This is a genomic window from Streptomyces sp. NBC_00158 (genome assembly GCF_045160885.1).
Taxonomy (GTDB): Bacteria; Actinomycetota; Actinomycetes; order Streptomycetales; family Streptomycetaceae; genus Streptomyces.
The window spans coordinates 4,026,669-4,140,029 of the sequence record NZ_CP108161.1; the positions used below are offsets into that span (position 1 = coordinate 4,026,669).

General features: G+C 72.3%; 105 protein-coding genes and 2 rRNA genes (2 of these 107 running past the window's edge). 69 read left to right on the forward strand and 38 right to left on the reverse strand.

Annotated features, from left to right (window positions below; translation table 11 throughout):
* Positions 1-889: the 3' portion of a hypothetical protein gene (locus OG553_RS18595; protein WP_405980059.1), read on the forward strand. The gene continues 356 nt to the left of window position 1, outside the view; the window shows 889 of its 1,245 coding nt (coding positions 357-1,245); the start codon falls outside the window, past its left edge; it ends in the stop codon at positions 887-889.
* 24 nt (positions 890-913) lie between these two features.
* On the opposite strand, the gene OG553_RS18600 is transcribed toward OG553_RS18595, so the two are convergent.
* The gene (locus OG553_RS18600; RefSeq protein ID WP_405980060.1) at positions 914-2,662 is read right to left on the reverse strand and encodes a bifunctional 3'-5' exonuclease/DNA polymerase; all 1,749 of its coding nucleotides are present in this window, start codon (positions 2,660-2,662) and stop codon (positions 914-916) included.
* Between the two features lie 549 nt (positions 2,663-3,211).
* On the opposite strand from OG553_RS18600, the gene OG553_RS18605 reads away from it, so the two are divergent.
* Positions 3,212-4,387 (forward strand): DUF2786 domain-containing protein, encoded by a 1,176-nt coding sequence (locus OG553_RS18605; protein ID WP_405980061.1) that lies wholly within the window; start codon positions 3,212-3,214, stop codon positions 4,385-4,387.
* A 185-nt stretch (positions 4,388-4,572) separates the two neighbouring features.
* Here OG553_RS18605 and tatA read toward each other — a convergent pair whose 3' ends face one another.
* Positions 4,573-4,743 (reverse strand): Sec-independent protein translocase subunit TatA, encoded by a 171-nt coding sequence (gene tatA / locus OG553_RS18610; RefSeq protein WP_405980062.1) that lies wholly within the window; start codon positions 4,741-4,743, stop codon positions 4,573-4,575.
* A gap of 121 nt (positions 4,744-4,864) precedes the next feature.
* Here tatA and OG553_RS18615 point away from each other — a divergent pair, with 121 nt between their 5' ends.
* Both OG553_RS18615 and OG553_RS18620 read left to right on the forward strand, forming a co-directional pair.
* Positions 4,865-6,910, forward strand: a complete 2,046-nt coding sequence (locus OG553_RS18615) for an FUSC family protein (protein ID WP_405980063.1) — start codon at positions 4,865-4,867, stop codon at positions 6,908-6,910.
* Between the two features lie 170 nt (positions 6,911-7,080).
* Positions 7,081-7,326 carry a DUF397 domain-containing protein gene (locus tag OG553_RS18620; protein ID WP_405980064.1) on the forward strand — a complete coding sequence of 82 codons (246 nt, stop codon included), beginning with the start codon at positions 7,081-7,083 and terminating at the stop codon, positions 7,324-7,326.
* Positions 7,327-7,437: 111 nt separating this feature from the next.
* On the opposite strand, the gene OG553_RS18625 is transcribed toward OG553_RS18620, so the two are convergent.
* Complete coding sequence (locus OG553_RS18625; RefSeq protein WP_405980065.1) at positions 7,438-7,923, reverse strand: ATP-binding protein; 486 nt, start codon at positions 7,921-7,923, stop codon at positions 7,438-7,440.
* A gap of 361 nt (positions 7,924-8,284) precedes the next feature.
* On the opposite strand from OG553_RS18625, the gene OG553_RS18630 reads away from it, so the two are divergent.
* The 5 genes from OG553_RS18630 (at position 8,285) to OG553_RS18650 (ending at position 13,057) form a co-directional block, all read left to right on the forward strand.
* The gene (locus OG553_RS18630; RefSeq protein WP_405980066.1) at positions 8,285-9,163 is read left to right on the forward strand and encodes a helix-turn-helix domain-containing protein; all 879 of its coding nucleotides are present in this window, start codon (positions 8,285-8,287) and stop codon (positions 9,161-9,163) included.
* A 92-nt stretch (positions 9,164-9,255) separates the two neighbouring features.
* Positions 9,256-10,713: an aldehyde dehydrogenase family protein gene (locus tag OG553_RS18635; RefSeq protein WP_405980067.1), complete on the forward strand. Its 1,458-nt coding sequence runs from the start codon at positions 9,256-9,258 to the stop codon at positions 10,711-10,713.
* Positions 10,714-10,818: 105 nt separating this feature from the next.
* On the forward strand, positions 10,819-11,337 hold the full coding sequence (locus OG553_RS18640; RefSeq protein WP_405980068.1) for a DinB family protein: 519 nt from the start codon (positions 10,819-10,821) through the stop codon (positions 11,335-11,337).
* A gap of 85 nt (positions 11,338-11,422) precedes the next feature.
* Positions 11,423-12,181 (forward strand): MerR family transcriptional regulator, encoded by a 759-nt coding sequence (locus tag OG553_RS18645; RefSeq protein ID WP_405980069.1) that lies wholly within the window; start codon positions 11,423-11,425, stop codon positions 12,179-12,181.
* A gap of 153 nt (positions 12,182-12,334) precedes the next feature.
* A complete protein-coding gene (locus tag OG553_RS18650; protein WP_405980070.1) occupies positions 12,335-13,057 on the forward strand; it encodes a DedA family protein in 723 nt (240 codons plus the stop codon).
* Positions 13,058-13,163: 106 nt separating this feature from the next.
* Here the strand turns inward: OG553_RS18650 and OG553_RS18655 are convergent, their stop codons facing one another.
* Both OG553_RS18655 and OG553_RS18660 read right to left on the reverse strand, forming a co-directional pair.
* Positions 13,164-14,804, reverse strand: coding sequence for a threonine/serine exporter ThrE family protein (locus tag OG553_RS18655; protein ID WP_405980071.1), 1,641 nt, complete (start codon positions 14,802-14,804; stop codon positions 13,164-13,166).
* A gap of 161 nt (positions 14,805-14,965) precedes the next feature.
* Entirely contained in the window at positions 14,966-15,460 is a 495-nt protein-coding gene (locus OG553_RS18660; protein WP_045946146.1) for an inorganic diphosphatase, read from the reverse strand.
* 152 nt (positions 15,461-15,612) lie between these two features.
* On the opposite strand from OG553_RS18660, the gene dacB reads away from it, so the two are divergent.
* The 7 genes from dacB to OG553_RS18695 all read left to right on the forward strand — a co-directional run bounded on the left by dacB (position 15,613) and on the right by OG553_RS18695 (position 23,456).
* The gene (gene dacB / locus OG553_RS18665) at positions 15,613-17,058 is read left to right on the forward strand and encodes a D-alanyl-D-alanine carboxypeptidase/D-alanyl-D-alanine-endopeptidase (protein ID WP_405980072.1); all 1,446 of its coding nucleotides are present in this window, start codon (positions 15,613-15,615) and stop codon (positions 17,056-17,058) included.
* A gap of 73 nt (positions 17,059-17,131) precedes the next feature.
* The gene (locus tag OG553_RS18670; RefSeq protein WP_405980073.1) at positions 17,132-18,277 is read left to right on the forward strand and encodes a zinc-dependent metalloprotease; all 1,146 of its coding nucleotides are present in this window, start codon (positions 17,132-17,134) and stop codon (positions 18,275-18,277) included.
* A 196-nt stretch (positions 18,278-18,473) separates the two neighbouring features.
* On the forward strand, positions 18,474-19,502 hold the full coding sequence (gene tilS / locus OG553_RS18675; RefSeq protein ID WP_405980074.1) for a tRNA lysidine(34) synthetase TilS: 1,029 nt from the start codon (positions 18,474-18,476) through the stop codon (positions 19,500-19,502).
* A 65-nt stretch (positions 19,503-19,567) separates the two neighbouring features.
* Entirely contained in the window at positions 19,568-20,128 is a 561-nt protein-coding gene (gene hpt / locus OG553_RS18680) for a hypoxanthine phosphoribosyltransferase (protein ID WP_267034220.1), read from the forward strand.
* Positions 20,129-20,321: 193 nt separating this feature from the next.
* Entirely contained in the window at positions 20,322-22,355 is a 2,034-nt protein-coding gene (gene ftsH, locus OG553_RS18685; RefSeq protein ID WP_405980075.1) for an ATP-dependent zinc metalloprotease FtsH, read from the forward strand.
* Between the two features lie 94 nt (positions 22,356-22,449).
* Positions 22,450-23,058, forward strand: a complete 609-nt coding sequence (gene folE / locus OG553_RS18690; protein WP_007264872.1) for a GTP cyclohydrolase I FolE — start codon at positions 22,450-22,452, stop codon at positions 23,056-23,058.
* Between the two features lie 5 nt (positions 23,059-23,063).
* On the forward strand, positions 23,064-23,456 hold the full coding sequence (locus OG553_RS18695; protein WP_405980076.1) for a hypothetical protein: 393 nt from the start codon (positions 23,064-23,066) through the stop codon (positions 23,454-23,456).
* Between the two features lie 12 nt (positions 23,457-23,468).
* Here the strand turns inward: OG553_RS18695 and OG553_RS18700 are convergent, their stop codons facing one another.
* The 6 genes from OG553_RS18700 to OG553_RS18725 form a co-directional block, all read right to left on the reverse strand.
* Positions 23,469-23,954 carry a DUF3180 domain-containing protein gene (locus tag OG553_RS18700; RefSeq protein WP_405980077.1) on the reverse strand — a complete coding sequence of 162 codons (486 nt, stop codon included), beginning with the start codon at positions 23,952-23,954 and terminating at the stop codon, positions 23,469-23,471.
* Positions 23,955-23,999: 45 nt separating this feature from the next.
* Positions 24,000-24,608, reverse strand: a complete 609-nt coding sequence (folK, locus tag OG553_RS18705; RefSeq protein ID WP_405980078.1) for a 2-amino-4-hydroxy-6-hydroxymethyldihydropteridine diphosphokinase — start codon at positions 24,606-24,608, stop codon at positions 24,000-24,002.
* Positions 24,605-24,964, reverse strand: coding sequence for a dihydroneopterin aldolase (gene folB, locus OG553_RS18710; RefSeq protein WP_030010912.1), 360 nt, complete (start codon positions 24,962-24,964; stop codon positions 24,605-24,607). The genes folK and folB overlap by 4 nt, the downstream gene beginning before the upstream one ends.
* 131 nt (positions 24,965-25,095) lie before the next feature.
* Complete coding sequence (locus OG553_RS18715) at positions 25,096-25,539, reverse strand: nuclear transport factor 2 family protein (RefSeq protein ID WP_405980079.1); 444 nt, start codon at positions 25,537-25,539, stop codon at positions 25,096-25,098.
* 43 nt (positions 25,540-25,582) lie between these two features.
* Entirely contained in the window at positions 25,583-26,455 is an 873-nt protein-coding gene (gene folP / locus OG553_RS18720) for a dihydropteroate synthase (protein WP_405980080.1), read from the reverse strand.
* 347 nt (positions 26,456-26,802) lie between these two features.
* The gene (locus tag OG553_RS18725; RefSeq protein WP_405980081.1) at positions 26,803-28,656 is read right to left on the reverse strand and encodes a phosphatidylglycerol lysyltransferase domain-containing protein; all 1,854 of its coding nucleotides are present in this window, start codon (positions 28,654-28,656) and stop codon (positions 26,803-26,805) included.
* A 151-nt stretch (positions 28,657-28,807) separates the two neighbouring features.
* Here OG553_RS18725 and OG553_RS18730 point away from each other — a divergent pair, with 151 nt between their 5' ends.
* Complete coding sequence (locus OG553_RS18730) at positions 28,808-29,917, forward strand: alpha/beta hydrolase (protein WP_405980082.1); 1,110 nt, start codon at positions 28,808-28,810, stop codon at positions 29,915-29,917.
* Positions 29,918-30,023: 106 nt separating this feature from the next.
* Here the strand turns inward: OG553_RS18730 and OG553_RS18735 are convergent, their stop codons facing one another.
* A complete protein-coding gene (locus OG553_RS18735) occupies positions 30,024-30,989 on the reverse strand; it encodes an ABC transporter ATP-binding protein (RefSeq protein WP_405980083.1) in 966 nt (321 codons plus the stop codon).
* Between the two features lie 164 nt (positions 30,990-31,153).
* Between OG553_RS18735 and OG553_RS18740 the strand changes: the two genes are divergently transcribed.
* The 4 genes from OG553_RS18740 (at position 31,154) to OG553_RS18755 (ending at position 34,648) form a co-directional block, all read left to right on the forward strand.
* Complete coding sequence (locus OG553_RS18740) at positions 31,154-31,849, forward strand: ABC transporter permease (protein WP_405980084.1); 696 nt, start codon at positions 31,154-31,156, stop codon at positions 31,847-31,849.
* A 13-nt stretch (positions 31,850-31,862) separates the two neighbouring features.
* Positions 31,863-32,519, forward strand: coding sequence for an ABC transporter permease (locus tag OG553_RS18745; RefSeq protein ID WP_405983072.1), 657 nt, complete (start codon positions 31,863-31,865; stop codon positions 32,517-32,519).
* A 45-nt stretch (positions 32,520-32,564) separates the two neighbouring features.
* Positions 32,565-33,551, forward strand: a complete 987-nt coding sequence (locus OG553_RS18750) for an ABC transporter substrate-binding protein (protein ID WP_405980085.1) — start codon at positions 32,565-32,567, stop codon at positions 33,549-33,551.
* Between the two features lie 95 nt (positions 33,552-33,646).
* On the forward strand, positions 33,647-34,648 hold the full coding sequence (locus OG553_RS18755) for a hypothetical protein (protein WP_405980086.1): 1,002 nt from the start codon (positions 33,647-33,649) through the stop codon (positions 34,646-34,648).
* Between the two features lie 78 nt (positions 34,649-34,726).
* On the opposite strand, the gene OG553_RS18760 is transcribed toward OG553_RS18755, so the two are convergent.
* The 4 genes from OG553_RS18760 to OG553_RS18775 all read right to left on the reverse strand — a co-directional run bounded on the left by OG553_RS18760 (position 34,727) and on the right by OG553_RS18775 (position 37,540).
* Positions 34,727-35,044 (reverse strand): hypothetical protein, encoded by a 318-nt coding sequence (locus OG553_RS18760; protein ID WP_405980087.1) that lies wholly within the window; start codon positions 35,042-35,044, stop codon positions 34,727-34,729.
* Between the two features lie 92 nt (positions 35,045-35,136).
* Positions 35,137-35,352 (reverse strand): hypothetical protein, encoded by a 216-nt coding sequence (locus OG553_RS18765; RefSeq protein ID WP_405980088.1) that lies wholly within the window; start codon positions 35,350-35,352, stop codon positions 35,137-35,139.
* Positions 35,353-35,389: 37 nt separating this feature from the next.
* Positions 35,390-36,301, reverse strand: coding sequence for an arylamine N-acetyltransferase (locus OG553_RS18770; protein WP_405980089.1), 912 nt, complete (start codon positions 36,299-36,301; stop codon positions 35,390-35,392).
* Positions 36,302-36,397: 96 nt separating this feature from the next.
* Complete coding sequence (locus tag OG553_RS18775) at positions 36,398-37,540, reverse strand: NADH-quinone oxidoreductase subunit D (protein WP_007264853.1); 1,143 nt, start codon at positions 37,538-37,540, stop codon at positions 36,398-36,400.
* A 31-nt stretch (positions 37,541-37,571) separates the two neighbouring features.
* On the opposite strand from OG553_RS18775, the gene OG553_RS18780 reads away from it, so the two are divergent.
* The 16 genes from OG553_RS18780 (at position 37,572) to OG553_RS18855 (ending at position 55,834) form a co-directional block, all read left to right on the forward strand.
* A complete protein-coding gene (locus OG553_RS18780; RefSeq protein ID WP_405980090.1) occupies positions 37,572-38,063 on the forward strand; it encodes a PH domain-containing protein in 492 nt (163 codons plus the stop codon).
* 290 nt (positions 38,064-38,353) lie between these two features.
* Positions 38,354-39,829, forward strand: a complete 1,476-nt coding sequence (locus tag OG553_RS18785; RefSeq protein ID WP_405980091.1) for a PH domain-containing protein — start codon at positions 38,354-38,356, stop codon at positions 39,827-39,829.
* A 1-nt stretch (position 39,830) separates the two neighbouring features.
* Complete coding sequence (locus tag OG553_RS18790; protein ID WP_405980092.1) at positions 39,831-40,640, forward strand: hypothetical protein; 810 nt, start codon at positions 39,831-39,833, stop codon at positions 40,638-40,640.
* An 80-nt stretch (positions 40,641-40,720) separates the two neighbouring features.
* Complete coding sequence (locus tag OG553_RS18795) at positions 40,721-41,053, forward strand: hypothetical protein (RefSeq protein ID WP_405980093.1); 333 nt, start codon at positions 40,721-40,723, stop codon at positions 41,051-41,053.
* 20 nt (positions 41,054-41,073) lie between these two features.
* Positions 41,074-41,382: a pore-forming ESAT-6 family protein gene (locus OG553_RS18800; protein WP_405980094.1), complete on the forward strand. Its 309-nt coding sequence runs from the start codon at positions 41,074-41,076 to the stop codon at positions 41,380-41,382.
* A 68-nt stretch (positions 41,383-41,450) separates the two neighbouring features.
* Positions 41,451-41,831: a DUF6507 family protein gene (locus OG553_RS18805; protein ID WP_405980095.1), complete on the forward strand. Its 381-nt coding sequence runs from the start codon at positions 41,451-41,453 to the stop codon at positions 41,829-41,831.
* Positions 41,828-44,023, forward strand: a complete 2,196-nt coding sequence (locus OG553_RS18810) for a hypothetical protein (protein ID WP_405980096.1) — start codon at positions 41,828-41,830, stop codon at positions 44,021-44,023. Before OG553_RS18805 ends, OG553_RS18810 begins: the two co-directional genes overlap by 4 nt.
* 38 nt (positions 44,024-44,061) lie before the next feature.
* Positions 44,062-44,886 (forward strand): hypothetical protein, encoded by an 825-nt coding sequence (locus tag OG553_RS18815; RefSeq protein ID WP_405980097.1) that lies wholly within the window; start codon positions 44,062-44,064, stop codon positions 44,884-44,886.
* Positions 44,887-44,908: 22 nt separating this feature from the next.
* Positions 44,909-45,898: a hypothetical protein gene (locus tag OG553_RS18820; protein ID WP_405980098.1), complete on the forward strand. Its 990-nt coding sequence runs from the start codon at positions 44,909-44,911 to the stop codon at positions 45,896-45,898.
* Positions 45,899-45,900: 2 nt separating this feature from the next.
* Positions 45,901-46,614: a hypothetical protein gene (locus tag OG553_RS18825; RefSeq protein WP_405980099.1), complete on the forward strand. Its 714-nt coding sequence runs from the start codon at positions 45,901-45,903 to the stop codon at positions 46,612-46,614.
* 201 nt (positions 46,615-46,815) lie between these two features.
* A complete protein-coding gene (locus tag OG553_RS18830; RefSeq protein ID WP_267036736.1) occupies positions 46,816-46,998 on the forward strand; it encodes a hypothetical protein in 183 nt (60 codons plus the stop codon).
* Positions 46,999-47,020: 22 nt separating this feature from the next.
* Complete coding sequence (eccD, locus tag OG553_RS18835) at positions 47,021-48,361, forward strand: type VII secretion integral membrane protein EccD (protein ID WP_405983073.1); 1,341 nt, start codon at positions 47,021-47,023, stop codon at positions 48,359-48,361.
* Between the two features lie 25 nt (positions 48,362-48,386).
* Positions 48,387-49,622, forward strand: coding sequence for a hypothetical protein (locus tag OG553_RS18840; RefSeq protein WP_405980100.1), 1,236 nt, complete (start codon positions 48,387-48,389; stop codon positions 49,620-49,622).
* Positions 49,619-53,638, forward strand: coding sequence for a type VII secretion protein EccCa (eccCa, locus tag OG553_RS18845; RefSeq protein WP_405980101.1), 4,020 nt, complete (start codon positions 49,619-49,621; stop codon positions 53,636-53,638). Before OG553_RS18840 ends, eccCa begins: the two co-directional genes overlap by 4 nt.
* Before the next feature lie 4 nt (positions 53,639-53,642).
* Positions 53,643-55,055 carry a DUF6177 family protein gene (locus OG553_RS18850; protein ID WP_405980102.1) on the forward strand — a complete coding sequence of 471 codons (1,413 nt, stop codon included), beginning with the start codon at positions 53,643-53,645 and terminating at the stop codon, positions 55,053-55,055.
* Between the two features lie 164 nt (positions 55,056-55,219).
* A complete protein-coding gene (locus OG553_RS18855) occupies positions 55,220-55,834 on the forward strand; it encodes a hypothetical protein (protein ID WP_405980103.1) in 615 nt (204 codons plus the stop codon).
* A gap of 24 nt (positions 55,835-55,858) precedes the next feature.
* On the opposite strand, the gene OG553_RS18860 is transcribed toward OG553_RS18855, so the two are convergent.
* Complete coding sequence (locus OG553_RS18860) at positions 55,859-56,536, reverse strand: response regulator (RefSeq protein WP_405980104.1); 678 nt, start codon at positions 56,534-56,536, stop codon at positions 55,859-55,861.
* 42 nt (positions 56,537-56,578) lie between these two features.
* A complete protein-coding gene (locus OG553_RS18865; protein WP_405980105.1) occupies positions 56,579-57,781 on the reverse strand; it encodes a sensor histidine kinase in 1,203 nt (400 codons plus the stop codon).
* Positions 57,782-57,888: 107 nt separating this feature from the next.
* Between OG553_RS18865 and OG553_RS18870 the strand changes: the two genes are divergently transcribed.
* Positions 57,889-58,875, forward strand: coding sequence for an SAM-dependent methyltransferase (locus OG553_RS18870; protein ID WP_405980106.1), 987 nt, complete (start codon positions 57,889-57,891; stop codon positions 58,873-58,875).
* A 110-nt stretch (positions 58,876-58,985) separates the two neighbouring features.
* Here OG553_RS18870 and OG553_RS18875 read toward each other — a convergent pair whose 3' ends face one another.
* Positions 58,986-60,536, reverse strand: a complete 1,551-nt coding sequence (locus tag OG553_RS18875) for a M28 family metallopeptidase (RefSeq protein WP_405980107.1) — start codon at positions 60,534-60,536, stop codon at positions 58,986-58,988.
* A 179-nt stretch (positions 60,537-60,715) separates the two neighbouring features.
* The gene (locus OG553_RS18880) at positions 60,716-61,840 is read right to left on the reverse strand and encodes a DUF5937 family protein (RefSeq protein WP_405980108.1); all 1,125 of its coding nucleotides are present in this window, start codon (positions 61,838-61,840) and stop codon (positions 60,716-60,718) included.
* A 187-nt stretch (positions 61,841-62,027) separates the two neighbouring features.
* Here OG553_RS18880 and OG553_RS18885 point away from each other — a divergent pair, with 187 nt between their 5' ends.
* Positions 62,028-62,237, forward strand: coding sequence for a hypothetical protein (locus tag OG553_RS18885; RefSeq protein WP_405980109.1), 210 nt, complete (start codon positions 62,028-62,030; stop codon positions 62,235-62,237).
* Between the two features lie 580 nt (positions 62,238-62,817).
* Positions 62,818-63,662 (forward strand): IS5 family transposase gene (locus OG553_RS18890; RefSeq protein WP_405979536.1). Its coding sequence is split into 2 segments (ribosomal slippage): positions 62,818-63,148 and positions 63,148-63,662, totalling 846 coding nucleotides; the frame shifts between segments, so codons are not numbered across the junction.
* Positions 63,663-63,722: 60 nt separating this feature from the next.
* On the opposite strand, the gene OG553_RS18895 is transcribed toward OG553_RS18890, so the two are convergent.
* Complete coding sequence (locus OG553_RS18895; protein ID WP_405980110.1) at positions 63,723-64,118, reverse strand: hypothetical protein; 396 nt, start codon at positions 64,116-64,118, stop codon at positions 63,723-63,725.
* A 768-nt stretch (positions 64,119-64,886) separates the two neighbouring features.
* Positions 64,887-66,008, reverse strand: a complete 1,122-nt coding sequence (locus tag OG553_RS18900) for a threonine aldolase family protein (RefSeq protein WP_405980111.1) — start codon at positions 66,006-66,008, stop codon at positions 64,887-64,889.
* A gap of 188 nt (positions 66,009-66,196) precedes the next feature.
* Between OG553_RS18900 and OG553_RS18905 the strand changes: the two genes are divergently transcribed.
* The 12 genes from OG553_RS18905 to OG553_RS18960 all read left to right on the forward strand — a co-directional run bounded on the left by OG553_RS18905 (position 66,197) and on the right by OG553_RS18960 (position 75,329).
* Complete coding sequence (locus OG553_RS18905) at positions 66,197-67,111, forward strand: Rossmann-like and DUF2520 domain-containing protein (protein ID WP_405980112.1); 915 nt, start codon at positions 66,197-66,199, stop codon at positions 67,109-67,111.
* Positions 67,108-68,115, forward strand: a complete 1,008-nt coding sequence (gene panC, locus OG553_RS18910) for a pantoate--beta-alanine ligase (RefSeq protein WP_405980113.1) — start codon at positions 67,108-67,110, stop codon at positions 68,113-68,115. The genes OG553_RS18905 and panC overlap by 4 nt, the downstream gene beginning before the upstream one ends.
* Positions 68,112-69,848: an L-aspartate oxidase gene (locus tag OG553_RS18915; protein ID WP_405980114.1), complete on the forward strand. Its 1,737-nt coding sequence runs from the start codon at positions 68,112-68,114 to the stop codon at positions 69,846-69,848. The genes panC and OG553_RS18915 overlap by 4 nt, the downstream gene beginning before the upstream one ends.
* A 2-nt stretch (positions 69,849-69,850) precedes the next feature.
* Positions 69,851-70,819: a carboxylating nicotinate-nucleotide diphosphorylase gene (gene nadC, locus OG553_RS18920; RefSeq protein ID WP_405983074.1), complete on the forward strand. Its 969-nt coding sequence runs from the start codon at positions 69,851-69,853 to the stop codon at positions 70,817-70,819.
* Positions 70,820-70,823: 4 nt separating this feature from the next.
* Positions 70,824-71,633, forward strand: coding sequence for a type III pantothenate kinase (locus OG553_RS18925; protein ID WP_405980115.1), 810 nt, complete (start codon positions 70,824-70,826; stop codon positions 71,631-71,633).
* A 157-nt stretch (positions 71,634-71,790) separates the two neighbouring features.
* Positions 71,791-72,543, forward strand: coding sequence for a GntR family transcriptional regulator (locus OG553_RS18930; RefSeq protein WP_405980116.1), 753 nt, complete (start codon positions 71,791-71,793; stop codon positions 72,541-72,543).
* A 136-nt stretch (positions 72,544-72,679) separates the two neighbouring features.
* On the forward strand, positions 72,680-72,871 hold the full coding sequence (locus tag OG553_RS18935) for a DUF397 domain-containing protein (protein ID WP_405980117.1): 192 nt from the start codon (positions 72,680-72,682) through the stop codon (positions 72,869-72,871).
* A gap of 93 nt (positions 72,872-72,964) precedes the next feature.
* Positions 72,965-73,570, forward strand: coding sequence for a hypothetical protein (locus OG553_RS18940; RefSeq protein ID WP_405980118.1), 606 nt, complete (start codon positions 72,965-72,967; stop codon positions 73,568-73,570).
* A gap of 14 nt (positions 73,571-73,584) precedes the next feature.
* On the forward strand, positions 73,585-73,752 hold the full coding sequence (locus OG553_RS18945; protein WP_405980119.1) for a hypothetical protein: 168 nt from the start codon (positions 73,585-73,587) through the stop codon (positions 73,750-73,752).
* Positions 73,753-73,832: 80 nt separating this feature from the next.
* A complete protein-coding gene (locus OG553_RS18950; RefSeq protein WP_405980120.1) occupies positions 73,833-74,282 on the forward strand; it encodes a BlaI/MecI/CopY family transcriptional regulator in 450 nt (149 codons plus the stop codon).
* Positions 74,283-74,291: 9 nt separating this feature from the next.
* Positions 74,292-74,825, forward strand: coding sequence for an amino-acid N-acetyltransferase (locus OG553_RS18955; protein WP_405980121.1), 534 nt, complete (start codon positions 74,292-74,294; stop codon positions 74,823-74,825).
* Positions 74,826-74,990: 165 nt separating this feature from the next.
* Positions 74,991-75,329, forward strand: a complete 339-nt coding sequence (locus OG553_RS18960; RefSeq protein WP_007264817.1) for an Lsr2 family protein — start codon at positions 74,991-74,993, stop codon at positions 75,327-75,329.
* Here the strand turns inward: OG553_RS18960 and OG553_RS18965 are convergent.
* Complete coding sequence (locus OG553_RS18965; RefSeq protein ID WP_405980122.1) at positions 75,308-75,904, reverse strand: SCO3374 family protein; 597 nt, start codon at positions 75,902-75,904, stop codon at positions 75,308-75,310. The two genes, OG553_RS18960 and OG553_RS18965, sit on opposite strands and share 22 nt — an antisense overlap.
* Positions 75,905-76,355: 451 nt before the next feature.
* Here OG553_RS18965 and OG553_RS18970 point away from each other — a divergent pair, with 451 nt between their 5' ends.
* Together OG553_RS18970 and OG553_RS18975 are read left to right on the forward strand one after the other, a co-directional pair.
* A complete protein-coding gene (locus tag OG553_RS18970) occupies positions 76,356-78,881 on the forward strand; it encodes an ATP-dependent Clp protease ATP-binding subunit (RefSeq protein ID WP_401252402.1) in 2,526 nt (841 codons plus the stop codon).
* Between the two features lie 2,036 nt (positions 78,882-80,917).
* The gene (locus OG553_RS18975) at positions 80,918-81,541 is read left to right on the forward strand and encodes a M23 family metallopeptidase (RefSeq protein WP_405980123.1); all 624 of its coding nucleotides are present in this window, start codon (positions 80,918-80,920) and stop codon (positions 81,539-81,541) included.
* Between the two features lie 51 nt (positions 81,542-81,592).
* Here the strand turns inward: OG553_RS18975 and OG553_RS18980 are convergent, their stop codons facing one another.
* The 7 genes from OG553_RS18980 to OG553_RS19010 form a co-directional block, all read right to left on the reverse strand.
* The gene (locus OG553_RS18980) at positions 81,593-82,708 is read right to left on the reverse strand and encodes a LamG-like jellyroll fold domain-containing protein (protein WP_405980124.1); all 1,116 of its coding nucleotides are present in this window, start codon (positions 82,706-82,708) and stop codon (positions 81,593-81,595) included.
* A 34-nt stretch (positions 82,709-82,742) separates the two neighbouring features.
* Positions 82,743-84,056, reverse strand: coding sequence for a two-component system sensor histidine kinase CseC (cseC, locus tag OG553_RS18985; protein ID WP_405980125.1), 1,314 nt, complete (start codon positions 84,054-84,056; stop codon positions 82,743-82,745).
* A 10-nt stretch (positions 84,057-84,066) separates the two neighbouring features.
* Positions 84,067-84,780 carry a two-component system response regulator CseB gene (gene cseB / locus OG553_RS18990; RefSeq protein ID WP_405980126.1) on the reverse strand — a complete coding sequence of 238 codons (714 nt, stop codon included), beginning with the start codon at positions 84,778-84,780 and terminating at the stop codon, positions 84,067-84,069.
* 38 nt (positions 84,781-84,818) lie between these two features.
* On the reverse strand, positions 84,819-85,472 hold the full coding sequence (locus OG553_RS18995; RefSeq protein WP_405980127.1) for a hypothetical protein: 654 nt from the start codon (positions 85,470-85,472) through the stop codon (positions 84,819-84,821).
* A gap of 38 nt (positions 85,473-85,510) precedes the next feature.
* Positions 85,511-86,071 (reverse strand): SigE family RNA polymerase sigma factor, encoded by a 561-nt coding sequence (locus OG553_RS19000; protein ID WP_007264805.1) that lies wholly within the window; start codon positions 86,069-86,071, stop codon positions 85,511-85,513.
* A gap of 226 nt (positions 86,072-86,297) precedes the next feature.
* Positions 86,298-87,233 carry an A/G-specific adenine glycosylase gene (locus OG553_RS19005; RefSeq protein WP_405980128.1) on the reverse strand — a complete coding sequence of 312 codons (936 nt, stop codon included), beginning with the start codon at positions 87,231-87,233 and terminating at the stop codon, positions 86,298-86,300.
* Positions 87,234-87,256: 23 nt separating this feature from the next.
* Positions 87,257-87,877 carry a phosphatase PAP2 family protein gene (locus tag OG553_RS19010; protein ID WP_405980129.1) on the reverse strand — a complete coding sequence of 207 codons (621 nt, stop codon included), beginning with the start codon at positions 87,875-87,877 and terminating at the stop codon, positions 87,257-87,259.
* Between the two features lie 160 nt (positions 87,878-88,037).
* Here OG553_RS19010 and OG553_RS19015 point away from each other — a divergent pair, with 160 nt between their 5' ends.
* Positions 88,038-88,835, forward strand: coding sequence for a hypothetical protein (locus OG553_RS19015; RefSeq protein ID WP_405980130.1), 798 nt, complete (start codon positions 88,038-88,040; stop codon positions 88,833-88,835).
* 304 nt (positions 88,836-89,139) lie between these two features.
* On the opposite strand, the gene disA is transcribed toward OG553_RS19015, so the two are convergent.
* Both disA and radA read right to left on the reverse strand, forming a co-directional pair.
* A complete protein-coding gene (disA, locus tag OG553_RS19020; protein WP_405980131.1) occupies positions 89,140-90,264 on the reverse strand; it encodes a DNA integrity scanning diadenylate cyclase DisA in 1,125 nt (374 codons plus the stop codon).
* Between the two features lie 301 nt (positions 90,265-90,565).
* Complete coding sequence (gene radA, locus OG553_RS19025) at positions 90,566-91,981, reverse strand: DNA repair protein RadA (protein WP_405980132.1); 1,416 nt, start codon at positions 91,979-91,981, stop codon at positions 90,566-90,568.
* A 416-nt stretch (positions 91,982-92,397) separates the two neighbouring features.
* On the opposite strand from radA, the gene OG553_RS19030 reads away from it, so the two are divergent.
* A complete protein-coding gene (locus OG553_RS19030) occupies positions 92,398-94,131 on the forward strand; it encodes a BACON domain-containing protein (RefSeq protein WP_405980133.1) in 1,734 nt (577 codons plus the stop codon).
* Positions 94,132-94,153: 22 nt separating this feature from the next.
* On the opposite strand, the gene OG553_RS19035 is transcribed toward OG553_RS19030, so the two are convergent.
* Positions 94,154-94,957, reverse strand: coding sequence for a hypothetical protein (locus tag OG553_RS19035; protein WP_405980134.1), 804 nt, complete (start codon positions 94,955-94,957; stop codon positions 94,154-94,156).
* Positions 94,958-95,018: 61 nt separating this feature from the next.
* Here OG553_RS19035 and OG553_RS19040 point away from each other — a divergent pair, with 61 nt between their 5' ends.
* Together OG553_RS19040 and OG553_RS19045 are read left to right on the forward strand one after the other, a co-directional pair.
* On the forward strand, positions 95,019-95,945 hold the full coding sequence (locus tag OG553_RS19040; RefSeq protein ID WP_405980135.1) for a Ppx/GppA family phosphatase: 927 nt from the start codon (positions 95,019-95,021) through the stop codon (positions 95,943-95,945).
* A 625-nt stretch (positions 95,946-96,570) separates the two neighbouring features.
* Complete coding sequence (locus OG553_RS19045) at positions 96,571-97,593, forward strand: NAD-dependent epimerase/dehydratase family protein (RefSeq protein WP_405980136.1); 1,023 nt, start codon at positions 96,571-96,573, stop codon at positions 97,591-97,593.
* Here OG553_RS19045 and OG553_RS19050 read toward each other — a convergent pair.
* From OG553_RS19050 to OG553_RS19060, 3 genes are read right to left on the reverse strand one after another with little or no spacing between them, the layout of a single operon-like run.
* Entirely contained in the window at positions 97,590-97,868 is a 279-nt protein-coding gene (locus OG553_RS19050; RefSeq protein WP_405980137.1) for a hypothetical protein, read from the reverse strand. The genes OG553_RS19045 and OG553_RS19050 overlap by 4 nt on opposite strands.
* 35 nt (positions 97,869-97,903) lie before the next feature.
* Entirely contained in the window at positions 97,904-98,371 is a 468-nt protein-coding gene (locus OG553_RS19055; protein WP_405980138.1) for a DUF6879 family protein, read from the reverse strand.
* Positions 98,368-98,895 carry a DUF6879 family protein gene (locus OG553_RS19060; RefSeq protein ID WP_405980139.1) on the reverse strand — a complete coding sequence of 176 codons (528 nt, stop codon included), beginning with the start codon at positions 98,893-98,895 and terminating at the stop codon, positions 98,368-98,370. The genes OG553_RS19055 and OG553_RS19060 overlap by 4 nt, the downstream gene beginning before the upstream one ends.
* A 286-nt stretch (positions 98,896-99,181) precedes the next feature.
* Between OG553_RS19060 and OG553_RS19065 the strand changes: the two genes are divergently transcribed.
* From OG553_RS19065 to ilvD, 3 genes are all read left to right on the forward strand, one after another.
* Positions 99,182-100,006, forward strand: a complete 825-nt coding sequence (locus tag OG553_RS19065; protein WP_405980140.1) for a sugar phosphate isomerase/epimerase family protein — start codon at positions 99,182-99,184, stop codon at positions 100,004-100,006.
* Positions 100,003-100,620 (forward strand): TetR family transcriptional regulator, encoded by a 618-nt coding sequence (locus tag OG553_RS19070; protein ID WP_405980141.1) that lies wholly within the window; start codon positions 100,003-100,005, stop codon positions 100,618-100,620. Before OG553_RS19065 ends, OG553_RS19070 begins: the two co-directional genes overlap by 4 nt.
* A 133-nt stretch (positions 100,621-100,753) precedes the next feature.
* Positions 100,754-102,604: a dihydroxy-acid dehydratase gene (gene ilvD / locus OG553_RS19075; RefSeq protein ID WP_405980142.1), complete on the forward strand. Its 1,851-nt coding sequence runs from the start codon at positions 100,754-100,756 to the stop codon at positions 102,602-102,604.
* A 274-nt stretch (positions 102,605-102,878) separates the two neighbouring features.
* Here the strand turns inward: ilvD and OG553_RS19080 are convergent, their stop codons facing one another.
* Complete coding sequence (locus OG553_RS19080) at positions 102,879-104,996, reverse strand: protein kinase domain-containing protein (protein ID WP_405980143.1); 2,118 nt, start codon at positions 104,994-104,996, stop codon at positions 102,879-102,881.
* Positions 104,997-105,102: 106 nt separating this feature from the next.
* Here OG553_RS19080 and OG553_RS19085 point away from each other — a divergent pair, with 106 nt between their 5' ends.
* From OG553_RS19085 to proC, 5 genes are all read left to right on the forward strand, one after another.
* Positions 105,103-105,402, forward strand: a complete 300-nt coding sequence (locus OG553_RS19085) for a peptidase (protein WP_405980144.1) — start codon at positions 105,103-105,105, stop codon at positions 105,400-105,402.
* 77 nt (positions 105,403-105,479) lie between these two features.
* A complete protein-coding gene (locus OG553_RS19090; protein WP_405980145.1) occupies positions 105,480-106,034 on the forward strand; it encodes a hypothetical protein in 555 nt (184 codons plus the stop codon).
* 76 nt (positions 106,035-106,110) lie between these two features.
* Positions 106,111-106,917: an ABC transporter ATP-binding protein gene (locus OG553_RS19095; protein WP_405980146.1), complete on the forward strand. Its 807-nt coding sequence runs from the start codon at positions 106,111-106,113 to the stop codon at positions 106,915-106,917.
* Positions 106,914-107,651, forward strand: coding sequence for an ABC transporter permease (locus OG553_RS19100; RefSeq protein WP_405980147.1), 738 nt, complete (start codon positions 106,914-106,916; stop codon positions 107,649-107,651). Before OG553_RS19095 ends, OG553_RS19100 begins: the two co-directional genes overlap by 4 nt.
* 91 nt (positions 107,652-107,742) lie before the next feature.
* Positions 107,743-108,552 carry a pyrroline-5-carboxylate reductase gene (gene proC / locus OG553_RS19105; RefSeq protein ID WP_405980148.1) on the forward strand — a complete coding sequence of 270 codons (810 nt, stop codon included), beginning with the start codon at positions 107,743-107,745 and terminating at the stop codon, positions 108,550-108,552.
* Positions 108,553-108,627: 75 nt separating this feature from the next.
* Here the strand turns inward: proC and trpS are convergent, their stop codons facing one another.
* On the reverse strand, positions 108,628-109,626 hold the full coding sequence (trpS, locus tag OG553_RS19110; protein WP_405980149.1) for a tryptophan--tRNA ligase: 999 nt from the start codon (positions 109,624-109,626) through the stop codon (positions 108,628-108,630).
* Positions 109,627-110,549: 923 nt separating this feature from the next.
* Between trpS and OG553_RS19115 the strand changes: the two genes are divergently transcribed.
* The 3 genes from OG553_RS19115 to OG553_RS19125 all read left to right on the forward strand — a co-directional run.
* Positions 110,550-112,073: ribosomal RNA gene (locus OG553_RS19115) — 16S ribosomal RNA — on the forward strand.
* A gap of 86 nt (positions 112,074-112,159) precedes the next feature.
* A complete protein-coding gene (locus OG553_RS19120; protein WP_405978310.1) occupies positions 112,160-112,327 on the forward strand; it encodes a hypothetical protein in 168 nt (55 codons plus the stop codon).
* Positions 112,328-112,355: 28 nt separating this feature from the next.
* Positions 112,356-113,361 (forward strand): 23S ribosomal RNA (locus OG553_RS19125); it runs 2,112 nt beyond the window's last position.
* Together the 16S and 23S rRNA genes form the textbook arrangement of a ribosomal RNA operon.

Consider the following 113,361-nt stretch of genomic DNA (forward strand, 5'->3'; position numbering starts at 1 on the left):
GTTCACCCCCGCCGACAGCCGCGGGACCGACGACCAGGCGCCGCTGGCGACGGGGCTCGTCGACGACGGCAAGGGCCGGGCGCACCTGGGCATCATGCTCACCCGGATCGACCCGGCCGGCGGGATGTCCAAGGAGATGACCACCTGCCCCGACCGCAAGAACGTGGCCTTCGACTCCTGCAAGGAGGAGGTCCTCCCCGACGGCTCCCGGCTGCTGCTGATCCAGGACTACGACTACGACGACTCCCGCAGGTCGGTGAAGCAGTGGCGGGCCACCCTCGCCACCCCGCAGGGCTACCTCCTCGACGCCTCGGAGTACAACGGGCCCCAGAGCAAGCAGGCCCGCCCCACCCGCGCCGAACCCCCGCTGGCCATGGACCGGATGAAGGCCCTGGTGCTGTCGGACAAGTGGCGCCCGGCCCTGGCGGACCTGCCGCCCGCACCCTCCGAGAGCCGCTCCGGCACGAGTCCCGAGGAGGACGCCGAGAGGTTCCTGGAGACCCTGCTGCGCGGGTACGAGATCCCCGTCGCCGACAAGGGCGGCGACGGCGGCTACGGCTACGTGGTCCTCGACGACGGCAAGGGCCGCTCCCTGGTCGAGATCCGCGTCCAGCGGCGCACGGCCGCCGGCGAGTTCCCCGCGGACGCCACCGCGCAGCCCGGCGGTGTCCACGCGAAGGTCACCCAGGGCCCCGTCGGCGAGAACGCCCCGGGCGTGGTCCGCTGGACGGTGGACACCCAGCGGCCCAACGGGGAGCGGATCACGGTCTCCGCGTACAACGCCCCCAAGCAGACGGGCCCGGCGAGCCGTACGGCGCCCGCGCTGACCCTGGAGCAGCTGAAGGAGGTCGCGCTGAGCCGGCACTGGAAGGAGGCCTTCGGGCGCTGACGCGGCCGCCGGGGCGGGCGCGGGTCACTTGGCGTCGGCGTAGCACTCCACCACCGCCGTGGTGAACGGGAAGCGGACCGGGGTGTCCCCGAAGGCGATCCGGCCCGCCCGGTCCCCGGCGGCGCGGATCGCCAGGGCGACGGCCTCCGCCTCCTCGGCGGGACAGTGCACGATCACCTCGTCGTGCTGGAAGAACACCAGCTCCGCCCGCATCCCGGCGGTGGCCTGCCGCAGCGCCGCCAGCATGAGCAGGGCCCAGTCGGCGGCGCTGCCCTGCACGACGAAGTTGCGGGTGAACCGGCCGCGGGCGCGGGTGTTGGTGGAGGCGTAGCTCGGGGTCCACCCCGTCTCCCCCTCGGAGTCGGAGCGCTCCGGCCCCGACTCCTGGGGGATGCCCGCCTCGTCCGCCTCGGCGGCGCCGGCGGGCGGCGGGCAGGTGCGGCCCAGCCAGGTCCGTACGAGCCGGCCCTCCTCGCCCGCCCGGGCCGCGTCGTCCACGTACGCGACGGCGCGGGGGAAGCGGCGGCGCAGCGCGGCCAGGTTCTTCAGGCCGTCGCCGGAGGTCTGCCCGTAGACCGCGCCTAGCACGGCGATCTTGGCCTTGTCCCGGTCGCCGGAGAAGCCCTGGCGGGAGACGGCCGTGTAGAGGTCCTCGGGCCGCCCGGCCACCTCCATGAACGCCGGGTCGCGGGAGATCGCGGCGAGGACGCGCGGCTCCATCTGGTCGGCGTCGGCGACGACGAGCCGCCAGCCCGGGTCGGCGACGACCGCCCGGCGGATCACCTTGGGGATCTGCAGGGCCCCGCCGCCGTTGGTCACCCAGCGGCCGGTGAGGGTGCCGCCGGGGATGAACTCCGGGCGGAAGCGGCCGTCCTGGACCCAGTCCGCCAGCCAGGACCAGCCGTGGGCGGTGTAGATCCGGTACAGCTTCTTGTACTCCAGGAGCGGCGCGACGGCGGGGTGGTCGATCTCCTGGATCGCCCAGCGCCGGGTGGACCCCAGCCGGATCCCGGCCTGGGCGAAGGCCTTGATGACGTCGGCGGGCAGGTCCGGGCGCACCCTGCGGCCGAAGGCGGCGGAGATCTCGTCGGTGAGCTCGGCGAGGCGGCGGGGCTCGCCGCCGCCGGCGTAGCGCTCGCCGAGCAGCTCGGTGAGCAGGGCCCGGTGAGCGTCGGCCCGCCAGGGCAGGCCCGCGCGGTGCATCTCGGCGGCGATCAGGAACGCGGCCGACTCGGAGGCGGTGAGCAGGCGCAGCCGGTCGGGGTGCGCGGTGGCGGCGATCCGGCGGGCCTGGTCGGCGTGGACGGCGAGCAGGGCGTCGAGGGGGAGCGGGGCGGCGGCGCCCGGGTCGACGTCGAAGAGGGAGTCCTGCGCGGCGGCCCGCGCGGGCTCGGCGGCGCGCTGCGGGGGGTCAGGGGGGACGGGTGCGTCGTTGAGCCGCGCCCAGGCCGCCGCCGCCGAACGGGGTTCGCCGTAACGCCCCTCGTGGGCGAGGAGCAGCAGCTCGGCGTCCTCGATGTCGTAGCACCGCTCGACGCGGGTGCCGGCGGCGAGGATGCGGGGGTACACGGCGGCGGTGGACCGCCAGACCCAGCGGGTGCCGGTGGGTGCGAGGCGGATCGCTTCCGCGGGGGTGGCGGTGGTGGCGATGGTGCGTTCCGCGCCGGGGTGCAGGGGTGTGGCGTGCCACTGGCCGTCGGCGGTCTCGGCGAGGGCCCAGGGGGTGGTGGGGTGGTCGCTCACGGGTGCGAGTGTCCCACCGGGCTCTGACATTGCCCTGGCCGGGCGGTTGCGTGTCCCCGGGCGGGTCCCGTGCCGGTCCCCGGGCGGGGCGTACGCGGGGCCGGTGCGGGGGGCTGCAGCGGCGGGGCGGTGCCGGGGGTTCCGCTGCGCGGGGCGAGTTCCCCTACCCGCCCTTCGCCCGTTCCCCGGGCTGCGCCCGGACCCCTCCTGGGGGCTCCGCCCCCAGACCCTCCCCCAGCTACCGCTGGGGGGGGACCCCCAGCGCCTCAAACGCCGGCGGGGCTATAGATAGCCCCGCCGGCGTTTGAGGCGACGGGCGCGCAGCGCCCGTACCGGGTCAGGGGCGGAGCCCCTGGGAACGGTGGAAGGGAGGGTAGGGGACCTCGCCCCGCGCAGCGGCCAACCACCCGCACCCGACCCACCGGCCCCCGCCACCCGAACCGGCCCCGCCCCGCATCCGACAGCCGGAGGCTGTCGCAGCGGCGCGAAGCCGGGGAGGCCGCCTGCGGCCGAGCCGCGCGAGCGGCGCGTTCAGGAGGGGCGCGGCGCGTCAAAAGGGCGGCGTGCAAAGCTGAAGGGGTGAGTCAGAGTGCCGAGATCGTCGACCGGGCCTTCGCGGCCGCCCTCTACGCCCAGGACGACGCAGGGCTGGACGTAGGGGCGTCCGTGCTCGCCGCCGACGGCGCCGCGTGGGGCGGGGTCGGGCGGGAGCTGCTCGCGCGCGGGGAGGCGTACGCGCGGCAGGCGTGGGAGCGCGGCTGGCGGCCCGCCGACGTGCTGCGGCTGGTGCGGCGGGACCTGGACGCCGTGCACCTCGCCGTCGCCGGTGACGTGATCGCCGCCGAGGCCCGCCGGTACGCCCGGCTGCCCGAGCGGTGGGGCGCGCCGGAGGTGTGGTGGCCGGCGGACGAGGAGTACGCCGAGCGGCTCGCGCGCCGCGAGCGGGCGGACCGGTTCACCCTGGCCACCGCCGTCCTGGAACTGTTCCGGCTGCTGGTGCGGCTGCCGTCCGTCGAGCCGGTGGGCCCGGTCCCGGGGGACCCGGCCGGTGACGCCCTGGCGCACGCGCACATCGAGCCGCGCATGCTCGGCCGGATCCGGGCGCTGCTCGCGAAGGCCGAGGCGACGACCTACCCCGAGGAGGCGGAGGCGCTCAGCGCGAAGGCGCAGGAGCTGATGGCCCGGCACACCGTGGACGAGGCGCTGCTCGCGGTGCGCGGCGACGGTCCGGCTCAGGTGCCCGCGGCCTGCCGGATCGGGGTCGAGCCCCCGTACGAGGAGGCCAAGGCGGTGCTGCTGGACGCGGTGGCCACCGCCAACCGCTGCCGGGCGGTGTGGAACGGCGCCTACGAGTTCTCGACGGTGGTCGGCTTCGAGAGCGACCTGGAGGCCGTCGAGCTGCTGTACACCTCGCTGCTCGTGCAGGGCACGGCGGCGATGACCCGGGCGGAGGCCGCCCAGCGGGCCGGCGGACGCAAGCGGACCAAGACCTTCCGGCAGTCTTTCCTGCTGGCCTACGCCAGCCGCCTCGGCCGGCGGCTCGCCGAGACGGCCGAGCACACGGCCACCGAGGCCCCCGACTGCCTGCCCGCCCTGGTGGCCCGGGACGTGGCGGTCGGCGCACGGGCCGAGGAGATGTTCCCCCGGACCACGACGACCCGGCTGCGCGGTGCCACCGACCACGCGGGCTGGGAGGACGGCACGGCGGCCGCCGACGCCGCCCACGTCGGCGGACGGCGCCCCTCCCTGCCCTAGGCCGTCTCTTCCGGATCTTGCCTCGCCCGCGCCGCCCGGCACCGCACCTCGCCGCCTTGGCGGGGCACCAAGTACGTCCAGTACGGCGGCGCCCCGCCAAGGCGCCGATGCACGGCGCCTGGGGGCCCTCCCAGCGGTAGCTGGGGGAGGCGCGGGCTTGACCGGCAAGATCCGGAAGAGGCGACCTAGGCGGCCGGGGTGTCCTCCGTGCGCAGGGCGCGGGCCTCCGACTTGAGGATGCGGGCCGACTTGCCCAGCGAACGGGCCATGTCCGGCAGCCTCTTCGAGCCGAAGACCAGCAGGGCGACCGCCAGGACGATGATGATGTGCCAGGGTTCCAGGCCGTTGCGGAGCATGCGGTACCCACTTTCCGGATGACGGTCGATCGACAGTGCGGCCCATCGAACAGGGCCGCACGGGTGGTGCACAAGTCTGAAGAAAAGCTGAAAAGAGCGGCGAACGGCTACGCTCGACGCCATGAGCTGGCTCCGCGCGCTGAAGGACACCGCGCGCGAGGGCATGAAGGTCGAGCGGGCCCGCCTGGAGCCGCTCGTCGCGCTGCGGGCCGCCGTCGGGCTCGCGGTCGTCATCGCGGCAGGGCTGGCGCTGCTGGGGCCGGGCGCGGCGGCGAGTTCCGCGTTCGGGGCCTTCATGGCCGCCGTCGCCACGTTCCAGCAGAGCTGGCGTCCCCGCCCCGTGCTGGCGCTCGCCTCCGGGCTGACCCTGGCCGTCTCCACCTTCACCGGGTACCTGGTCGGGTCCGCCGACGTCGGGCTGTTCATGCCGATGCTCGCCGTCTGGGCCTTCGCGGCGGGGCTGATGTGGGCGGCCGGGCCCACCGCCGGGATGATCGCCTCCGGCAACGTCGCGATCATGCTGGTCACCGTCACCCTGCCGACCTCCGTCCCGCAGGCCGCCGGGCACGCCGCGATGATCGCCGCCGGCGGGGTGGTGCAGGCGCTGCTGATCGTGCTGTTCCCGGTCCGCCGCTGGGGCGACCGGCGCGACGCCCTGGCCGACGCGCTCGCCGCCGAGGCCGACTACGCCCGCCGGCTGCGCCACGACCCCGTCAGCTCCTTCGACCCCGCGCCGTTGATGAGGGCCCGGGACGCGGCCGCCGTCACCGTCCGGCAGGCCCGGCGGCGGCCCGCCGAGCTGCACGGGGCGCGGGGGCTGGCGGAGCGGGTCCGGCCCGTGCTGGCCTCGCTCGCCGACCCGGCCGTCGGCGCCCCCGCCGAGGGGCCGGCCCGCGAGCGGGTGCGGGAGCTGCTGGACGCGGCCGGGGCGGTGCTGGACGCCGCCGCGCACGCCATCCGCCACGGGGACCCGGTACGCCTGCCCGCGCCGGCGCTGGCCGTGCTGAAGGCGCCCGACCTGCCGGAGGTCCTCACCGGCGCGGCGCTGCGGGCCGCGCGCAGGCTCGCCGCCCTGCTGGACGACGTACTGGAGACGGCCGAACCGGGTACCGGGCGCGCCGCCGACCCCGCCGAGGCCAGGCTGCGGCCCACCGTGCCCGCCCTGGTGCCGCTGGTGCTCCGGGCCGTGCGGGCCGAGCTGCGGCCCGGCTCGCCCGTGCTGCGGCACGCCGTGCGGGTCACGGCGGCGGCGTGTGCGGGGTACCTCGTCGGGCACGCGCTGCCGTTCGGGCACGCCTACTGGGCGCCGATGGCCTCGGTGATGGTGATGCGGCCCGACTTCACCCAGACCTGGTCCCGCGCCGTCGCCCGGTTCGGCGGCACCCTCGTGGGGGTGGGGGCCGCCACCGCGATCGTGCAGCTGGCGCAGCCGGGGATGTACCTGTCGGGGCTGCTGGCGGTGGTCAGCGCGGGCCTGATGTACGTGCTGATGCGGACCGGGTACGCCGTCACGCAGGTCTTCGTCTCCGCGTACGTGGTGTTCCTGCTCGGCATGGGCGGCGTCCGCTGGGACCAGACGGTGCCCGACCGGATCGCCCTCACCCTCGTCGGCGGGGTCCTCGCGATGCTGGCGTACGCGCTCTACCCGGCCTGGGAGACCCCGCGGCTGCGCACCCGCCTCGCGGACTGGCTCGCCGCCGACGGGCGGTACGCGGCCGCCGTGCTCGGGCAGTACGCCGACCCGGCCGGGGCCCGGCGCGCGGACGTGCGGGAGGCGCTGCTGGCGGCCCGGGACGCCCGGATCGCCTGGCAGGAGGCGCTGGTACGGGCGGAGGGGGAGCCGGTGCGCCACCGGGGGCTGTCCCGGGCGGCCGCGGAGGGCGCGGGGGACGCGCTCGCGGCGCTGGGCCGGGGCGCGATGCTGCTGGAGGCCCACCTCCCCGACCGCGACCGCGACCCGGTGCCGGGGGCCGCGGAGCTGGCGCGGGCGGTGCGGGAGGCGACGGGGGCGGGCGCGAAGGCGGTCCGGGAGCGCAGGGTCCCGCGGTGGGACGGGGTCCGCGAGCTGCTGGCGGACTGGGAGGCGCCCGAGCCGGGCGTCCTGCGCGGGGCGGCGGAGCAGCTGCTGGAGTCGCTGGACGAGGTGTCGGAGGCGTTGCGCCCCTGACCAGGGCCCTCGTGCGGGCGAAGTGGAGCGGCGGGGTCCTGAACGGCCGCCGATGGTGATCAACAGTGATGGTCGGACCACCCCGCGTGCACGTGCATCTGCCCATGCATGCGGTGGTGAACACAGCTATGATCCGGTGCAGTTGACATCTGCACTATCGGGGGCTTCCTGTGGACCACGCGTACAACGGGATGGCAGCTGCAGAGCTCACTTCCCTGTACCAGCTCACCTGGCAGAAGAGCAGACACAGCAACTCGCAGGGATCCTGCGTGGAGTTCGCGAAACTGCCCGGGGGCGACGTCGCCATGCGCAACTCGCGCTTCCCCGACGGTCCGGCGCTCGTCTACACGCCGGCCGAGATAGAGGCGCTGCTCGCGGGCGTCAAGGACGGCGAGTTCGACCACCTGGTCGGCTGACGGAACGGCGCAAAGATCACGCCATGCACGTGCACCGGCCGGGACCGATCGCAGTGATCGGTCCCGGCCGGTGGTCCGAAAAGCGTCCGGAGGGCGTGACGCGCGGCGGGTTCAGTCCTGGAGCATGAACAGCGCCCAGACCACCTTGCCGGTGAGCCGCCCCGCGAGCGGGTGCCAGCCCCAGCTGTCGCTGTAGGCGTCGACCAGGAACAGTCCCCGCCCGGACTCCAGGTCGCAGTTCTCTTCCGTGCGCTCCGGCGCGAAGGACCCGCCCGGCCGGTCCTCGCTGGGGTCCCGCACCGCGCACACCAGCCGCGTGCTCCACCGCATCAGGTGCAGTCGCACCGCGGCCTCCGGCTCGCCGGAAGGCCGCGCCTCGTCCGGCAGGGCGTGGCGCAGGGCGTTGGTGACGAGTTCGGACACGACGAGCGAGACGTCGTCGAAGCGGTCGTCGAGGCCCCACTGGGAGAGGGTCGACCTGGTGAAGGAGCGGGCGCCGCGCACCGCGTCGAAGCGGGCGGGCAGGGCGCAGGAGGCGGATCCGGAGACAGCCGTGGGGTCGACCGGGGGCAGCCCCTGCCGTAACGGCTCGAGCATGGTCGATCCATTCGTCCCCATGCGAGGCACTCCCGGGATTCGCGGACGAAGCGGGCGGCTCCGTCCAAAGAGAACTGCGGGGTGGGTCCCGCGCCGGCGCGAAGAGCACGCAGGTGCGCGGCACCATCGTTCCGAATGGCGAAGCCGGATGCAAGGGCAGATGCACGTGCACGCGCCCGACCCGTCCACTCCCGTGACGGTTCTTGCTCATTTCTTCCTACGCATACTTACGGACTTCTTTTCCGGGACGCCGGATTCCGTTACAGAACGAGTACGGGCCGATGCGTTTTGGTGGCAGACTGCGGCACCGGGGTACGGGGGCCCCGCCGAGGCACGCGCACACCACGCGCACACCATTGCGATGGGGAGGGCAGGACTAGTGACCGCAGAAGCCAGCGGTTCTGTGGTGCGCCGCATCCTCCTGGGCTCACAGCTCAGGCGACTCCGAGAATCCCGCGGCATCACCCGTGAGGCGGCCGGCTACTCGATCCGCGCATCCGAATCGAAGATCAGCCGCTTGGAGTTGGGAAGGGTGAGCTTCAAGGCCAGGGACGTGGAGGACCTCCTGACGCTCTACGGGGTCACCGACGGCGCCGAGCGGGAGTCCCTGCTCGGCCTGGTCCGCGAGGCCAACGCGGCGGGCTGGTGGCACAGCTACGGCGACGTGCTGCCGGGGTGGTTCCAGACGTACGTCGGGCTGGAGGGGGCGGCCTCCCTCATCCGCATCTACGAGGTCCAGTTCGTCCACGGCCTGCTCCAGACCGAGGCCTACGCCCAGGCCGTCGTGCGCCGCGGCATGCCCGGTGCGAGCGCCGCCGAGATCGACCGCCGCGTCGCGCTGCGCCTGGAGCGGCAGAAGGTCCTGGTCTCCGAGAACGCGCCCGTCTTCCACGCCGTCCTCGACGAGGCCGCGCTGCGCCGCCCGTACGGCGACCGCGACGTGATGCGCGGCCAGCTCGAACACCTCATCGAGATCAGCCAGCGGCCCAACGTGCAGCTCCAGGTGATGCCCTTCTCCTTCGGCGGCCACGCGGGCGAGAGCGGAGCCTTCACCCTGCTGCGCTTCCCCGAGTCCGACCTCCAGGACATCGTCTACCTGGAACAGCTGACCAGTGCCCTCTACCTGGACAAGGAAGAGGAGGTGGCCCAGTACGCGCGGGCGATGCAGCGGCTCCAGGCCGACTGCCCGGATCCCGACAAGACCCGCGATCTCCTGCGCGGACTCCTCCAACTGTCTTGAACCGCACGTACTATGACGTCTGATCAGTGCATGAAGATGACCGATCGGTCTCCGGTGCAGCGCAAGGGTGCGCGCTCGCAGTAAGGGATGGCATGTCCATATTCACCGACCTGGCTCACCAGTACATCGACGGCGAATGGCTGGCCGGCACCGGTTCGTGGGACATCATCGACGTCAACCCGTACAACGGGGAGAAGCTCGCGGCCGTCACCGTGGCCACCGTCGAGCAGGTCGACCGGGCCTACCGGGCCGCCGAGCGGGCCCAGCGCGACTGGGCGGCGACCAGCCCCTACGCGAGACGCACCGTCCTGGAGCGCGCCCTGCGGATCACCGAGGAGCGCCACAAGGAGATCGTCGAGGCGATGATCGACGAGCTCGGCGGGACCCGGCCCAAGGCCGAGTACGAGGTCCACCTCGCGATGGAGTTCCTGCGCGAGGCGATCCGGCTGGCCGTCCGCCCCGAGGGCCGCATCCTGCCCTCGCTCGTCGCGGGCAAGGAGAACCGGGTCCAGCGCCTCCCGGTCGGCGTGGTGGCGGTGATCAGCCCCTTCAACTTCCCCTTCCTGGTGACCCTGAAGTCGGTCGCCCCGGCGCTGGCGCTGGGCAACGCGGTCGTGATCAAACCGAACCAGAACGCCCCGGTGGCCGGCGGCGGGATCATCGCCAAGATCTTCGAGGACGCGGGCTTGCCGGCCGGACTGCTGAACGTGCTGGTCACCGACATCGCCGAGATAGGCGACGCGATCCTGACCCACCCCGTCCCCAAGGTCATCTCCTTCGCCGGCTCCGACCGCACCGGCCGCCACGTCGGCTCGGTCGCCGCCCGCCACTTCAAGCGGACCGTCCTCGAACTGAGCGGCAACAGCGCGCTGGTGGTCCTCGACGACGCCGACGTCGACTACGCCGTGGACGCGGCCGTCTTCAGCCGCTTCGTCTTCCAGGGCCAGGTCTGCATGGCGGCCAACCGGATCCTCGTCGACGCGAGCGTGGCCGAGGAGTTCACCGAGAAGTTCACCGCCCGCGTGCGCGCCCTCAAGACCGGGGACCCCCGCGAGGCCGACACCCACATCGGTCCGCTCATCAACTCCTTCCAGGCCGACGCCCTGACCGCGCTCGTGGACCGGGCCGTGGAATCCGGGGCGCGGGCCCTCGTACGGGGATCTACGCGCGGCAACCTGGTCGAGCCGACCGTCCTCGCGGACCTCCCCGAGGACTCCCCGCTGCTGGGGCAGGAGATCTTCGGGCCGGTCGCCCTGCTGGTGGTCTTCGACGGGGAGGAGGAGGCCGTACGCCTGGCCAACGCGACCCCGTACGGGCTCAGCGGCGCGGTGCACACCCGCGACGTGGAGCGCGGCGTCCGCTTCGCCGGGCGCATCGAGACCGGCATGATCCACGTCAACGACTCCACCATCGGGGACGAGCCCCTCGCGGCCTTCGGCGGCGAGAAGGCCTCCGGGCTGGGGCGCCTCGGCGGCGAGGCCACCGTGGAGGCCTTCACCACCCAGAAGTGGATCTCGGTCCAGCACGGCCGCACCCAGTTCCCGTTCTGACCTTTTCCACCCCGGGGCGGAGTTGCGGACAGGACCTGACCGCAATGCTCCGTAGCGTGTTCCTTGTCAGCGGGGAGAGGCCCCGTACAGGGGACGAAGAGGTGGATGGTCATGGCGGAGATTTCCGGTGAGGTCCTGGGCGACGAGCGCGGCACCCTGCTCGCCTTCATCGAGTCCCAGCGCACGGCGGTGCGCGAGGCGGTCGCTGGTCTGACCGAGGAGCAGGCCGCGAGCCGCCCGAGCGCGAGCGAGCTGTCCCTGTCCGGCCTGCTCAAGCACGTGGCCGAGGTGGAGCTGGGCTGGCTCCGGATGGCGCAGCAGCGGGACAACGAGGTCGCCGGCGCCCGCGAGGACTACTCCGAGGGCTTCCGGCTGACCGGCGAGGAGACGGTTCCCGCGGTCCAGGCCTTCTGGGACGGGGTGACCGAGGAGCTGACCTCCTTCGTCGCGGACCTGCCCAGCCTGGACGAGACGTTCCCGCTGCCGCCGGCCCCGTGGTTCCCCGAGAACGGCAAGGTCTCCATGCGCTGGATGCTCCTGCACCTGATCGAGGAGTTCGCCCGGCACGCGGGCCACGCGGACATCATCCGCGAGACCCTGGACGGCACCAAGGCGATGGGCTGAAGACCCGCCCGCCCGAAGGGCTTGCACCTCACGTGGCGTGAGGAACCACAGTGGAGGGCGTACCCAACCGGAAGGAGCGGAAGCGATGGGCTACTCCGTGGGCCAGGTCGCCGGTTTCGCCGGAGTCACGGTGCGCACCCTGCACCACTACGACGAGATCGGGCTGCTCTCCCCGAGCGGCCGCAGCGGCGCGGGACACCGGCGTTACGACGACGCCGACCTGGACCGGCTGCAGCGGATCCTGTTCTACCGGGAGCTCGGCTTCCCGCTCGACGAGGTCGCGGTCCTGCTGGACGATCCGCACTCGGACCCGAGGGAGCACCTGCGCCGGCAGCACGCTCTCCTGTCCGAGCGGATCGCCCGGCTCCAGCAGATGGCCAAGGCCGTTGAGCACGCCATGGAGGCGAACAAGATGGGCATCAACCTCACGCCCGAGGAGCGGTTCGAGGTCTTCGGGGACAAGGACCCCGAGCAGTACGCGGAGGAGGCCGAGCAGCGCTGGGGCGGCACCGAGGCCTACGCGGAGTCGCAGCGCAGGGCCGCCGGCTACACGAAGGACGACTGGAAGCGCATCCAGGACGAGTCCGCCGACTGGGGCGCCCGGTACGCGGCGCTGGTGGCGGCGGGCGAGCCGGCGGAGGGCGGGGCGGCCATGGACATGGCCGAGGAGCACCGCCTGCACATCGGGCAGTGGTACTACGACTGCCCGTACGAGATGCACACCTGCCTCGGTGACATGTACGTCGCGGACGAGCGCTTCAAGGCCTACTACGACTCGATGGGTCCCGGCGTCGCCGAGCACCTGCGGGACGCGATCACGGCGAACGCCGTGCGCAAGGCGTAGGCAGGCGTAGCAAGGCGTAGCGGAACCTTCACGCGTCCCGCCCCCTCCGGTCCCTGGAACCCGGTGGGGGCGGTGTGCGTTCATAATTGAGACCGCCTGCCATGTCGCGTCCCCCACCGCAGACGTCCCCCTGATCCAGGAGAGCCCGGAAACGTGGAACCCCTCTACACGCTTGCCCTCGGCCCCGAGTGGCTGTCCCCGGAGTACCTGATCGGGCACTTCGGCCTGATCGGCATCCTGGTCATCGTCTTCGCGGAATCGGGCTTCTTCGCGTTCCTGCCCGGCGACTCCCTGCTGTTCACGGCGGGCCTGTTCGTCGCCAGCGGCGACATCAGCCAGCCGCTGTGGCTGGTCTGCACGATGATCGCGGCCTCCGCGATCCTCGGTGACCAGGTGGGCTACCTGCTCGGCAAGTTCTTCGGCCCGAAGCTGTTCAACCGCCCGAACAGCAAGGTCTTCAAGAAGGAGAACCTGGACGCCGCGCACGACTTCATGGAGAAGCACGGCCCCAAGGCGATCGTGCTGGCCCGCTTCGTGCCGATCATCCGCACGTTCGCGCCCATGGTGGCCGGTGCGAGCGCCATGAAGTACCGGACCTTCCTGACCTTCAACGTGGTCGGCGGGATCCTCTGGGGCGCGGGCGTCACCGTCCTCGGCTACCAGCTGGGCCAGTTCGAGATCATCAAGAAGAACGTCGAGCCGATCTTCATCGGCATCGTGCTGATCTCGGTGATCCCGGTGATCTTCGAGGTGCTGAAGGCCCGCAAGGCCAAGAAGGCCGAGGCGGCCGCCGGCCCGGCGCAGCCCGGCTACCCGCAGCAGGACCAGCAGCAGCCGCCGGCCCCCGGCCAGCGCGGCCGCCACGCCAAGCGCTGAGGCCCCGGCCCCTGAAGAACCCCGCGTACGCCCCGGAGACGGCCCGTCTCCGGGGCGTACGCGTACCCGGCGTCACGCCGGGGGCCACGCGGGGCCCCCGGGCGGCTCAGAAGCCGCGGGTGCGCTTCGCCGCGGCCCGGCGCTTGGCCGCGCTGCGCGCCCCGGGGATCCGCATGAAGAGGCGCGAGCCCTCGGAGCCGAGGTTCACTCCGATCGCGATCGCGAGCGCGATGGCGGCGGCGTTGGTGAGCGAGGCGAGCCCCGCGTCGAGCCGGTTCTCGGCGATCGAGAGCAGCCCGTAGTACGTGGCCGAACCCGGCAGCAGAGGGCCGATCGCGGCCGTCACGTACGGCAGGGCTGAGGCGAACCGGTAGCGGGAGAAGAGCTGGCCGAACAGGCCGACCAGGCCGGCCGCGATGGCCGTGGACGGCACCGGCGGCAGTTCGGCGGCGCGCAGGGCGCCGAAGGTCACCCAGGCGACCCCGCCGTTGAGGGTCACGATCCACACGGTGGAGCGCTCCTGCTGGAGCAGGATCGCGAACGTGAACACCAGGACCATCGAGGCGAGGGTCTGGAGGACGGGGCGGTGCGGGATCTGGAGCACCTCGTCCGGGTTCGGCGAGGCGCCGAACTGGAGGCCCACGTAGATCACCACCAGTACGCCGACGATGATCCCGATGAAGAGGTACATGACCTCCAGCAGGCGGGCGGAGGCGGTGATGTAGAAGCCGGTCAGCCCGTCCTGCACGGCCGCGACCAGGGCCCGTCCTGGCAGCAGTGCGAACAGCCCGCCGGTGATCACGGCGGAGGCGCGGACGTCGAACTCGGCGATCTTCAGGGCCACGCCGATGGAGGCCGGAGGCATCGCGGCGACGACGAACTGGTAGAACTCGGGCAGCCCGCGGTCGGCGAACCACCAGGCGAGGCGGTCGCCGAGGACGGCTCCGAGGGCGGCGCAGAAGAAGACGGTCACCCCGCCGCCGACCAGCGTGGAGGCGGCCCCCGCGAGCAGTCCGGCGGCGGCGGTGAGCACCCAGGTGGGGTACGGGTGGCGGTTGCGCCGGATCACGGCGAGCCGGCGGTAGGCCTCCTCCAGGGAGACCTCGACCTCGGGCGCGCTGATGTCGTCGACCAGCCGGAAGACGGCGGCGAGGCGGGTGTAGTCGGTGCCGCGGCGGCGCACGGTGCGTTGCGCGGAGACGGGGTCACCGACCAGTGAGGGGTGGTGGGTGATGGACAGCAGGGTGAAGGTGACGGTGGGCTCGCAGCGGTCGAGCCCGTAGGAGCGGGCCACCGCGAACATCGCGGCCTCCACGTCCTCGGCGCCCTCGCCGCCCGCGAGCAGCAGCTCGCCGATGCGCAGGGTCAGGTCGAGCACGCGGCCCACGGCTGGGCCGGACTCGCTCTGCCGCTGGACCGCCTCGGGGACCGGCCGGACGTCCACCGGCATGCGCAGCATCGTCCGCATCCGGTCCTGCCAGGGGGAGGAGGCGGGGAAGCCGGGGGCCGGGAGCGGGGTGTAGGCGGGCGGGGACTGGCTGGCGCTGTAGGTGGCCGGGGCGGCGAAGGCGGAGCCCTCCGCCTCGGCGGCGGGCGGGGTGGTGCCCTCCGGCAGGGCGAACTCGGACGTGGGCTGGTCCTCGACCGGAACCTCAGGCTCCATCCCGGGTGGGGCAGTGAACGCGCTGCGCGCCTCGTCGGACTTCGGCTTCCGGTCCTCGGGACCGGGCCCTTCGGCCTCCGCCACGCATCCTCCCACCCTTGATCACCTGGCGGTATCAGTATGCGGAATCGTTTCGTCCGTGGCGAAGCGAGGCCGGGCCCGGGCCCGGCCCGGGAACGCCGCAGCGGGCGGCGCCCCCGTGGGGGTGCCGCCCGCTGCGGTCAGGCGTTACCGAGCTGCGGAGCTCAGTGGTGGCCGCCCTGGGCCTCAAGGCGCTTGAACGAGGCCTCGATCTCGGCCTCGGCCTCGGCGCGGCCGACCCAGTTCGCGCCCTCGACGGACTTGCCCGGCTCCAGGTCCTTGTAGACCTCGAAGAAGTGCTGGATCTCCAGGCGGTCGAACTCGGAGATGTGGTGGATGTCGCGCAGGTGCTCGACGCGCGGGTCGGAGGCCGGCACGCACAGCAGCTTGGCGTCGCCGCCCGCCTCGTCGGTCATGTTGAACATGCCGATCGCGCGGCACTTGATCAGGCAGCCCGGGAAGGTCGGCTCGTCGAGGATGACCAGCGCGTCCAGCGGGTCACCGTCCTCGCCGAGGGTGTTCTCGACGAAGCCGTAGTCCGTCGGGTAGCTGGTGGAGGTGAAGAGGCGACGGTCCAGACGGATCCGGCCGGTCTCGTGGTCCACCTCGTACTTGTTCCGCGAACCCTTGGGGATCTCGATGGTGACGTCGAACTCCACGTCCTGCTCCTCCATGATCAGCTCCGGCCCAGTGCCGAAGCTTGACTGCTTCGAGACGGCATTTGATTCAAATGCGCGCGCGTCCGGCCCAGCCTTGCGGGTGGGGTGCCATGCTCGCGGCAAGACGCAGTGATTAAGTGTCCCTCACGCATATGTGTGATCGCGAAAGGGGCTGGTCCGAGGTGCCGGTGGTCAAGACGTGGCAGCTCATCGCGGGGTCGGCCGTCGCCGGCCTCGCCCTGTCGGCTGCGATGGTGGCCACCGCCGGTCCCTGGGACTCCGGCCAGCGTAAGGCCGAGCGGGACAGGGCCGCCTCCCGGAGCCGGACGGGTGGCGCAGATCACGCCGCCGGGGGGCTGCCGCAGGCCGCGCCCAGTGCTCCCGGGGTGCTGCCGGGCCTCGCACCGCGCGCGAACACCGGCGCCGCCGCGCTCGCCGGGGCCCTGGCGCCCCTGCTGGCGGATCCCGGGCTCGGCACCGCGCGCGGGGCCTCGGTGGTCGACGTCGCCACGGGGCAGGTGCTCTACGAGTCCGGGGCGGGCGATCCCATGACCCCGGCCTCCACCGTCAAGATCGCCACCGCGAGCGCCGCCCTGGCCGCGCTCGGCCCCGAACACCGGATCCGGACCACCGTGACGCCCGGAGCCGGCCCCGGGGAGATCGTCCTGGTCGGCGGCGGCGACCCCTCCCTCACCGCCAAGAAGAAGAGCCCCGCCGGCGTCGGCGGCAGCCTCGTCGCCCTCGCCGCCGACACCGCCCAGGCCCTCAAGGCCGCCGGTACCGACACCGTGACCCTCGGCTACGACGACTCCCTGTACACCGGGGCCGTCCTCCACCCCAACCCCACGGGCCGCGTCGACAACATCGCGCCCGTCAGCGCCCTCACCGCCGACGAGGGCCGCCTCGACGACTCCACCGCCGGGACCGCCGCGCGCACCGACGACCCGTCCAAGGACACCGCCCGGGCCTTCGCGGCCCTGCTGCGCGACCGCGGCGTCAAGGTCAACGGGGAACCCGGAAAGGCGAAGGCCCCCGCCGGGGCCCAGCCGCTGGCCACCACCTACTCCACCCCCCTCGCCGGGCTCGTCGAGCGGATGCTGACCAACAGCGACAACGACATCGCCGAGGCCCTCGCCCGCCAGACCGCCATCGCCGCGGGCCAGCCCGCGAGCTTCGAGGGCGCCGAGAAGGCCGTCACCGACAAGCTGGCCTCCCTCGGCCTCGACCTCAAGGGCACCCGCTTCGCCGACGGCAGCGGCCTCAACGGCGCCGACAAGGTCACCGCCCGCCTCCTGACCGGACTCCTTGCCAAGGCCGCCGACCCCCGCCGCCCCGAGCTGCGGCCGGTCCTCACCGGGCTGCCCGTCGCCGGCTTCACGGGCACCCTGAGCGGCCGCAACGCCGGCTCCTCCCCGGCCGCCGGCCTGCTCCGGGCCAAGACCGGCACCCTCACCGGGGTGAACACCCTCGCCGGCACCGTCGTCGACCCGTCCGGACGGCTGGTCGCCTTCGCGTTCCTGGCCGGCAACACGGCAGACAAGCTCCCCGCGGAGAAGGGCCTCGACAAACTGGCCGCCGCCGTCGCCGGAACCCCCTGACCCACAGGGGGATCCTCCCCCAAACTCCGTCCGGGGGGACCCCCAGCGGCGCGGGTCCACGTACGGTTGACGCATGACGAGCATCGGTGGTGCGGAGATGGTCGACTGGAACCTCGCGGTGGCGACCGCGACCCGGCTGGTCAGGCCGGGTCCGGAAGTCAGCCGCGACGAGGCCCGGGCCGTGGTGGCGGAACTCCGCCGGCACGCCAGGACCTCCGAGGAGCACGTGCGCGCGTTCACCCGGATGCTCCCCGAGGGCTCCCCCCTCCCCGACACCCCCGTCCTCGTCGTCGACCGGGCCGGCTGGGTCAAGGCCAACGTCGCGGGCTTCCGCGAACTCCTCGGCCCGCTCCTCGGCAAGATGCAGGACCGCCGCTCCGCCACCCCCGGCGGCGCCGTCATCGGCGCCGTCGGCGGCAAGGTCACCGGCGTCGAGCTGGGCATGCTGCTCAGCTTCCTGTCCTCCCGCGTGCTCGGCCAGTACGAGACCTTCGCGCCCGCCGGCCCCGACCTGCCCGGAGGCACCGCCGCCGGCGGCCGGCTGCTGCTCGTCGCGCCGAACATCGTCCACGTCGAACGCGAGCTGGAGGTGGACCCGCACGACTTCCGGCTCTGGGTCTGCCTGCACGAGGAGACCCACCGCACCCAGTTCACCGCCGTCCCCTGGCTGCGCGCACACCTGGAGGGCGAGATCCAGACCTTCCTCGGCGCCACCGAGATGGAGCCGGGCGCCGTACTGGAACGCCTGCGCGAGGCCGTCCAGTCCTTCGCCGGAGCCCGGGCCGAGGGCGAACGCGGAGACGAGGGCCCCTCGCTCGTCGAACTCGTCCAGACCCCCGAACAGCGCGAGGTCCTCGCCCGGCTCACCGCCGTCATGTCCCTGCTGGAGGGCCACGCCGACTTCGTCATGGACGGCGTCGGCCCCGAGGTCGTCCCCTCCGTCGCCGAGATCCGCGAGAAGTTCCAGCAGCGCCGGGCCAGCGGCGCGGGCCGCCTCGACGCCGCCCTGCGCAAGCTCCTGGGCCTCGACGCCAAGCTGCGCCAGTACCGCGACGGCGAGCGCTTCGTACGGGCCGTCGTCGGCCAGGTCGGCATGGACGGCTTCAACCGGGTCTGGACCTCGCCCAACACCCTGCCGACCAAGTCCGAGATCGCCCGGCCCGCGGAATGGGTCGCCCGGGTCCACCGCAAGGGGGGCGCGCAGAGCGAAGAGAGGTGAATCAGGAGGCGTAAACATGTCTCACTGGGGGAAGCAGCATCACCCTTCCGAGGGACCGTGAGCCGTGGAAGGGCGTGCGATGCTCGGGGAACGGCTCGGTTCTGTCACCATCGACGCACTCTGAGTGACATTCCGCATCTCCCCCGCGCAACACCCGAAGCCTCCGAGCATCCGAACTCCACGAAGGGCACCGGACATGGGTCCCCATCCTGCGGTCGCGGCGATACGCCTGGCGGTCCGCCGCGTACTCCACGACGTCCTCACCGACCTCACCGACATCCCCCGCCCCCGCACGCCGGGCACCCAGCCCCTCGTCCTCGTCGCCTGCTCCGGCGGCGCGGACTCCATGGCGCTGGCCTCCGCCCTCGCCTTCGAGGCACCCAAGCTCGGCATCCGGGCGGGCGGCATCACCGTCGACCACGGCCTCCAGGTCGGCTCCGACCTGCGCGCCGCGGAGGTCGTGACCCGCATGACCGCGCTCCGCCTCGACCCGGTGGAGTCCGTCGCCGTGAGCGTCGGCCGCGAGGGCGGACCCGAGGCCGCGGCCCGCGACGCCCGCTACGCCGCCCTGGACGAGGCCGCGGACCGGCTCGGAGCCTGCGCCGTGCTGCTCGGCCACACCCGTGACGACCAGGCTGAAACCGTCCTGCTGGGCCTCGCCCGCGGCTCCGGCATCCGCTCGCTCTCCGGCATGGCCGAGGTCTCGGGGGGTCCCGGCCGCACCAACCGCTACCGGCGGCCCTTCCTCCAGGTCGACCGGCAGACCGCCCGCAAGGCCTGCATGGTCCAGTCCCTGCCCGTCTGGGACGACCCGCACAACCTCGACCCCGCCTACACCCGCTCCCGGCTGCGCCACGAGGGACTGCCCGCCCTGGAGAAGGCGCTCGGCAAGGGAGTCGTGGAAGCCCTCGCCCGCACCGCCCAGCTCTCCCGCGACGACGCCGACGCCCTCGACGCCTGGGCCGCCGACGCCGAGGCGGGCGTGCGCGACGAGGACGGCCGCCTGGAGTGCGCCAAGTTGTACGCGCTGCCCCCGGCCGTCCGCCGCAGGGTGCTGCGCCGGGCCGTGGTCGCGGCGGGCTCTCCCGCCGGCTCGCTCTTCGCCCGCCACATCGAGGAAGTCGACCGCCTCATCACCGGATGGCGGGGCCAGGGCGCCATCAACCTGCCCGGCCGCGTCGAGGCCCAGCGGCAGGGTGGCAGACTTGTCATCCGGCAGGGCTGATTGGTGCTGAAACACGGCTGAGTCCTCCGGGGGCACCCCCGGAGCCCCGGCCGACAACGAAAGTGATGCGGGTGGACGAGAAGGACATGGGCAGCGACCTCCAGTCGGTGCTCATCACCAAGGAAGAGATCGACGCGAAGCTGGCCGAGCTGGCCGCGAAGATCGACGCGGAGTACGCGGGCAAGGACCTGCTCATCGTCGGTGTGCTCAAGGGCGCCGTGATGGTGATGGCGGACCTGGCGCGCGCCTTGTCCACCCCGCTCACCATGGACTGGATGGCGGTGTCCTCGTACGGCGCCGGGACCCAGTCCTCGGGCGTGGTGCGGATCCTCAAGGACCTCGACACCGACATCAAGGACAAGCACGTCCTGATCGTCGAGGACATCATCGACTCGGGCCTGACCCTGTCGTGGCTGCTGTCGAACCTCGGCTCCCGCCAGCCGGCCTCCCTCAAGGTCGTCACGCTGCTGCGCAAGCCCGAGGCCGCGAAGGTCGCGATCGACGTCGAGTGGGTCGGCTTCGACATCCCCAACGAGTTCGTCGTCGGCTACGGCCTCGACTACGCGGAGAAGTACCGCAACCTGCCGTTCGTCGGCACGCTCGCCCCGCACGTGTACGGCGGCTGAACCCCGGTCGTCACCGCGATCGCCCTCGGGGGAACCCGGGGGCGATTCCCGCCGTTGGAGGAGAAGGCGGGTCTGTCAGCCGTCCCACGGGGCCGCGGGTGACAATACAGAGGTACATTCCGAAGAACAGTCTTTACTCACAGCAGCATTTACCTACGGGCAGGAGGGACGGGGTGCCCGGCACCCCGTATGGATGGACGTGAAGCGATACTTCCGTGGGCCGGTCATGTGGATCGTGCTGGCCGTCCTCGCCGTGGTCGTGTTGATGAACGTCGTCGGCTCCGGCGGCGGCTACAAGTCGGTGGAGACCAGCGAGGTCATCAAGGCGATCAACAGTGGCCAGGTGGACAGCGCCAAGCTGACCACCGGTGACAGCCAGATGATCAAGATCGAGCTGAAGAAGGGCCAGAAGCTCGGCAACAACAGCGGCACCAAGTTCCAGGCCAACTACATCGGGGACCAGGGCGTCCAGCTCGCCCAGAACCTCCAGAACAAGTACGAAGCCGGTCAGATCCCGGACGGCTACTCCGTCACGCCGGACAAGACCAGCCCGTTCCTGAGCGTGCTGCTCTCGCTCCTGCCCTTCGTGCTCATCGTCGTCGTCTTCCTGTTCCTGATGAACCAGATGCAGGGCGGCGGCTCCCGGGTCATGAACTTCGGCAAGTCCAAGGCGAAGCTCATCACCAAGGACACCCCGAAGACGACGTTCGCCGACGTCGCGGGCTCGGACGAGGCCGTCGAGGAACTCCACGAGATCAAGGAGTTCCTCCAGGAGCCGGCGAAGTTCCAGGCCGTCGGCGCCAAGATCCCCAAGGGCGTGCTGCTCTACGGCCCGCCCGGCACCGGCAAGACCCTGCTCGCGCGCGCCGTCGCGGGCGAGGCCGGCGTCCCCTTCTACTCGATCTCCGGATCCGACTTCGTCGAGATGTTCGTCGGTGTCGGTGCCTCGCGCGTCCGCGACCTGTTCGAGCAGGCCAAGGCCAACGCGCCGGCGATCGTCTTCGTCGACGAGATCGACGCCGTCGGCCGGCACCGCGGTGCGGGTCTCGGCGGCGGCCACGACGAGCGCGAGCAGACCCTCAACCAGCTCCTGGTCGAGATGGACGGCTTCGACGTGAAGGGCGGCGTCATCCTGATCGCCGCCACGAACCGCCCCGACATCCTCGACCCGGCACTGCTGCGCCCGGGCCGTTTCGACCGGCAGATCGCGGTCGACCGCCCCGACATGCAGGGCCGTCTGGAGATCCTCAAGGTCCACCAGAAGGGCAAGCCGGTCGCACCGGACGTCGACCTCTCGGCCGTCGCCCGCCGCACCCCCGGCTTCACGGGTGCCGATCTCTCCAACGTGCTGAACGAGGCGGCCCTGCTGACCGCCCGCTCGGACAAGAAGCTGATCGACAACCACATGCTGGACGAGGCGATCGACCGCGTCGTGGCGGGCCCGCAGAAGCGGACCCGGATCATGTCGGACAAGGAAAAGAAGATCACCGCGTACCACGAGGGCGGACACGCCCTGGTCGCGGCGGCCTCCCCGAACTCCGACCCGGTCCACAAGATCACCATCCTGTCCCGTGGCCGGGCCCTGGGTTACACCATGGTCCTGCCCGACGAGGACAAGTACTCGACCACGCGCAACGAGATGCTCGACCAGCTCGCCTACATGCTGGGCGGGCGCGCGGCGGAGGAACTGGTCTTCCACGACCCGACCACCGGCGCCGCGAACGACATCGAGAAGGCCACGGCGACGGCCCGCGCGATGGTCACCCAGTACGGCATGACCGAGCGCCTCGGCGCGATCAAGTTCGGCGGGGACAACACCGAGCCGTTCCTGGGCCGCGAGATGTCGCACCCGCGGGACTACTCGGAAGAGGTCGCGGCGCTGGTCGACGAAGAGGTCAAGAAGCTCATCGAGACCGCGCACAACGAGGCCTGGGAGATCCTGGTCGAGAACCGGGACGTCCTGGACAACCTCGTCCTCGCGCTCCTGGAGAAGGAGACGCTGGGCAAGGAGGAGATCGCCGAGGTCTTCTCCACGATCGTGAAGCGCCCGGCACGCCCGGCGTGGACCGGTTCGTCCCGCCGCACCCCCTCCACCCGTCCGCCGGTGCTCTCTCCCAAGGAGCTCCAGCTGACGAACTCCGCGAACGGCACCTCGGCGGCAGCCGCGGCACCGGTCTCCACGGAGAAGGGCGTCGAGGTGGCCCCTGAGGACCGCCCCGAAGCCTGACCACCCGGAATGGAAGCCGCGCCCCCCAGGTTCTAGCCTGGGGGGCGCGGCACATTTGTACGAAGCCGCGCGTGCGCACAGGAACGAGGATGAGATGACCGACCCAGTGACCCTGACCGGCGGCGAGGGCACGATCGGCGAGTTCGACGAGAAGCGCGCCGAGGCGGCCGTCCGCGAGCTCCTGATCGCGGTCGGCGAGGACCCGGACCGCGAAGGGCTCCTGGAGACCCCGGCGCGCGTCGCGCGGGCGTACAAGGAGATATTCGCCGGCCTCTACCAGAAGCCCGAAGAGGTCCTGACCACGACGTTCGACCTCGGCCACGACGAGATGGTCCTGGTGAAGGACATCGAGGTCATGTCCAGCTGTGAACACCACCTGGTCCCCTTCCACGGTGTGGCCCACGTCGGCTACATCCCGTCCACCGACGGCAAGATCACCGGCCTGTCCAAGCTGGCCCGCCTGGTGGACGTCTTCGCCCGCCGCCCCCAGGTCCAGGAGCGGCTGACCACGCAGATCGCCGACTCCCTCATGGAGATCCTCGACCCGCGCGGCTGCATCGTGGTCATCGAATGCGAGCACATGTGCATGACCATGCGCGGTGTCCGCAAGCCCGGCGCCAAGACCATCACCTCGGCCGTCCGCGGCCAGCTCCGCGACCCCGCGACCCGCAACGAGGCCATGAGCCTGATCATGGCGCGCTGAGCCCCGTGACGGAGCCGGCGGCCGGGGAGGCCGTCTGGGAGCCGCTGAGCGAGGACGTCAGGCGCACCCTGGAGCTGCTGCTGGAGGGCGCGTCCGACGTACACCGGGCCCTGCGGGCGCAGATCCCGCACGCCGAGATGAGCGACAGCGGCTGCTCCTGCCCCTGCGTGTACCTGCGGGTGGACGCGGACGCCGACGCCGTGCCGGCCGCGCCGACGGGCCGGAGCTTCGGCCCCGTGGCGGGGGCCTCCCTGCTCGGCCCGGACGGCGGCTACGACGGCGAGGCGACCCTGTTCGCCTTCGAGGGCGCCCTGGCGGACCTCCAGTTCTGCGACTGGGAGGACCGGGGCCCCGGGCCGCGCCCCCTGTGGGAGTGGCTCGGGCACGTGTACCAGTAGCCCCGGCCGGGCTCAGGCCGCGGCGCGGGCCTTGGTCGGGTCGTCGTCCTCGGGGAGCTTCAGGACGCGCTCCAGGAACAGCGCGGCGGCGATCACGGCCGCGCCGGCGAGGACCGAGCCGCCCGCGTACCAGGCCTGGTCGCGGCGGGCCGGGACGTCCATCGCGTCGGTGAGCAGGAAGACGCCCACGCCGCCGTACATGCCCGCGACGAGGGCCGCGACCAGGGCGCTCGCCTGGCCGAAGACCACCGCCCGGGCCGCCATCAGCGGCTCCACGCCCTTCGCGCCCGGGCGGCGCTCCCGCTGGGCCTTCAGGCGGGCGCGCATCGACAGGGCCGTCGCCAGCAGGACGACGGCGATCACCGCCAGGACGATCGGCGCGGCCAGTGGGACGCCCGGCAGGGTGCCGTACGCGTTCCACAGGCGGGCGCCCGCCCAGGACAGCACCCCGGCGATGGCGAAGATGCCCGCCAGAACCGCCGGCCTCAGTTGCTTCACTTGCCCGTCCCCTGTTCAGTGGCTGCTACCTGAACACGCTAACGGCTACTCCGGCAGGCGGAGTTCCAGGTCGGTGCGTGCCGTGACACCGGTGAGGCCGATCGCGGCCAGCAGCTCCGCGACGGGGCCGCGGCCGGGCAGCTGCGCCCCGGGGTCGATGTCGTTCCAGGGGGCCAGCACGAAGGAGCGCAGGTGCGCCCGGGGGTGCGGGAGGGTGAGGACGGGGTCGTCGGAGACCACCTCGGCGTACGTCACGATGTCGACGTCGATCGTGCGCGGCCCCCAGCGCTCCTCGCGGACGCGGTCGAAGGCCTCCTCGATCGCGTGCGCCCGCTCCAGCAGGGAGGAGGGCGGCAGCGTGGTCTTCAGCGCGACGACGGCGTTCAGGTACGAGGGCTGCGAGCCGGGCTCGACGCCCCACGGCTCCGTCTCGTAGACCGGGGAGACGGCCTTGACCCGCAGCCCCGGGGTGTCGCCGAGGGCGTCGATGGCGCCCTGGAGGGTGTCCAGGCGGTTGCCGAGGTTCGCGCCGAGCGCGACGACGGCCCATTTGGGGTTGGACAGGGTGGTGTCCGCCGCGTCGACCGCCTCGACGACGGAGGCGGGTACCGGCTGGACGGTGGGGTCGCTCTGGGCGTTCAGTCCGTTGTTCATGCGCGGCTCCGGGTGATCGTGATGGTCACGTCGTCGAAGGGCACGGTGATCGGCGCGTCCGGCTTGTGGACGACGACCTCCACCTGTGCCACCGCCTCGTGCTTGAGGCACTGCTGGGCGATCCGCTCGGCGAGGGTCTCGATCAGGTCCACGGGCTCGCCCTGGACCACGTCCACGACCTCCTCGGCCACGACGCCGTAGTGCACGGTCTTGGCCAGGTCGTCACCGGCCGCGGCCGGGCGGGTGTCCAGGTGCAGCACGAGGTCGACGATGAAGGTCTGGCCCTCTTCGCGCTCCCGGGGGAAGACGCCGTGGTGCCCGCGAGCCTTGAGGCCGCGCAGCGCGACACGATCCACGCGAATCACTCCTGCTTTCGTAGGTGCTTCCGGTCCCGGGACTCCCCGGGGCCATGGGCCTACGCCGAGTGCGGTCGGCGTCGTCCACCTTCGAATTTACCTGCGATAAACCTCGGGCCCCGCCCTTGGGGTCAGCCGGAGCCCTCTTCTTCCTCGTCATCGGAGTCCGTGAGCACCGGAGAACCGTGGTGGGACCAGAGGCGCCAGCCCTGCGGTGTGCGTCGGAACACATTCGTGGCGACGACCAGCTGGCCGACCAGCGGGCCCAGCTCCCCGGCCTCCGGGGCCGGGCCCCCGCTGAGGATGTTCTCCGTGCACGTGACCAGGGCGGTGTCACCTATGAGGGCCACCTTGGTGTCGGTCAGGAAGAACTGGATGTACTCGGTGTGGGACATGATCAGGGCGTACGAGCGCAGCACCTCGCCCCGCCCCGAGAGCACCGGCCAGCCGGGGTGGACGCAGGAGATCTCGTCCTCCAGCCAGAGCGCCGACAGCGTGTCGAAGTCCCCCTGCTCCATGGCCGCGTAGAAGGCCGTGTTGGCCTCTTCGACGGCTTCGATGTCGCTACGGCTCACCGTGCCCCTTCCCTGTACGTCCGGCGGGTGTGCGTCGTGCGGCTCAAAGAGCCCCTTCCACGGCACGGGCCACCCGAACCGCGTCCGCGGTCGCCCGTACCTCGTGCACCCGTACGGCCCAGGCGCCCTGGTGCGCGGCGATGGCGGAGACGGCGGCCGTGGCGGCGTCCCGCTCGCGGGCCGGCGGCGGGGCGGTGTCGGCGGCGCCGGCCAGGACCCGGCCGAGGAAGCGCTTGCGGGAGGCGGCGACGAGGAGCGGGAAGCCGAGGGCGCGCAGCTCGGGGAGGCGGGCGACGAGGGCCAGGTCGTGCTCGGCGTTCTTGGCGAAGCCGAGGCCGGGGTCGACGACGATCCGCTCGGGGGCGATGCCGCCGGAGACGACGGCGTCGATGCGGGCGCGGAGCTCGGCGGTGACCTCCGCGAGGACGTCGTCGTAGACGGCGAGGCTGTTCATGTTGTCGCTGAAGCCGCGCCAGTGCATGACCACGAAGGGGACCTCGGCGGCGGCGACGGCGGGGATCATGCCGGGGTCGGCGAGGCCGCCGCTGACGTCGTTGACGAGGCGGGCGCCGGCGGCGACGGCCTGTTCGGCGACGGCCGCGCGCATGGTGTCGACGGAGACGGCGACGCCCTCGGAGGCCAGGCCCCGGACGACGGGCACGACCCGGCGGAGCTCTTCCTCGGCGTCGACGCGGGTGGCTCCGGGGCGGGTGGACTCGCCGCCGACGTCGACGAGGTCGGCGCCCTGGGCGACGAGTTCGAGCCCGCGCTTGACGGCGGCGGTGGTGTCGAACCACCGGCCGCCGTCGGAGAAGGAGTCCGGGGTGACGTTGACGACGCCCATGACCGCGCAGCGGTCCCAGTCGGGCAGCCCTGTGACGATGCCCCTGGGGGCCGGCCCGAGGTTGCTGTTCATGGGCTCCAGGGTAGAGCCCCTGCCCTTGCCGGGCGGCTGTGCGGTGGGGCTGCGCCGCCCGTGGGGGCGGGGCGGGGCCGGTGTCCGTGGCCGGGGCCGGTGGGCGAGTGCGGGTGGGTGGGCCGCTGCGCGGGGCGAGGTCCCCTACCCGCCCTTCGCCCGTTCCCCGGGGCTGCGCCCCGGACCCCCTGGGCTCCGCCCCCGGGCCCCCACGCCTCAAACGCCGGCGGGGCTGGAAGATCCAGCCCCGCCGGCGTTTGAGGCGCGGGTCCGGGCAGCGCCCGGGGAACGGTGGAAGGGCGGGTAGGGGAACAGCCCCGCAGGGCTCCACTACCCCCCGGGAGGGGTTACGCGGCTTGGACTTCCCGGTCCTGCTGCGCCGGCACCTTGGCCTCGTGGACCGTGTGCGTGCAGGTGCGGACCGGCTTCGGGCGGCGGCGGCTCGCGAAGAGGCGGGGGAGGGCCAGCGTCACGAAGCCCTCCGCCTGCATCACGGCGAAGCCGATGCGCGGCAGGTCGCGGTGGTGGCGGTAGACCATGAAGCGCGGCTCCCAGCGGGGGCGGAACTTCTCGTTGAACTTGTACAGCGACTCGATCTGGAACCAGCGCGAGAGGAACACGAGCAGGCCGCGCCAGGCCCGCAGGACCGGTCCGGCGCCGATCTTCTCGCCGCGGGCCAGGGCCGCGCGGAACATCGCGAAGTTCAGGGAGACCTTCTCGATCTTCAGCTCGGGGGCCTGCTGGAGGGAGGCGACGATCAGCAGTTCGTTCATGCCGGGGTCGGCTCCGCGGTCGCGGCGCATCATCTCCAGCGACATGCCGTCCGGGCCCCACGGCACGAAGTGCTGGATGGCCTTGAGGTCGCCGAAGGGGCTGGTGTCGCCCTCCTCGACGCGGTGGGCGGTGGCGATGATGCAGTCGCCGTCGCCCGGGTCGCCGATCCGGCCCAGGGCCATGGAGAAGCCGCGCTCGGTGTCGGTGCCGCGCCAGGCCTCGGCCGCGCCGCGCACCTGGGACAGCTCGAACTCGTTCAGCTCGCTGACCCGCCGGACCTTGGTGGTGTATCCGTTGCGCTCGATCCGCTTGACCATCTGGCGGACGTTGCGCATCGGGCGGCCCGCGAGGGAGAAGTCTTTGACGTCGACGATGGCCTCGTCGCCGAGTTCCAGGGCGTCCAGGCCGGTCTCGCGGGTCCAGACCTCGCCGCCGGTCTCGCTGCAGCCGACGACGGCGGGGGTCCAGGAGTGGGCCTTGGCCTCCTCCATGAACCGCTCGATGGCGCCGGGCCAGGCCTCGACGTCGCCGACCGGGTCGCCGGAGGCGAGCATCACGCCGGAGACGACGCGGTAGGTGACGGCGGCCTTGCCGCTGGGGGAGAAGACGACGGCCTTGTCGCGGCGGAGCGCGAAGTGGCCGAGGGAGTCGCGGCCGCCGTGCCTGGTGAGCAGCTCGCGCAGCTTCTCCTCGTCGGCGGGGGTGAGCCGGGCGGCCGGGTGCTCGGGGCGGAAGGCCAGGTAGATGGTGGTGACGGCGGTCAGCATGCCGAGGGCGCCGAGGGAGTATCCGACGGTCCAGGACACCCGGCCGGCGTAGTCGACGGGGCCCTCGAAGCCGAAGAGGCCGTAGACGACGTGGGTGATCTGCTCGTACAGGCTGGGGCGGCCGACGACCTTGCCCGGGTGCACGTTGACGATGACGAGGCCGAGGCCGATGGAGCCGGCGCTCATCAGGACGAAGTTGGCCAGGGCCTTCCAGCGGCTGCGCGGGTCCGGCAGGGCCTTGAATTCACCCTGGTGGCGGACGAGCAGCGCGAGGAGCACCGCCGAGATGACCACGCCGATGACCGAGTGGCGGTACGCGAACTGCGCGACGGCGCCGGCGGGCAGCAGGATGACGGAGGCCCGCCATGCGCGGCGCTTGCGGCGCTTGAGACCGTGCGCGAGGAGCAGGATGAGCACGCCCGCGCTGATGGAGAGGGCCGCGGCGAAGGGGCCCAGGGAGCCGGGCAGCACCTCGGTGACCGCGTGGATCCGGCTGTGGCGGAATCGCGGGAAGACGCCCGCCGCGATGTCCAGAAGGCCGACGATCATGACGGCCGTACCTACGAGACCGGGCACCGACTCCGGTCGTGGTCCGCGGAAGATTCGCCGGACCGTACTCGGAACCTGTCCCGACTTATCGCCATCTATCCTGCTAGACATCGCTTCCCGTTGCTCCGCGAGAGATCATGTGGCCGAAGGCCGTGACAGCCTCCGGAGTGTGGTGCGTCCACTAGGACGACATCGGCGGGGAGCGGGTTCACTCTTCCGTCGGAAATTTCCGTCCTGCCATCAGAAAGTCGACTGACTGCTCATGGGTCTCACCAGTAATACGGTTCTGGTCCTGGCCATCATCGCGGGCGTGGCCCTGTTCGCGGTCACGGTCTGGGCCTGGCCGAAGCTCTCGGGGCGCGGCGTGCGCGCGGTTCTCGGCCGGATCGGCCTGCTGCTCGCGACCCAGCTGGCGCTGTTCTCGGCAGTCGGTCTCGGGGCGAACAAGTCGTTCCTCTTCTACGGCTCGTGGGCGGACCTGTTCGGCCAGGAGACGTCGATCGGCAAGGTCGTCGACCACTCGATGAGCAGCAAGGACATCAAGGTCCTCGACAAGCAGCAGCTGGACGTGCCCGGCGGCGGCAAGCCGCAGGTCGGCGGGCAGATCCTGAAAGTGGCCATAACCGGCCCGAAGTCGAAGATAACGAGCCCCGGCTACGTGTGGCTGCCGCCGGAGTACTTCCAGCCGCAGCACAAGGACCAGAACTTTCCGGCTTCGATCGTCCTGACGGGCTACCCGGGCACCGCCGAGAACCTGATCAAAGGGCTGAACTACCCGATGACGGCCTTCAAGCAGGCCAAGGCGGGCAAGATGAAGCCGATGATCCTGGTCATGCTGCGGCCGACCATCGCGCCGCCGCGCGACACCGAGTGCGTGGACATACCCGAGGGCCCGCAGACCGAGACGTTCTTCGCGCAGGACCTGCCGCAGGCCATCCAGTCCACCTTCCGGGTGGGCAAGAAGCCGCAGAACATGGGCTTCATCGGCAACTCGACGGGCGGCTACTGCGCCCTGAAGATCGCCGCGCACCACCCGCAGACCTTCGGCGCGGGCGTGGGCCTGTCCGCCTACTACAAGGCCGCGGACGACGCGACGACCGGTGACCTGTTCCACGGCGACGCCAAGCTGAAGGCCCGCGCGGACGTCCTGCAGAGCATGCAGGACAAGAAGCCGGCCGGTACGTCCTTCCTGGTCACGACCAGTGAGAAGGGCGAGGACAACCTGAACGACACCAAGAAGTTCATCAAGCTGGTCAAGGGCCCGGACCGGGTCTCCTCGATCGTCCTCGACAGCGGCGGCCACAACTTCAACACCTGGCGCCGCGAGATCCCGCCGATGCTGGTGTGGCTGAGCGGCCGCCTCCAGGCCTGAGACCCGTGCTCGCGGGACGTACGTGAAGGGCCCGGCTCCGGCCGGGCCCTTCACGCGTGTCCGGGGGCCGGAGCCGGCGCGGGGTCCGGCTCCGGAGCCGGCGCCGTCAGGAGTCCTGGAGGCCGGCCCGGCGCAGGGCCCGGTGCACCCCGCCCGGGGTCAGTACGCCGGCCAGCGCGCCGGAGTCCGGGTCCGTGACCCCGATGCGGCCGGAGTCGTCCTGGAGCAGGGCGGCGAGGGCCTCGCGCAGCGACGCCCCCAGGGGCACCGTGGCGGCGGGGGCCGGGCCGCCGTCGGGGGCCGTCAGGTCGGCCTCCCCGACGGGGGTGACCGCGAGCCGCCTGAGCCCGCGGTCGGCGCCGACGAAGGAGGCCACGTACTCGGTGGCGGGCGCGGCGAGCACGGCGGCCGGGCGGGCGAACTGCTCGATGGTGCCGTGTCCGTAGACCGCGATCCGGTCGCCGAGCCGGACGGCCTCCTCCAGGTCGTGCGTGACGAGCAGGATCGTCTTGCGGACGGTCTTCTGGAGGGTGAGGAACTCGTTCTGGAGCCGTTCGCGCACCACCGGGTCCACCGCGCCGAACGGCTCGTCCATCAGCAGCACCGGCGGGTCGGCGGCGAGCGCGCGGGCCACGCCGACGCGCTGGCGCTGCCCGCCGGACAGCTGCTGCGGGTAGCGGCCGCCGTGGACGGCCGGATCCAGTCCCACCAGTTCGAGGAGTTCCGCCGCGCGGGCGCGGGCCTTCGCCTTCGGGGTGCCGATCAGCTGGGGCACGGTCGCCGTGTTCTCCAGGACCGTCTTGTGCGGGAACAGACCGACCTGCTGGATCACGTAGCCGATCCGGCGGCGCAGCTCGACCGGGTCGGCGTCGGCGATGTCCTCGCCGTTCAGCAGGATCCGGCCGGAGGTCGGCTCGATCAGCCGGTTGACCATCTTCATCGTGGTCGTCTTGCCGCAGCCGGACGGGCCGACCAGGGTGACCAGCTCGCCCTCCGCGACCTCGAAGGACAGCTCCTCGACGGCCGTCGTCCCGTCGGGGTAGCGCTTGGTCACTCGCTCGAATCGGATCACCCCGCCATCCTCCCCCAGCGGTCCGCCCGGATGGGCGAAGGGTTTGTCAGGGGAGTGTTGCGGCTGTGCGAATGTTTCCGGCCATCACGGGCACCGGGGGTTATGGTCGCTCGGAGGCCGGTCTGCGGCACACGCGTGCGAAACGGGGGGAAGGGGTGAGCGGCATGGCCGGGCAGGGCTGCCTGGTGGCGAACGACTGGATCTGCTGGGAGTACGTCACCTCCCGCTCCCGGGAGCTCACCGAAGCCACCGTCGAACACGTCTGGATCACCGCCGTGTCGGTGCTCGTCGGCGTGGCCGTGGCCGTGCCGCTCGCGCTGCTGGCCCGCCGAGGCCGCGGCTGGGCGGCGCCCGTGCTGGGCCTGACCACCCTGCTCTACACGATCCCCTCGCTCGCCATGTTCTCCCTGCTGCTGCCCTTCTTCGGGCTGTCGGCGGCGCTCGTGGTGACCGGTCTGGTGCTGTACTCGCTGACCATCCTGGTCCGCAACGTGCTCGCCGGGCTGGAGGCCGTCCCCGAGGACGTACGGGAGGCCGCGCGCGGCATGGGCTACGGCCCGGCCCGGCTGCTGTGGCAGGTCGAACTCCCGCTGGCGCTGCCCGCCCTGCTCGCCGGGGTGCGGATCGCCACCGTGTCGACGGTGGCGCTGACCACCGTCGGCTCCATCGTCGGCAAGGGCGGGCTGGGCAACCTGATCGCCCCCGCCGTGAACAGCTCCTTCAAGGCCCAGGTGCTCACCGCCTCCGTGCTGTGCGTGCTGCTCGCGCTCGTCGCCGACCTTCTGCTGCTCGCGGTGCAGCGGCTGCTGACCCCGTGGACCCGGCCGGGCGGCCGTTCCGCGAAGGCGAAGGGGGCGTGAGGGCGTGGGCGTGATGGCACGGTCCTGGGACTGGCTGGCCGACGGGGCCAACTGGTCCGGCGAGGCGGGGGTGTGGCACCGGCTCGGCGAGCACGTCTACGTCAGCGGCATCGCCCTGGCCGTCGCCTGCGTACTGGCCCTGCCCGCCGGGCTGTGGCTCGGCCACCTCGGCAAGGGCGGCGCCCTCGCGGTGAACCTCTCCAACGCGGGGCGGGCCGTGCCGGTGTTCGCGGTGCTGGCCCTGTTCATGGTCTCGCCGCTGCGCAGCGCGGGCTACGTGCCCACCATCGCCGCGCTGGTGCTGTTCGCCGTACCGCCGCTGCTGACCAACGCGTACGTCGGCATGCGCGAGGTGGACCGCTCGGTGGTCGAGGCGGCCCGGGGCATGGGCATGTCCGGAGGGCAGCTGTTCCTGCGCGTGGAACTCCCCCTCGCGCGGCCCCTGGTGATGACCGGGCTGCGCTCGGCCGCCGTGCAGGTCGTGGCCACCGCCACGATCGCGGCGATGGTCGGCCAGGGCGGTCTGGGCCGGATCATCACCGCCGGCTTCAACACGTACAACACCCCGCAGGTGGTGGCGGGCGCCGTGCTGGTGGCGCTGCTGGCCCTGGTGGTGGAGGGCGTCCTGGTGGCGGCGGACCGGCTGCTGCCGGGGGCCCCGTCGCGCTGAGGCGCGGCCGGCCGTCCTCCCTCTTGTCGATCCCTAAGGAGCATGATGAGCAAGTCCACGCGCGTTCTCGGCGCGACCCTGGGCGCGGTGGCCCTGACCGTCTCGCTCGCCGCGTGCGGCGGCGAGAGCCTGGAGAAGGCGAAGGACGGCGGTTCCGCGTCGGCCCCCGCCGGGGGCGGCGGCAAGGGGAAGCTGGTGGTCGGCGCGGCGGGCTTCACCGAGTCGAACGTGCTGGCGGAGCTGTACGCGCAGGTGCTGCGCGGCGCCGGCTACGACACCTCGATCACCACGGTCAACAACCGCGAGCTGTACGAGCCGTCGCTGGAGAAGGGCGAGATCGACGTCGTCCCGGAGTACGCGGCCACGCTCGCGGAGTTCCTGAACGCCAAGGTGAACGGCCCGAACGCGCCCAAGGAGAAGCCGGTCGCCTCCAGCGACGCGGCGGCGACCGTCGCGGCGCTGGAGAAGCTCGCGGCGCCGCTCGGGCTGAAGGCGCTCCCGGCGGGATCGGCGGTCGACCAGAACGCCTTCGCCGTCAGCAGGGAATTCGCGCAGAAGAACAACCTCAAGTCCCTTTCCGATCTTGGAAAGTCGGGGCTGAAGGTGAAGATCGCGGCGGGTGACGAATGCGCCGTCCGCCCCTTCTGCGCACCCGGACTGGAGAAGACGTACGGAATCTCCGTTTCCGGTATTGACCCCAAGGGAGTCGGCACCCCGCAGGCCAAGCAGGCCGTCAAGGACGGGGCGGACCAGCTGGTGCTGACCACCACCACAGACGCCACCCTCGACAGCTACGGCCTGGTCCTGCTGGAGGACGACAAGAAGCTCCAGAACGCCGACAACGTGCTGCCCGTCGTCAATGCCAAGGACGCCGGGGCCCCGGAGGTCGCCGCCGCCCTCGACGGGCTCACCAAGGCCCTGACGACCGCCGACCTCGTCGAGTTGAACCGCAAGGTGGACGCGGAGCGCGCCAAGCCCGCCGACGTCGCGAAGGCCTATCTGGACTCCAAGGGCCTTCTGAAGAAGCAGTAGTTACGCCGTTGATGGCCAATTGTGGGGTAACTGCCCGGGAACAGATTGCCGGGCGGGTACCCCACACGCCGTCCACGCCCTGTAAATTTCAGGCCATGCCCCGTGGACGCCACCGCAATCCCGAGCCCCTGCACCGACTTCTCACGCCGACGGCCGTCGCCGGGGTTTCCGTGGCCAGCGCCGGTGCGGCCTGGCTCCTCGCGGAACCCCTCGCGCTGCGCCTCCTCGTGGCCCTCACGGCGGCCGCGGGCGTGGGCGGTGCCGTCCTCATGCGCTCCTGGGACCGGGCGGCCGGCCGCCGGGTGGCGGAGCTGGCCCGCGAGCGGGTCAAGGACGAGTGGAAGACGGACGAGCGGATAGCCGAGCTCGAATCCGACATCGAGGAAGCCCGCCTGCTGCGCGCCCGCCTCGACGCCAAGCTGCGCGCCAAGCGCGTCGAACTGGCGGGCCTGCGCGGGGAACACGCCGCGCTGCTGCGCCGGTACGCCACCGCCGAGACCGAGCGCGCCAGCGCCCTGGAGAAGCGCCGGCTGCTCGCCATCGAGGCCGCCTCAGCCCCGGCGGCCGGCCCCAGGGAACTCCCCGCCGTCTCCGAGGAGCGCACCGGCGCCGGAGCACCCACCCCGGTCGGCTACGCCCGGGCCCACGCCGCGATGTCGGCCCTTGCCCGCAAGGCGGAGGAGCGGGCGGCCACCGCTCCCGCCGAGGCGGCCGCGCACACCCGTCCGACCGTGCCCGCGACCGTGCCCGCCCAGGCGTCGGCGGTCCCGGCCCGCCGTCCGGCCGCGCCGGTGTCCCCGTACGCGGCCCAGCGCCGCACCGCCTCCCGCGTCGAGGGCGGCTTCGACTTCTTCGGCACGAAGAACGCCGCGCAGGCCCGCGCCGTGATCGAGTCCGTGCAGAACGAGGACCTCGCCGACGTGGTCGGCGCCGAGGCCCTCGCCGTCCACAAGGCGGAGGCCGCGGGCGGCGGATCCGAGCCGGAGTTCAAGCCGTCCACCCCCGAACAGGAGGCGGTGGGCCAGGTCATCGACCTGACGGAGCACGACGAGACCGAGCCCATCGACGTGGTCCGCCTCCGCACGGCGATCTCCTAGACGGCCCGACGAGGTCGCGTCCGAGGGGCCGGCCGAACGGGCTTTCCACAGCCTGTGCACGAGGGGCGCGCGGCGGGGTCAGGGGAAGGCGAGGACCAGCCCGACCGCGAGCAGCTCCAGCAGCAGCTGGGCCGTCAGGGCCTTGCCGCGGAGCCTCTCCGGCGCGGCCAGGGCCGCCACCAGCGCCAGCGCCGCCGCACCGCACAGCACCAGGAAGAAGACCCCGGGGAAGGGCGCGCAGCCGCCCCTCACCAGACAGCGGGAGCCCTCCTCGGTGGCCAGGACCAGGATCTTCGCCACCACCAGCGCGGGCACGAACAGCCCGGCGGCGATCAGCGCGCGCACGTGGGCGCGGGAGCCGGTGGTGGCGGTCGGGGGCTGCGGGGTCCAGGTCATGCGGCCATCCTGGCCCGGCGGGCCGGCCCGGGGATCCGTACGCGTACTCATCCCGCCCGGCCCCCGTACCCAGGGGGCGACGGCCGGGCGGCTCAGAACAGCGGCAGCTGGCCCGGGTTCGGGCCGAGGACGAAGCCGTCCAGGGTCGGCGCGGAGGCGCCCAGCACCACCCGGGCCCGGGAGCCTGGGCAGGACACCATGTCGGCCCGGCCGCGCCCGGCGGGAGGGTCGTGGCGGGCGATCCGGCCGGCCGTCACCGCGCAGTCGCGGCCGCAGGAGGGGCAGGCACGGCGGGGGGAGTGGGACATGCCCCCAGTCTGCCCTGCCGCACCGACAGCGAAGCCGTCAGGAGGCCGTAGCCGGTTCGGGCGCTCCCGCCTCCGCGGCCTCCGCGGCCTCCGCCTTCGCCGCCCTCGACGCGAGCCACTCCCCGTGCGCCCGGTCCACCCGGGCCCACAGGGCCTCCCGGTCCGCCCCCGTCAGGTCGTCGAGCCGCCGCAGGAAGACGCCCTCCAGCACCTCGAAGAACTCCCGGGGCCCGGCCAGTTCCCGCTCCGCGGTCACCTTCCCGCCCCCCGAGACGCGGGTCAGGACCCGGCCGCGCAGGACGTCGACGCCGTCCGCGTCGCGCCGGAACAGCGCGAAGGTGCGTACGAAGGGGGAGTCGGGGGAGGTCGACAGCCAGACGTGCTCGTCCTCGAAGTCGGCCGTCGCGGCCGGGGCGTCGCGGAAGTTCACCCGGGGCATGTGGCTGTCGGCGGTGAGGTAGCTCCAGCCGGGGCCCTCGCCCTCCAGCGGGTCCAGCCGCCGCAGCGCGTAGCGGAAGCCGCCCTGCTCGTACGAGCCCTCGCGCAGCGGCAACGGCTCGTACGGGCCGTCCCCGAGCCCGGCGTCCACCCAGTACGCCGCCCCGCCGACGCGCACGGTCAGGGTCAGGTGCTGGCCGTTGACCACGCGCGACCCGCTGTCGGCCTCGACCCCGCCGAGGTGGCGGGTCACGTCGTAGCCCAGGTCCTCCAGGAGCGCGGCGAAGGCGCCGTTGAGGTGGAAGCAGTAGCCGCCGCGCCCCTCGGCGAACCGGCGCGCCGACAGGCCGGGGTCGATGCCGGGCGGCCGGCCGAGGTGGATGTCGACGTTGTCGTAGGCGATGCGCTCCAGATGGGCGCGCTGGAGCGCGAACAGGCCCTCGGCGGAGGGGGCGCCGGGATCGGTCAGGCCGAGTCGGCGCAGGTAGTCCGGGTACGTGCCAGTGGTCATGGGGGCACCCTAGGAGCCGCCGCCGACACCGCCCGGACGGATTGCCGCCGGACTGTCAGGTCGCCCGGACCCGGGCCCGGTCCCCGCACGCGCCGCCTACTTGTCGATGTCGCCGACCACGAAGAAGAGCGACCCGAGGATCGACACCATGTCCGCGACCAGCTGTCCGGGCAGCAGCACGGCCAGCGCCTGGATGTTGTTGAAGGAGGCGCTGCGCAGCTTCAGCCGGTACGGGGTCTTCTCGCCCTTGGAGACCAGGTAGTAGCCGTTGATGCCGAGCGGGTTCTCCGTCCAGGCGTACGTGCTGCCCTCGGGCGCCTTCAGCACCTTCGGCAGCCGCTGGTTGACCGGTCCCGGCGGCAGCTCCGCCATCCGGTCCAGGCAGGCCACGGCCAGGTCGAGGGCGTTGTGCGTCTGGTCGAGCAGCACCTCGAAACGGGCCAGGCAGTCGCCCTCGGTCCGGGTGACGACCTTCAGCACGTCGGCGAGCTCGCCGTACGCCAGGTACGGCTCGTCGCGGCGCAGGTCGAAGTCCACGCCGGAGGCGCGCGCGATCGGACCGGACACCCCGTACGCGTGCACCGCCTCGGCGGACAGGACGCCGACGCCGCGGGTGCGGGCCCGGAAGATCTCGTTGCCGTGGACCAGCTTGTCGTACACGTCCATGCGGGTGCGGACGTCGGCGATGGCGGCGCGGGCCCGGCCGAGCCAGCCGGCCGGGAGGTCCTCCTTGAGGCCGCCGACGCGGTTGAACATGTAGTGCATGCGGCCGCCGGAGATCTCCTCCATCACGGCCTGGAGCTCCTCGCGCTCGCGGAACGCGTGGAAGATCGGGGTGATACCGCCCAGTTCGAGGGGGTACGACCCGAGGAACATCAGGTGGTTCAGCACCCGGTTCAGCTCGGCGAGGAGCGTACGCATCCACACCGCGCGCTCGGGGACCTCCATGCCGAGCATCCGCTCGACGGCCATGACCACGCCGAGCTCGTTGGAGAACGCGGACAGCCAGTCGTGGCGGTTCGCGAGCATCACGATCTGGCGGTAGTCGCGCGCCTCGAAGAGCTTCTCGGCACCGCGGTGCATGTAGCCGACCACCGGCTCGGCGCTGGCGATCCGCTCGCCGTCCAGGACGAGCCGCAGGCGCAGCACGCCGTGGGTGGAAGGGTGCTGGGGTCCGATGTTGAGCACCATGTCGGTGCTCTCCGCCGCACCGCCGATGCCGACCGTGGTCTCCGTCATGGGCGCATTGTCTCAGTCCTAGGGTGGGTGCATGGATACGGGGACGCAGGGTGAGACGGGCCGCCCGCAGTGGGTGGGCCTGCCGGAGGGGCTGCGCGGTGTCCGGCGGCTGCTGCTGGTGGTCTGGACGGTGCCGCTGACGGTGGCGACCGGCGTGTCGCTGGGGCTGGCCGCCGGTCCCCGGTGGGCGCTCTGCGCGGCGTTCTGGCCGGCGGTCCTGGTCTGGGGGTGGGTGCTGATCGGGCGGAACTGGCGGTCCTGGCGGTACGCGGAACGGGCCGACGACCTGCTGATCAGCCGGGGGGTGATGTGGCGGGAGGAGACGGTGGTCCCGTACGGGCGGATGCAGCTCGTGGAGGTGACCTCGGGCCCGCTGGAGCGCCGCTTCGGCCTGGCCTCGGTCCAGCTCCACACGGCGGCCGCGGCGACGGACGCCAAGATCCCGGGCCTGGCCCCCGCGGAGGCGGAACGCCTCCGCGACCGCCTGACCGCCCTGGGCGAAGCAAGGTCGGCGGGACTGTGACGGGCCGCTCCGCGGGGGAACCGGACTCCCCGCCGCCGCCCCGCTCCGCGGGGGAACCGGACCGGGGCACCCCCGCACCCGGCGAAGCCGATTGCCCGGCCACCTCCGTGCGGCGGGGGCCGGCCGCCCCGCCGCAGGCTCCGGCCGTCACCGCGCCGGGGGCGGCCCCGCCCGCGCCGGGGACGGGGTCTCCCGGCGCCGCCCAGGCGCAGCCGGAAGACCGGCCCGCGCCGGCCGCCGCCCCGGCGGAACGCCCGGGTCCGGGGTCCGGGGCGGAGCCCCGGGGAACGGTGGAAGGGCGGGTAGGGGACGGCCCCGCGCAGCGGCCGGCCGCCGCCCCGGCTACGGCCGCCGCCCCGGCTACGGCGGCCACCCCGTCCGGGGTCGGCCCGGTGCGGCCGGAGACCCTGCCGGGGGCTGCCCCGGTGCGGCTGGAGACCCCGCCCGGGAAGGGCGCCGGTGCCCCCGCCCCGCCGGGAGGCGAGCGGCGGCTGCACGTGCTGACGCCGCTGCGCCGGGCGTGGGTGCCGATCGCGGCCACCGCCGGCGTCGTCATCCAGCAGGGCGAGCGCGCCCAGGAGTGGGTGGCCGAGCTCACCCCCGCCGTGCGGCTCCTCGTGGTGGCCGGGCTGGTCCTCGTGTTCGGCACGTACGGCTTCCTCAGCTGGTGGTTCACCCACTACGCCGTCACCGACACCGAGCTCCGCATCCGCACCGGCCTGCTCTTCCGCCGCACCGCCCACATCCGCCTCGACCGCATCCAGGCCGTGGACGTCACCCGCCCCATGCTGGCCCGCATCGCCGGCGTGGCCAAGCTCCGCCTCGACGTCATCGGCACCGAGGCGAAGGACGAGCTCGCCTTCCTCGACGAACGCGACGCCGTCGCCCTGCGCGCCGAGCTGCTGGCACGCGCGGCCGGCTTCGCGCCCGCCGAGGCCGTCGCCGTCGGCCAGGCCCCCGCGCGGGAGCTGCTGCGCGTGTCCGTGCGGGACCTGGTGGTCTCCCTGCTGCTCGGCCTCGACGTGTGGGCCGCGCTCGCCGGCGGGATCGTCGCCCCGCTCGTCGTCTGGCGGGTCAGCGACAGCCCCTGGGCGGCCGCGGTCATCCTCCTGCCGATGCTCGGCGCCGCCTGGGCCGGCACCGCGGGCCGCTTCCTCGCCGGGTACGACTGGACCGTCGCCGAGTCCCCCGACGGGCTGCGCCTGGACCACGGTCTGCTGGACCGGGCCCACGAGACGGTCCCGCCGGGGCGGGTGCAGGCCGTACGGATCGTGGAGCCGCTGCTGTGGCGGCGGCGCGGCTGGGTCCGCATCGAGCTGGCCGTGGCCGGCTCCAAGAACGGGGTGCTGGTCCCGGTGGCCACCCGGGAGGCCGCCCACGCCCTCATCGCCCGCGTGCTGCCGGGCGCGGACCCGGCGGGCCTGGAGTTCAGCCCCTCCCCGCGCACCGGCTCGCGGTGGGTGGTGCCGGTGTGGTGGAAGGGGTACGGCCTGGCCGTCTCCGAGCAGGTCTTCGCCGCGAGGCGGGGCCGCCTTTGCCGCCGCACGGAGATCGTTCCGCATGCGAAGGTGCAGAGCGTGCGCCGCTCACAGGGCCCCTGGGAGCGCGCCCGCGGGGTGGCCGACGTACACGTGGACACCGGCGCGAACACCACCGTCACCGCCCGGCTGCGCGCCGCCGCCGAGGCCGGAGACCTGCTGCACGACCAGGCGGTCCGCTCCCGCACCTCCCGCGCGGCGGCCCGCCCCGACCGATGGATGACCTGACATGACGACGGCCTACGAGCGGCTGCTCGGCACCGGCTTCGACGGGACGCCCGCCGACGACCCGTACGAGGTGATCTGGGAGGGCGAGGACCACCCCGGCCACCGCGACCGCGTACCCGGACTCACCGCCCTCCTCGACGACCCCGCCGCGGCCTGCGGCGAACGCCTCCTGGCCCTGATCGCCCTGGTCCACTGGGCCGAGCCCGCCGGCTACGGGGCGGTCCTCCGGGCCGCCACCACCGATCCCCGCGCCGCCTTCTGGTACGGCTGGTCGATCGACCGCTGGTTCTCCCAGGACGACAGCTACGGCCATTTCTGCGAAGCCGCCGTCCACAGCGCGGAGTTGGCCGCGGAGAAGGGCACTTCGGAGCTGCGCGCCGCGACCCTGCGGGCCCTGGTCGGCCTCGCCGACCGGGAGGGCTTCGGCGACCGGCTGGGTGACTGCCTCGACGCCGAGTCGGTACGCGACTGCCTGCCCGGGATCCGGGCCGCCGTCGAGCGCGGCCTCGCCGGGATGCGGGCGGGGCGGCGCTACCGCTTCGACGTCCAGACCCAACTCGTCGGCCTCGCGGGCGCCGTGACCCTGGTCGACGAGGAGCTCGCCGTGGAGCTGCTGCGGATGCTGCTCGACGACGCCCCTTCCGGCCGCGCCCTCCGGCACGCCGCCGGCCCCGTCTCCCGCTGCCGGGGCCCGGCCGGCAGGGCCCTGGCCGCCCGGCTGTGGGAGGCGGGGGACGACTACGTACGCGAGGTGCTGGGGGAACGGCAACCAGCCGACCTCGATTTTCAGCCAGACGTCAAGGCCGGATGAAACCGTGTTTGTGTTCGCAACGTCCCTTCGGTAGACAGGTACGCACGCAAGTGACGGAACAACACGTCAGGGGTGGGTGTATGAAGTTCGACATGGGCAGCACCACGCTGTCCGAACTGGGCAAGGCCACGACCGGTTCCAGCGACGACCTCGGCACGCTGATCAAGCTGCTGGTCGCCGCCGCGGACCCGCTGGAGGGCAAGTTCAACGGCGTCGGCCGCCAGGCCTTCGACTCCTTCAAGCGGCGCTCCGACGCCATCACCGCCGAGCTGAACGCCTCGCTGCGCGCCATCCTCGGTGGTCAGGCCGGGATGGACACCTCGTTCACCACCGGTGCCCAGGAGCAGGGCGACAACGCCCACCAGAACATGGGCTCCGCGAACTTCGACGCCGCTCGCTTCGGCGCGCGCTGAAACCCGGGGGACTGACAGACATGGCGAACCAGGACCGCACTTCGTACGACATCGCCGCCTCCGTGGAGGTCCAGGGCGGGCTCGACGGGATCATCGGCCGGCTGGAGCGGGTGCTCGGCGACCGCGAGGCCGCGGTGAAGGCCGCGATGATGGAGTTCCAGGCCGACGGAGTTTCGGACGAGTACCACGGCAAGGAAGCCCGCTGGCACAAGGCGGCGAACGAGGTCCGCGACATCATCCGCCTCGTCCGCACCACGCTGGATCAGAACGACTCGACCGCGCAGGCCACGCTGCAGAAGGCCAAGACGGCGGTCGACAACATCGGCTGACGCAGGGACGCCGGGACGCACGTCGGGACGCACGCCGGACGAGGGACGCGAGGACACGGGGGTAGGGCATGGACTGGGACATCAAGCCGTCCGGCGTGCAGGGGGTCGTCAACAAGACGATCACCGCTGCGGAGGGCTTCCAGAAGGCGGGCAAGTCGCTCCAGACGGAACTGCCGGAGGCCGCGAAGCACGCGGGCACCATCACTCCGGGCGGCGGCAGCAGCGGCGAGGGCGGCGGCATGGGCCCGATCGCCGGCGCGCTCGGTGAGCTCATGAAGGCCCACGAGTACCGCCTCGCGTTCATCGGCGCCCGCACGGAGGCCTCGCTGAACGGCGCCGTCAACGCGACGACGGCGTACGTGCAGGGCAACATCGAGCAGGCGCAGAACGCGCAGAACCAGGCCCTGAAGGAGCCGAAGGTCGAGCTTCCGGGGACTGGTCAGAAGTGACCGACCACGTACCGATCAATCCGTGCACGATCCCGCAGTTCACGGGTGACCTGGACGCGTTGGAGCAGGACCACGCGGCGATCACGGCGGCCGCGGGCACCTTCCGTACCGCGGGCTCGAACGTGGACAGTGAGTTCCAGGGCCTGTCCGCCTTCTACGCCGCCCCCGAGGCCGCCCAGCTCTTCGCCACCACCAAGCCGGTGAAGACGGACAGCGACTTCTTCGCCGACCAGCTCGAATCGGCGGCCAAAGCGCTGGGCGAGTACGTCACCGAGGCCCGCCCCATCGTCGCCCGCCTGAAAGAACTCCAGGTGAAGGCGACGACGTTCACCGGCAAGATCGCCGGGGACGAGCACTGGAAGGACGACGGGAAGAAGATCGATGAGAACAACGATCTGATCCACGACGTCAACGCCGCCGCGGAGGCCTTCTGGGCGGCCGAGCGAACCTGCGCGAACAAGATCCGCGCCCTGTACTGCGCCCCGCCCCTGACCGTGAACGACGGCTCGAACGGCGCGAACATGTACGGCTACAAGGCCGATGACCTGAACAAGGTCCAGGACCTGCCGTGGGGTTCGCAGCTGGAGGAGACCCACCGGGCGTGGGAGGTCGGCTACTGGGTCAAGTCCTTCGTGTGGGACGGGATCATCGTCGACGGGATCTGGGGCACCATCCGGGGCCTGGGCACCCTGGTCGGCGTCGACGGCTGGGACAAGGCCGGCCAGGCCTGGACCGGTCTCGCCAAACTCGCCACCGGCCTCGCGATCACCTCCATCCCCGGTGTCGGTACCGCGTTCTGGATGGCGGACGACAAGCAGCTGCCGGGCTGGCTGAAGGACTCCCGCACGGCGATGAAGGAGACCGGCAAGGCTCTGGTCGCGTGGGACGAGTGGGGCAAGAACCCCGCCCGCGCGGCCGGTGCGGTCACCTTCAACGTCCTGACCACTGTCTTCACCGGCGGCGCCGGAACGGCGGCGAAGACGGGCGGGATCGCGAAGGTCCTCTCCGTCGCCGGGAAGGCCGGCAGGATCATCGACCCGATCACCTACATCGGCAAGGCCGGCTCCCTGGCGAAGCTGAAGATCGGTGACCTGTTCGCGAACCTCGGCAAGGTCGACGGTGCGTTCCCGAAGATCGACGACGTGGTGTGGAAGGACCTCCCGAAGGCCGACGCGCCGGGGGTCAGGTTCCCGCACCCGGACGACACCGTCCAGCTCACCGACGACGCTCTCGGCCGGCCGCAGTACTTCGACAAGGTCACCAACCAGCTCTTGGACCACAAGGGCATGCCCAAGCAGGACCTCACCTCCGTCCCCAAGGGCGTAGACCACCCCCTGGCCGAGGTCCCCAAGCGGCAGGAAGTCCCCGTCGGCGTCGGCGCCCACACCGCGGACGTCACCTCCCACACCCCGGGCGGGGCCACCACCCACACCCCGGGCGGGACCGCGTCCCACACCCCGGGCGGCACCGCCGACAACCTGCCGCACAACAGCCACACCGAACCCGGCGGCACCAACACCACCCCGGGCCACGGCAACACCGACACCACCCCCACCGGCGGCGGCCACACGGACACCCCCTCCACGGGCGGCCACGGCGACGGCCCCTCCACGGGCGGCGGCGGCCACGGCGACGGTCCGACCGTCCCGCACCAGGGCGATCACGGTGGCACGGGCACCCCTGGCGGCGGAGGCGAGGGCGCCGGTGCTGGGGGCACTGAACCGCCGCCCAAGGTGAGGAAGCCCGAGGCTTCCTGGCCGGTCAAGGACGACGTTCCCGGTACCGCCCGGGGCAAGAGCCTGCTGTATCCCAACTCCCGCCACGACCTGAGTGGTGTGAGGAGCGGGCAGGTGGACACGAAGAACACGATCATCCTGCCGGAGGCGAAGCAGGCGGTGAAGGACGACCTTGCAGACATTGCCGCCGGTCGTGCTCACTATGACAAGGACGCGCAGCGGTACACCGTCAACGGACGCACGTACGGCGTCGAAGAGACGGGCCGTACCTTCCCTGTGTCCGGTCCTGGACTCATCAACCTCAGCCGGACCGAGTTCCTGGCCCTCAAGATGATCATGAGGGTAAACGGTGACATGAGTAAGCTCGAGAAAATGTTCAGCAAGGATCCGAAGTTCCGGGACAGCCCGGAAGCCATTCAGCGGATGAATGATCTTTACCGGGAGTACTACTCGTGATGTACGGATTCTTGACCGTAGGGGCACCGGAGCCGGACGTGATCGCACGTCTGCTCGCAGAGGAATTCGGAGTGCCCATCGCCTCGGTCGGAGTGTCGCCGGAAAGCGAGTTCGAGGACCGCAATTGGGATGCCAGCGTAACCTGCGACTACGAATTCCTCCACGGTGACCTTGCCTGCAACCTGACCGTGTACGCCGCGGAAGAGGTGGCCGACCAGCCGGCGGAAGAGGACCTGGCTCTGGCCTTCGCGCGCAGGTTGGGCACGCCCGTCCTTACTGCCTGGGGAACCATGCCGGGTATCCGGAAGGTCGTGGCCCCCCAGGGGGCGACCACCTTTGCCCGGCTCGAACCCCTGGAAGCCCCTGAGGACTGGGCGGACATCGGCGCGGGATTCCGGGTGACTGCGACCGAGCGGCTCGTTCCCGGACTTGAGCACGCGCCGATTGAAGGATTTCCCGAAGTCGTCCGGGAAGTCCCGGCAGTCACCCCTGTGGCAGACGGGTTGTTCCCCGACGCTCCTCAGGGCACGCCCGCCTTCGAAGTTCGGACTCTCGTGTGGATGTGGGAGTCCCTCGTCTGGCGGATGGCCACGGGCTGGCCGCCCGCGGGCTGGTACGGGGCCGGCATGTACCGGGAGGACCTGGAGATCCGCGATCGGCTGAGCGCGGTGATCGAGGGGCTCGCCGCCGACGAGCGGGCATCCGTGGTCGTCGCGATGGAGTCCTTGGACGCGGCGTTCCGGGAGCACACGGCGGAGGACGACGGGCACGCGCTCGCCGTCGCTCTTGAAAAGGACACCGGGGAGTTCGCCTCGGCGGCGTGGTACTGGCATCGCCGCCCGGCGACCCTGCCGTGGAGCTGAGCCGAGGCGCTTGAGGCAGTCCGTGATCACGACCGAGCCGGTGGGGGAGTGGTTCTGGGAGCCCTCCCCCGTGCTGGATGCCGCCGTGAACGGGGCTGCGCGGGCGGTCGCGCTCGTGGGGGAGGTCAGGGACGTCCTGGCTTCCCTCGGGCTGGTCGCCGACGGCGGTGCGGGTTCGGTCGAGGTCCGTGACCTGTCGGCCATGGCTCGGCCGCTGTACGAGCTGCGTGACGTGCCGCTCGACGTGCTGGCCGGGCAGGCGTCCGCCGTGCGGCTGCTGCCCGACCAGCACCTGACGGTGGTCCTCCAGCTCCCCGGGGAGTGGGTGGAGGCCGGGGTCCGGCGGCGGGCCGAGAAGCTGTTCGTCGTACGGGTCCACATGTGGGATCAGGGGGGCGTGGTGCTCGGGATGGGTGTCTACGCCGATCCGTGGCTCACCCAGGACCTCCGGGAGCGGCCACAGCCCGAGGTGGCCGCCGAGAACGCGCCCCGGCTCGCGGCCGCGCTGGAGCGGATCTCCGCCCTGGCGGGGTCGGAGGTCGACCCCGGCGACCCGACCCGGCACGCCCGCCCCACGGCGTACGGGTTCGCCGACCTGCTGGCGGAGGAGGCGGCGTACGCGGACTCCTGGGGCACGTTCGAGGTGCCCGCGCGCTGGCGGCGGCTCGTGAAGCTCCTCCCCGGCGGATACGGGGAAGGGGACTACGAGGCCACCACCGAGGACCCCGTCCGGTACGCCGAAGTTCGGTGCGGGGAGCGGCTGCTCGGGTTCCTCTGGGCGTCCGCCGACGGCGCGGCCGGCTACGAGCCCCGCAGCGCGGCGGGGGACGCGGCGTTCTGGGCGGGCGTGCCCTGGCTGTTGCGGTTCCGGGCCGCACGGCGTGGTGGGGCCTGGGCGTCGGAGGCCCTGGACGGCTGCCTCGGCCGGACCGAGGACGGGTCGTCCGTCGGAGCGGCCGTACACCGGGCGCCGTCGCCGGACGCGCTCGCGGAGCTTTCGGGGAGGGGCTGAGGATGCCGGCGTGGCGGATGCTGGAGCGGCTGCGGGCCGTGGAGTGGGACATGCGGTGGGACCTCGCGTTCGAGCGCGGCGGGTCCCGGCAGGTGCTGATGTGGGAGTACCTGCGGCGGGCCGCCGTGTGGGCGAAGGCCTGCGGGGCCGAGGGGGCGTGGCCGTTCTACGACGTCACGGCCTACCTGGACCCGGAGTTCGAGCTGCCGCCCGCGCAGGCGGCCGAACTGGAGGAACTGCAGCGGACGGTCTACTGGGAGGACCTCCGGAAGACCTGTGCCGGGGCCGTGCGGCTGGCGGGGCTCGGGGAGCGGAACCCGGACGCGGTGGCAGGGCTGCCGGACCTGTACGAGCCGCTGGTGCTGTTCTACGAGCGCGGCGGGTCCTTCAGCCGTGACTGCTCCGGCGTCTTCCTCGACCTCGTCGGCGTGATGTGCCGGCCCGGCAAGCCGGCGGGCTACCTCGGCAGCCGGCCCGTCGGCGTCCTCGACGACGCCGTCCTCGACGCGCTGGAGGGCGAGGGGCGCATCACGTACCACCAGGCCGAGGGCGGCGAAGGGCCCTTGTTCCGGAGCCGGGTGCTGGGGGACGGCCGGGCCGACGAAGTGCTCGGGCGTGATCTGTGCTGGGAGCCGGCGGACCTGCCGGCCGGGGCCGCGGGTCTGGCCGCCATCGGCCACCTGGAGGCGGCCAGGCGGATCGGGAGCGCCTTGTGATCCGTGCCGATCGGCTGGTCGGGCGCGAGTGCCGGGTGCGGCTGGGAGCCCGGCAGGAGCATGGCGGAAACGCCTCCACCGGTTTCGGCGTCGTGAGGGGTCGTACTAGCGTCTGGGGCGACAGGGAGAAGGGGGGCCGGGGTGGCGGCCGAGGACTACGACAGCCAGTTGCTGGAGTCCGTCGCGGTGCGTCGGCGCAGGATGCGCGACGCCGTGCTGTTCGGAGCGCAGCGCGGGCGCCGGGTGGCCGACGAGCGGATCGGGAAGGCCGTCGCCGGGCTGGTCATCGCGGCCGTGCTGTGCGCCGGCTGCGTCGGCTGGTCGTTCATCTCCCACCGCCTCATCGGCAAAACGGGGACGCCCGGACAGGTCAGTACTCGGTGATAGGTTCGAACGCGTGGTGAGCATGGGCGCAGTGAGCGGTACAGCCTTGAGCCGGGTCACCCTGGTCGGTGAGCGGCGCCGGATGGACCTGGTACTCCCCTCACAGGAGCCCGTCGGGCGGCTGCTGCCCGACGTCATACGGATGCTGGACGACCGGGTCGCCGCACAGCCGATGCTGCGTCACCTGGTCACGGCCGACGGGTCCGTCATCGAGCACGGCGTCTCCCTGGAGGACGCGGGCGTCGCCGACGGCGCGGTGCTGCGGCTCGTACGGGTGCAGGACGTGCCGTCCGCGCCCGTGGTGCACGACGTCACCGACGAGGCCGCCGAGGACCTGGACGTACGCGCCTGGCGCTGGCGTCCCTCCGCGCGGCGGGTCACCGCCGGGGCGGGGCTCGTGCTGTGGGCGCTGGCCGCCGGCTGGTTCGCCCGGCGGGAGTTCGCGCCGGGCGCGGTGGCCGGGGTGCTGCTCGGGACCGCCGCCGTCGCGGGTGTCGTCGGCGCGCTGGCGGGCCGGCTGAAGCGGGCGGGGCTGGCGGCGGCGCTGCTGGCCTGTGCCGCCGCGGTCGGGGTGCTCGGGGCGTGGACCCTGGGCGACGCGCAGCACTGGGGCGCCATGGGCCGGCTCGCCGCCGTCGCGGGTGCGCTGGCCGTCGGGCTCGCGCTGCTGGGGTGGTTCACGCCGCTCGGGCGGGGCGGGTTCGTGGGCGCCGCCGCCCTCGTGGGCCTGACGGTGGTGTGGGAGGCGACCGCGCTGGCGCAGGGCCAGGCGGGCGCCCGTACCGGGGCCGTGCTCGCCGTGGTCTCGGTGGTCCTGCTCGGGCTGCTGCCGCGCCTCGCGCTGGCCGCGGCCGGGCTGACCGGCCTGGACGACCAGCGGGCCCGCGGGGCCTCGGTCAGCCGGTACAAGGTCGCCACCGCCCTCGGCGCCACCCACCGGGGCATGGCGCTGGCCACCCTCGCCACCGCCGTCTCGGCGGGCGCGGCCGGTGTGGTCGCGCTGCGGGAACCCGACGTCTGGACGGTGTCCCTCGCCTCGGCCGTCGCCGTCGTGCTGTGGCTGCGCGCGCGGGCGTTCCCGCTCGTCGCGGAGGTCGTCGCGCTGCTGCTGGCCGGGGCCGCCGTCACCGTGGCGGCGCTGCTCGTCTGGGCGGGCCGCGCCGGTGCGGCCGGGCCGCTGGCGGTGCTGCTGGCGCTGGCCCTGGCGGCGCTCGGCGTCCTCGCCGTCCAGCCGCCCGAGCACGTCCGGGTCCGGCTGCGGCGGGTCGGGGACACCGCCGAGTCGATCGGCGTCATCGTGCTGTTCCCGCTGCTCATCGGGGTGTTCGGCGTGTACGGGCGGCTGCTCGGCACCTTCGCGTAGGGGTTGCTACTCAGACATGTCAGACATGAGCATGAACCAGCGTCGTGACGACTGGCAGGCCGGCGTCCTCGGCGACCTGACCGGCACCCCCCAGGCCGCCCCGGCCCCGCAATCCGCCCAGGGCCCCCAGGCTCCGCAGTCCGCCCAGGCGCCGCAGGCTCCCCCGGCGTCCCAAGGCCCCCAGGCCCACGAGGCACCCGCCGCCCCCCTCCCCGTGCAGCCGCACGCCCCCGTCCCGCAGCAACAGGCGGCCCCGCAGCAGGCCGCGGCACCCGCCCCGCAGCAGGCGTACGCCCGGCAGTACACCCCGCAGGCCCCCCAGGCCCGCGCGCCCGAGACCGTACCGGTCCCCGGCTCCGAAGCCCCCGCCGGCCGGCCCCGCCACGGCGACCCGCTGGCCCGCCGCACCCTGCGCACCCTGCGCGGAGCGCTCGGCTCCTCCGTCGCCAAGGCCGTCGCCGCCGAGACGGAACTCGCCACCCAGGTCCAGCAGCCCGTCACCACCGGCCGCCAGATCGTCGTCACCAGCATCCGCGGCGGCTCCGGCAAGACCACCGTCACCGCCCTGCTCAGCCGCACCTACAACCACTTCCGCCACGACCCGGTGCTCACCCTGGAGGCCGACGCCGCCCTCGGCACCCTCCCGGTCCGGCTCGGCGTGCCGTCCCTGCGCTGGACCTGCGCGGACCTCGCGCAGATCGTCCGCCCCTCCATGCAGCTCACCGACATCACCGGCTACCTCGTCCCGCTCCCCGACGGCGGCTGGCTGCTGCCCGGCAGCCAGGGCCGCATCGGCGCCCAGGTCGACGTCGCCACCTACCGGACCGTGATGGTCGCGCTCCGCCGCTACTTCGGCGTCACCGTCGTCGACTGCGAGACCCTCCCCGGCGAGGTGGCCCGCACCGCCCTCGACACCGCGCACGCCCGCGTGCTCACCGCCCCCGCCACCACCGAGGGGCTCGTCTCCACCCACGCCGTCCTCGACTGGCTCGGCTCCCTGCCGGTGCCCGTGCTGCCGCGGACCGTCGTCGTCCTCACCGTCCAGGCCCCCCACCCGGCCGTCGACCTCGGCAAGGCCGTCGAGAAGCTGCGCGCCACGGGCGCGGGCGTCGTCGTCCTGCCCTACGACCGCCACCTCGCCTCCGGCGGCGCCGTCAAGTCCGAACTCCTCGGATTCCAGACCCGGGAGGCCGCCATGCGGCTCGCCGCCGACGTGCTCCAGCGGGCCGTGGCCCTCCCGGCCTCCGGTGCCGCCCGGTGACCCAGCAGCTGATCCACCGCCCGGCCCGGGGCACGATGCCCCCCGCCCCCGCCCAGCCCCACGCCGTCGAGGCCCCGCCCAACCTGCCCGAGGGCAAGATCGGCAGCCCCGCCACCGCGCTGCTGCCGATGGCGGGCGTGATGGGCTCGGTCGTGATGATGACCGTCATCCGCAACAGCCAGTTCGCCGCCGTCGGCGCGATCGTGCTCGTCTTCGCGCTGATCGGCGCCGTCGCCCTGTTCTGGTCCCAGCGTGGCAAGGCCCAGCGCACCCGCCGCGCCCAGCGCGAGCGCTACCTGGAGTACCTGGAGGAGCAGCGCGAGGAGCTCGGCGCCCGCGAGAAGGCGCTGCGCGACGAGGCCCGCCGCCTCAACCCGCCGCCGGAGGCCCTGTACGACCTCGTACGCGACCCCGCGCGGCTGTGGGAACGGCGCCGCACCGACCCCGACTTCCTGCGGCCGCGCCTGGGCACCGGCGCCGTCGCCGTGCAGGAACTCTCCCTCGCGTCGGGCGCCGGCGGCGTACTCACCCCGCCCGACCGGTTCATGCTCAACGAGGCCGGCGCCCTCATGGCCCGCTTCGGCCGGGCCAGCGACTTCCCGCTGACCGTCCCCCTCGACCGGGCCGGCAACGTCAGCATCGTCGGCGACCGCGCGGGCGTGCTGCGCGTCGCCCGCGCCCTGCTCACCCACACCGCCGTCCTGCACGCCCCCGACGACGTCGCCGTCGCCCTCGGCGTGCCCGGCGACCGGCTCGGGGACTGGGAGTGGGCCAAGTGGCTGCCCCACGTCCTCGACCAGCAGGAACAGGACGGTCCCGTCGCCGCCCGGCGGATCGCGCCCAGCCTGCCCCAGCTCGCCGCCGGGGTCCTCGCCCCCGACCTGCGCCGCAGGGCCTCGTACGCGGCCGAGGTGCGCCGCGGCCTGTCCGACAAGCGCGCCCTGCGCCTGGCCGGCCGGCTCCTCGTCGTCAGCGACGAGTACGGGGAGAACGCCGTCGAACTGCCCCGCCCCGACACCGCCGTGGGCCTGGCCGACATGAACACCACCGTGCTGCACCTGCTCGCCGAGCAGGTCCACGAGCCCGACGAGGTGGCCATACGGATCACCGTCGACGGGCCGGACGGCAGCCACGTCACCGTCCGCGACCTGCGCACCCCCGGGGCCCCCGCCGCCGAGGGGATCAGCGACGCCCTCGGCCCGGCCACCGCCGAAGGCCTCGCCCGCATGCTCGCCCCGCTGCGGCTGTCCGCCGAGTCCGTGGCCGAGGGCACCCCCGTCTCCGGACCGGTCGACTTCATGGGCCTGCTCGGCATCGCGGACCCCGCCGCACTCGACGTCAAGCGGATGTGGGCGCCGCGCGGGGAGCGGGACTTCCTGCGCGTCCCCATCGGCATCGACGACCGGCACGGCCCGGTCCTCCTCGACCTCAAGGAGTCCTCGCAGCTCGGCATGGGCCCGCACGGCCTGTGCGTCGGCGCGACCGGCTCCGGCAAGAGCGAGCTGCTCCGTACGCTCGTCCTCGCCCTCGTCGCCACCCACTCGCCCGAGGACCTCGCGATGGTCCTCGTCGACTACAAGGGCGGAGCCACCTTCGCCCCCTTCGAGAAGCTCCCGCACGTCGCCGGCGTCATCACCAACCTGGAGAACCAGGCCGGGCTCGTCGAGCGCGTCCACACCAGCCTCGCCGGCGAGGTCAAGCGCCGCCAGCAGGTCCTCAAGGACGCCGGGAACGTCGCCGACATCGGCCACTACGCGGTCCTGCGCGCCGAGAAGCCCGAACTGGAGCCGCTGCCGCACCTGTTCGTCGTCATCGACGAGTTCGGCGAACTCCTCACCGCCAAACCCGACTTCATCGACCTGTTCCTGTCCATCGGCCGCATCGGCCGCTCCATCGGCGTGCACCTGCTGCTCTCCAGCCAGCGCATCGAGGGCGGCAAGCTCAAGGGCCTGGACACCTACCTGTCGTACCGGCTGGGCCTGCGCACCTTCTCCGCCGACGAGTCCCGCACCGTCCTCGACACCACCGACGCCTTCCAGCTGCCGCCGCTGCCCGGCTTCGGCTACCTCAAGGTGGACACCTCCACCTACACCCGCTTCAAGGCCGGGTACGTATCCGGCCGCTACCGGGGCCCGGCCGCCGCCCTCGACGACACCGACCGCGGCCCGCTCGCCCTGCCCTACCCCACCTTCAACACCCTCCGGGACAGCACCGGCCCGGCCGAGCCCGCCGAGGAGAAGCCCACCGCCACCGCCCGCGAGACCGGGCCCAGCGTGCTCTCCGTCATCGTCGACCAGCTCGCCGACGCCGCCCCGCCCGTCCGCCGCATCTGGCTGCCGCCGCTGCCCGACGCGACGCCCCTGGACGCCGCCGCCGGACCGCTGTCCGTCACCGAACGCGGACTCCGGCTCGCCGCCGCCCGCCGCACCCCCCTCAAGGTGCCGCTCGGCGTCCTCGACGACCCCGCCCGCCAGTGGCGCGGACCCTGGGAGCTGGACCTGACCGTCGCCGGCGGGCACACCGCCGTCACCGGCGGCCCCCAGTCCGGCAAGACCACCCTGCTGCGCACCCTGGCCCTGTCACTGGCGCTGACCCACACCCCGCAGGACGTCGCCGTCTACGGCCTCGACCTCGCCGGGGGCGGCCTCGCCGCACTCGCCGGACTCCCGCACGTCGGCGGGATCGCCGGCCGCGCCGACCGCGAACGGGCCGCCCGCACGGTCGCCGAGGTGCGGGCCATGCTCGCCACCCGCGAGGAACTGTTCCGCGAGCACTCCATCGACTCCGTCGACCAGCTGCGCCGGCTCCGCTCCCAGGGCCGGCTGCCCGAACTCGCCTCCACCGACATCGTGCTCCTCGTCGACGGCTACGGGGCCCTGCGCGAGGAGTTCTCCGAACTCGACGACTCCGTCACCGACCTCCTCAAGCGGGGCGGCGGCTACGGCATCCACGTCGTCGCCGGCATGCTCCGCTGGAACGACGTGCGGATCGCCAACCAGTCCCTGTTCGGCGGCCGCGTCGAACTGCGCCTGGGAGACCCCTCCGACTCGGCCATCGACCGCAAGCTGTCCGAGACGATCTCCCCGGACACCCCGGGACGCGTACTCACCGACGGCAAGCTGTTCGCCCAGACCGCCCTCCCGCGCATCGACTCCCGCGCCGGGAACACCGACCTGGCCGCCGCCCTGGAAGAGGCGGCCGGCACCGTCCGCGCCACCTGGCACGGCGAACTCGCCTCCCCCGTACGGGTCCTGCCCGCACGGCTGGCCGCCGACCGGCTGCCCACCGCCGACGAGGAGCCGTACCGGATCCCCGTCGGCGTGGACCAGGACGTCCTCGCACCGGTGCTCCTCGACCTCTTCGGCCAGGACCAGCACCTGCTGATCCTCGGCGACGACGAGTGCGGCAAGACCAACCTGCTCGCCCTCGTCGCCCGCCAGCTCATCGCCCGCCACGGCGAGGAGGAACTGGTCTTCGCCGTCTACGACCCCAGGCGCGGACTGCGCGGCGTGGTCCCCGAGCCCTACCGCGGCGGCTACGCCCACAACGCGAAGATCGCCACCGCCCTCTCGGTGGGCATCGCCAAGGAACTCGACAAGCGGCTCCCCGAGGACGGCATCGACCCCGACGCCGAACCGGGCGAGGGCCCCGGCTTCGCCGGACCGCGCATCGTGGTCCTCGTCGACGACTACGACATCCTCACCACCGCCGGACAGCAGCCCCTCCAGGCGTTCGTCCCCTACCTGCCGTCCGCCCAGGACATCGGCCTGCACTTCGTGATCGCACGGCGCGTCGCCGGCTCCTCCCGGGCCCTGTACGAACCGCTGATGACCACCCTGCGCGAGTCCGGCACCACCGCCCTCGTGATGAACGGCGAACGCTCCGAAGGCCAGCTGTTCCCGCAGCTGTACGCGAGCGCCCAGCCGCCCGGCCGCGGCACGCTGGTCCGGCGCGGCCGTCCGCACCAGATCGTCCAGACCGCCCTCGCCGGCACCCCGACCCAGGAAGCGCCCTGACACCGTGACCAAGGACGTCATCGCCCTCACCGCCAAGATGCCCGACACCACCGCCCTGATGGTGGCCCTGACGGCGGGCGGCGCGGACCTCGACGCCCAGGCCGTCGGCGAAGGCGCCGTCATCCAGCTGCTCGGCGCCGCCGGGCGGCCCCTGGTCTCGGTCGAGGCCCCCGTGCTCGTACAGGTCCCCGGCGAGGTCGAACGCCTCCTCGGGACGCCCTCGGCCACCCCCGTCTGGTGGACGGAGACCCGCGCCTCCACCGCCGTACCCGAGGCGGCCCCCCTCGCCGGGGCCGTCGCCGGACGCCTCGCCGAGGTCCTCGGCGGCACCGTCTGGCCCGAGGGCGCCGGACACCTGACGGTCGTACCGGTCACCTCCGAGGCATCGGCGGCACCCGCGCCCGTCGGAGCCCTCCCGACCGTGGACGTGGTCACCGAATCCACCGCCGTCGTCCTCGCCGACCGGCCCCTCATCGGACTGACCGCCTGGCTGTCGGACGTCCTGCGCACCACCACCGGATTCGGCGCGGCCCTGCACGTCGTCACCCCCGACCACTGCCGGCTCAGCCTCCCGCTGCGCACCGCGCTCGCCGGGGCACCGAACCGGTGGGTGGTCCAGGACCCGGCCTCCGGGTACTACGACGGCCTGTCCGGCGCGGTCCTGGCCTGGCAGGACGGCACCTTCGCCCCGGTCCGCGACCAGGCGGGCGCCCCGGCCCTCGCCGCCGCGTTCCGGCGGGCCGAGGCGTCGGGGGAACGCCGGCTGACCCTGCAGTTCCGAACCGAGCACCCCGCCGAGGAAGCGCTCCTGGTCGGCCGCTCCCTGGAGGCCGCCTGGCGCACCCTGACCGGCGGACCGCCCGCGGGCTGGGGCACCGCCGAGCCGGTGAACCTGCCCTGGTCGCCGCGCCAGCTCACCGACCTGGCCCGGGGCCGCGCGCCCGAGCCGACCCTCGTCACCGCCGTCGGGTCGCCGGAGCGGCCCGCGCTGGCCACGGTACGCGTGACCCGCACGGCCGCCGGGGTCGAGGAGGACGTCACCCTGTCCCTGGGGTACGGGCCCGCCGAGGAGGTGCCCCTGGCCGCGCTCGCCGGTCTGGCGGAGGAACTCGTCTCCGGGCACGGCCTGGTCAGCATGCTGGCCTCCCTCGGGCCCGGTCGGCGCGACCTCAGCCTGACCCCGCGGGTGTCCGTACCGGCGGTCCCGGTGTCCTTCACCCTGGGCGGGAACGGCGTGGCCGAGGCGACCCTGACCCATGCGCGGCGGCCCCCGCTGGAGGTCCAGCCCGTCCAGGTCGGACCGCGGCGCAGGCCCGGCCTGCACTACCCGCTGGGCGACGGCGCCGACCCGGCGGCGTGGGAGTCCCTGTCGGTGCTGCTGACCCACCTGCGGACGGCGGTGCCGCCGCTGCCGTAGGCGGCCGCCGTAGCCAGGGTGGCGGCGGGCCGGACGTGGGCTTGTGTACGGCAGCCGTGGTAACTCCGTGCACACAATATGAATCTGACGGTTGCTCTGGGTAGTGCAGGTCCGGACGGACCCTCGACCCGGTCCGCATCTCGCAACCGAAGGACAGCACCCCCATGAAGCTCTCCCGCACCGCACGCGTCGCCACCCCCGCCCTGGCCGCCCTGGCCCTGACGATGGCCCTCGCGGGCCCGGCCTCCGCCGACCCCGCCCTGGTGACGCGCAACGGCAGCCAGATCCTCTTCACCGCGCAGCCGGGAGAGACGAACACGGTCGAGTTCCGCATCAGCGGCGGATTCCTCGAAGTGAACGACGCGACGGCCGTCCTGATCCCGGGACCGGGCTGCGTCCAGGCCGGAAACCCGAACACGGTCCGCTGCGGCCAGGCGAACACGGTGGCCCGCATCCTGGCCACGCTCGGGGACCGGAACGACGAGGCCACCAACAGTACGTCCATCCCCAGCGACCTCATCGGAGGAGAGGGCTTGGACCGCCTCGTCGGCGGAACCGGCCCCGACCGCCTCCTCGACTCCGACGGCTGGAACTTCTCGGGCTTCTCGGGCAACACCTTCAACGGCCGTGAGGGCAACGACACCATCCTCAGCCGCAACGGCGGCTTCGACCGCATCGAATGCGGCGAGAACCCCGGAGACCTCGACGTCCTGCTCGCCGACCAGGCCACCCTCGACTTCGTAGCCTCCAACTCCTGCGAGTTGATCCAGCGCGGCTGACCCGTCCCCGAGGGGCGGCGCGGGCTACCCCGCCCCGCCGCCCCCGGCGCGCACCAGGCCCGTCTCGTACGCCAGCACCACCACCTGCACCCGGTCGCGCAGGCCCAGCTTCGTCAGGATCCGGCCCACGTGCGTCTTCACCGTCGCCTCCGACAGCACCAGCCGGGCCGCGATCTCCCCGTTCGACAGCCCCTGCGCCACCAGCAGCATGACCTCGCGCTCGCGGTCCGTCAGCCGCTCGATCTCCTTGTTCTCCGGCTCCGCCGTCGTCGTCGGCAGCATCGGCGCGAACCGGTCCAGCAGCCGCCGCGTCGTCGAAGGGGCCACCACCGCGTCACCGCTGTGCACCGACCGGATCGCGGCCAGCAGCTCCGCCGGCGGGACGTCCTTCAGCATGAAGCCGCTCGCACCCGCCTTCAGGCCCGAGAACGCGTACTCGTCCAGGTCGAAGGTGGTCAGGATGATCACCTTCGGGTGCGTCTCCGGCTCACAGATCCGCCGCGTCGCCTCCACCCCGTCGAGCTTGGGCATGCGCACGTCCATCAGGACGACGTCGACCGCCGTGGCCCGCAGCACCTCCAGCGCCTCCAGGCCGTTGCCCGCTTCGGCGACGACCTCCATGTCCGGCTGCGCGGCCAGCACCATGCGGAAGCCGGTGCGCAGCAGCACCTGGTCGTCGACCAGCATCACTCGGATGGACATCCGTGACTACCTCTACCTCTTGTTGAGCGGTCCCGTGCGGGGCTAACTCTTCTTCAGCGGGAGCAGGGCACTGATCCGGAAGCCCCCGCCGGGGCGCGGACCCGCGTCCAGGGTCCCCCCGACCATACCGATGCGCTCCCGCATGCCGATCAGGCCGTGTCCGGCGCCGTCCGCGCCGCCGTCCTCGTACAGTTCGTGCGCCGCGCCCCGCCCGTCGTCCTCGACCAGCAGGCCGAGCCCGTCGTCGAAGTAGACCAGCCGCACGCTCGCCCTGGCGTCGGGACCCCCGTGCTTGCGCGTGTTCGTCAGCGCCTCCTGCACGATCCGGTACGCCGTCAGCTCCACCCCGCTGGGCAGCCTGCGCGGCGCGCCCTCCACCTCGAAGTCGACCGTCAGCCCCGCCGCCCGCACCTGCTCGACCAGCACCTCGATCTGCTCCACGTCCGGCTGCGGCACGTAGTCCTCGGACTCCTGCGGCTCGCCCGTGCGCAGCACGCCCAGCAGCCGGCGCATCTCGGCCAGCGCCTGCCGGCCGGTCCCGGAGATGGTCTGGAGGGCTTCCTTGGCCTGGTCCGGTGCCACGTCCATGACGTACGCGGCCCCGTCCGCCTGGACCACCATCACCGACACGTTGTGCGCGACGACGTCGTGCAGCTCGCGGGCGATCCGGGCGCGCTCGGCGGCCACCGCCACCTTCGCCTGCGCCTCGCGCTGGTTCTCCAGCCGCTGGTTGCGCTCCACCAGCTGCGCGTAATAGGCGCGGCGGGTGCGCAGCGAGTCGCCCATCACCCAGGCGAGGGCGAACGGGACCATCATGAAGAGGACGAAGAGGACCTCCTCCGTCCCGCTCGACGTCTTGTCCACGCCGAAGCGCAGGAAGTACAGCGGCGAGGCCAGCAGCCCGGAGGCGAGCGCGGCGCGCGAGACCCAGCGCGGGACGTCGGCGGCGGCCACCGTGAACAGCACCACCAGCATCGCGACGTCGCAGAACTGCATCTCCTGCCCGATGGCCAGCTGGTAGACGCCGGCGCCGACCGACAGCCAGAACATCGGCACGGTCCACCGGCGGCGCAGGGCCAGGGCGGCCGTCAGCGCGCCGACGACGGGCACGGTGGCCAGCCGCAGGGCGGTGCTCTGCCCCTCGGCCCCGGCCACGTTCATCATCGAGATCCCGAAGAAGAGGACAGCCCAGAAGCTGTCGACGCCCGTCGGGTGTCTGCGGATGAAGTCGTAGAGGCGCTGCACGTAACCCAGAGTAGGGAAAGGAAATAGGTGCTGGAGTCAACCACAGGTGCGATCCCTGCGACGGGGGAGTACTCCCCAAGGTGGAGGGTCGCCTTAACCTGTGGGTGATGAGCGCTGAGGGTGAGGTCAGGGGGCCGGTCCGGTGGCGGGCCGCGATGGAGGCCGCGCTGTACGGGCCCGGCGGTTTCTACGTGCGTCCGGGCGGGCCGGGGCCCGCCGGGCACTTCCGGACCTCCGTGCACGCCTCCGCCCTGTACGCGGGGGCCGTGGCCCGGCTGCTGGAGTGGGTGGACGCGGAGCTGGGCCGGCCCGGGCGGCTCGACCTGGTCGACATGGGGGCCGGGCGGGGCGAACTGCTGGCCGGCGTCCTCGCCGCCCTGCCCGCGGAGACGGCGGCGCGGGTGAACGCGTACGCGGTCGAGCGCGCGGCGGAGCCCGCGGGGCTGGACCCCCGCATCCGGTGGGTGGCCGAGCCGCCCGAGGGGACGACGGGCCTGCTGTTCGCGAACGAATGGCTGGACAACGTACCGCTGGAGATCGCCGAGGACGGCCGGTACGTCCTGGTCGCCCCCGACGGTACGGAGGCCCCCGGCGAACCCCTGGAGGACGCCGACCGGGACTGGCTCCGGCGGTGGTGGCCCGGCGCGGCCGGACCCGACGGCGGCCGGGCGGAGATCGGCCGGGCCCGCGACGAGGCCTGGGCCGCGGCCGTCGCCACCCTCGACCGGGGCCTCGCGGTGGCCGTGGACTACGCCCACACCCGGGGCGCCCGCCCCCCGTACGGCACCCTCACCGGCTTCCGCGACGGCCGCGAGACCGCACCCGTCCCGGACGGCGGCTGCGACGTCACCGCGCACGTCGCGCTCGACGCCTGCGCGGGACCGGGCGCCGGCCTGCTCACCCAGCGCGCCGCCCTGACCGCCCTCGGCGTCTCGGGCGGCCGGCCGCCGCTGGCCCTGGCCTCCACCGACCCGGCGGGCTACGTCCGCGCCCTGTCGGCGGCGGGCGAGGCGGCGGAACTCACCGCGCGCGGGGGCCTGGGCGACTTCGGCTGGCTGGTCCAGCCGGTCGGCATCGGGCCCTGGCCGGGGTAGCTCCGGCCTCCCCCCGACACGGCACGGCACGTCACGGCACGGCACGGCACGGCCGAGGGGCCGGCCTCCCGTGCGGGAGGCCGGCCCCTCGTGTGTCCTGCTGGTGCTGCCTACTCGGTGACGTCGTGGTCGTGGCCCGGGCGCAGACCGCCGCCGTTGCCGGAGCCGGTGGACGGCTTCGGGGTGACCGGCTGCGTCAGCGGGGCCAGGTCCCAGGCGTAGTGGCCGACCGCGTTCGCGATGACGTCGACGTTGATGTCGAGCGCCTTCTGGTCGATGTTGTTGATGTCGTCGCCCTTGCCGTGGTAGTTCGGGTCGTAGGCGACGCCCGCCTGACCGCCGAACTTCGCGGCCTGCTCCGGGGTCTTGATGCCCTCGGCGCCCGTGTCCGTACCGCCCGACGGGATGCCGGCCTCGATGAACGGGCCGTAGTCCGAGCGGCCGGTGAAGTCACTGCCCTCGTGCGGGATCTTCTGCGTGTCGAGGAAGTCGGTGATCTGCTTCTCCAGCTGCGCCGAACCCTCCGGGCCGGGGCCCGAGCCGACCTTGTCGGAGTCGTCGCCGTCGTAGACGAAGTACGCCGAGTTCGGCGAGGCGATCATGTCGAAGTTCAGGTAGAGCTTGATCTGCTTCTTCTGCTCCGGCGTCAGCGAGGCCACGTACGCCTCGGAGCCGAGCAGGCCGAACTCCTCCGCCGACCACCAGGCGAACTTCACCTTGTTCTTGATCTTCTTCTGCTCGCTCGCGAGGCGCTGCGCGACCTGGAGGATGCCCGCCGAGCCGGAGCCGTTGTCGTTGATGCCCGGACCGGCCGCGACCGAGTCCAGGTGCGCGCCGAGGAAGACGGTGTTGTTCGGGTCGCCGCCCTTGGTCTCGGCGACGACGTTGAACGTCTTGCGGTTCTCGCGCAGCTCGCGGACGTCCAGGGTCAGCGAGACGGGACCCGCGGCCGCTTCGGCGGCGAGCTTCTCGCCGTCCTCCTGGGAGATGCCGCCGGTGGGCACCTTGCCGGCGTTCGCGTCGCCGAGGGTGCCGTTGAGGGCGCCCGCCGTGTTGTTGTAGATGACCGCGCCGACCGCGCCGGCCGCCGCCGCGTTCGCCTGCTTCGCGGCGAAGGTGCAGCCGCCGCGCTTGATGAGCGCGATCTTGCCGGTGAAGGCGCCGGCCGCGAAGTCCGTGGGCTCGCAGCCGGTGGTGCCGTCGGCGTCGACGGGGGTCACGGCGACGGGCGCGGTGATGCCGCCCTCCGGGCCGCTGGCCGTGTACGTCATCAGCTTGAGGGGCACGTCGCGGCCGGTGGCGCCGTTGACCTTCAGCTTCTCGGAGATCGTCTCGACGTACACGAAGTCGAACTCGTGGCGCGAGACCTGGTACCCGGCACCCTTCAGCACGGCCTCGACGTACTGCGCCGACTGGGCGTGGCCCTTGGAGCCGGCCACGCGGTTGCCGTTGTTGTAGTCGGCGATCGACTGGAAGACCTTCAGGTGGTTGTTGGCGCCCTTGCCCGTCGAGTCCTTGACCAGCTTCCTGGCCAGCGCGTCACCGCGGGCGGCGTCGCTCTGCGGGCTCGTCGCACCGGCCGGACCGGCGAGGAGCAGCGGGGAGACGAGGGCCGCGGCCGCCAGGACGGCGGTGGCTGTGGCTATACGGCGAGAGGGCATGAAGGTCCTTTCACAGCAGGAAGCGTCTGTGGGGGAGGCGTGGCGTGGTGGACGCACGTTAAACACCAAGAGGCGCCCCTCGCCAGAGTTTTCACTGCTTCCGGTTTGTGAAATCCGGATATCGGTACCTCTGATGAGGGGCGAAATCCGGCCACCGTCCGATCGTCGGGCAGAACCGCTCAGCGCAGGATTCCCTCGATGAAATCGGAACCTATCCGTGCGACCACGGACAGATCCAACTGGTGCTGCACATAACGCCCCTGGCGGCGGGTGTGCATCAGCCCCGCCTTCTTCAGCACGGCCAGGTGCCGGGACACCTCAGGCGCGGATATCCCGTACACGCGCGCCAGCTCGCTCGTCGTGTACGGGGCGCGCGCCAGACTGCGGCACAGCATCATCCGCATCGGGTGCGCCAGCGCCTCCATCCGGCGCTGGAGCAGCTCCACCGAGCCCGGCCCGGAGGCCAGTTCCGGCGAGTCCAGCGGGTAGTGCACCACCGGCCGCCAGCCCGGCGCGTGCAGCACCAGCAGGTGCGGCCAGCCGAAGTTCGTCGGCACGAACAGCAGACCCGGCCCGACCAGCGGATCGGTGGCCGTGGCCTGCCCGTTGACCATCTTGTCGGCGGTTATCACCGTCAGCGCCTCGTCCACGCTCAGCGCCGAGGACACCTCCCGCAGCACCGCCGGCAGCCCCTTGCGCCGCAGCACCTCCGCCTTGTGCCGCGCGTCCGCCGTCTGCCGGGGCTCTATGCGCCGCCAGGTCTCCGCGAAGAAGGCCTCGTCGCAGTCCTCCAGCAGCCGCCGCATCCACACCCGGACCCCCGCCGGATCGTCCAGCAGCCGGATCGAGAACTCCAACTGCCGCGGCCCGCGCGCCGCCGCCGTCTCCAGCGCCTTCGCCCGCGCCGCCGCGTCCTTCAACGGGTGCGGCCCGCCGCCCTCGTTGTAGAGCGCCAGCCAGCAGTGCTCCAGCGCGGCCATCACGAACCGCTCGTCGTCCATCCGGTCGAGCACGTCCAGCTCCTCGGCCAGCGTCGCCCCCGGGCGGCCGGTACCGCCGGGGATGCCGGCGAAGGCCATGAAGATGTCCGAGAACGAACTGCGCCACATGAATTCGGCCTCTAGGAGCCGGTCGGCTAGGCAGGGGTCGAGCGAGGCTGTGGTGGCCCTCGTCCAGGACTGGAGCCCCGGGTGATGAGCCGGCTGCGAGAGCGCGTGCAGCGTCATGCAGAGCTCGGCGAGAGGTGACGGGGCGAAACCGATCTGCTCCGCGGGGAGCCCGGCGATGTCGATGGTGACGCTCATCGCCCCATTGTGGCCTCCCGCAGGGTGTGCGGATGGGGCGGGGGACGTCGGAAGCGTACGGGCGGCCGTGCGTCCGTAAGAGGGTTCCCGAGCGGTCCGGCGGGGCATCGCCGCAGGTGAGGGGCGTCGATTGACGGGGAACGTCAATCGGCGAGCGTGCCGCGCCCAACGGGGTGAGGGTGGATGCATGACAGCCATCGAGCAGTACCTCATCGACACCTACCGCGCGGCCCAGCACGGCACCCCCACGCCCCCGCCCCCGGGCCGCGACGACCTCGCCACCCTCCGCGCCCTGCGCACCGAGGCCCAGTTCGCCGCCGTCCTGGACGGCCGCCCGGCCACCCACCCCTGGCTCCACGCCCTGACCCGCCACCTGCACCGAACCCGGGCGTACTGAGCGCCTGCGGCGCGGGCGGGCGGGCCGGTGGCCGGGGGCGGTGCCCCCTGGGGCGGTCTCAGGGCAGGTTTGGGGGTTTCCCGTCAGTCCCATCGTCCTTCCGCGTCGGGCCGGCCTGTCAAGGGCGCTCCCTTCGGTCGCGTCGCTTCGCGATGTCGCTTCGCTCCACCCTTGACAGGCCGACCCGCCCCGGAAAGCCGAAGAACTGCCGGGAAACCCCCAAAAGAACGGTCACGGGGAAGAGGGGGAGGGACGGGTCAGTCAGCGATGAGGCGAGGGGCCGGGCGCCGGCGCGCCGGGCATCCGAGCCCTCAGAAGTCCCGATCCGGGCCAGGGGCGCGGCTACCCGCACGGAAGGTCGATCAGAGCGACCTGCGGAGCCCCCAGCCGCGCCAGATCGCTACGCGCTCCCCATTTCTCGGCGTCCGCAGCCCGTCCGGGGCTGATACCCGCACGAGAAGGCGAACAGAACGGCCCGGGGATCCGGCAGGCGCGACAGATCGCTACGCGCTCCTCAGATCTCAGCGTCCGACGACCGCCTAGGCCGTGTCTTTCGGATCATCGGATCGTTGGTTGATGTGTGTCGTTGACTGATGCCCAGTGGGCCCGCATCGAGCCGTTGCTGCCGGATCGGGCGCCTCGGCGGGGTGGGCGGTGGCGGGATCACCGGCAGGTGATCGACGCGATCGCGTTCAAGTACCGCACCGGGACGCCGTGGATGGATCTGCCCGAGCATTTCGGGTCGTGGAAGGGCGCCCACAACCGGCTGCGGATGTGGGCGGCCGACGGGACGTGGGCGAAGGTCTTCACCGCTCTCCTTGCGCAGGCCGACGCCGAGGGCGACCTGGACTGGGTTGTCGCGGTCGATTCCACGATCGTGCGAGCACATCAGCACGCGGCCGGGGCCCGCCAAAAGGGGCCCCGGCCGGCGAGCCCGCCGACCATGCCCTCGGACGCTCCCGCGGCGGACTGACCACAAAGATCCACCTCGCCGCGGACAGCCGCTGCCGCCCACTCGCCTTCGTCGTCACGCCCGGCCAGGCCGGTGACGCACCCGCGTTCCCCCAGGTCATGGCCCAATTACGAGTACCCCGACGGACCGGCCGCCCCAGGACCACGCCGGACGTGGTCCTGGCCGACAAGGCCTATTCATCCCGGGCGATCCGCCGTCATCTGCGGCGGCGCGGGATCCGGGCGGTGATCCCGCAGCCCGCCGACCAGGCCGCGAACCGCAAGCGCCTCGGCCGACACGGCGGCCGCCCGCTGGCCTTCGACCGCGAGGCCTACAAGCAGCGGAACACCGTCGAGCGGTGCATCAACAAGCTCAAGCAGTGGCGCGGCCTGGCCACCAGATACGACAAGACCGCCACCATCTACCTCGCCGGACTCCACCTCGCCGCCATCTTCATCTGGTCAGCAAGGTGATCCGAAGGAAACGGCCTAGGGCTGGACGTATCCGGCGATGGTTCCGTCCGGGCGGTGCGACTAAGGACGTCTGGTCAGAATGCAGTGGGGATCGTCGTTGTCCTCGTCGCCCACCCGGGTCCAGAGCATCAGGGTCTTCCCGTGCTGCCAAACGGCGAGGTCGTCGGTGACGTCGTCCCCCTTGGGGCCTTGGGCGTCGAACTTCCGCGCGACGGCCGCCCCCGACTCGCTGCGCTTCCAGGTGCCCGTTCCCGACCGGGGTCCGTCCCAGTTCCAGTCCGAGGCGCCCGTCCAGTCGCCACACACCTGGTTCGCGAAGAACGTTCCGTCCGGCTTGAGCGCCAGGATGCCGCCGTACTCGTCGGTCCACGTGGTCGCGAGTTCGGCCTGCGACAGCCCGACGGCTTCGCCCTCGGGCGGCGGCCTGTTCCAGATCCTGCCGCAACCGGTGAGCACGAGAGTCGCAGCAAGGAGAACAAGCGCGGACCGGCAGGAACGCAGCACACTCCACCCCCAGCGGTTTCCAGAGAGATCAAGGACGCGGTCCGCAGCCTGACATAGAGTTTGAACGCGTTCAAGTTCGAGTGGTCATCGGATCCCCGTCGGATCTCCGAGCTGCTCTGTTCGTCTTCTGGTGCAGGTATCAGCCATAGGCGGTCGTCGGACGCTGAGACCTGAGGAGCGCGTAGCGATCTGGCGCGCCCACCGGCTCCATGGGCTGCCCTGTTCGTCCTCTGGTGCGGGTATCAGCCCAGGACGGTCGTCGGACGCCGAGATGTGAGGAGCGCGTAGCGATCTGGCGCGCCTGGGGGCTCCGCAGGTCGCTCGGGTTGCCTTTTGGTGCGGGTTGTCGCGCCCCTGGCCCGGGATCGGGACTCCTGGGCGCCCGGATGCCCGGCGGGCCGGGCCCCGGCCCCGTCGCCTCAACGCTGACGAGGCCGCCCCTCTCCTCCTCCCCCGTGACCGTTCTTTTGGGGGTTTCCCGGCAGTTCTTCGGCTTTCCGGGGCGGGACGGCCTGTCAAGGGTGGCCGAAGGCCATCGCGAAGCGACGCGACGAAGGAGCGCCCTTGACAGGCCGGCCCGACGCGGAAGGACGATGGGACTGACGGGAAACCCCCAAACCTGCCCTGATCCCGCCCGGGCCGGACACCGCTCCCCGGGTCCCGCCCGGCGTCCATGGGCACCGACCGGCCCCCACCGGCGCCCCTTAACCCCTAAACCCCCTAAACCCGCGCCAGGAACCCCGCCGCCGCCTCGCGTACGTCCTCCGGGGTCCACGTCAGGCCCGGCTCCGTGATCTCCAGCTCCGTCACCGAGAGGCCCGGCGGGCCCTCGGCGCTCCACCGCCGGAAGAGCGCCGTGCCCGTTTCCTCCGCCAGGCGGGCGCCCGCCTCCGTGAGGCGGTCGGCCTCGTACGGGAGCCACACCTGGAACTGGTGCGTGTGCGGGACCTCCGGGTGGACCCGGGACCACGGCACGCCCGCCTCCGCGAAGGCCTCCCGCAGGGCCGCGGCGACGACCCGGGCCTGCTCCACGTACGCCGGCAGCCGAGGCAGCTCCCGTTCGAGCCCGGCCAGGGCCGCCAGGGCCTGGGGGAACTGGCGGAAGATCTGGCCCCCGTACCGGTGGCGCCACACCCGGGTCTCCTCCACGAAGTCCCGGGGCCCGGCCAGGCAGGCTCCGCTCAGCCCGCGCAGCGACTTGTAGAAGGAGACGTACACCGAGTCCGCGAGCCCCGCGATCTCCGGCAGGGGCCGGCCGAAGTGGACGGTGGACTCCCACAGCCGGGCCCCGTCGAAGTGGACGACCGCGTCCCGTTCCCGGGCGGCGTCCACGAGCCCCTCCAGCTCCTCCCAGGCGGGCAGCAGGAACCCGGCGTCGCGCAGCGGCAGCTCCAGCATCAGCGTCCCGAACGGCTCGGGGTGTTCCCGGACCTCCTGCGGGGTCGGCTGGCGCGGCTCCGTCACCGGGTGGGTGGTCCGCAGCCCGGCCAGCGCGGTCAGTGCTCCGCCCTCCCACTGCTCCGGGTGGCTCATGGGGTGCAGGGCCACGACCGGGTTGCCGGTGCGTCCCGCCCAGCAGCGCAGCGCGATCTGCTGGGCCATCGTCCCCGAGGGGAAGAACGCGGCGTCCTCGGTGCCGAGCAGCCCGGCGACCCGCCGCTCCAGGTCGGCGACGACCCCGTCGCCGTAGATGTCCGCCGGGGCGTCCAGGTCGTACGGGGCGTCGGCGAGCCCGGCCAGCAGTTCCCGGACGGTCTCCCCCCGGCCGCCGCCGGTGAGGGCCCGGCGGGCCCCCTTCCAGGCCGCCACCAGCCGCTTCGTCTGCTCCGCGTCATCGCTCATGCCCCAGATCATCGCGGACGGCCCCCCGCCCCCACCCCTGAGAATCCGCGGCCGCCCCCGAAAGCGGCCTCCCGGGGGGCGCCTGGCCCCCCGGCGGGCCTGACCGGCGCCGGGTCGGCGAAAGGGCCTAGCATGGCGACGTATCGTCCGGTACCCCCCCGCGGACTGGAACGGAAGGCCCTCACCGCGTGAACTCAACCCAGGAACCGCGTCCCGCCCGGCTCACCATCGGAGTCGTCGGCGCGGGCCGTGTCGGCCCCGCGCTGGCCCGTGCGCTCCAGCAGGCCGGGCACCGTCCCGTCGCCGTGTCCGGGGTTTCCGACGCCTCCCGGCGCCGGGCCGAGCGGATGCTGCCGGACGTGCCGCTGGTGTCCCCGGCGCAGGTGCTGGAGCGGGCCGAGCTGGTGCTCCTCACCGTGCCGGACGACGCCCTGCCGGGGCTGGTCGAGGGCCTCGCCGAGACCGGTGCCGTGCGGCCCGGGCAGCTCCTCGTGCACACCTCGGGGCGTTACGGGACGGCCGTGCTGGACCCCGCGCGGCGCGCGGGCGCGCTGCCGCTGGCCCTGCACCCGGCGATGACCTTCACCGGGACCGAGGTGGACGTGCAGCGGCTGGCCGGCTGCTCCTTCGGCGTGACCGCGCCCGAGGAGCTGCGGCTCGCCGCCGAGGCGCTGGTCATCGAGATGGGCGGGGAGCCCGAGTGGATCGCGGAGGAGAGCCGTCCACTCTACCACGCGGCCCTCGCGCTGGGCGCGAACCACCTGGTCACCCTGGTCGCCCAGGCCATGGAACTGCTGCGCACCGCGGGCGTCGAGCACCCCGACCGGATGCTCGGCCCGCTGCTCGGCGCGGCCCTGGACAACGCCCTGCGCTCGGGCGACGCCGCCCTCACCGGGCCGGTGGCCCGCGGTGACGCGGGCACCGTCGCCGCGCACGTCTCGGAGCTGCGCAAGCACGCTCCCGCCACCGTCGCCGGGTACCTGGCGATGGCCCGTACGACCGCGGACCGCGCCCTCGCGCACGGTCTGCTCAAGCCCGAACTGGCCGAGGACCTCCTCGGCGTGCTCGCGGACCCCGCCGACCCGAAGGATTCCGAGCGATGACCGGCCCGCTCCAGCTGCTGAACACCGCCGAAGAGCTCCACGAGCTCCCGCGCACCGGCCGCCGGGCCGTCGTGATGACGATGGGCGCCCTGCACGAGGGCCATGCCACGCTCATCCGCACGGCCCGCGAGGAGGTGGGGCCGGACGGCCAGGTGGTGGTGACCGTCTTCGTGAACCCCCTCCAGTTCGGGGCGAACGAGGACCTCGACCGCTACCCGCGCACCCTCGACGCCGACCTGCGGATCTCCGAAGGCGCGGGCGCCGACGCGGTGTTCGCGCCCTCCGTGGACGAGGTCTACCCGGGCGGCGACCCGCAGGTGCGGATCACGGCCGGGCCGATGGGCGAGCGCCTCGAAGGCGCCACCCGTCCCGGCCACTTCGACGGCATGCTGACCGTCGTCGCCAAGCTGCTCCACCTCACCCGCCCGGACCTGGCCCTCTTCGGCCAGAAGGACGCCCAGCAACTGGCCCTGATCCGGCGCATGGTGACCGACCTGAACTTCTCCGTCGAGGTGGCCGGCGTGCCCACGGTCCGGGAGGACGACGGGCTGGCCCTGTCCTCCCGCAACCGCTACCTCGGCCCGGTCGAGCGCCGTACCGCCCTGGCCCTGTCCCGCGCCCTGTTCGCGGGCCGCGACCGGCTCGCCGCGCAGGCCGCGCTGTGCGCCCGCGCGGAGGCGGCCCCGGCGAGCGACGAGCGCGCCACCGCCCTGGCCAGGCTCGGCGAGATCCGCGCCTCCGCCGACGCGCACGCCGTGTCGGCCGCGGCCGGCGGGGGCACCGGCCTGCCGGACGCCGTACGGGCCGCCGCACGGCACGTGCTGGAGGAGGCGGGCCGGCACGAGCCGCCGCTGGTCCTGGACTACCTGGCCCTGGTGGACCCGAAGGACTTCACCGACGTCGGCCCCGACTTCACCGGACGGGCCGTGCTGGCCGTCGCGGCGAAGGTCGGCGCGACCCGGCTGATCGACAACATCCCATTGGAGTTCGGAGCACACGCGTGAGCACCACAGGCAACCCAGGCACCCCCGCCGCCGGTACGGGCATACGGCTGCACGCCCCCGCGCCCGGCTGGGCCGTCGACGCGGACGTCGTGGTCGTCGGTTCCGGCGTGGCGGGCCTGACGGCCGCGCTGCGCTGCGCCGCCGCGGGCCGCCGTACGGTCGTGGTCACCAAGGCGCGGCTCGACGACGGTTCCACCCGCTGGGCGCAGGGCGGCATCGCGGCCGCCCTCGGCGAGGGCGACACGCCCGAGCAGCACCTGGACGACACGCTGGTCGCGGGCGCGGGCCTGTGCGACGAGGCGGCGGTACGGCTGCTGGTCACCGAGGGTCCCGACGCGGTGCGGCGGCTGATGGCGGCGGGCGCCGTCTTCGACACCTCCGCCGAGACCGGCGAGATCGAGCTGACCCGCGAGGGCGGCCACCACCGCCGCCGGATCGCGCACGCGGGCGGCGACGCGACGGGTGCGGAGATCTCCCGCGCCCTGGTCGAGGCCGTGCACGCGGCGGGCATCCGCACGGTGGAGAACGCGCTCGTCCTGGACCTGCTCCAGGACGCGGAGGGCCGTACGGCCGGCGTGACCCTGCACGTGATGGGCGAGGGCCAGCACGACGGCGTCGGCGCCGTCCACGCGCCGGCCGTGATCCTGGCGACCGGCGGCATGGGCCAGGTGTTCTCCGCGACGACCAACCCGGCCGTCTCGACGGGCGACGGGGTGGCGCTGGCGCTGCGCGCCGGGGCCGAGGTCTCGGACCTGGAGTTCGTCCAGTTCCACCCGACGGTCCTGTTCCTCGGTCCGGACGCCGAGGGGCAGCAGCCGCTGGTGTCGGAGGCGGTGCGGGGCGAGGGCGCGTACCTGGTCGACGCGGACGGGGTCCGCTTCATGGTCGGCCAGCACGAGCTGGCCGAGCTGGCGCCTCGGGACATCGTCGCCAAGGGCATCATGCGCCGCATGCAGGAGCAGGGCGCCCGGCACATGTACCTGGACGCGCGGCACTTCGGCGCGCAGATGTGGGAGAACCGGTTCCCCACGATCCTGGCGGCCTGCCGGGCCCACGGCATCGACCCGGTGACCGAGCCGATCCCGGTGGCCCCCGCCGCGCACTACGCCTCGGGCGGCGTACGCACCGACCTGCACGGCCGCACCACCGTGCCGGGCCTGTACGCGTGCGGCGAGGTGGCCTGCACCGGTGTGCACGGCGCGAACCGGCTGGCCTCCAACTCCCTGCTGGAGGGCCTGGTCTTCGCCGAGCGGATCGCCGAGGACATCGCCGCGAACCCGCCCGTGGGCAGCGGTCCGGGCATACCGGTGCCCGCCACCGGCCCGCTCCAGCCGGCCGAGGCCCGGTACGAGGTCCAGCGCATCATGACGGAGGGCGCGGGCGTGCTCCGCTCGGCCGGATCCCTCGCGGCGGCCGCCGAGGCGCTGGAGACCCTGTACACGACGGCCCTGGGCGAGCTGGAGAGCCGCGGCAAGACCGCCGTGCCGGGCGTCGAGACCTGGGAGGCGACCAACCTGCTGTGCGTGGCCCGCGTCCTGGTTGCCGCCGCCCAGCGGCGCGCCGAGACCCGCGGCTGCCACTGGCGCGAGGACCACCCCGACCGGGACGACGCCGCCTGGCGCCGCCACCTCGTGGTGCGGCTGTCGCGCACCGAGCGGCGGGCGCTGGTCGTCACCCCCACCGACTCCGCGGACTTCCCGTCCGTACACCACCCCCTCAGCCTGGAGAAGTGACCGTGAGCACCCCCGAACTCCCCCTGATCGAGCAGAACGAAGGCGGCTGCGGCGACGACTGCGGCTGTGGCGACGGCGAGGAGAGCGGCCTCGACCCGGCGCTCGCCCAGCTGCTGGAAGACGCGGGCCTGGACCCGATCGAGGTCGAGGACATCGCGCACATGGCGCTGTCCGAGGACCTGGACGGCGGCGTCGACGTCACCACCGTCGCGACCGTCCCCGAAGAGGCCGAGGCCATCGCGGACTTCGTGGCCCGCGAGGCCGGTGTCGTGGCGGGTCTGCGGATCGCCGAGGCCGTGTTCTCCGTGGTGTGCACGGAGGCCTTCGAGGTCGAGCGGCACGCCGAGGACGGCGACAGGGTCGAGGCCGGACAGCTGCTGCTGTCGGTGCGTTCCCGCACCCGCGACCTGCTGACGGCCGAGCGCAGCGCCCTGAACATCCTGTGCCGCCTGTCGGGCATCGCGACGGCGACCCGCCGCTGGGCGGACGTCCTGGAGGGCACGAAGGCCAGGGTCCGCGACACCCGCAAGACGACCCCGGGCCTGCGTTCGCTGGAGAAGTACGCGGTCCGCTGCGGCGGCGGCGTCAACCACCGCATGTCGCTGTCGGACGCGGCGCTGGTCAAGGACAACCACGTGGTCGCCGCGGGCGGCGTCGCGCAGGCCTTCAAGGCCGTCCGCGAGGCCTTCCCGGACGTTCCGGTGGAGGTCGAGGTCGACACGATGCACCAGGTCCGCGAGGTCGTGGACGCGGGTGCCGACCTGATCCTGCTGGACAACTTCACCGTCCCGGAGACGGAGGAGGCGGTGACCATCGTCGCGGGCCGCGCGGTCCTGGAGTCCTCGGGCCGGCTGTCGCTGGAGACGGCCCGCGCGTACGCGGAGACCGGCGTGGACTACCTGGCGGTGGGCGCGCTGACGCACTCCTCGCCGGTCCTGGACATCGGCCTCGACCTGCGCGAGGCGGTGTAGTCCGATGCTGCTCACCATCGACGTGGGCAACACCCACACGGTCCTGGGCCTGTTCGACGGCGAGGAGATCGTCGAGCACTGGCGGGTCTCGACGGACCCGCGCCGCACGGCGGACGAGCTGGCCGTGCTGATGCAGGGCCTGATGGGGATGCACCCGATGCTCGGCACCGAGCTGGGCGACGGGATCCACGGCATCGCGATCTGCTCGACGGTGCCGTCGGTGCTGCACGAGCTGCGCGAGGTCACCCGCCGGTACTACGGCGACGTGCCGGCGATCGTGGTGGAGCCCGGCGTGAAGACGGGCGTGCCGATCCTGATGGACAACCCGAAGGAGGTCGGCGCGGACCGCATCGTGAACGCGGCCGCCGCCGTCGAGCTGTACGGGGGCCCGGCGATCGTCGTGGACCTCGGTACCGCGACCACCTTCGACGCGGTCTCCGTGCGCGGCGAGTACGTGGGCGGGGTGATCTCCCCGGGCATCGAGATCTCGATGGAGGCGCTCGGGATGCGCGGCGCCCTGCTGCGGAAGATCGAGCTGGCCCGGCCGCGCAACGTGATCGGCAAGTCCACGGTCGAGGCGATGCAGTCGGGCGTGGTCTACGGGTTCGCGGGCCAGGTCGACGGGATCGTGCACCGCATCGCCCGGGACCTGGTGGGCCCGGACGGCGACCCGGACGACGTCCGCGTCATCGCCACGGGCGGGCTGGCCCCGGTCATCCTCGGGGAGACCACGGTGATCGACGAGCACGAGCCGTGGCTGACGCTGATCGGGCTGCGGCTCGTGTACGAGCGCAACGCGCCCAACTTCGAGTGAGGCGGCCGCCGGTGGGGTCCCGCGTACGGCGGGGCCCCACCGTGCGGTAGCGGACCGTCAGGCGGAGTCCTCAGCTTGAACCTGATCCGTTAGCTTGTCGGCGTCGGACGCACACCCTCGTGGAGCGGCTCAGCCGAGACGGCACAGGACGGCCCAAATGCCCCGTAAATCACCGTACTTGCAGGTGGTCGCATCACTCCGGTCCCGCATCGAGGCGGGTGAATGGGCGATAGGCGACAGGCTCCCCTCGCGGGCCCGGTTCGCGGAGGAGTACTCCGTCGGGCAGGGCGTCACCCAGCGGGCCATGGAGCAGCTGATCATCGAGGGCTTCCTCGAAGGCCGCGCCGGCTCCGGCACCTACGTGCGCACCCCGCGCCGGCGCATGCGGATGCTCCGCACCCGCCGCCGGGTCCCCGGCTCCGGCAACACCTTCCGCTCCGAGGCCGCCGCGCACGGCATCGCCGCGTCCTGGGACTCCAAGACCCTCCCGCAGGTCCCGGCGCCCGAGCGGATCGCCGCCCGGCTGGCGATCGAGCCCGGCGCGCCCTGCGTGATGACCCGCTACGAGTTCATGGCCGACGGCAGCCCCGCCGAACTCTCCGAGTCCTGGGAGCCCCTGGCCATCACCTCCGGCACGCCGGTCGTGCTCCCGGAGGTGGGCGAGCTGCGGGGCGCCGGGGTGGTGGCTCGTATGCGTTCCATCGGCATCACCGTCGCCTCGGTGGTGGAGGTGCCGCGGCCCGCCCGCGCCAACCAGAACCAGGCAAACCTCCTGGGGATCAGCCTCGGCGCCATGATCACGCTGGTCGAGCGCACGTACCTGGACTCGGACGGCCGCCCGGTGGAGACCGCCGACCTGGTCATCCCCGATTCCCGCTACGAGATCGCGTACGCCTTCCCGGTGGAGTGACCGACGGCGCGTATTGTGAACGGCCGTACTTTCCGACGACCGGGTTTTTTAACGGAACTGGCCGGAGTGTGCCTCTCGTGGAGATAGCGTCACGCTCGAGAAGCACCGCGACCTCGTCCACTGCGGAGGAGACACCATGACCGCGAACGCTCGACCCGACTGGCGCAAATCGTCCTACTGCGGCGACGGCGACGCCTGCGTGTACGTCGCCGCCGCGCCCGGCACCCTGGTGCGCGTGGCCGACCGGGCCGACCCGGCGCACCTGGTGATGGCCACCACCCACGCCGCCTGGGCGGAATTCGTGAAGGCGGTCAAGGAGACCGGCTGATCCGCCCGCCCGGAGGGCGCGGCGTGAATTCCCGCCGCGCCGCAATCCCGCACCCTCAGGGGATTTTGTCCGATTAGCGCGTATCTTCGCCCCATGCCCACGCCCTACGGATCCCGCGGCGGCATGGCGTTCAGCGCCGCCGAGCTGCACGTGCTCAGGCGTTCCCTGGCCCACGCCCTCCAGCCCTCCACGGCCCCCCTGACCGCTTCCGAGGTCCAGGACTGCCTGCGCCTCGCGGCGTCGGTGGACGACGCCGTCCTGGAGGCGGGCCGGCTCAGAGCCTTCCTGCTCGACGACCTCGCCCGCTACCGGGGCGCCCTCCCCGGGAGCCTGTCCGGCTACCTGGAACTCCTCCAGGACGCCCTGGCCGCCGGCTACGAGCCCCGACCCGACGACCTCGCCGCGCTGCGCGCCGTGCGGGCCAACCCGGTCGCGGGCGCCGTCCTGGAACGGGCCCAGGCCGTCGCCGAGCGCTCCGTACGCCGCAGGCTCGCCACCGGGGCCGCGCCCGCGGCCGCCCCGGCGCCCCGCACCCGGCTGCTAGCCCTGGCCGGAGGCAAGGAGCGGCCCGTCCCGCCGCCGCCGAAGCCCGTCCCCGCGAAGGAGCCGCCGGCCCGCCCGGTGCCCACCCCGGGCGACGTCTTCCCGCCGCGCCGCAAGCCCACCCCGCCCCCGGCGGCCGGACGCGCGGCGGTATAGCTACGCTGGGGGGCATGGACTACGTCTCCGCGCTCGTGCCCCCCTTCGTGATGGCCGCGTTCTTCATCGCACTCGTCGTGACGATCGTGAAGACCCAGGGCGGCGCCAACAAGGCCAAGGAAGACGCGGCCGTCGAAGCCGCGATCGCCCGCGCCGAGGCCGGCCAGCAGTCGCAGAAGTGAAGTGACCCGAGCCGGGTTTTCCACCGCGCGTTGCGGCGAATAGTCGGGCAATTCGTCGCAATCGGCACTATTGTGCTGCTGTGCCTCGCCCCTTGGGAGAACTCGAAGACGCAGTGATGACGCGGGTGTGGCAGTGGAACCGCCCGGTCACCGTTCGGGAAGTCCTGGAAGACCTCCAGCAGGAACGGTCCATCGCGTACACCACGGTCATGACCGTTATGGACAATCTCCATCAGAAGGGCTGGGTCCGCCGGGAAGCCGAAGGCCGCGCCTATCGATATACGGCGGTCTCCACCCGCGCCGCCTACTCGGCCGCACTGATGAACGAGGCCTGGTCCACCAGCGACAGCCCCGCGGCCGCCCTCGTCGCCTTCTTCGGCATGATGTCCCCCGAACAGCGCGAGGCCCTGCGCGACGCCGTGCGCATCGTCCAGCACGACGAACCCGAGAGCGCACCGGCCGGCGAGACCCCCGCCGAGGCCGCACCGGAAGGGGACTCCGGCGCGCACGGGAGCGATCCGGGGCGATAGCGTCCGGGTATGGGAGAGCTTTCCACCACAGCCGACGCCAAAACAGTGACGATCCGCCGCGCGCGCACCAGTGATGTTCCGGCGCTGCGCCGCCTGCTCGACCAGTACGTGCAGCAGCGGATCCTCCTCGACAAAGCCCCCGTCGTCCTTTACGAGGACATCCAGGAGTTCTGGGTCGCGGAACGCGACCGGGACGGGCAGGTGGTCGGCTGCGGAGCCCTCCACGTCATGTGGGAAGACCTCGCCGAAGTGCGCACCCTCGCCGTCGACCGCGACTTGTTGGGCGCCGGTGTCGGGCACCAGGTGCTCGCCAAGTTGTTGGAGACCGCCCGCCGGGTCGGGGTGAGCCGGGTATTCTGCCTGACCTTCGAAGTGGACTTCTTCGCGAAGCACGGCTTCGTCGAGATCGGCGAGACCCCGGTCGAGACCGATGTCTACATGGAGCTCCTGCGTTCCTATGACGAGGGAGTCGCCGAGTTCCTCGGTCTCGAACGAGTGAAGCCGAACACCTTGGGCAACAGCCGGATGCTGCTGCACCTCTGATCGATCGCGGCGGCTATTACGGGCCCCCTCCCGCGTGAGGCCTATGTCCGAATCGCGCACGTTTCCCGCCTTGTTGAGGCCCTGAACCTCTCGACGGGGGTTTGTGTTTTCCAGGCAAAAGCGGTTTCCTTTCCGCGTACTGCATTTTCGATGAAAGGAAATCCGGTGGCACAGAAGGTTCAGGTCCTTCTTGTCGACGACCTCGACGGTGGCACGGCGGACGAGACCGTGACGTTCGCTCTTGACGGCAAGACCTACGAGATCGACCTCACCACCGCCAACGCTGAAAAGCTCCGCGGTGCGCTGGAGGACTTCGTGAAGGCGGGCCGCCGCACCGGCGGGCGCGCTTCCACCGGCCGCGCCAAGGGCCGCGCCGCCGCGGCCCCGGGCAGCCCGGACACCGCCGAGATCCGCGCGTGGGCCAAGGCCCAGGGCCTCAGCGTCAACGACCGCGGCCGGGTTCCCGCCGAGATCCGCGAGGCCTACGAGAACGCCAAGGGCTGAGGCGTAAGCCGCCCCAGGCGGGCGCGGTGGCATTCCGTCGCCGCCGCGGCCACCAGGCGTACGAGATCGGGCCCGGCCGGCTCCGCACAGAGCCCGGGTCCGGCCCCGGCGCCCCGCCCCGCACCGGGCAGGGCGGGCAGCGACGCCTCGCACCCCAGCTCGGGGGGCCGCAGCCACACGGCGGCCCCCCGAGGGCTTTCTCCCGACGCCCGTCCGGGCGGCACGGGGGCGGTGATCCTGCCCCCCGCGCCCAGGGCGGTCAGCTCCAGCGCCACCCCGCCCCACTCCAGCCAGTCGAGCAGCCCGTCCAGCTCCTCCGCGCCGCCCGGGGCGATCAGGAAGCGCATCCGGCGCCCCATCACGGCCACCGGGCCGGTGGCGGCGAAGCCGGGCCGACGGAGCAGCGCGGCCCCGGCGTCCGAGGGCAGCTCCAGCACGTCGAACCGGACCCCGGTGACCAGCTGCGGGGGCGGCCCCCCGGCACAGGCCCAGCCGAGCACCCGCTCGTACCAGGTACGGGTGTCCTCCTCGGGCGGGACGCGGGGCGAGGGGACGCTCACGGGGCTGAGGGGCATGACCGGAGCAACTCCGACGGCGACCGCCGGGTTACGCGACGCGCCCGTACCAATGCGGAGCGTAAACGTCGGCCGAGCGGAGTCCCACATTCGGGACACAAGCGTGTTCGCCCGTAGCGGAGGGAACCATGCGTACCGGCATGGAGTGTCAGTCCTTACGGGTAAGACATTCCTAGTGGATCGGGGCGACACGCTGATTTGAGCGTGTTCCGTTCGCCATCGGCGTACACCTGTGACGGGTATCTGCCTGGCCTGCGGGAACATCGTCTCGCACCATCGAGTTGGAGCAGTAGTCGGCTCTTACAGCCGGTTTTCCTCACCGACGTGGGGGTGAGCCGTGGACGGATGTCGGCAGTTGGAATGAGCTGTCCCGTCCCGCGGGACTAGCATGCGGAAGGACAGGGCGGGGACCGACCCCGAACTGCCCGACCGCTCTGAGGAGCGATAAACGATGTTCGAGAGGTTCACCGACCGCGCGCGGCGGGTTGTCGTCCTGGCTCAGGAAGAAGCCCGGATGCTCAACCACAACTACATCGGCACCGAGCACATCCTCCTGGGCTTGATCCACGAGGGTGAGGGTGTCGCCGCTAAGGCCCTGGAGAGCCTCGGGATTTCGCTCGAGGCTGTTCGCCAGCAGGTTGAGGAGATCATCGGTCAGGGCCAGCAGGCCCCGTCCGGCCACATCCCCTTCACCCCGCGGGCGAAGAAGGTCCTGGAGCTGTCGCTCCGAGAGGCCCTCCAGCTCGGCCACAACTACATCGGCACCGAGCACATCCTGCTCGGCCTGATCCGCGAGGGCGAGGGCGTCGCCGCCCAGGTCCTCGTGAAGCTGGGCGCCGATCTGAACAGGGTCCGGCAGCAGGTCATCCAGCTGCTCTCCGGCTACACCGGGGGCGGCAAGGAGTCGGCCACCGCAGGCGGCCCGGCCGAGGGCACCCCCTCGACCTCCCTGGTCCTCGACCAGTTCGGCCGCAACCTCACCCAGGCCGCCCGCGAATCCAAGCTCGACCCGGTCATCGGGCGCGAGAAGGAGATCGAGCGGGTCATGCAGGTCCTGTCCCGCCGGACCAAGAACAACCCGGTCCTCATCGGCGAGCCCGGCGTCGGCAAGACCGCCGTCGTCGAGGGCCTGGCGCAGGCGATCGTCAAGGGCGAGGTCCCCGAGACCCTCAAGGACAAGCACCTCTACACGCTCGACCTGGGTGCCCTGGTCGCCGGCTCCCGCTACCGCGGTGACTTCGAGGAGCGCCTGAAGAAGGTCCTCAAGGAGATCCGCACCCGCGGCGACATCATCCTGTTCATCGACGAGCTCCACACGCTGGTCGGTGCGGGTGCCGCAGAGGGTGCGATCGACGCCGCTTCGATCCTGAAGCCCATGCTGGCCCGTGGTGAGCTCCAGACCATCGGCGCCACCACGCTGGACGAGTACCGCAAGCACCTGGAGAAGGACGCCGCGCTGGAGCGCCGCTTCCAGCCCATCCAGGTCGCGGAGCCGTCGCTGCCGCACACCATCGAGATCCTCAAGGGTCTCCGTGACCGCTACGAGGCCCACCACCGCGTCTCGATCACGGACGAGGCCCTCGTGCAGGCCGCGACCCTGGCCGACCGGTACATCTCGGACCGCTTCCTCCCGGACAAGGCGATCGACCTGATCGACGAGGCCGGCTCCCGGATGCGCATCCGCCGGATGACCGCGCCGCCGGACCTCCGCGAGTTCGACGAGAAGATCGCGGCCGTCCGCCGCGACAAGGAGTCGGCCATCGACTCCCAGGACTTCGAGAAGGCGGCTTCGCTCCGTGATTCGGAGAAGCAGCTGCTCGCCGCGAAGTCCAAGCGCGAGAAGGAATGGAAGGCCGGCGACATGGACGTCGTCGCCGAGGTCGACGGCGAGCTCATCGCCGAGGTCCTCGCGACCGCGACCGGCATTCCCGTCTTCAAGCTGACCGAGGAGGAGTCCTCGCGCCTGCTGCGCATGGAGGACGAGCTCCACAAGCGCGTCATCGGTCAGAAGGACGCCATCAAGGCCCTTTCGCAGGCGATCCGCCGTACGCGGGCCGGCCTGAAGGACCCGAAGCGCCCCGGTGGCTCGTTCATCTTCGCCGGCCCGTCCGGTGTCGGTAAGACCGAGCTCTCCAAGACGCTCGCCGAATTCCTCTTCGGCGACGAGGACGCGCTGATCTCCCTCGACATGTCGGAGTTCAGCGAGAAGCACACGGTTTCGCGCCTCTTCGGTTCGCCCCCCGGCTACGTGGGCTACGAAGAGGGCGGCCAGCTGACCGAGAAGGTCCGCCGGAAGCCGTTCTCCGTCGTCCTCTTCGACGAGGTCGAGAAGGCGCACCCGGATATCTTCAATTCCCTTCTCCAGATCCTGGAGGACGGTCGCCTGACCGACTCCCAGGGCCGGGTCGTGGACTTCAAGAACACGGTCATCATCATGACGACCAACCTGGGTACGCGGGACATCTCCAAGGGCTTCAACCTGGGCTTCGCCGCCCAGGGCGACGTCAAGACCGGTTACGACCGGATGAAGGCGAAGGTCAACGAAGAGCTCAAGCAGCACTTCCGGCCCGAGTTCCTGAACCGCGTCGACGACACGGTCGTCTTCCACCAGCTCAGCCAGGAAGACATCATCCAGATCGTCGACCTGATGATCGCCAAGGTGGACGAGCGCCTCAAGGACCGCGACATGGGCATCGAGCTCAGCGGTGACGCGAAGCAGCTCCTGGCCAAGCGCGGCTACGACCCGATCATGGGTGCGCGCCCGCTGCGCCGGACCATCCAGCGTGAGATCGAGGACCTGCTGTCGGAGAAGATCCTCTTCGGCGAGCTGCGCCCCGGTCACATCGTGGTCGTCGGCGTGGAGGGCGAGGGCGAGGACGCCAAGTTCACCTTCCGCGGCGAGGAGAAGTCGGCCCTGCCCGACATCCCCCCGATCGAGGCCACGGGCTCCGGCCCGGACCTGTCGAAGGGCGCGTAAGCGGTAAGCAGTACCGAGGGGCGGCCCCGGGACCCACGAGGTCCCGGGGCCGCCCCTTTGCGTGTGGGTGGGGGTGGGGGTCTCGCGGCGCGGGCCCGCTATCTCCCCCGAGAGGGGGTGGGGGCGGGTCGGTGGCTGCCCACCCGCCTCCCCGGGTGCGGGTGGGTGGGTACGCCGGGTCGTGGCGGGCGGTTTTTGACGGCGCGGCCGGATCGGGGCGGGGCGGCGCTGACCCCGGCCGTGCCGGGGCGCGCAGCGTGCGGGGTCGCGGGGCGCGGGGGCTCGACGGGGCGCCGGGTGACGGCCGGCTCCGGCTGCGGGGCGGTGGCCGGGTGGGCCGTACCTCCTGGGGCGGGATCAGCGCCGGTTTGGGGGTTTCCCGTCAGTCCCATCGTCCTTCCGTGTCGGGCCGGCCTGTCAAGGGCGCTCCTTCGTCGCGTCGCTTCGCGATCGCCTTCGGCCACCCTTGACAGGCCGACCCGCCCCGGAAAGCCGAAGAACTGCCGGGAAACCCCCAAAAGAACGGTCACGGGGGAGGAGGAGAGGGGCGGCCTCGTCAGCGTTGAGGCGACGGGGCCGGGGCCCGGCCCGCCGGGCATCCGGGCGCCCAGGAGTCCCGATCCCGGGCCAGGGGCGCGACAACCCGCACCAAAAGGCAACCCGAGCGACCTGCGGAGCCCCCAGGCGCGCGAGATCGCTACGCGCTCCTCTCGTCTCGGCGTCCGACGACCGTCCTGGGCTGATACCTGCACCAAAGGACGGACAGGGCAGTCCGGGATGTCTCCGGGCGCGATGGATCGCTACGCGCTCCTCATTGCTTGGCGGCCGACGGCCGTCTTGGGCCGGTCATGGGTGGGAAAGAAGGCCCGCGCGCCCCCTTTGCTCGTTTCCAGCGCCTGTGGCTGGGCCGAGGGGCCCCTGTCGGTGTCTGCGGTTGAGGAAGACGTCCGCAGAGTCCGGCGGCGGTCGCTGTGGGAGAGGGGTGAATCGCCGCTCGAAGGTGGCCTTCCGGCCCGTTCCTCGCCCGCACCGGCTCCAGGCGGCCGCCGGACGCCGAAACCCGGGCAGCGGGTAGCGACCTGCCGCGCCCGCCGGGTCCGGATGGGGTCCTGCGCGTCATCTGGTGCGGGTATCAGCCCCAGGCGGCGGCCAGTCGCCGAGATCTGGGCAGCGCGTAGCGATCTGACGCGCCTCTCGGCTCCCTGGGCTGGTCTCTTCGTCCTCTCGTGCGGTCTATCAGCCACAGGCGGTCGTCGGACGCCGAGACGAGAGGAGCGCGTAGCGATCTGGGGCGCCTGGGCGCTCCCCAGGCCGTTCTGATCGACCTTTCGTGCGGGTAGTCGCGCCCCTGGCTCGGGATGGGGACTGCTGCGGGCCCGGATGCCCGGCGGGCCGGGCCCCGGCCCCTCGCCTCGTTCCTGACAGGCCCGTCCCTTCTCTTCTGGACCGTGCCGTTTCTTTGGGGGTTTCCCGGCAGTCTTTCGGCATTCCGGTTCGGGTCGGTCGGTCAAGGGTGGCCGAAGGCCATCGCGTAGCGACGCGACGAAGGAGCGCCCTTGAGGGACCGGCCCGAACCGGAAGGACGATGGGACTGACGGGAAGCCCCCAACCTGCTGTGAGACCGTCCGAGGGGATCCCGCCACCCACCCGCACCCGGGAGGCGGGGGAGACAGCGGGCCCGCGCCGTCAGGAGTCCCCGAGTCGTACCCCCACACCCCGGTTGCAGGCTTTGGTCCCGAGGGCCCCCGCAAACGGCCCGGGGCCGGTGACAAGCCGCACAGGGCAAAACGGACCTACTAGGAATTGTCGTAGGTTTTGCTGTCCTGGTTTGTCCCTGCGTAGGTGCAGTACGGGTGCCGTCAAGAGTGTGGAGATCCACCGCGCGGCTACGAGACGGGGTAGTAAAAGGGACGTTTGGGGAAGCCCGGGGGCACGGGTTACCAAGGTGGGGCAAGCCCGGCAGTGGCGGTTCGGTCCGCAGCGCCGGGATCTTTCTTGCCCGAAACGCCCCTGTCCCCGGCCCCGGAGGTCTCCACATGTCCGCGAAGCGCGTCAGCACCCGCCGTACCCGTATCGCCCTCGCCGCCACCGGTCTCGGTGCGCTGCTGGCCCTCGGGACCGGGACGACCGCCGCCTTCGCAGACGAGGCCCCCAGCACCCTGTCCGCCTCCGCCGAGGTCGCCGCCGTCCAGGCGCAGGCCGAGGCGCAGGCCAAGGCCGCCGCCGCGGCCGCGAAGACCGCCCTGTGGGCCAAGCCCGTCGAGGGCTACACGCTCTCCGCGACCTTCGGCAAGGGCGGCAGCATGTGGGCGCACAAGCACTCCGGCCAGGACTTCGCCGTCCCGACCGGCACCAAGGTCAAGGCCGCCGGCGTCGGCACCGTCGTGAAGGCCGGCCCGAACGGCGGCGGCGACGGTCCCGCGTACGGCAACGCCATCGTGATCAAGCACGCCGACAGCACGTACTCGCAGTACGCGCACCTCTCGAAGATCCAGGTCAAGATCGGCCAGAAGGTCTCCGCGGGCCAGCAGATCGCCCTGTCCGGCAACACCGGCAACAGCAGCGGCCCCCACCTGCACTTCGAGATCCGCACCACCCCGAACTACGGCTCGGCCGTCAACCCGGTGGCCTTCCTGCGCAACGCCGGCGTCACCATCTGATCCGTCCGGTCAGTCCCGTCAGTCCGGTCAGTCCGGTCGGGCCGGTCCTGGTCAGATGAGCCAGGAGTGGGTGGGCTTGGTCTTTCCGATCTTGTTGTTCTTCAGACCCGTGATCTGTTCCTGGTTCAGCGCCTGGTCGAAGATCCGGATGTGGTCCAGCGGACCCATCCACGAGGCGCTCCAGATCCCGTGGTGGCGGGCCCGGCCCAGCTGGAGGGGGCCGGGGCCGGCCCAGATGCCGGAGACCTGCGCCTGGCCGGCCTGCTTGTCGTCGACCCAGAGGGCGATGGTCTTCTTCTCGGCGTCGTAGGTGCCGGTCAGCAGGGCCCACTGCCGCGTGGTGTCGACGTTGTCGACGACGACCTGCTGCGCCGTGGCCGCCTGGCCCTTGTCGCCGGTCTGGACGCGGAACACCCAGGCCTTCTTGCCGCCGACGACCTCGAAGCCCAGCTCGAAGGAGTACGAGTCCCCGTCGCCCTGGCTGACCGCCATGCGCGGCCCGGTCTCGGACACGTTGTAGGCGCGGGTGGAGACGGTGAAGCTCTTCGTGACGTCGACCGCCGCCTCGGCGCCCTGCGCGTAGGAGTCCGCGGCGCCCTTGAAGCGGATCTCGGTCCGGTTGGCCAGCTCCCCGAGCGAAGCCCCCGGACCCAGGGCTATGCCCATCTTCCCGTTGCGGTCGCGCAGCAGGTTCGGCTCGCCCGGCACGGTGGGGGAGTCGTCCTCGGGGGTCTTGCCGTCCGGGGACTGGGCGGAGGGGCCGCCGGAGGCGCTCGGCGAGCCCGAGGAGGCGACGGCCGGCGGGTTCTTCGGGTCCTCGTCGGAGCCGCCCAGTACGAACCACCCGGCGCCGCCCGCCGCCAGGACGACCGCGAGCGCCGCGATCCCGACGGTCAGCCGCTTCCGCTTGCGCTGCCGGGCCTCCGTGGCGTCGGCCATCGCCTGCCAGTCCGGTGTGGACGGGGAGGCGAGGGGCGCGGTCGCGGCGGGGGGAAACGGTTCCTCGGGCTGGGCCGGGGGCGGGCCGAAGCCGCCGCCGGCCGGCTGTCCCTGGGCGGGGCCGCCCGGCTGGTAGGGGTTCGGGGTCTGCGGCGGGAATCCGTAGCCGCCGCTCCCCTGGGCGGGGCCGGGCTGGGGGCTGTTCGGGCGATCCGTACCGTCAGTCATGGCACGGATGCTAGAACATCGCCGGCAACGCCCGTCAGCCCGGGAGCTGGATGATCGGGAAGCTCCCCGTCGCCGTCGGGGCGTGTTCCGGCAGCCACAGCACCGCCACCGCGCCCGCGGCGGCGCCCTCGTTCTCGGCTCCGCCCCGGGCCGCGACGTTGCGGAACGTCAGCCGGGCGCCCAGTACCCGGGCCTGGCCCTCCGCGATGGTCAGGCCGAGTCCGTGGCCGACGCCCGCCCGGTCCGTGGATCCGGTGCGGAAGCGGCTGGGGCCCTCGCGCAGGAGTGCCTCGGGGAAGCCCGGTCCGTGGTCCCGGACGCGTACGACACGGCCCTCCACGTCGACCTGGATCGGGGCGCGCCCGTACCGCATGGCATTGGCCAGCAGGTTCCCGAGGATCCGCTCCAGCCGTCGCGGGTCCGTGCTGACGATCTCGTCCGCGACGACGCGTACCGAGGCGTCCGGCATCAGTGCGGCCACCCGCCGGGAGACGAACTCGCCGAGGGCCACCTCCTGGAGCTCGGCCCGTTCGGACGCGCCGTCCAGCCGGGCCACCTCCAGGACGTCCTCGACCAGGGCCCGCATCGCCTGGGCGCGGTCGCGCACCAGCTCGGTGGGCCGGCCCGGCGGCAGTAGTTCGGCCGCGGTGAGCAGGCCCGTGACCGGGGTCCGCAGTTCGTGCGCGATGTCGGCGGTCACCCGCCGTTCGGCCTCCAGCCGCTGCTGGAGGGCGTCGGCCATGGCGTCCACGGCGCGCGCCAGGTCGTCGGTCTCGTCGCGTACGACGCCGCCGACGGCGTCGCGTACGCGTACCTCGGGGTCACCGTGCGCCACGCGCTGCGCGGCGGCGGCGGCCTCGCGGAGCCGGCGGGAGATCTGGCCGCCGATGAGGACGCCCATCGCGGAGCCGCCGATGACCACGGCCAGGGAGCCGACGACCAGGGCCCGGTCCAGGTCGCGCACCATGTTGGCGCTCTCGCGGAACGGGTGGTGCATGGACAGCACCTGGCCGTTGCCGAGGGGCACGGCCGCCCAGACCTCGGGAACCCGCTTCGGGGACTCGTGGATGTAGGTGCCGCGCCGTCCCGAGCGGGCCTTCTCGCGCAGCTCGGCGGGCAGGTCGGGGTCGTTGATCTTGGCGCCCCAGATGGGCTTGCGGCCGGCGTCGGGGGTGCGGGCGATGTACTGGACCCGCTCCAGTTCCTGGTCGCGGGCGCTCTCCAGCATCGACACGCGGGCAGCGCTGTGCACCACCAGGCTCAGGGCGAGCGCGGTGAGGGCGCCGACGGCGGCGATGGCGAGCGTGATCTTCCAGCGGATCCCCGTACGGAGGGTGATTCGCCTCATGCGGTTCTACTCATGCCTTGAGCTTGTATCCGAAGCCCCGGACCGTCTCGATCCGGTCCTGTCCGATCTTGGTGCGCAGCCGCTGGACGTGGACGTCCACGACGCGGGTGTCGCCGCCCCAGTCGTAGTCCCAGACCCGTTCGAGGAGCCGGTCGCGGGAGAGGACGGTGCCGGGCGCGGAGGAGAACTCCAGCAGCAGCCGCATCTCGGTGGGGGTGAGTGCGACGGGGGAGCCGGCCTTGCGGACCTCCATGCCCTCGGTGTCGACCTCCAGGTCGCCGAAGGACAGCACGCCGCGTTCGTCGGAGCCGTCCGCGTCGGAGGAGCCGTTGGCGCCGTTCTGCGGGCCGCCGGCGTGGCCGAAGCGGCGCAGTACGGCGCGGATGCGGGCGACGAGGACGGAGCCGTCGAAGGGCTTGGTGACGTAGTCGTCCGCGCCGGCCTCCAGGCCGAGGACCACGTCGATGGAGTCGGCGCGCGCCGACAGCATGATGACGGGGACGGTGGACTCGTCGCGGATGCGGCGGCACAGGCTGACGCCGTCCATGCCGGGCACCATCACGTCGAGGAGGGCGATGTCGGGCCGGTTCGCCCGGAAGGACTCCAGGCCGGACAGGCCGTCGGGCATGGCGGTGACCACGAACCCGTCGCGTTCCAGCGCCAGGGTCGTGGCCTCGCGGATGACGTCGTCGTCCTCCACGAACAGCACGTGGGTCTCGGCCATGCCCAGCCTCACTCCGGTTCCATCTTCGGTACGGTCGGTCAGTCGTTCTTCTGCGAGACGGCCGGGGCCGGCTGCATCCCGGGGTTGTAGACGTTGCTGTACTCGGAGTGCACCCGGTCCTGTTCGGCGAACCGTTCGCCGTTCCAGCGGTACGTGATCACGTCCTCGCCGGACGGATCGGAGGGTGCGGCGTCGTGCCCGTAGACGGGCTTGCTGACGACGAGGTCGCCCCGGTCGATCTCCGCGTAGACGGGCTTCTGCTCGTCCGCGAAGACATTCTCGTACTTGGAGCCGTCCGAGCGGTACACGTACGAGCCGCGCCCCAGTGCGTCCGAGCAGGACAGGACGTTGACGACGACGTCGACGACGGCGCCGCCGGTGATCTTCCCGTAGCTGACGTCGATCGGGTACTCCTTGCCCGTGCAGGGCTTGAGGTCCCGCTTGATCTCGGCACTGACCTTGGGGTCGGCCTTCAGCAGGGCCACCGGGTCGACCCGCTTGACCTGGCCGCCGGTGGACGCGGCGGTGGAGTGTCCCGGGGCCGGCGGCTTGGTGGTGCCGCCGCTGGGCTGGTTGCTGCGCGCCACCGGGTCGGTGCGCGCGGGCCCGCCGTCGCGCAGTCCGGTGCCCCCGGCGGAGCACCCGGCCGCGAACAGCACTGTGCCGACGAGGACCGTGGTCCCCGCCGACATGAGTACCAGCGAGCTTCTGCCGCTCAGACTTTGGCCGTTCAGGCCGCGCACCGCTCCCGCCCCTCGTAGCGCGTGGTGTGGTCACCGCGTTCCAGGGCACGCATGTCCAGGTCCCGGCTCTCCAGCTCCTGACGGAGCCGGGCCAGGGCGCGGTGCAGTGTGCTCTTCACGGTTCCCGCCGACATACCGAGCGCCGCGGCCGTCTCCTCGGTGCTCATCTGCTCCCAGTGTCGCAGCACCACGACACTGCGCTGCTTGGGCGCGAGCACCTTGAGGATGTCCATCAGCAGGGCGCGGTCGGCGCGCTGGTCCGAGCCGTCCTCGACGGAGGCGTCGGGAAGCTGCTCGGTGGGGACCTCGTCGAGCTTGCGGGCCCGCCACCACTCGGTCCGCGTGTTGATCATGACGCGGCGCAGGTAGGCGTCGGCGAGGGACTTGTCGGCGATGCCGTCCCAGCGGCCGTAGGTGCGTACGAGGGCGGTCTGGAGCAGGTCCTGGGCGTCCGTGGGGTCCGGGACCAGGCGCCGCGCGCTGCGCAGGAGCGCGTCCTGCCGGGTGCGTACGTACTCCTCGAACTCGAGTACCTCTCCGTGCGCCATGCAGACCGCCTCCACTGCCGTCCCCGTCTCCGCTGCCTTACGGATCCGAAGTTACGGACGGGTTGTCACGGCACTGTGCGGGTCAGCCTGCGGTGGGCGCACGGACACCCGTAGGTTGTGTAACAGTGCCCGTGAGCTGCGGTTTCCCGGCCTGAAACGGAATCGTCCAGTCAACTTCGAGTGAATCCCGAGGGCCCGCCGGGACGCGGGGCGGTGCCCCCGGGGATCAGCTCTGCGGCAGCCGGTACATCCCGTGCGCGAGGGGCTCCACCAGCCCGTCCGACACCAGCCCGTCCAGGGCGCGGGCCCGCTGCACCGGCTCGTCCCACACGGTGTCCAGCACCGCCTGCGGAACCGGGCCCACCGCCTCCCGCAGCACCGCCAGCAGCTTGCCGCGCACCTGCCGGTCCGTACCGGCGTACGTCTGACCGCGCCGCGGCGGCCCGTCGTGCGCGGGCTTGCCCGCCAGCCGCCACGCGCACAGCCCCGCCACCGGGCAGCGGACGCAGTCCGGGCTCTTGGCGGTGCACACCAGCGCGCCGAGCTCCATGGAGGCCGCCGCCCAGCGGGCCGCCGTCGGCTCGTCCTCGGGCAGCAGCTCCCGCGCCAGCCGGCGCTCGGCGGCGGTGGTGGCGTTCGGCGGGTACTCGACCCCGGTCGAGGCGCGAGCGAAGACCCGGCGCACGTTGGTGTCCAGCACCGCGTGCCGCTGCCCGTACGCGAAGGAGGCCACCGCGGCGGCCGTGTACTCGCCGATCCCGGGCAGCGCGAGCAGCTGCGCGTGGTCCCGGGGCACGTCACCGCCGTGCCGTTCCGTTATCGCCGCGGCCGCGCCGTGCAGCCGCAGCGCCCGCCGGGGGTAGCCGAGGCGCCCCCAGGCCCGTACGGCCTCGCCCGGCGCCTCGGCGGCCAGGTCCGCGGGCCGCGGCCACCGGGCGAGCCACTGCTCGTACACCGGCAGCACCCGGCTGACGGGGGTCTGCTGGAGCATGAACTCGCTGACCATCACCCCCCAGGGGCCGGCCTCGGGACGGCGCCAGGGGAGGTCGCGGGCGTGCTCGTCGAACCACGCGATGACGGGGTCGTGCAGCGCGGAGCCGGACGACGCCGGGGAGGTGGAGGACGCGGAGGACGCGGAGGCGTGTGAGGGGGATGCAGTCATGACAGACGGCATCCTGGCACGTTTCAGGTCCGGCGCGCGGGGCCCGGACCGGTGAACCAGACGGCCACGCGGTTGCCGCTCCCCTGTACGGCGGTGGTGAGCCTGATCATCGGACCGGTCAGCACCGCCACGAGCAGCACGGCCAGCGAGGCGCCCAGCAGCAGGCCCATGCCGACGTCGTGCGGGTAGTGCACCCCGACGAAGACGCGGGAGAAGGCCATCAGCAGACCCATCGGCACCGTCAGCCAGGCGAGGCGGGGGACGGCCAGTGCCAGTGCGACGGCGGCGGCGCCGGCGATGGCGGAGTGGTTGCTGGGGAAGGACCAGTCGCCGTACGGCGGGCACGGGACCAGGGAGGCGGCCGCCCCGGCCACCGCCCGGCAGGGCCGTTCCTCGTCGATGGTGGACTTCACGAGCTCGGACGCGACGTACACGAGTGCGGTGACGAGCGGCGCGAGCACGGAAAGGGCGAGGGCCCGGGGCTCCCCGCCCTGCTTCCCGCGCGCACGCCACCAGACGGATATGTAGAGCAGGCCGAACACGAGGAGGCCGTATTCGGTCCAGACCTCGACCACCTTCTGCACCCAATGGGGCGTGGAGTGGGCGAAGTCGGTGATGTCGCGATAGAGGTCGGAGCTGTCCATGGTCACTGACCGTACTCGGCGCCTTGTCGCGGCCGTGTCAGACCCCTGGCCGGATATGGCCGTTCCGGGCTGCTCCCGCAGGATGATCATCGGCAAAACCTGCCGGACGTGCGGCATGTGGGGCGCTGAACGAGGCACGAGTTCTCGTAAGGTTCGGTGCGTGGGATCTCTGCGCAATCCGGTCGGGCCGCTCCCCTCCTCCATTTACTGGCGGCGGAGGGCCGTGCTGGCGTCCGTCGCCGCGCTCGTCGCGCTGCTCGCCGTATGGTTCGTCAGTTCCGGTGCCGGCAAGACGAGTACGAACGGCAAGGGCGGCGGCGACGGCTCCGGACCCGTGCGCACCATCACCCCCGGCCCCTCCGGCTCCGGCCCGGCGATCAGTCAGGCCCCGGGCGGACGCGCGGAGTCGGGCGGTGGCGGCGGCGCCACGGGCCCGGCGAAGAACGGCGACGCGGGCGGCACCGGCTCCAACTCCGGTACGGGCGCGGGCTCCTCGCCCTCCTCCGGATCCGGCGGCTCCGCCGCGGCGCAGGTCCCGGCGGACTCCCCGCTGCCGACGTGCCCGGCGAGCGCGCTGCAGTGGGAGGTCAAGAGCGTCAAGAACGAGTACGAGACGAACGAGAAGCCCCGTCTCGAACTGCTCGTCCGCAACACCTCGGGCAGCACCTGCAAGTTCGGGCTCGGCCCGAAGCAGGCCGTGGTGACCGTCTTCCAGACGACGGGCGCCAAGGCCGTCTGGTCCTCCGCGGACTGCCCTACGGGCGCGGCCAACGCGTTCTACCGGCTGCCGGCGCAGGGCGAGACGAAGCAGTCGGTGGAATGGGACCGCAAGCCGAGCGCGGCGGACCAGTGCCAGAACCCGCCCCAGGGCGCCCCGGCCCCCGACACCTACGTCGTCGAGGTCAAGTCCCCGGGGCTCCCGGTGGCCCGCACGTCCTTCGTCCTGAAGCAGGATTAGCCTTCCAAACGCGCCGCTCGCGCGGCTCGGCCCCTGGGGGCCTCCCCGGCTTCGCGCCGCTGCGCCGGACTCCGGCCGTCCCCTCCTTGACGCGGTCCTCGCGCCGCTCAGCGCCGGGGCGCTTCGCGGGCTTCGGGCCCGCTGCGCCGGACTCCGTCCGGCGGCCCGCTGGGTGGGGTCGGTTCGGGTGGCTGGTGCGGGAGGGTAGGGGACCTCGCCCGCGCAGCGGACAACCACCCGCAGGCGCCCACCGGCCCCAGGCACCCGAACCGGCCCGGCGCGGCAGCGCACAGGCGGCTACGGCCTACACATAGCGTTCGAGGATCGAGGACTCCGCCAGGCGGGACAACCCCTCGCGGACGCTGCGCGCACGCGCCTCGCCGACGCCGTCCACCGTCTGGAGGTCGTCCACCGACGCCGCCAGCAGTTTCTGCAGCCCGCCGAAGTGCTCCACCAGCCGCTCGATGATCGCCCCCGGCAGCCTCGGAACCTTCGCCAGCAGCCGGTACCCGCGGGGCGACACCGCCGAGTCCAGGGTCTCCGGCGAGCCCGTGTACCCGAGCGCCTTCGCCACGATCGCCAGCTCCAGCAGTTCCGGATGCGTCAGCGCGTCCAGTGCCGGCAGCGCCTCCTCCACCGTGCGGGAACGCTTCGCCGTCGGTTCCGGAACGTAGTCCCGGATCACCAGCTCCCGTTCCTGCTCGATGCCGACCGTCAGCTCGTCCAGCTGGAGCGAGAGCAGTCGCCCGTCCGTGCCCAGTTCGACCACGTACTCGGCGATTTCCGTCGCGATCCGGCGGACCATTTCCAGCCGCTGCGCGACGGCGGTCACGTCGCGGACCGTGACCAGGTCCTCGATCTCCAGCGCCGACAGCGTGCCCGCGACCTCGTCCAGGCGGAGCTTGTACCGCTCCAGCGTGGCCAGCGCCTGGTTCGCGCGCGACAGGATCGCCCCGGACTCCTCCAGGACCCGCCGCTCGCCGTCCACGTACAGCGCGATCAGCCGCATCGACTGCGACACCGACACCACCGGGAAGCCGCACTGCTTGGAGACGCGGTCCGCCGTGCGGTGACGGGTGCCCGTCTCCTCCGTGGGGATCGACGCGTCGGGCACCAGCTGTACGCCGGCCCGCAGGATCTTGGTGATGTCCTTGTCGAGGATGAGCGCCCCGTCGAGCTTGCACAGCTCCCGCAGCCGGGTCGCGGTGAACTCCACGTCCAGTACGAAGCCGCCGGTGCACATCGCCTCGACGGCCTTGTCCATGCCCAGGACGATCAAACCGCCCGTGTTGCCGCGGACGATCCGCTCCAGCCCGTCGCGCAGGGGCTGACCAGGCGCGACCGCGCTCAGCGAGGCGCGCATCAACGCCTCGTGCTTGGAGCTCGCGCCGGACTTCCCGGATGCTGCTGCCCCGTCCTTGGCTGCCACTGCACTCCTCCGGTCGCGGGTTGCGCCGCCGCGTACGGCCGGGCGGACCAGCACAAAGTCTACCGGCGCACGCTGTGCCCCCGCCGGGGCTTGGCCCGTACCGCCGCCACGAGGGCCCGTACGGGCCTCCGGCACCCGCCCCCGGGGGACCCCCGCAGGGCTGCGGGTCCGGTCCGCGTCCGGCTCACGTCGGCCCGCTGACCTGCCGTTTGGGCCCGTCGGCGGAGGGAGTGATTCCGGCCGTGGGTGCCGGCAGGTGCCCGCGCGGCCGCCCGCAGGTGCCCGCGCGGCCGGGGCCGGGCTACTCGCCCGCCGCCCGCTCCTTGGCCGGAGTACGCGAGCGCCCGCGCGGCAGGACACGTAGCGCGTCCCCCATGTCCGCCACCTCGGTCACCTTCATGCCCGCCGGCACCTTCCCCGGATCCGCCGGGACCAGCGCGTGCGTGAACCCGAGCCGGTGCGCCTCGGCCAGGCGCCGCTGCACGCCCGTCACCCGCCGCACCTCGCCGGCCAGGCCGACCTCCCCGATGGCGACCAGGTTCTTCGGCAGCGGCACGTCGCTCGCCGCCGAGGCAAGCGCCAGCGCGATCGCCAGGTCGGCGGCCGGCTCCGTCAGCTTCACCCCGCCCACGGTCGCGCTGTAGATGTCCCGCTTGCCCAGCGCCGTGATCCGCCCGCGCTGCTCCAGCACCGCCAGCATCATCGAGACGCGCGAGGTCTCCAGGCCCGAGGTGGTGCGGCGCGGGGACGGGATCTGCGAGTCGACGGTGAGCGCCTGCACCTCGGCGACCAGCGGGCGCTTGCCCTCCAGGGTCACGGTCAGGCAGGTGCCCGGCACGGCCTCGGCGCGCCGGGTCAGGAACAGCCCGCTCGGGTCGGCGAGCCCGGTGATGCCCTCGTCGTGCAGTTCGAAGCAGCCGACCTCGTCCGTCGCGCCGTAGCGGTTCTTCACGCCGCGCACCAGGCGCAGCCGCGCGTGCCGGTCGCCCTCGAAGCTGAGCACCACGTCCACGAGGTGCTCCAGCAGGCGGGGGCCGGCGATGGCGCCGTCCTTGGTGACGTGGCCGACGAGCAGGGTGGCCATGCCCCGCTCCTTCGAGGCGCGGATCAGCGCGCCCGCGACCTCGCGGACCTGGGCCATGCCGCCGGGCGCGCCGTCGATCTCGGGGGAGGCGATGGTCTGTACGGAGTCCAGGACCAGCAGGGAGGGCTGCACCGCGTCGAGGTGGCCCAGTACGGCGGAGAGGTCGGTCTCGGCGGCGAGGTAGAGGTGGTCGCTGAGGGCGTTGATGCGGTCGGCCCGCAGCCGCACCTGGCTCGCGGACTCCTCGCCGGTGACGTAGAGGGTGCGGTGGTCGCCGGTGGCCGCCTTCGCGGCGACGTCCAGCAGCAGCGTCGACTTGCCGACGCCCGGCTCGCCGGCCAGCAGCACCACCGCGCCGGGGACGAGGCCGCCGCCGAGCACGCGGTCCAGCTCGTCCACGCCGGTGCTGCGGGCGGTCGCGGTCTTGCCGTCGACCTGGGCGATCGGCAGCGCGGCGGCCGAGACGCGGCCGGCCGCGGTGGTCCGCACGGCGGGCGCGCCCATCTCCTCGACGGTCCCCCACGCCTGGCACTCGGGGCACCGGCCGAGCCACTTGGCGGTGGTCCAGCCGCACTCGGAGCAGCGGTAGGACGGCCGGTCCTTGGCGGATGAGCGGGATGTACGGGCAGCCATGCCGCCCACGGTAGCCGCCGCCGCCGACAACCGGGGCGGCCCGCCGTCGGTCCAGCCGTCAGTCCGCTGTCGCTCCAGCCTTCGGTCCAGCCGTCGGTCCCGCCGTCAGGGCCGCTGTCAGCGGAGTGGCGATCTGTTCACCCTTAAGGGCTAAAACCCCGGAAGGCTTCCGGAGCGTTACCGGCGTGCCGCCTACGGTTCGCCGAGTGAACAGCAGCGACCAGGGAGACCCCGTATCGCGCACCGGCGCACACCCGGCGCACAGGCGCACGCACCGAGCGGACCGGACGGGCCGGACGGGCGGACCGGGTGGCGACACGGGTGGTGCGGAAGGGGCACCTGTTGCCGGTGGTGCGTCCGATGCGGTAGTGGCGCCCGGTATGCGCGGTACGGGTGGGGCAGGTGGGGTGGGGGGCGTGCCCGGTGGGGACGGTGCGCCCGGCGCCGCGGCCGACCCCGGTGACACCCTCCTGCTGGAGCTCCCCGAGCCCCCGCCCTTCCGGCACGAGCCCTACCTGGACGGGCTCTTCACGTACTGCCTGTCGGTCCTGTGCGACCACGACGCCGCCGCCGACGTCCTCGGCGACGTCCTCGCCGTGGCCGAACGGCACCCCGGCCGATGTCCCGACGAGGGCGACCGGCGGGCCTGGCTCTACGCACTCGCCCGCTGGGCCTGCCTGCGCCGGCTGGCCGAACGCAGGCGCGTACGCCAGGGAGCGCATTCCACCCGGCGCACGCCGGAGTACACCGACCCCGAGCGTGCGCCCCGGGCGCACCGCCCGCTCGACGTCAGCGCCTACCGCCGCACCGAGCTCGCCCGGCTCGCCTGGCCCGAAGCCGCCGGCACCACCCCCGAGCAGCGCGAAGCCCTCGAACTCGCCGTCCGCCACCGCCTCGGCGTCAGCGAACTCGCCGCCGTCCTCGGCACCGCCCCCACCACCGCCAGGGACCTCCTCTCCGGCGCCGCCTGCGAGGTCGAACGCACCCGCGCCGCCCTCGCCGTCGTCGAGACCGCCAACTGCCCGGCCGTCTCCCGCATCACCGGCGACGACGACGGTCCCGGCCCCGGCCAGGTACTGCTGTCCGCCACCCTGCGCGCCGAGCTCGTCCGCCACGTCGACGACTGCCCGCGCTGCCGCCGCGTCGCCGAACGCGTCGGCGCCGGCGCGCCCTGGCCCGGCTCCGGCGGCATCAACGCCGCCCTACCCCTCGTCCCCGCCCCCCGCACCGCCGTCCACGCCGCCATGCTGCGCTCCGGCAGGCGCCGAGGCGGACGCCCCGGCCCGCGTTTCCACCGCACCGGCTTCCCCATGGACCCCAAGGACCGCGCCGCCCGCCGCGACCGGTTCCGGGCCCGGGCCGTCACCACCACCGTTGTCGCCACCGTCGTCGCGGCGCCCGTACTCGCGCTGTGGGCCGCGTACCGGGGCGCACCCTCCACCGGCGAACCCGTCGGCGGCGACGGCACCCGCATCTCGGCCAGCGAATCGCAGATCCCGCCCCCGTACGCCGCCGGCCGCCCCCTCACCGGCTACGACAACACCGGGAACACCGCCCACACCACCGGCGAGCCCGGTTTCGCCCCCGGCAGCGGAGCCCCCGACGTCTCCGTCGAGGTCATCAGCGCCGGCGCCCCCGCCACCCCCGAGGCCGACGGCCCCGGCGCGCCCGGCCGCCTCACCGTCGCCGCCGCCACCCGCGGCGCCACCACCCTGCTCACCCTCACCGCAGCGGGCGGCCGCCCGGTCGACTGGCGGCTCTGGTCGGACGCGCCCTGGCTGCGCGCGAGCCAGACGGCGGGCACCCTCGCACCCGGAGAATCGGTCACCCTCCGGATCACCGTCGACACCGCGGCCCAGCCCGTCGGCGCCTGGACGGCCCGCGTCGGCGTCGACCCCGGCGGGGCCGTGATCTCCATCCAGGGCCGCGGCCGCCCGGCGCCCGGCACCGAGCCGACCCCGCCCGCCCCGGACCCCACGCCGACGCCCCCGGCCCCGGACCCGACGCCGACCCCGACGCCCACGCCGACGCCCCCGGACCCGACGCCGACCCCGACGCCCACGCCGACCCCGACGGACCCGGCGACCCCGTCGCCGACCTCAGGAGGAACGGTTTCCCCGGACCCGGGACCGGGATCTCCGGCCGGCTGAGGCGCCCGGCCCCCGCCCCGCCCTACTGCGGGTCGGCCGGGTGCGGAGCCATCGGGAGCAGCGAGGCCAGCCGCGCCTCGCACAGCTTCACCAGCTCCGCGTAGCCCTCCTTGCCCATCAGCTCCGTCAGCTCCGCCCGGTACGACACGTACACCGGGTCGCCGGCACCGTGCGCTGACGTCGCCGACGTGCACCACCAGTGCAGGTCGTGGCCGCCCGGCCCCCAGCCGCGCCGGTCGTACTCGCCGATCGACACCTGGAGGACGCGGGTGTCGTCCGGCCGGTCGATCCAGTCGTACGTACGCCGGATCGGCAGCTGCCAGCACACGTCCGGCTTCGTCTCCAGCGGCTCCTGCCCGCTGCGCAGCGCCAGGATGTGCAGGGAACAGCCCGCGCCGGCCGGGAAACCGGGCCGGTTCAGGAAGATGCAGGCGCCGTCCCAGCGGCGGGTCTGCTTGTCCCCGTCGTCGTCCAGCTGGGTCCAGCCCGACTCGCTGCCGACGTCGTGGAACTGCCACAGCTCGGGCGTGAGGCGGGCGACGTGCTCGGCGACCCGCTTCTCGTCGTCCTCGTCGGAGAAGTGCGCGCCGAGGGTGCAGCACCCGTCGGAAGCCCGGCCCGCCTGGATGCCCTGGCAGCCGCTGCCGAAGATGCACGTCCAGCGGGAGGTCAGCCAGGTCAGGTCGCAGCGGAAGACCTGCTCGTCGTCGGCGGGATCGGGGAACTCCACCCAGGCCCGGGGGAAGTCGAGGCCCTTCTCGTCCGACACCTTGTTCTTCTTCTTGATCTCGGTCTTGCTCTTGCTGGCCTTCTTCGTATTTGGCACAAGCCCAGCCTAAGCGCCCCTTCCTCCACCGCTCCGCGTTCGGCCCAGTAGCGTTTCCCGTATGAGACTCGGTGTCCTTGACGTGGGTTCCAACACGATCCATCTGCTGGTGGTGGACGCGCACCCCGGCGCGCGCCCGCAGCCCGCGCACTCGCACAAGGTGCAGCTGCGCCTCGCCGAGCTGCTCGACGAGCGCGGCGCGGTCAGCCCCGAAGGCGTGGAGCGCCTCGTCTCGGCGATCGCCGGCGCGGTGCAGGCGGCCGAGGACAAGGGCTGCGAGGACGTGCTGCCGTTCGCGACCAGCGCGGTGCGCGAAGCCCCCAACGCCGACGAGGTCCTCGCCCGGGTCAAGGAGGAGACGGGCATCGAGCTGCCGGTGCTCAGCGGCGAGGACGAGGCCCGGCTTACCTTCCTCGCCGTCCGGCGGTGGTTCGGCTGGTCGGCGGGGAAGCTGCTGGTCCTCGACATCGGCGGGGGCTCGCTGGAGATCGCGTTCGGCATCGACGAGGACCCCGACGCGGCCGTGTCCCTGCCCCTGGGCGCGGGCCGCCTCACCTCGTCCTGGCTCCCCGGAGACCCCGCCGACCCGGCGGACGTACGGGCGCTGCGGCGGCACGTCCGGGCGCAGATCGCACGCACCGTCGGGGAGTTCAGCCGCTTCGGGGCGCCGGACCACGTGGTGGCCACGTCGAAGACCTTCAAGCAGCTGGCCCGCATCGCCGGCGCGGCCCGCGAGGCCGACGGCCTGTACGTGCAGCGCGAGCTGACGCGGAAGTCCCTGGAGGAGTGGGTACCGCGCCTGACGGCGATGACCACGACGGAACGCGCCGCCCTCCCCGGCGTCTCGGAGGGCCGCGCGGCCCAGCTCCTGGCGGGCGCGCTGGTGGCGGAGGCGACGATGGACCTCTTCGGCGTCGACGAGCTGGAGATCTGCCCCTGGGCCCTCCGCGAGGGCGTCATCCTCCGGAGGCTGGACCACCTGCCGTAGGAGTACGCAGCCTGCGGCGCGGGCGGCGGGACCCGTACGCGGCCTGCGGCGCGGGCGGGGGCTCGCGGTACGGGCTTCCCGGCGCGGGCCCGCCATCTCCCCCTCGACGGGGTGGGGGCCGGTCGGTGGCTGCCCACCCGCCTCCCTGGGGGCGGGCCGGTGGGGTGGGGGCGGTACCCCCTCGGGCGGGATCAGAGCCGGTTTGGGGGTTTCCCGTCAGTCCCATCGTCCTTCCGGGTCGGGCCGGTCCCTCAAGGGCGCTCCTTCGTCGCGTCACTTCGTGATCGCCTTCGGCGACCCTTGACCGACCGACCCGCCCCGGAATGCCGAAAGACTGACGGGAAGCCCCCAAAGGAACGGTCACGGGGCAGGAGAGGGACATCGGCTCCTCAGTGCCGAGGCGAGGGGCCGGGGGCCGGCCCGCCGGGCATCCGGGCCCGCTCATGCCCCGGCGGAGCGCCCCGGCGCGACAGATCGCTACGCGCTTCTCTCGTCTCGGCGTCCGGCGGCCGTCTGGGGCTGGTCTACATCAGAGGCCTGGCTGCGGATCCTCCGGATCCGACAGGCGCTCGTGTGCGGGCGGTTGGGGTGGCGCGGCTACTCCGGCCCGTGGCAGGTCGCGCGCATGCGAATCTTGGTGCTGGGTGGCGGCTGGTTCCTTGGCAAAGCGGTGATCGAGGGCGCGCTTGCTCGCGGCTGGGACGTGACCGCGTTCAGCCGGGGCCGATCCGGGGCGGTGCCTGAGGGTGTCGAGACGGTGCGGGGTGATCGCACCAGTGACACGGATCTGAAGCGGCTGGCAGGGGCAGGCAGGTGGGATGCCGTCGTCGACACCTCATCGGGGGAGATGTCTCCCCGCACCGTGCTGGCGGCTGCCGAGATCCTGCGTCCGGTGGTCGGCCGCTGGGTGCACGTTTCCACTGTGTCCGTCTATCAGGGGTGGCCACATCAGCCCCTGACGGAGGACTCGCCGCTGCTGGACGCGCCGGCCGATGCCGATGAGTCGTTCGGCTACACCGGTGCCGACGGGTCCCCGACGAAGTACGGGTTCCAGAAGGCCGGGGCGGAGCAGGCCATCCGGCAGACCTTCGGGGATGACTCGGTCGTTCTGCGCCCTGGGGTGATCCTCGGACCCGGCGAGTACGTGGGCCGTTTGCCGTGGTGGCTGCGGCGGGCGGCACGAGGGGGAGCGATCCTTGCTCCTGCTCCGGCGGCTCGCACGATTCAGCCGGTGGATGTGCGTGATGTCGCCGAGTTCGCTCTGGAGCGGGCTGGTTCAGGTCGGGGCGGGGCGTTCAACATTGCCCATCCGGATCCGATTTCCATGGAGGCGTTCCTTGCCTGCTGCCTTGCCGTGACCGGGGGTGCCGGGCGGGCGGTGTGGACGGAACCGGATGTGCTGGACGAGTACGGAATCCGGCAGTGGACGGAGATGCCGCCGTGGCGCACGGCTGAGGGTGTGTGGTCCGTCGATCCCGCGCGGGCGGTGGCGGCCGGGCTGTCCTGTCGTCCCTTGGCGGAGACCATCGTCGACACATGGGATTGGCTGAAGGACAACGGAAGGCCGGTGGACCACCCCCGTGCCGCCGAGCACGGAATCGATCCGAGCAAGGAAGAGGCGATCCTGACCGGCCTCGGTGTCCGCTAGGGCTCGATCGCGCCGGTTCGCCGGGTGGTGAGGTGGGCGTGCGTCGAACGGCGGCTGTAGTCCTCGATCCGCTCGCCCAGGGCCAGTGCCACGGGAGTCGTGCGCATCGAGGGAGCGGTGAGGGCGGTCCTGACCGCCGTGACGCGGTCGAGCAGGCCGGAGGAGCGGCGGTCGACGGGGAGTTCCCAGATGGGAGTGAGGGCCGCCTCGGCGGCGTCGAGGTCGCCGCGCTTGAGGAGGGCGGCTGCCAGGTCGGCTGACGCCGTCGCCCTCACGGTGGCGGACTGACGTGCCGGTGGGCGTTCGGCCACTAGGTGCAGAGCGCGCTGGGCCTGTGCCTCGGCCTCGCGTCCGTTCCCGGTGAGCAGTGCGGTGGTGGCGGCGGACATGACCAAACAAGAAGGGCCACCACCTTCGCGTCGAAGATCCAGAAGTCTTCGGCGGGGAGCTGGAGTCCGTTCGCCTGGCTGCGGGTGAGCGTTCTGATGTCCTCGCCGACGGCCCGGTTGCGGCGGGCGTTCTCGAACAGGTACCGCTGGCCTTCGGTGGCCGGTTCGGCGGGGATCCTGACGCGCTCGAACCTCTTGCCCAGCGCGACCTGCTCACGCCGTTCGGTGCACCAGGGGTCGTTGAGGTCCCACTCGACCGGACGGCCCGCGGTGAACTGGCGGTAGGTGTGGGTGGTTTCGTCAGAGGCGTAGCGACGGCGGCTCTCCAGGCGCCATGCCGAGTGGGAGAGGCTGGAGAACAGGGCGTCGAACGCAGCGAAGGTGATCAAGGTGTCTGCCTGGCCGTGAACTCGGTGGTCCGGGTCGCGAAGTGCCAGGCGGTGTCGCGGGTCTGGCAGGCGGACAGGACGGCTTCCGGGTTCTCCGTGATGTGGACGCCGAGGGTGTGGCCCTCCGGGTCGGACTCGAACCGCATCAGGGTGCGGGAGTCGAAGAGCCAGAAGTCGAAGTCCGGCAGGCCGTGCCGGGTGGCTTCGGTGCGGGTGAGGTTGCGGATGTCCTCGCCCGCCTCGATGTTGCCGAGGGCGGAGGCCAGGAGGTAGCGCTGGCCCTCGGTGGCGGGGGTGTCCACGAGGCGGACGCGTTCGAAGCGCTTGCCGGCCTCGGTGGCCCTGCGTACGAGGGTGTGCCAGGGGACGGTGGGTTCGTACCCGAAGCGCTCGCCGGCCTGCCAGCGCTTCCAGCGCTCGCCCGCGCGGTCCACGGCGTACCCGCGCTGGGTTTCCAGGCGCCAGGCGGTGCGCCGGAAGTCCTCGAAGTGGTGGGCGGCGTCCTCGAAGGGGATCATGGGCATGGCGGGGGCTCCGTCCGGGTGCGGTGGGGCTCCAGGACGGCGGCCCTGAGGGACGGAACGATGTGAATGTGTGGGATTGGCTGAGAATGGATGGTTATGTGCCTGCCGTCGCGTCCCACGTCTGCGGGTGGTGAGGGTTGATGTGGCCCGCACGAGGGGTGGACGGGGTGTCCCGGGTGGGCGGTCCGTGGTGGGGTTCGGCCATCGTCCCGGTTTTCATTCGAAAAGTATGACGAAAGTGCCGCCGCTTGCGTTTCGTCGCGGGAGGGCCCCGTAATCTGTCACCGTGGCAGATCCGCTCCGTATCCCGAACAGCCGGACCCCGAAGGTCGCCCTGTCCACCGCCTCCGTCTACCCGGAGTCCACGGCGACCGCCTTCGAGATCGCCGCCCGTCTCGGCTACGACGGGGTGGAGGTCATGGTCTGGACGGACCCGGTGAGCCAGGACGTCGAGGCGTTGCGCCGCCTGTCGGACCACCATCAGGTGCCGATCCTGGCCGTGCACGCGCCCTGTCTGCTCATCACCCAGCGGGTGTGGTCCACCGATCCGTGGACCAAGCTCCAGCGGGCGCAGGCCGCCGCCGAGCGGCTGGGGGCGTCGACGGTCGTGGTGCATCCGCCGTTCCGCTGGCAGCGGCAGTACGCGCGGGACTTCGTCTCCGGGATCTGGCGGATGGCGGACGAGACGGACGTGCGGTTCGCCGTAGAGAACATGTACCCGTGGCGCTACCGGGACCGCGAGATGCTCGCGTACGCGCCCGAGTGGGACGTGACGAAGGACGACTACCGGCACTTCACCGTCGACCTGTCCCACACCGCCACCGCCCGCACCGACGCCACCGCGATGATCGACCGGATGGGCGACCGGCTGGCCCACGTCCACCTCGCCGACGGCAACGGCTCGGCGAAGGACGAGCACCTGGTCCCCGGACGCGGTACGCAGCCCTGCGCCGAGCTGCTGGAGGGGCTGGCCCGGAGCTCGTTCGACGGGCACGTGGTGATCGAGGTCAACACGCGGCGCGCCATGTCCTCCGCCGAGCGTGAGGCCGACCTCGCCGAGGCGCTGGCCTTCACGCGGGCGCACCTCGCGAAGCCGGCCGGGCGCCGGTGAGCGAGCCCGCGAAGCGGCGGCGGGGCCCCGGCCGGCCCCGCCAGGACGAGGCCGACGACGGCCCCGGCACCCAGGAACGGATCCGGCTGGCGGCCCGCGAGGTGTTCGCGGAGCGCGGGTACGACAAGACGTCCGTGCGCGGCATCGCGAAGGTCGCGGGGGTGGACCCGGCGCTGGTGCACCACTACTTCGGCAGCAAGGACGACCTGTTCGCGGCCGCCGTCGAGGTGAGCATGGAGCCCGCCCTGGTGGTTCCGGCCATTCTCGGGGAGGGCCCCGACGGGATCGGGGAGCGGCTGGTCCGGTACTTCCTGGGGGTGTGGGAGAACCCGGTGACCCGGGTGCCGCTGCTCGCCGTGATCCGGTCGGCGCTGACGCACGAGGCCGCCGCGAAGGTGCTGCGCACGCTGGTGCTGCGCCGCCTGCTGGAGCGGATCGCCGCCGATCTGGACGTTCCGGATCCGACGTTCCGGGCGGAGCTGGCCGCCTCGCACATGGTCGGGATCGCGATCCTGCGGTACGTGGTGCAGGTCGAGCCGCTGGCGTCCGCGGATCCGGAGGACATCGTGGCGCTGGTGGCTCCGACGTTGCAGCGCTACCTGACGGAGGAGTGACCGAGGAATGACCCCGCCGTCCCGGCATCCGGACGAGGTGTCCGGATCGCGGGCGGTGGGCGTAGCCTCGTAACCGAGCCATATCCACAGTCGCGGCTGACCGTACAGCCGCACTCATGGGGAGTGAAACCGCATGCCCGAGCTGAGGTCCCGCACCGTCACCCACGGCCGCAACATGGCAGGCGCTCGTGCGCTGATGCGCGCGTCGGGCGTAGCGAGCGAGGACATCGGGAAGCCGATCATCGCGGTCGCCAACTCCTTCACCGAGTTCGTCCCCGGCCACACCCACCTGGCGCCGGTCGGCCGCATCGTCTCGGACGCCATCCGTGCCGCCGGCGCGATCCCCCGCGAGTTCAACACCATCGCGGTCGACGACGGCATCGCCATGGGCCACGCCGGCATGCTGTACTCGCTGCCCTCGCGCGACCTGATCGCGGACAGCGTGGAGTACATGGTCGAGGCGCACTGCGCCGACGCCCTGATCTGCATCTCCAACTGCGACAAGATCACCCCCGGCATGCTGATGGCCGCGCTGCGCCTCAACATCCCGGTGGTCTTCGTCTCCGGCGGCCCGATGGAGGCCGGCCAGGCGACCCTGGTGGACGGCACCGTCCGCAAGCTGGACCTGATCGACGCGATGGTCGACGCCTCCAACGAGAACGTCTCGGACGAGGACGTCCTGCGCATCGAGGAGAACGCCTGTCCGACCTGTGGTTCGTGTTCGGGCATGTTCACCGCCAACTCGATGAACTGCCTCGCCGAGGCCATCGGCCTCGCCCTCCCGGGCAACGGCTCGGTCCTCGCCACGCACACCGCCCGCCGCGCCCTGTACGAGGACGCCGGCCGCACGGTCGTGGAGATCACCAAGCGCTACTACGAGGGCGGCGACGAGTCCGTCCTGCCGCGCAACATCGCCTCCCGCGAGGCCTTCGAGAACGCCATGGCCCTGGACATCGCCATGGGCGGCTCGACCAACACGATCCTGCACCTGCTGGCCGCCGCGCAGGAGGCGGGCCTGGACTACGACCTCAAGGACATCGACGCCGTCTCGCGCCGCGTGCCCTGCCTGGCCAAGGTCGCCCCGAACGTCGCCCCCGGCGGCACGTACTACATGGAGGACGTGCACCGCGCCGGCGGCATCCCCGCCATCCTCGGCGAGCTGCACCGCGGCGGGCTCCTCAACAAGGACGTCAGCACCGTCCACTCCCAGGGCCTGGACGACTGGCTCGCGAAGTGGGACGCCCGCTCCGGCACGGCGTCCGAGGTGGCCATGGAGCTGTGGCACGCGGCCCCCGGCTGCAAGCGCTCCGCGACCGCCTTCTCCCAGTCCGAGCGCTGGGAGAGCCTCGACCTCGACGCCGAGGGCGGCTGCATCCGCTCCGTGGAGCACGCGTACTCCAAGGACGGCGGCCTCGCCGTGCTGCGCGGCAACCTCGCGGTCGACGGCTGCGTGGTGAAGACCGCGGGCGTCGACGAGTCGATCTGGACCTTCGAGGGCCCGGCCGTCGTATGCGAGTCGCAGGACGAGGCCGTCGACAAGATCCTCCGCAAGGAGGTCCAGCCCGGCGACGTCGTCGTCATCCGCTACGAGGGCCCGCGCGGCGGCCCCGGCATGCAGGAGATGCTCTACCCGACGTCCTTCCTCAAGGGCCGCGGCCTCGGCAAGGTCTGCGCACTGGTGACGGACGGCCGCTTCTCCGGCGGCACCTCGGGCCTGTCCATCGGCCACGCCTCCCCGGAGGCGGCCTCGGGCGGCGACATCGCGGTGGTCCGGGACGGCGACCGGATCCGCATCGACATCCCGAACCGGTCGATCGAGCTGCTGGTCTCCGAGGAGGAGCTGGCGGCCCGCCACGCGGAGCTCGGCGGCGTGTACGCGCCGAAGGACCGCGAGCGCACCGTCTCGGCGGCCCTGCGCGCCTACGCGGCGATGGCCACCAGCGCCGACAAGGGCGCGGTCCGCGACGTGACGAAGCTGGGCTGAGCCTTCCGGATCCCGTGAACCCCGCCGAGGTGGCCCACCACCCGGCGGGGTTCCGCGCGTCCCTTCCTGAACGCGTTCCTCGCGCCGGTCGGCGCCGGGGCGCCTTCCGGGCTTCGGAGCGCTGCGCCGGACTCCGTCCGGCGGTGGCCCGGGCCTACCACCCGGCCGGGTTCCGCGCGTCCCTTCCTGAACGCGTTCCTCGCGCCGGTCGGCGCCGGGGCGCCTTCCGGGCTTCGGAGCGCTGCGCCGGACTCCGTCCGGCGGTGGCCCGGGCCTACCACCCGGCCGGGTTCCGCGCGTCCACCGCGAAGACCGTGCCGTCCGGAGCGGAGGCGTAGACGCGGCCGTCGGCGACCACGGGGGAGGGGAGGGTGGCGCTGAAGGTGTTCTGCGGGGGCATGCGCGGCTTGGTCTGGCCGACGAGGTGCCCGGCGGCGGCGTCGTACGCCAGCAGCCGGCCGTCCCCGGCCGACAGGTAGACCCGTCCGTCCGCGAACACCGGCCGGGAGGCGAACGCCGCGCCCGTCTCCTGCCGCCACAGCTCCTTCTCGCCGCCGATCGCCACGAGACCGCCCCGCGTGCCGAAGGCGTACGCCGTCCCGTCGGGGCCCACCGTCGCTTCCGTCTCGTACAGCGGGGCCGACAGCTGGACCCGGCGTATGGCGTGGGTGGCCATGTCCACCCGTACGATCCCGGCCGTCCTGACGCCGGAGGCGTTGTCGAGCAGGTGCAGTGCGCCGCGGGCCACGCCGATCGGCCGCAGGTCTCCGGAGGCCCGGGTCTGCCAGCGCACGGCGCCGGTGGCCGGATCGATCTCGGCGAGCTGCGTCGCACCGCCGTCGGCGTCCGCCGTCGCGGTGTAGAGCACGGGCGCGCCCGCCGCTCCGGCCCCGCCCCACCACACGGAGCCGGCTCCGGCGCCGGCGATGTGGCGGCTCCACTTCTGGGTCCCGCCGGCTCCGTCGAGGGCGGTGACCGTGCCGTCCGCCGCCACCATGACCACGTACGGGCCCGCCGTCACCACGCGCGTGCCGCCGGACAGCTTCCGCTGCCAGCGCTCGGCGCCCGTGCCCGGCTCCAGCGCCTGGAGCAGCTGGCTGCCGGGTGCCACCACCACGACCGCACCGGCCGCGTACGACGGGGCGGTGCTGGCGGACACGCCGAAGGAGGGCGCTTTCGCGCGTACGGTCCAGGCCGCCGAACCGTCGGCCAGGCCGAGCCGGGTGCCCGCCAGCCCCGGCCCCGAGCAGAACAGGCCGCCGGCCGCCGCCGAGCAGGACACCGGGGGTGTGCCCGGTGAGACCGACCACGGCGTGAACGCCCCGCCCGGTTCCGCCGACGCGCGGGCGGCGGCCCGGCCCGGCGCGTCCGGGCCGGCGGCCTGCCACAGGTACCAGCCGACGCCCCCCGCCGCGAGCAGGACACCGAGCCCGGCCGCCAGCAGCGCCGGCCGGAGCCGGCGCCGGCGCGGGGCGGGCGGCGGCTCCGTCGCGATCCGCCGGCGCTGGTGGGTGAGCTCCTCGTCCGCCACCGGCAGCCGGGGCTGCGGTATGAACGCCTGGGTGTCCTCGCCCGTCCGGTACGCCACGGCGCGCATCTCCGCGATCAGCGCCTCGGCGGTCGGCCGCTCGGCAGGGTCCTTCGCCAGGCACCGCGCCACGATCGGCACCAGCCGGGCAGGCAGTCCCGTCAGGTCCGGCTCGCTGTGCACGACCTGGTACGCCACGAGGTAGTGGCTGTCGGAGTCGAAGGGCCCGCGCCCGGTCGCCGCGTGCACCAGCACCGCGCCCAGCGCGAACACGTCCGCCGCGGTCCCCACCTCGCGCGGCCGCTGGAACTGCTCCGGTGCCATGAAGGGCGGGGTCCCGATCAGCTTCCCGGTCTCGGTGCGCAGGTCGCTGTCGGCCGGGCGCGAGATGCCGAAGTCGATGACCCGCACCCCGTCCGGCGCCATCAGCACGTTGCTCGGCTTCAGGTCCCGGTGCACCACCCCGGCCCGGTGGATGTCCCGCAGGGCCTCCGCCAGTCCGGCGGCGAGCCGCGTCAGCTCGACGGCGTCCAGCACGCGTTCGCGTACCCGCTCGGACAGCGTCGGGGAGTCGATGAAGAGGGTGGCCATCCAGGGCCGCTCGGCATCGGGGTCGGCGTCGACGACGGGCGCGGTGAAGGCGCCGCTCACCCGCCGCGCGGCCGCGACCTCCTGCCGGAACCGCGCCCGGAACTCCGGGTCCACGGCGTGCTGCGCGTGCACGACCTTGACGGCGAGTTTCAGCCCCGAACTGGAGGCGGCCAGGTGGACGACGCCCATGCCGCCGGAGCCGAGCACGGATTCGAGCCGGTACTGGCCGGCGTACTCCGGAAACCCGGCGTAGTCCGCGCGCCGCGACTGCACCGCTCACCACCCCCGCCGGAGCCTAGTCGATGGCCCGTGGCAACACCCAAGGGCTTGCTACCCTGCGCGCGTTGCGCAGTGCAGCACCCATGGGGGGAGAATTCACATGTCCGTTGAGAACGAATCGAGCCAGGTCCAGAGCCTCTCCGGCGACGCGGGCCCCACCTTCCCGACCGCTCCCGGCTACCGGGTGAACGTCCGCAGCGGCCCGGGCACCAACTACCCGATCATCGACTCCGTCCCGATCGGCGGATACGTGACGATCCGCTGCCAGTGCCCCGGCACGACGGTCTCGGGCCCGTACGGCACCACGGACCTGTGGGACTGCATCGGCAACGGCCGCTTCGTCTCCGACGCCTACGTGAAGACGGGCAGTGACGGCTACGTCGCCCCGCGCTGCGGCTGACCCGCCCGGCCGACGTCACCGTTCTGCCAGGTGAGACACCCCCGGCGGGTCCTGCCCGCCGGGGGATAATCGGCACCGTGAGCGACGACCAGCAGCGAGACCAGAGCCCGAGCCAGGGCCCCAGCCAGGGCGAGGGCCCCGCCGCACCGGCCGTGCCGGCCCCCGGCCCGCAGCCCGAGCCGATCCGGTTCTTCGGCACCTCCTGGGTGGACCACGACAACGGCTACGCCCTGCGCCGCGCCGGCGTGGCCGTCGGCTCGCTCGCCGCCGCCGTCATCGGCGCGTACCTCCTGCGCTTCGCCTACGAGGGCCTGGAGATCGGCGATGTCGGCCCGTTCCTCAGCATCTCCGTCGTCGTGCTCTTCGCGATCGCCAGCGCCATCGCGTTCGCCAAGACCTGGGAGTCCTTCGGCCGCCGCCCGCGCCCGTCGTCCGACGAGGCCGCCCTCAAGGGCCTGAAGACCATCGGTTTCATCGGCTCCCTCGTCGCGTACTTCCTGCGCAGCCTGTCCGAGGCCCCCGGCGAGAAGCTCCGCCGCACCGAGTACGAGCGTGCCGTGGCCGAATTCAGCCGTCGCCGCAGCGCCCGTACGGGCAACCCGGCCGCGCGCAGGCCCAAGCGCAAGAAGTAACCCGCCCGCTGCGGGGACGGAACCCCGAACACCCGGCTCATTGACGCCCGGCACAGCCGGGAGCATTATTCATCACATGATGAATAACCAGCCGGAGGAACCCCCTCCCGCCGTCCACGCCCACGGCCTCACCGTCCGCCGAGGCACCGGCCGCCACCCCCGCACCGTCCTCGACGGCATCGGCTTCGACGTCCCCCGCGGCCGCATCACCGGCCTCCTCGGCCCCTCCGGCTGCGGCAAGTCCACCCTCATGCGCGCCGTCGTCGGCACCCAGGCCCACGTCACCGGCACCCTCGACGTCCTCGGCCGCCCCGCCGGCCACCCCGAGCTCCGCTCCCGCATCGGCTACGTCACCCAGGCGCCCTCCGTCTACGACGACCTCACCGTCCGGCAGAACCTCGACTACTTCGCCGCCGTCCTCGACCCCGGCCGCGCCGCCGCCGAACGCCGCCGCGCCGCCGTCGAACGGGCCATCACCGACGTCGACCTCACCACCCGCGCCACCGCCCTCGCCGGCAACCTCTCCGGCGGCCAGCGCAGCCGCGTCTCCCTCGCCGTAGCCCTCCTCGGCACTCCCGAGCTGCTCGTCCTCGACGAACCCACCGTCGGCCTCGACCCCGTCCTGCGCCGCGACCTGTGGAACCTCTTCCACGACCTCACCGCCCGCCGCGGCACCACGATCCTCGTCTCCTCCCACGTCATGGACGAGGCCGAGCGCTGCCACGACCTGCTCCTCATGCGCGACGGCCGCATCCTCGCCCAGGACACCCCCGAAGCCCTCCGCACCCACACCGCCTCCGCCACCGTCGAGGAAGGCTTCCTCCGCCTCGTCGACGAAGCCAACGCCCGAGCCGAAGACCTCTCCAGGGAGACCCAGCGATGAACGGCGCCCGCACCCTCGCCACCGCCGCCCGCGTACTGCGCCAGCTCCGCCACGACCCGCGCTCCATCGCACTGATGCTGCTGGTCCCCGTACTGATGCTCACCCTGCTGCGCTACGTCTTCGACGGCAGCCCCCGCACCTTCGACGGCATCGGCGCGTCCCTCCTCGGGATCTTCCCCCTCATCACGATGTTCCTCGTGACCTCGATCGCCACCCTCCGCGAACGCACCTCCGGCACCCTCGAACGCCTCCTCGCCATGCCCCTCGGCAAGACCGACCTCATCGCCGGCTACGCCCTCGCCTTCGGCGCCGTCGCCGTCGTCCAGTCCCTCCTCGCCACCGGCCTCGCCCTCTGGATCCTCGGCCTCGACGTCACCGGCTCCCCCTGGCTGCTCCTGCTCGTCGCCCTCCTCGACGCCCTCCTCGGCACCGCCCTGGGCCTCTTCGTCTCCGCCTTCGCCGCCTCCGAGTTCCAGGCCGTCCAGTTCATGCCGGCCGTGATCTTCCCCCAGCTGCTGCTGTGCGGCCTGTTCGCACCCCGCGACACCATGCAGCCCGTACTCGACGGCCTCTCCGACGTCCTGCCCATGTCCTACGCCGTCGACGGCATGACCCAGGTCCTCACCCACACCGACATGACCGCCGACTTCGTACGCGACGCCGTCGTCGTCGCCGCCTGCGCCCTGCTCGTCCTCGCCCTCGGCGCCGCCACCCTCCGCCGCCGCACCCCCTGACCACGGAGCGGACACCCCCTCGCCACCACGCGGACGGGTGCAAGGATGAGGGCGTACGTCCTGATGGTTCGTTCGGCGAGGTGAATCGGGCATGACCCAGACAGTCGCAGTCCTCGGTACCGGCAAGATCGGCGAGGCCCTGCTCAGCGGGATGATCCGCGGCGGATGGCCGGCCGCCAAACTGCTCGTCACCGCCCGCCGCCCCGAGCGCGCCGAAGAACTCCGCACCCGCTACGGAGTCGAGGCCGTCAGCAACGCCGAAGCCGCCAAGCGCGCCGACACCCTCATCCTCACGGTCAAGCCGCAGGACATGGGCAAGCTCCTCGAAGAGCTCGCCCCGCACGTCCCCGCCGACCGCCTGGTCATCAGCGGCGCCGCCGGCGTCCCCACCGCCTTCTTCGAGGAGCGGCTCGCCCCCGGCACCCCCGTCGTCCGCGTCATGACGAACACCCCCGCCCTCGTAGACGAGGCCATGTCCGTCATCTCCGCCGGCAGCCACGCCACCGCCGCCCACCTCCAGCACGCCGAGGAGATCTTCGGCAGCGTCGGCAAGACCCTGCGGGTCCCCGAGTCCCAGCAGGACGCGGCCACCGCCCTCTCCGGCTCCGGCCCCGCCTACTTCTACTTCCTCGTCGAGGCCATGACCGACGCGGGCATCCTCCTCGGCCTGCCCCGCGCCCAGGCCCACGACCTCATCGTCCAGGCCGCCATCGGCGCCGCCGTCATGCTCCGCGACAGCGGCGAGCACCCCGTCAAGCTCCGCGAGGCCGTCACCTCCCCGGCCGGTACGACGATCAACGCCATCGTCGAACTGGAGAAGCACGGCGTACGCGCGGCCCTGATCGCCGCCCTCGAAGCGGCCCGCGACCGCAGCCGCGAACTCGCCACGGGCAACAGCTGACGAGGAAGACGAGGAAGACGAGGAAGGGGAGGAGGAGGGGCGTCCCCTCCTCCTCCCCTCCTCACCCTTCACGCTTCACGGAGCCAGCAGCCCGATGGCCTCGTACGCCCGGTCCACCACTGGCCGCGCGATCTCCCGCGCCCGCCCGGCCCCCTCCCGCAGCACCCGCTCCACCTCGCCCGGATCGGCCGCCAGCCCGGCGTGCCGTTCCCGCAGCGGTCGCAGCAGCTCCACCACCGCCTCGGCCACGTCCCGCTTCAGCGGCCCGTACTGCTCGTACTCCTCCGCCAGCTTCTCCGGCTCCCCGCCCGTACAGGCGGCCAGGACGTCCAGCAGGTTCGCCACCCCCGGCCGCTCGGCCCGGTCGTAGACCACCCCGCCGTCCCCGCTGTCGGTCACGGCCCGCATCACCTTCTTGGTGATCACCGCGGGCTCGTCCAGGAGATAGACGATCCCGGCGCCGCTCTCGCTCGACTTCCCCATCTTCGACCTCGGGTCCTGGAGGTCCATGACCCGCGCGCCCACCGCGGGCAGCGTCGCCTTCGGCACGGTGAACGTGTGCCCGTACCGCTGGTTGAACCGCACGGCCAGGTCCCGGGTCAGCTCCACGTGCTGCCGCTGGTCCTCGCCGACCGGCACCTCCTCCGCCGCGTACGCCAGGATGTCCGCGGCCATCAGCACCGGATAGGTCAGCAGCGACAGCCGTACGCCATTGCCGGCGGCCTCCGCCTTCGCCGCCTTCTCCCGGTACTGGATCATCCGCCGCAGCTCCCCGTCGGAGGCGGTGCACTCCAGCAGGTAGGACAGCCGAGTGTGCTCGGCGACGTGGCTCTGCACGAAGAGGGTGCACTGCCGTGGATCCAGGCCGGCGGCGAGGAACAGCGAGGCGTTCTGCCGGGTGAGCCGCCGGACCCGCGCGGGATCGTGCTCCGTGGTGAGCGCGTGCAGGTCCACCACGCAGAACAGCGCGTCGGAAGGCGCGTGCTCGGCCGCGACCCACTGCCGCAGGGCCCCCAGGTAGTTGCCCAGCGTCAGGTGCCCGGACGGCGTGATCCCGCTGAAGATCCTCGTCATGTCTGCTGCTCTCCCTCTGAGTGCGTGAGTGGGGGTGTGGTGCCGTGGCCACCGCGTCGGGCGACCGAGCCACTCCCGGGGGAGAAACAGAAACGGCCGCCGTAGCGGCGGCCGTGAGCGCGTGCGTGCTCGCGTTGGGGGTCGGCCGCCGTCAGGCGGCCCACCAGCGAAGGCTGAGCGTGAGCACGTGCGTAGTCATGGGGGCAAGCGTAGACCCGGGGGTGTGAGGAGCACGTGAGGTTTTCCGGCCAGTCGTCCCGTGCTGCCCGCCGGTCAGCCGGGGGTTGACACACGTGTGCCCGGTCCGTAAGGTTCTTCGAGTTGTCCGACGTGAGCGCCGACCCCGGTCGGTCCCCGGACAGCCATCCCGCACTACGACATTCGAACGAACGACTACCTCGTCGTCTCGTTTTCATGCGTATTTGCGAATGAGGAATCCGCGTTCCAGGACGCAGCCGCCGATTGGCTTCGGGGGCAGGGAATCCGCTACTGTCTCACTCGCCGGAAGGGCCCAACAGCCCGAAAGGCAAACCCCGCTGACTGGGGGTCAGGCCCGAAAGGATCTGATAGAGTCGGAACCGCCGGAAAGGGAAAGCGCGAAAGCGAAGGACCTGGAAAGCAAGCGAGAAAGACTCTGATAGAGTCTGAATCGCAAGAACGAAAGCCCGGAGGAAAGCCCGAGAGGGTGAGTACAAAGGAAGCGTCCGTTCCTTGAGAACTCAACAGCGTGCCAAAAATCAACGCCAGAAGTTGATACCCCGTCCACTCCGGTGGATGAGGTTCCTTTGAAAAAGACCTGTGAGGTCGCCTTCGGGTGATGCTTGCAGGCAACAAACACAGCGAGGACGTTGTGGTCAGTCGGTCATATTCCGACCAAGACTGGCCCGCTCTTTCGTGCGTGTGCACCGGATTACCGGTAAACATTCATGGAGAGTTTGATCCTGGCTCAGGACGAACGCTGGCGGCGTGCTTAACACATGCAAGTCGAACGATGAAGCCCTTCGGGGTGGATTAGTGGCGAACGGGTGAGTAACACGTGGGCAATCTGCCCTTCACTCTGGGACAAGCCCTGGAAACGGGGTCTAATACCGGATAACACTCCTGCCTGCATGGGCGGGGGTTGAAAGCTCCGGCGGTGAAGGATGAGCCCGCGGCCTATCAGCTTGTTGGTGGGGTAATGGCCCACCAAGGCGACGACGGGTAGCCGGCCTGAGAGGGCGACCGGCCACACTGGGACTGAGACACGGCCCAGACTCCTACGGGAGGCAGCAGTGGGGAATATTGCACAATGGGCGAAAGCCTGATGCAGCGACGCCGCGTGAGGGATGACGGCCTTCGGGTTGTAAACCTCTTTCAGCAGGGAAGAAGCGAAAGTGACGGTACCTGCAGAAGAAGCGCCGGCTAACTACGTGCCAGCAGCCGCGGTAATACGTAGGGCGCAAGCGTTGTCCGGAATTATTGGGCGTAAAGAGCTCGTAGGCGGCTTGTCACGTCGGATGTGAAAGCCCGAGGCTTAACCTCGGGTCTGCATTCGATACGGGCTAGCTAGAGTGTGGTAGGGGAGATCGGAATTCCTGGTGTAGCGGTGAAATGCGCAGATATCAGGAGGAACACCGGTGGCGAAGGCGGATCTCTGGGCCATTACTGACGCTGAGGAGCGAAAGCGTGGGGAGCGAACAGGATTAGATACCCTGGTAGTCCACGCCGTAAACGTTGGGAACTAGGTGTTGGCGACATTCCACGTCGTCGGTGCCGCAGCTAACGCATTAAGTTCCCCGCCTGGGGAGTACGGCCGCAAGGCTAAAACTCAAAGGAATTGACGGGGGCCCGCACAAGCGGCGGAGCATGTGGCTTAATTCGACGCAACGCGAAGAACCTTACCAAGGCTTGACATATACCGGAAAGCATTAGAGATAGTGCCCCCCTTGTGGTCGGTATACAGGTGGTGCATGGCTGTCGTCAGCTCGTGTCGTGAGATGTTGGGTTAAGTCCCGCAACGAGCGCAACCCTTGTCCTGTGTTGCCAGCATGCCCTTCGGGGTGATGGGGACTCACAGGAGACCGCCGGGGTCAACTCGGAGGAAGGTGGGGACGACGTCAAGTCATCATGCCCCTTATGTCTTGGGCTGCACACGTGCTACAATGGCCGGTACAATGAGCTGCGATACCGTGAGGTGGAGCGAATCTCAAAAAGCCGGTCTCAGTTCGGATTGGGGTCTGCAACTCGACCCCATGAAGTCGGAGTCGCTAGTAATCGCAGATCAGCATTGCTGCGGTGAATACGTTCCCGGGCCTTGTACACACCGCCCGTCACGTCACGAAAGTCGGTAACACCCGAAGCCGGTGGCCCAACCCTTGTGGAGGGAGCTGTCGAAGGTGGGACCAGCGATTGGGACGAAGTCGTAACAAGGTAGCCGTACCGGAAGGTGCGGCTGGATCACCTCCTTTCTAAGGAGCACAGTACCGATTGCAGACAAACGTTCTGCACGGTCAGCTCATGGGTGGAACGTTGATTATTTGGCACGGTCTTCTGGATGGATCACGAGTACTGCTTCGGCGTGGAAAGTGACTCACTGAAAGAGATCGTGCCTGGCGCGCTGTTGGGTCCTGAAGGCACGGCCGTTCGGTCAGTCTTCAGTGCCGGCCCCAGTGAACTTGTTCCTTTCGAGGTGCAGGGTGATGGGTGGCTGGTCGTTATTTGAGAACTACACAGTGGACGCGAGCATCTGTGGCCAAGTTTTTAAGGGCGCACGGTGGATGCCTTGGCACCAGGAACCGATGAAGGACGTGAGAGGCCGCGATAGGCCCCGGGGAGCTGCCAACTGAGCTTTGATCCGGGGGTGTCCGAATGGGGAAACCCGGCAGTCGTCATGGGCTGTCACCCACTGCTGAACACATAGGCAGTGTGGAGGGAACGAGGGGAAGTGAAACATCTCAGTACCCTCAGGAAGAGAAAACAACCGTGATTCCGGGAGTAGTGGCGAGCGAAACCGGATGAGGCCAAACCGTATGCGTGTGATACCCGGCAGGGGTTGCGCATGCGGGGTTGTGGGAATGAGCTTTCACAGTCTGCCGGCTGTGAGGCGAGTCAGAAACCGTATGGATAGGCGAAGGACATGCGAAAGGTCCGGCGTAGAGGGTAAGACCCCCGTAGCTGAAATCTGTACGGCTTGCTTGCTCATCTCCCAAGTAGCACGGGGCCCGAGAAATCCCGTGTGAATCTGGCGGGACCACCCGCTAAGCCTAAATATTCCCTGGTGACCGATAGCGGATAGTACCGTGAGGGAATGGTGAAAAGTACCGCGGGAGCGGAGTGAAATAGTACCTGAAACCGTGTGCCTACAAGCCGTGGGAGCGTCGGATGCAGCTTGCTGTATCTCGTGACTGCGTGCCTTTTGAAGAATGAGCCTGCGAGTTAGCGGTGTGTAGCGAGGTTAACCCGTGTGGGGAAGCCGTAGCGAAAGCGAGTCCGAATAGGGCGATTGAGTTGCACGCTCTAGACCCGAAGCGGAGTGATCTAGCCATGGGCAGGTTGAAGCGGAGGTAAGACTTCGTGGAGGACCGAACCCACCAGGGTTGAAAACCTGGGGGATGACCTGTGGTTAGGGGTGAAAGGCCAATCAAACTCCGTGATAGCTGGTTCTCCCCGAAATGCATTTAGGTGCAGCGTCGTGTGTTTCTTGCCGGAGGTAGAGCACTGGATAGGCGATGGGCCCTACCGGGTTACTGACCTTAG

Bases quoted from the DNA above. Each gene is read 5' to 3' on its own strand.
- OG553_RS18600 (WP_405980060.1), bottom strand. From the start codon at position 2,662: ATGTCAGAGCCCGGTGGGACACTCGCACCCGTGAGCGACCACCCCACC.
- tatA (WP_405980062.1), bottom strand. From the start codon at position 4,743: ATGCTCCGCAACGGCCTGGAACCCTGGCACATCATCATCGTCCTGGCG.
- OG553_RS18615 (WP_405980063.1), top strand. From the start codon at position 4,865: ATGAGCTGGCTCCGCGCGCTGAAGGACACCGCGCGCGAGGGCATGAAG.
- OG553_RS18625 (WP_405980065.1), bottom strand. From the start codon at position 7,923: ATGCTCGAGCCGTTACGGCAGGGGCTGCCCCCGGTCGACCCCACGGCT.
- OG553_RS18630 (WP_405980066.1), top strand. From the start codon at position 8,285: ATGGGGAGGGCAGGACTAGTGACCGCAGAAGCCAGCGGTTCTGTGGTG.
- OG553_RS18635 (WP_405980067.1), top strand. From the start codon at position 9,256: ATGTCCATATTCACCGACCTGGCTCACCAGTACATCGACGGCGAATGG.
- OG553_RS18640 (WP_405980068.1), top strand. From the start codon at position 10,819: ATGGTCATGGCGGAGATTTCCGGTGAGGTCCTGGGCGACGAGCGCGGC.
- OG553_RS18645 (WP_405980069.1), top strand. From the start codon at position 11,423: ATGGGCTACTCCGTGGGCCAGGTCGCCGGTTTCGCCGGAGTCACGGTG.
- dacB (WP_405980072.1), top strand. From the start codon at position 15,613: ATGTGTGATCGCGAAAGGGGCTGGTCCGAGGTGCCGGTGGTCAAGACG.
- OG553_RS18670 (WP_405980073.1), top strand. From the start codon at position 17,132: ATGACGAGCATCGGTGGTGCGGAGATGGTCGACTGGAACCTCGCGGTG.
- tilS (WP_405980074.1), top strand. From the start codon at position 18,474: ATGGGTCCCCATCCTGCGGTCGCGGCGATACGCCTGGCGGTCCGCCGC.
- hpt (WP_267034220.1), top strand. From the start codon at position 19,568: ATGCGGGTGGACGAGAAGGACATGGGCAGCGACCTCCAGTCGGTGCTC.
- ftsH (WP_405980075.1), top strand. From the start codon at position 20,322: ATGGACGTGAAGCGATACTTCCGTGGGCCGGTCATGTGGATCGTGCTG.
- folE (WP_007264872.1), top strand. From the start codon at position 22,450: ATGACCGACCCAGTGACCCTGACCGGCGGCGAGGGCACGATCGGCGAG.
- folK (WP_405980078.1), bottom strand. From the start codon at position 24,608: ATGAACAACGGACTGAACGCCCAGAGCGACCCCACCGTCCAGCCGGTA.
- folP (WP_405980080.1), bottom strand. From the start codon at position 26,455: ATGAACAGCAACCTCGGGCCGGCCCCCAGGGGCATCGTCACAGGGCTG.
- OG553_RS18725 (WP_405980081.1), bottom strand. From the start codon at position 28,656: ATGTCTAGCAGGATAGATGGCGATAAGTCGGGACAGGTTCCGAGTACG.
- OG553_RS18730 (WP_405980082.1), top strand. From the start codon at position 28,808: ATGGGTCTCACCAGTAATACGGTTCTGGTCCTGGCCATCATCGCGGGC.
- OG553_RS18740 (WP_405980084.1), top strand. From the start codon at position 31,154: ATGGCCGGGCAGGGCTGCCTGGTGGCGAACGACTGGATCTGCTGGGAG.
- OG553_RS18745 (WP_405983072.1), top strand. From the start codon at position 31,863: ATGGCACGGTCCTGGGACTGGCTGGCCGACGGGGCCAACTGGTCCGGC.
- OG553_RS18750 (WP_405980085.1), top strand. From the start codon at position 32,565: ATGAGCAAGTCCACGCGCGTTCTCGGCGCGACCCTGGGCGCGGTGGCC.
- OG553_RS18755 (WP_405980086.1), top strand. From the start codon at position 33,647: ATGCCCCGTGGACGCCACCGCAATCCCGAGCCCCTGCACCGACTTCTC.
- OG553_RS18760 (WP_405980087.1), bottom strand. From the start codon at position 35,044: ATGACCTGGACCCCGCAGCCCCCGACCGCCACCACCGGCTCCCGCGCC.
- OG553_RS18765 (WP_405980088.1), bottom strand. From the start codon at position 35,352: ATGTCCCACTCCCCCCGCCGTGCCTGCCCCTCCTGCGGCCGCGACTGC.
- OG553_RS18770 (WP_405980089.1), bottom strand. From the start codon at position 36,301: ATGACCACTGGCACGTACCCGGACTACCTGCGCCGACTCGGCCTGACC.
- OG553_RS18775 (WP_007264853.1), bottom strand. From the start codon at position 37,540: ATGACGGAGACCACGGTCGGCATCGGCGGTGCGGCGGAGAGCACCGAC.
- OG553_RS18780 (WP_405980090.1), top strand. From the start codon at position 37,572: ATGGATACGGGGACGCAGGGTGAGACGGGCCGCCCGCAGTGGGTGGGC.
- OG553_RS18790 (WP_405980092.1), top strand. From the start codon at position 39,831: ATGACGACGGCCTACGAGCGGCTGCTCGGCACCGGCTTCGACGGGACG.
- OG553_RS18795 (WP_405980093.1), top strand. From the start codon at position 40,721: ATGAAGTTCGACATGGGCAGCACCACGCTGTCCGAACTGGGCAAGGCC.
- OG553_RS18800 (WP_405980094.1), top strand. From the start codon at position 41,074: ATGGCGAACCAGGACCGCACTTCGTACGACATCGCCGCCTCCGTGGAG.
- OG553_RS18805 (WP_405980095.1), top strand. From the start codon at position 41,451: ATGGACTGGGACATCAAGCCGTCCGGCGTGCAGGGGGTCGTCAACAAG.
- OG553_RS18825 (WP_405980099.1), top strand. From the start codon at position 45,901: ATGCCGGCGTGGCGGATGCTGGAGCGGCTGCGGGCCGTGGAGTGGGAC.
- OG553_RS18830 (WP_267036736.1), top strand. From the start codon at position 46,816: ATGCGCGACGCCGTGCTGTTCGGAGCGCAGCGCGGGCGCCGGGTGGCC.
- eccD (WP_405983073.1), top strand. From the start codon at position 47,021: ATGGGCGCAGTGAGCGGTACAGCCTTGAGCCGGGTCACCCTGGTCGGT.
- OG553_RS18840 (WP_405980100.1), top strand. From the start codon at position 48,387: ATGAGCATGAACCAGCGTCGTGACGACTGGCAGGCCGGCGTCCTCGGC.
- OG553_RS18855 (WP_405980103.1), top strand. From the start codon at position 55,220: ATGAAGCTCTCCCGCACCGCACGCGTCGCCACCCCCGCCCTGGCCGCC.
- OG553_RS18860 (WP_405980104.1), bottom strand. From the start codon at position 56,536: ATGTCCATCCGAGTGATGCTGGTCGACGACCAGGTGCTGCTGCGCACC.
- OG553_RS18870 (WP_405980106.1), top strand. From the start codon at position 57,889: ATGAGCGCTGAGGGTGAGGTCAGGGGGCCGGTCCGGTGGCGGGCCGCG.
- OG553_RS18875 (WP_405980107.1), bottom strand. From the start codon at position 60,536: ATGCCCTCTCGCCGTATAGCCACAGCCACCGCCGTCCTGGCGGCCGCG.
- OG553_RS18880 (WP_405980108.1), bottom strand. From the start codon at position 61,840: ATGAGCGTCACCATCGACATCGCCGGGCTCCCCGCGGAGCAGATCGGT.
- OG553_RS18885 (WP_405980109.1), top strand. From the start codon at position 62,028: ATGACAGCCATCGAGCAGTACCTCATCGACACCTACCGCGCGGCCCAG.
- OG553_RS18900 (WP_405980111.1), bottom strand. From the start codon at position 66,008: ATGAGCGATGACGCGGAGCAGACGAAGCGGCTGGTGGCGGCCTGGAAG.
- panC (WP_405980113.1), top strand. From the start codon at position 67,108: ATGACCGGCCCGCTCCAGCTGCTGAACACCGCCGAAGAGCTCCACGAG.
- OG553_RS18925 (WP_405980115.1), top strand. From the start codon at position 70,824: ATGCTGCTCACCATCGACGTGGGCAACACCCACACGGTCCTGGGCCTG.
- OG553_RS18930 (WP_405980116.1), top strand. From the start codon at position 71,791: ATGCCCCGTAAATCACCGTACTTGCAGGTGGTCGCATCACTCCGGTCC.
- OG553_RS18935 (WP_405980117.1), top strand. From the start codon at position 72,680: ATGACCGCGAACGCTCGACCCGACTGGCGCAAATCGTCCTACTGCGGC.
- OG553_RS18940 (WP_405980118.1), top strand. From the start codon at position 72,965: ATGCCCACGCCCTACGGATCCCGCGGCGGCATGGCGTTCAGCGCCGCC.
- OG553_RS18945 (WP_405980119.1), top strand. From the start codon at position 73,585: ATGGACTACGTCTCCGCGCTCGTGCCCCCCTTCGTGATGGCCGCGTTC.
- OG553_RS18955 (WP_405980121.1), top strand. From the start codon at position 74,292: ATGGGAGAGCTTTCCACCACAGCCGACGCCAAAACAGTGACGATCCGC.
- OG553_RS18965 (WP_405980122.1), bottom strand. From the start codon at position 75,904: ATGCCCCTCAGCCCCGTGAGCGTCCCCTCGCCCCGCGTCCCGCCCGAG.
- OG553_RS18970 (WP_401252402.1), top strand. From the start codon at position 76,356: ATGTTCGAGAGGTTCACCGACCGCGCGCGGCGGGTTGTCGTCCTGGCT.
- OG553_RS18975 (WP_405980123.1), top strand. From the start codon at position 80,918: ATGTCCGCGAAGCGCGTCAGCACCCGCCGTACCCGTATCGCCCTCGCC.
- OG553_RS18980 (WP_405980124.1), bottom strand. From the start codon at position 82,708: ATGACTGACGGTACGGATCGCCCGAACAGCCCCCAGCCCGGCCCCGCC.
- cseC (WP_405980125.1), bottom strand. From the start codon at position 84,056: ATGAGGCGAATCACCCTCCGTACGGGGATCCGCTGGAAGATCACGCTC.
- cseB (WP_405980126.1), bottom strand. From the start codon at position 84,780: ATGGCCGAGACCCACGTGCTGTTCGTGGAGGACGACGACGTCATCCGC.
- OG553_RS18995 (WP_405980127.1), bottom strand. From the start codon at position 85,472: ATGTCGGCGGGGACCACGGTCCTCGTCGGCACAGTGCTGTTCGCGGCC.
- OG553_RS19000 (WP_007264805.1), bottom strand. From the start codon at position 86,071: ATGGCGCACGGAGAGGTACTCGAGTTCGAGGAGTACGTACGCACCCGG.
- OG553_RS19005 (WP_405980128.1), bottom strand. From the start codon at position 87,233: ATGACTGCATCCCCCTCACACGCCTCCGCGTCCTCCGCGTCCTCCACC.
- OG553_RS19010 (WP_405980129.1), bottom strand. From the start codon at position 87,877: ATGGACAGCTCCGACCTCTATCGCGACATCACCGACTTCGCCCACTCC.
- radA (WP_405980132.1), bottom strand. From the start codon at position 91,981: ATGGCTGCCCGTACATCCCGCTCATCCGCCAAGGACCGGCCGTCCTAC.
- OG553_RS19040 (WP_405980135.1), top strand. From the start codon at position 95,019: ATGAGACTCGGTGTCCTTGACGTGGGTTCCAACACGATCCATCTGCTG.
- OG553_RS19045 (WP_405980136.1), top strand. From the start codon at position 96,571: ATGCGAATCTTGGTGCTGGGTGGCGGCTGGTTCCTTGGCAAAGCGGTG.
- OG553_RS19060 (WP_405980139.1), bottom strand. From the start codon at position 98,895: ATGCCCATGATCCCCTTCGAGGACGCCGCCCACCACTTCGAGGACTTC.
- ilvD (WP_405980142.1), top strand. From the start codon at position 100,754: ATGCCCGAGCTGAGGTCCCGCACCGTCACCCACGGCCGCAACATGGCA.
- OG553_RS19085 (WP_405980144.1), top strand. From the start codon at position 105,103: ATGTCCGTTGAGAACGAATCGAGCCAGGTCCAGAGCCTCTCCGGCGAC.
- OG553_RS19095 (WP_405980146.1), top strand. From the start codon at position 106,111: ATGATGAATAACCAGCCGGAGGAACCCCCTCCCGCCGTCCACGCCCAC.
- OG553_RS19100 (WP_405980147.1), top strand. From the start codon at position 106,914: ATGAACGGCGCCCGCACCCTCGCCACCGCCGCCCGCGTACTGCGCCAG.
- proC (WP_405980148.1), top strand. From the start codon at position 107,743: ATGACCCAGACAGTCGCAGTCCTCGGTACCGGCAAGATCGGCGAGGCC.
- trpS (WP_405980149.1), bottom strand. From the start codon at position 109,626: ATGACGAGGATCTTCAGCGGGATCACGCCGTCCGGGCACCTGACGCTG.
- OG553_RS19120 (WP_405978310.1), top strand. From the start codon at position 112,160: ATGGATCACGAGTACTGCTTCGGCGTGGAAAGTGACTCACTGAAAGAG.